Origin of the sequence: Winogradskyella sp. (genome assembly GCF_003712105.1) — a bacterium.
Classification (GTDB): domain Bacteria; phylum Bacteroidota; class Bacteroidia; order Flavobacteriales; family Flavobacteriaceae; genus Winogradskyella.
In genome coordinates this window covers 1-115343 of record NZ_RHLG01000004.1, presented here as the reverse complement: position 1 = coordinate 115343, position 115343 = coordinate 1, and the positions used below count along the sequence as shown (strand labels likewise).

The following is a 115343-nucleotide window of genomic DNA, read 5'->3' as shown; positions in this document are numbered from 1 at the left end:
AAGTGAGAATTAAAATTGAGCAAGGCGTGCAGTCTGGTAAAATACTACGCCTAAGAGGAAAAGGAATTCCAAGTATTAATGGTTATGGTAAAGGTGATTTATTGGTTCATGTTAATGTCTGGACACCAAAAACATTAAACAAAAAGCAAAAAGAATTTTTTGAAGAAATGAGAGAAGACGAGCATTTTTCGCCAAAACCGGAAAGCTCAGACAAGTCATTTTTTGAAAAAGTGAAAGATATGTTTTCTTAAAATTTAAGGCTATATCATAAAAAAGAGTATATTTGAACTATCGCTAATGCTAATTGGCGATAATTTTTCTTTTTCATAGCAATTTTTTCCCATCCTTATTTAGTAATAAGGGTGGGTTTTGTTTTTTTAAGCATTTTGGCTGATTTTGTTTAACTTTTTTTCAATTCTATATATATTGGTTTTTAGTGTCATATTCAGTGCAACATTTAATATATTTACGCACCTAATAACTTCAATGTAACTGTATTTTATGAGTGAATTGCTTATTGCAGATTCTGTTTCTAAAGATTTTGGAAATTTTAGAGCCTTAAATAAAGTTTCTATCGCCGTACCTAAAGGAAGTATTTTTGGTTTACTTGGACCTAACGGAGCAGGAAAAACTACACTTATTAGAATAATTAATCAAATTACGATTCCAGACGAAGGAAAGGTCTTATTAGATGGAAGAAATCTGCAACCTGAACATATAAGAGATATAGGGTATTTGCCAGAAGAACGAGGATTATATAAGTCTATGAAAGTTGGTGAACAAGCTTTATACCTGGCGCAACTTAAAGGAATGTCTAAATCCGATGCAAAAAAACAGCTTAAGATTTGGTTTGATAAGTTTGAAATTGGTGATTGGTGGAATAAAAAGATTCAAGAGCTCAGTAAAGGACAAGCTCAAAAAATACAGTTTATAGTAACTGTACTGCATCGTCCTAAGCTTTTGATTTTTGACGAACCTTTTTCTGGATTCGACCCAATAAACGCTAATCTTATCAAAGATGAAATTTTAAGACTGCGAGAAGATGGCGCTACAGTAATATTTTCTACCCATAGAATGGAGTCTGTAGAGGAACTATGTGACCATATAGCGCTAATTCATAAATCCAATAAAATATTAGATGGAAACCTTATAGATATAAAGCGCCAGTATAAGTCTAATACTTTTGAAGTCGGCTTACAATCTAACGATAGTAAGCGCGTTATTGAAGAGATTAAAAGCAAGTTCGAAGTGTTACCAGCAACATTTAAAAATGTCTATGATGATATTAAGTTAAATGTTAAAATTAAACCAGGTACATCTTCTAATGACTTATTATCATTTTTATCCTCAAGAGCAGAAGTGCATCATTTTGTAGAGGTTATTCCGTCTGCTAACGATATATTTATTCAAACGGTACAAAACAATTAGTAATGAATCATTTACCACTTATTATAAAACGTGAGTACTTAACTAAAGTTAAGAATAAGTCTTTCATTATAATGACGTTTTTAAGTCCGTTAATAATGATTGCTTTAATCGCAGTAGTAGCTTATTTATCCCAAATAAATAATAATAAGAAGCGAACAATTTCCATTTTAGATGAGTCAGGATTGTTTACTTCGGTTTTTGAGAATACAGACAATACTACCTATAAGTACATTAATGATATACCTTTAGATAAGGCTAAATCAGATGTCAAGCAAGAAGAGTATTATGGTTTACTGTATATAGGTAAAGGTGATTTAGAATCTGTTTCGGAAACAGTTAAATTTTTCTCAGAAGATTCACCTTCATTAACTATAATTTCTGGTCTGGAAAATAAGATAGAACGTAAACTCAGAGATTTAAAGCTTATAGCTAATGGTTTAGATACGGAACAAATAAAAGCAACCAAAGCTAATGTTCGTATAGACCAAGAAACCTTTGACGGTGAGAAAAGTTCTAAAATAGATAATGTATTAAAGCTTGCATTTGGAGGTATCGCAGGTTACCTTTTATTCATGTTTATAATTATTTATGGCAATATGATAATGCGTAGTGTTATTGAGGAAAAAACCAGCCGAATTATTGAAATCATTATCTCATCTGTAAAGCCCATTCAACTTATGATGGGTAAAATAATTGGGACGTCTTTAGCAGGGATTACACAATTTGCAATTTGGATTATACTTTTAGGAATACTGTCAACAGTCCTAAGTGTAATTTTTGGGATTGATTTGACAGCCTCACAAACCCAACAGCAAGAAATGGTTCAGCAGGCTTTACAAAATTCTGAGATTCAAAATGAGATCACTTTAGCTGTACAGTCTTTTCAAAATTTACCACTAACCAATTTAATCATCGCTTTCATTTTATTCTTTGTTGGCGGTTATTTATTGTATAGTTCTTTGTATGCGGCGGTTGGAGCAGCAGTAGACAATGAAACCGATACTCAACAGTTTATGTTGCCGATATTAATGCCGCTTATATTAGCAGTATATGTTGGTGTTTTTACCGTGATTGAAGACCCTCATGGTACCGTATCTACAGTATTTTCGTTTATACCATTTACTTCGCCGGTTGTTATGCTTATGCGTATTCCTTTTGGTGTGCCACTCTGGCAACAGGTGGTTAGCTTATTGTTATTAGTCGGAACTTTTACTTTTACAGTGTGGTTTGCAGCAAAGATTTATCGTGTTGGTATACTAATGTATGGTAAGAAACCGTCTTATAAATCAATCATTAAATGGTTAAAATACTGATTACAGTTTAGAAGAATATATGCTCAAGAATAATTGTTTGTCAATCAAGTTATGTTTAATTACACTTTTCTTTGGATGTAATATCCTTAATGCTCAATTAACGGATTTGGCACGCTTAGAATATTCATTTATACCTAGTAGCAAGTCAGAAGATCAATATACAAGACTAAGAGCGTTATTAAATTATCCAATTAAGATTAAAAATGATAATTATCTCATTATAGGTGCAGAATATAACCGAGTATTGCTTAATTTAAGAGAAGATTATCCTTTTGATGTTTCTGGACTTGATGCATTAAATATTATTGATTTAAATATTGCATACACGTTTAAATCTAATGAAAATTGGAGAATTGGTCTTAAGGTTAATCCAAGAATAGCGTCAACACTAAACAGTACTATAACCAAAGATGATATATTTTTAAATGGAGGTGTTTTTTTCATAAAAGACAGAACAAAAGCTAAGGATATTAAAAGACCATACAGGCTTATTATAGGTGTAACATATAACACCACAGCTGGTATTCCTTTTCCATTACCTTTTGTTAACTATTTCAGACGTATTAATCAAAAATGGTCAGTTAGTGCAGGTATTCCAAAATCTAATTTAAAATATTACTTTAACGAATCTAGCACTTTACAGCTTTTTACATCTGTAGATGGTTATTTTGCTAACATACAAAACCCAATAATGGTTGATGGAAACGAAGCAAATAACATTTCGTTATCAGTGATTGTTGGAGGTTTGGGATATGAGTATTCTTTTACGGATTATTTAGTGGGTTACCTATATTCTGGATATACATTTAGGTTAAACAATATTTTACGAAATGATGATCGAGATAGAATTCTTCAGTTAGATCAGACGAATGCCTTTTATCTTAGAACAGGAATAAAATTTAGATTATAATGCAACATATATTAATAATAGAAGATGAAGCGGCTATCCGCCGCGTTTTGGTTAAAATTCTTTCTGAAGAAAGTGATAATTATGAAGTTGAAGAAGCTGAAGATGGGCTTGCTGGTATAGAAAAAATAAAGAAAAAGGACTATGACTTGGTACTATGCGATATTAAGATGCCAAAAATGGATGGTGTTGAAGTCCTTGAAGCTGTTAAAAAAATAAAACCTGAAATTCCTATAGTAATGATCTCGGGTCATGGCGATTTAGATACTGCTGTGAACACAATGCGTCTAGGCGCTTTCGATTATATTTCTAAACCACCAGATTTAAATAGACTATTAAATACAGTTAGGATTGCTCTGGATAGAAAAGAACTTGTGGTAGAAAATAAACGTCTCAAGAAAAAGGTTTCTAAAAAATACGAGATGATTGGAGATAGCCCCGCCATTGGCCGTATTAAAGATATGATTGATAAAGTTGCTCCTACAGATGCGCGGGTTTTAGTAACGGGGCCAAATGGTACGGGAAAAGAATTAGTAGCACATTGGTTGCATCAAAAAAGCGAGCGTAGTAAAGGACCAATGATTGAGGTGAACTGCGCAGCGATCCCAAGTGAACTTATAGAAAGTGAATTGTTTGGTCATGTTAAAGGTGCGTTTACATCTGCAGCCAAAGACCGAGCAGGTAAATTCGAAGCTGCCAATGGAGGAACAATTTTCTTAGATGAAATAGGAGATATGAGTCTTTCAGCACAAGCAAAAGTACTACGTGCATTACAAGAAAGCCGCATTCAACGTGTTGGCAGTGATAAAGATATTAAGGTTGATGTCCGTGTCGTTGCGGCCACAAATAAGAACCTTAAAAAAGAAATTGAAGACGGTAAATTCAGAGAAGATTTATACCATCGATTAGCAGTAATTTTAATTGAAGTTCCAGCATTAAATGATAGAAGAGAAGATATTCCATTATTAGTATCTCATTTTGCTAAAAAAATATCGGAAGAACAAGGAACAGCTTCAAAGACGTTTTCAGATAAAGCTATAAAACAATTACAAGAATACGATTGGACCGGTAATATCAGAGAGCTAAGAAATGTAATTGAGCGATTAATAATTCTTGGCGGAAGTGAAGTTAGCGAGGCAGATGTAAAATCTTTTGCATCGAAATGAGTTGATGTTGAGATCAACACTAATGCTGATCTAGCGACTAATAAGTATGCAATAATCTTAATATGCTTTGATTAAGATGAATGACAAAAGATCTTTTTTAATCAAAAAGTATTTATTTAATATTCCAATACTACTGTTAGCTGGTATCTTATTAAGTATAGTTTTGTCAACTTATTTAAAATCAGGAAGATTAATTGTTTTAAGTTTGATTGGGACTGTTATTGTGACTTTAGTTTCTTCAGTTTTCAATCTTATTTATTTTATACCTTTGAAGTTAATGGTGGCTAGATTTCTAATTCCTGGACTTCTAACATTTATTTTGCTTTTATTTACTACTGACTCAATCCTCACAGGACTAGGAATGGTAAATTTACTTCTAGGGTTTTTATGGAACAAAAAATGGGAAAAACTAAACAATAAATTCAAAGATTAATGAAAAAAGTTAACATAGAAGACTTTGCGATTACTTCAAAGATTAATATCGCAGACTTAACAACGAAATTGGATTTAGAAGCTGAGGAAAAAGAGATTGAAAAGAAGATGAATAAACTCAGTAAAAAATTAGCTGAGATTCAGAACACCATGTATGCTCATGGTAAATATGCGGTTTTGATGTGTATTCAAGGTATGGATACGGCAGGAAAAGATAGTTTAATCCGTGAGGTCTTTAAGGAGTTTAATGTAAGAGGAATTGTAGCCCATAGTTTTAAAAAGCCAACAGATTTAGAACTTAAACACGATTATTTGTGGAGACATTATATTGCATTACCAGCACGTGGAAAGTTTGGTATTTTTAATCGCACACATTATGAAAATGTATTGGTAACTAGAGTTCATCCTAACTATCTTCAATACGAAAATATGCCAGACATTAATTCTGAAGCTGATGTTACAGAAGAGTTTTGGCAAAGACGGTTTAAGGAAATCAACAATTTTGAACAGCATATCGCAGATAACGGCACAATAATCTTCAAGTTCTTTTTAAACTTATCTAAAAACGAACAAAAAAACAGGTTATTAAGACGTTTAAATAGACCAGACAAACAATGGAAGTTCTCTTCGAGTGACTTAAAAGAACGTAAGCTTTGGGATACATATCAAGAGTGTTATGAAGATGCCATAAATCATACTTCAAAGCCTCATGCACCTTGGTATAATATTCCTGCAGATGATAAACCTACAGCACGTTACTTGGTGGCAAAAATCCTGTATGATACCTTAAAACATTATACAGATATTGTTGAGCCAGAATTACCAGCTGATGATAAAGCTAATATAGAATTGTATAAATCACAGTTAGAAAATGAATAGAATAATTACAGTACTCATAGCTTTTTTATACATGTTTACATATGCACAAAATGACGAAGCTACCTTGAAGACGATTTATAAACAGTCTTTAACAAATGGTAAAAGTTATGAATGGCTAGACTATTTGTCTAATGAGATTGGAGGTCGATTGTCAGGTTCAGAGAATGCCCAAAAAGCAGTAGAATATACCAAAAGCGAGTTAGAAGCTTTAGGTCTAGATAAAGTTTGGTTACAAGAAGTTATGGTGCCAAAATGGGTTAGAGGAGAAAAGGAAGAAGGTAAAATAATTCTGAATAATGAAAATTCAACCATAAAAATAGATGTTAACATTTGCGCACTTGGAGGTTCTACAGCAACTTCAGATAGAGGTTTACAAGCTAAAGTTGTAGAAGTAAAAAGCTTTGAAGAATTAGAGGCTTTAGGTAAAGCTGAAATTGAAGGCAAAATTGTATTCTTCAACGGAGCAATGCAAGCAGATTTAATACACACATTTGAAGCGTATGGAGGATGTTCGAAACAACGATATTCTGGAGCTTACGAGGCTTCAAAGTTTGGTGCTGTTGGTGTTATTATTAGGTCTTTAAGTCTACGCCAAGATGATTATCCGCATACGGGTAGTATGAGTTATCAAGATTTACCAAATAATTTGCGGATTCCTTCTGCTGCAATTAGTACTAATGATGCAAATACGCTTTCAGAATTATTAAAAAAAGATAAAAATCTTGAATTCTATTTCAAGCAAAGCTGTCAACAATACGATGATGTTTTATCATATAATGTCATAGGAGAAATTACGGGTAGTGAATTCCCAAATGAATACATGCTCGTAGGTGGACATTTAGATTCTTGGGATTTAGGAGATGGCGCTCATGATGATGGTGCCGGTGTTGTGCAATCAATGGAGGTGTTACGCTTACTTAAAGAAAGTGGTATTAAACCAAAGCGCAGTATTCGTGTGGTTTTATTTATGAACGAAGAAAATGGTCTTCGTGGAGGCAGAAAATATGCTGAAGTAGCAACGCAAAACGGCGAAAATCATGTTTTTGCTCTCGAGAGCGATTCTGGTGGTTTTACACCAAGAGGTTTTAGTTTTGATTGCAGTGATAATAATTTAGCGCAAATAGAACAATGGAAAAGCTTATTCAAACCTTATTTGATTCATTTTTTTGAGAAAGGCTATAGCGGAGCAGATATTGGACCTTTAAAAAATGAGAATATAGTATTAGCGGGCTTACGTCCAGATTCTCAGCGTTATTTTGATCATCATCATGCTGCCAACGATACTTTTGAGCACGTTAATAAACGTGAATTAGAGTTAGGTGCGGCAACTATGACATCCTTAGTGTATTTGTTTGACAAATATGGTGTTAATCAAATAAAAGGCGAACAACAAATTAAAGATTAAGTATGAAAAGAATTGCTTTGATTGCAACATTAACTTTTAGTTTTCTACTTTTAGGACAGACGAAAGACCAAAATACATTGCCGTATTACGAAGTTCCAGAATATTCAGAAGAATTCACAGCTGGTACTGTGGCAGCAAGAATGGTAGATGGTTTGGGTTTCAGATTTTATTGGGCTTCGCATAATTTATCTGAAAAGGATTTAAACTATAAGTTAAATGAAGATGGACGTTCTACTCAAGAAACTATAAATCATATTTACGATTTATCTAAAGTTATAGTCAATTCAACCTTAAAGCAACCAAACTCTAGCAACAAGAACAATGAATTAGGTTATGAAGAAAAGCGAAGCGCCATACTAAATAACTTGAAAACAGCAGCAGATATTCTTCGTAAAAGTGATGATATTTCTGAGTTTAAAATCATCTTTGGAGAACAAAAGATTCCGTTTTGGAATCAAATTAATGGCCCAATTGCAGATGCTATTTGGCATTGTGGACAATTAGCAAGTTATCGACGCGCCTCAGGAAACCCAATTAATCCTAAGGTTAATCATTTTACGGGTAAAGTGAAGCAATAAGTAGTTACTTGTATGAAGCATTGCTATTACAGATTCTTACTATTCAACCTTTTTTTTATTGTAACATTAGGAGTAGCAACTGCTCAGTCTGAATTAAAAATTCAGCTACAAGACGAAAGTAATAATGACGCAATTTCCTATGCTACTGTTCTTTTTCAGGGCACTTCTAGAGGTCTTATTTCTAATGTTGATGGAATCATAAGGTTACCTTTTAACACTCAAGAAGATCTGCCAGTACTCGAAATATCGTCTTTAGGTTATACGACTTTAATTATAGATTCAAAATCTCTATCTGTCGATAAATTAAATGTTTTAAAATTAAGTCCTAGACTAGAAACACTTGAAGAAGTTGTTATAAATACAACCAAAAAGGGTAGAAACAAATCCTTAAGACATGCTATAGATAATGCAAAAAAAATCCCTGCCCATCAAATAGTTAGTATTGCGGTAAACTCTGTAGGAAAAAATATGTCCAATAACCCTTATTCTACAATTGGTTATTATAGAGATTATCAAATAGTAAAAAGAGAGTATTATAATCTTAATGAAGGTATATTAGAAGATTTTGATGCTGGTATTTCAACGGATAAATTAGCAGATAGTTCAAACGTATCAGTGTTACACTCTTATCAGAAAAATAAGAGATTTAAAGCTAATTCAGACTATGAATCTGCTTATAGCAAAGGCTCAAAATATATTCAAAACGCCACGATATTGCCTTATGGTGGAAATGAATATTCTTTACTCATGGTTCATGATGCTGTCCGTAATTATAATAGACTTTCATATTCATTTGTATATAGATTAAATACAGATTTTATTAAAAATCATCAATTCAAAAAAGGTAAGGTTAGTTTTTATAATGATGAACCTATTATTGAAATAAGCTTTGAGGGTATACCAAAAAAGATTGGTTACCGTCATAAACCAAATGGCGTTATAAGAATTTCATTAATTGATTTTTCTATTTATTATTTAGAATATACGGTTACAGATGGTTTTAAAGAAAATCCATTATTCTCGATTAAGAATGAATACCGAAAGATGGATGGTAAAATGTATTTAAATTACATTACGTTTAACAATAGGTTTGTAATTGCTGAAAGGGATGTCTTTAAGGAATCAAAAATAGTTTATAATAAGAAAGACAATAGTTTTCTTATAGATTTTAATAGTAACCTGGATTTGAAAACGATTAAAAAGAAACACTTCAAAATTAAGTATAACAATAAAAGAGTATTCGTAAAATCTGTTGAAACAAATGGCGCAAGACAAGTTGTACTGAAGATTCCTGACTTTATAGACACACTTAAAAATCTCGATTCGGAAACTACTCGAGATTTAAAAGTTGCTATAAAAGATGTCTACGATATAAATGGTAGACTAATCTATGAGCCTAATACTATAAAAGGATATCAGTTTAGAGAATATTTTGTGCAAGAGGTAAAAAGTGACAATTCCTTTAATGGAGATTTTGAGAAAGTAAATAAGAATCAACGGTTAAAAGCTCCAAAGATTAAAGATGATTCTATATCTCAAAATTATATTATAAATTCGCCATTAATCAGGTATTAAAACTGAAACATTAGGTTCTTCTACATTTAACTCTATTTCGATCTGGTTTTTGATTATATCTTCAAAAGTTTCTCTTTTTCTAATAAGATGTGCTTCACCATTATGTATAAGTACTTCTGCAGGTCTATAACGAGAATTATAGTTGCTCGCCATAGTAAAACAATAGGCACCCGCATTTTTAAAACATAAAATATCACCTTCACTTATTTCAGAGATTCTACGATTATTAGCAAAAGTGTCTGTCTCACAGATGTAACCTACTACAGAATAAAATCGCTCTCTGCCTTCAGGATTAGAGATATTAATTATCTCATGTTGTGACCCATATAACATGGGTCTGATGAGATGGTTAAAACCAGAGTCAACCTGAGCAAAAACAGTTGAGGTCGTTTGCTTAACCACATTTACTTTTGCTAGGAAGACCCCAGCTTCACTCACTAAAAACTTTCCTGGTTCAAATGCAAGTGTTAGTTCTTTTCCATAGTTTTCGCAAAATGTATTAAATCGTGCAGATAGTTTTTCGCCGAGTTCCTCGATATTAGTTTCGATATCTCCAGATTTATATGGTACTTTAAATCCAGACCCAAAATCAATAAAATCGAGATTTTTGAAGTTTTTAGCTGTTTCAAATAAAATTTCACTGGCATATAAGAAAACATCGATATCTAAGATATCACTACCTGTATGCATGTGTATACCATTGATTGTCATACCCGTGTTTTCAACAATACGCAACAACAGTGGTATTTGATGAATAGATATTCCAAATTTACTATCGATATGTCCAACAGAAATATTTGTATTACCACCTGCCATGACATGTGGATTAATACGTATACAAACAGGAATATTAGGATGCTTGGTTCCAAATTGTTCTAATATGGAAAGGTTATCAATATTTATTTGTACACCAAGTGCAGCTACGGCTTCAATTTCTTCTAGTGAAACTCCATTAGGTGTAAATATTATTGATTCTGGTTCAAAACCAGCTTTGAGTCCTAATTGTACTTCTTGAATAGAAACTGTATCTAAACCTGAATTTAATGTCTTAAAAAGTTTTAGTACAGAAATATTTGATAATGCTTTAACTGCATAGTTAAGTCTAAGGTTGTTTACATTACTAAAAGCATTCTTTAGCCTATTGTATTGATTTATTATCTTTTCTGAATCATATACATAAACTGGACTTTCGTATAGATCTGCTATATGTAATAATTGTTCGCTGTTCATCATTCTAAATTATTGGTCAAAGCTATTTTTTTGAATGCAATTCTAATAATTTTAAATAGAAAAAATCACAATTAAAACAATTTGTTAATTATATAACAAATTTGATGATTCCTTACAGTAGATGGTGAGATTGTTTAACACTTATTATCCTGAATATTAATATATTTAGATTGAATTTAATGTATAATATGCGTAACTATAAGTTGATTTTTATTTTTTTTCTGACTTTTCTTTCTTCTCAAAGTCAAGATCATACGAAAGAGATATTTTTTAGAGTTATTGATTCACAGTCTAATATGCCGATTGCTTATGCAACTGTGCAGATTAAGGATAAAAATATTGGCATTGTTGCAAACGATGATGGCAGTTTTAGAATACCAGAGAACTATAAAATAAACAATTATGTTTTAGAGATAAGTTGTATAGGTTATAAGACAAAGTTTGTAGAATTAAAAAACATCGTATTAAAACAAGATAATGTCATTAAACTTACCCCAAAGATAGAGTTACTAGATCAGGTTGTTATTAATGCCAATACGTCTAACGGTTCTAATAATATAACTGCTGTAGACATAGTTAGGAAAGCAATTCTTAACATTCAAAAAAATTACCCGTTAGAGAATTATTCAACAGTGGGTTACTATAGAGATTATCAAGTAATTAATAACACCTATTACAATCTAAATGAAGCTATTATCGAATCTTTTGATTATGGATTTAAGTCTGACATTATCATGGATTCAAAAAATAAAAATGTCCTTTATGAATATGTTGAAAACTCGGAATTTAGCAGAGATCCAACACTTATACAGCCCTATGATGGTTTTAGTAAATATATTGATGACACAAAAATCTCGGGTCAAGGCGGTAATGAGTTGGGAATTTTAAATATTCACAACCCAATAAGGAATTATGAGCATTTAAGTTTTTCTTTTGTTTATGTTTTCAAACGTAAATTCATTGATAATCATAAGTTTATTAACATAAAAAAAGTATATCTTAATGATGAAATATTGTATGAAATTGATTTTGAGGCGAAAGAATCCTTAACCAAAAGTAGCCATAAAGCAGAAGGTAAGATATATATATCCAAAGAAGACTACGCCATACATAAGTTCAGTTATAATGTTACAAAAAAAGCGAGTTTAGAAACTATTTTTGAAGTTGTAGTTGAGTATAAAAAGACGAACGAGTTAATGTATCTCAACTATATATCTTTTAATAATCAATTCAATATTAGTGACGCTTTTAAATTTGATGTGGTAAGTGTGGATTATGACGCAAATGAAAAAGCCTTTTATGTTAAATTTAATAGTAAAATCGATCAAAAATCAATTGACCGTAAAGATTTTAAGTTTCGCTATAACAAAAAAAAGCTATTAGTTGAAGATGCTGAATTAGTTACTGATTATGATGTAAAGGTCACAGTTAAAGGTTGGTCTTTACCGGAAATTGATGAGAGTACAGACATGTCAGGTTTTACCTATCGCATTAAAAATATTTACGACATTTCTAACAGAAAAATATTTAAAACACAACAAATCAAGGGATATCAATTTAGGGAATATTTTACGCAACAAATATTTGAAAACAAAGCCTTACCAAACAATGCCCAATTTATTAATAAATACAGTCCATTATCTGAGGCTCAAATTGTAGAGAAATCGGGAGTAAGTAAATATTGGCTGAATACGCCCTTAAAACGCTAGAATTGTGAGATATTTTATTCTATTATTAATTACTATAAATGCCAGTTTTTCCCAGAATTATTTTGATGATATAGAGGATTCCTTTGAGGACTTTGCAGAACTCTCTAGAGAGCAAATTTATACACATATAAATAAATCTACATTTGTAACGGGAGAATCTATTTGGTTTAAGACATACGTGGTTTTAAGAGATGATATGTCGATGTCTAATAAAACTTCAAATATCTATTGTTCACTTTACGATTCTGATGATAAAATTGTAAAGAAAAAAATGCTGTTGGCTTATGGTGGAGTAGCCAATGGAGAGTTTGACATTGATAGCACATTACGCTCAGGAGAATATGCACTTAAATGCTACACAAATTGGTCCAAAAACTTTGCTAATGAATATGTCCACTACGAGGCTAAACTAAAACTAATAAATCCAGATGATAAGGTATACGATAAACCAATAGACTCAAATGCTAATATTGATGTTCAATTACTAGCAGAAGGTGGGCATTTTTTAGAAAATACATTAAATACAGTTGGAATTATCGCCAAGGATAGCTTGGGAAAATCAGTAAAAAACCTTAGGGTAAAGATTTTTGAAAACCAACAGCTACTAAAAGAACTTCAACTCAATCAACTCGGTATAGGTGTGTTTAATATAAATCCAAAACCAGATGCAAAGTATACGGCATCCTATTATTATTACAATACTAAATTCGAATTGCCATTCCCAAAAACAGAAACTAACGGGGTTATATTGCAATTGAAGGACTTAGGAGATTCTGTAGATGTTAAGGTTAAAACTAATTCTGTAAGTTTAAATAGCCTCATTAACCAGAGATTTAAATTAACTATTCACAATAGTGTTGATATTACAGGTTATACTTTTACGTTCCAAAACAACCTAACACAATCCTTTAAAATTAAAGCCGAGGATTTATATCCGGGTGTAAATATTTTTACATTATTCGATGCCCTGGGTAAACCAATTGCCGAACGCATTTTTTTTAATTATCAAGGGATAAATTTAATTAAAACCAAAACTGTTAGTTACCAGAAAGTAAACGACAGTATTTCTATACAGCTTGGTTTAGATTCTGCTTTAAATTATAAAAATCAAAGTCTAAGTGCTTCTGTTTTACCATCCTTAACTAAATCATATAATCACAATAACAATATAGTGTCCTCTTTTTTATTGACACCTTATCTTAAAACTCCTATAGAAAACGTTAACTATTTTTTCAAGGATATTTCAATCAAAAAACAAATAGAATTAAACGAAGTATTACTTACTCAGGGTTGGAGTAGATACGACTGGAACACAATAATTAATGATCAACCTGAACCAATTTTTGATTTTGAGTATGGTATAAACTACCGAATTTCTTCTAATTCAAAAAGTCAAGACGATTATATCATTTATCCCAACTATAACTCTAAGACAGAGCTTATTACAATTTCCCCAAATGGATTTATCAACAAACTTGGTTTTTTTCCCTTTGATGATGATAAGCTAAGAATTGGCGTAATTAAAAAAAACGGCAAGGTTACTCAGTCTAATTTAGTTATCAATTTTGAGCAAAATGAGGTTCCTGATTTTAAAACAAATTATAAAGAACTTTCCATAAACATAGGAAAACAGTTTACAAATCAAGTTGATTCTATGCCTTCTTTATCTAATCTAGAAAAGATACAAGAGTTAGAAGAAGTGAGGTTGTATAAAACTAAAACCTACACGAGGATAGAAAAATTACAAAATAAGAGGATTGGAAAAATTTATGATTTCGATGAAAAAATGAAGCAGCAATACAGGACTTTTGCACAATTTATAAGTTCTCATGGATATAGTGTTAATACTACAAAGAGTGAAGATGCCGACCAAAGTGGAGGCAGAAGTTCATTAGCAAAGGACTTGTCACTTTTCAAAATCGAAACTTATAGTGTTGCCACAATTAATGGTACTAGAGAACCTAGGATATTTTTAAATGATGTTTATTTATCAGATTATAATATTCTCAACAACTTTTCGATGGAAAATGTAGACTACGTAGAAATCAATAAAAGTGGCGTGGGAGAAGGAATTCGTGCAGCGGCCGGCGTCATTAGAATTTATACAGATCCCCAAAAGGGAAAGTCCATAACACCGACAATTTCCTTTACAGAATATAACATTCCTTTAAGTTTTACAAGTCCTAAAACCTATTATTCACCTAAGTATGGATCTACCCAAAGTCAGTTTTATAAAGAATTTGGAGCCGTAGATTGGAAGCCTAATCTGAAGTTAGAAAATGGTGTTATCAACTTTAAAGTCAATGATATAGATGGTCCAATCAAAATTTATCTAGAAGGGCTAATTAACGACAATGGTTTAGTCTCGGAAATAATTACTATTGATTAATGAAAATTATTTGAGAAACGTTTTACTATCCTTATTTTTGCGCAATATTAAATTTCTAATTACTCATGAATCTACACGAATATCAAGGTAAAGAATTATTAAGCAGTTTTGGAGTCCGCATTCAACGTGGAATTGTAGCACAATCTGCATCAGAAGCCGTTGAAGCAGCTAAAAAATTAACTGAAGAAACTGGTACGGGATGGCATGTTATTAAAGCACAAATCCATGCTGGTGGCCGCGGAAAAGGTGGCGGTGTTAAACTCGCTAAAAATCTTCAAGAAGTTGAAGAATTAGCAGGACAGATAATAGGTATGAATCTAGTTACACCCCAAACGTCAAAAGAGGGTAAAAAAGTGCATCAAGTACTTATAGCTGAAGATGTTTATTATCCTGGTGATAATGAACCAGAAGAATATTACATGTCTGTACTGTTAAATAGAAGTAATGGACGTAATATGATAATGTATTCTACTGAAGGTGGTATGGATATTGAACAGGTTGCTGAAGAAACACCACATTTAATATTTACTGAAGAGATTGACCCGGCATTAGGTTTATTGCCATTCCAAGCGCGTCGTGTAGCATTTAATTTAGGGTTGTCAGGTGCAGCTTTTAAAGAAATGACAAAATTTGTCTCGGCATTATATACGGCCTACGTTAAGTCTGATGCATCTTTATTCGAAATAAATCCTGTGTTAAAAACTAGCGATGATAAGATCATGGCTGTTGACTCTAAAGTAACTTTAGATGGTAATGCTTTATTCAGGCATAAAGATTTAGCCGAATTAAGAGATAAAAGAGAAGAAAACCCTATTGAAGTTGAAGCTGGAGAATTAGGTCTTAACTATGTAGACTTAGATGGTAATGTTGGTTGTATGGTAAATGGGGCTGGTCTAGCTATGGCTACAATGGATTTAATAAAGCAAGCAGGTGGAGATCCCGCTAACTTCCTTGATGTTGGTGGTACTGCAGACGCTGCAAGAGTTGAAGCTGCATTTAAAATCATTCTCAAGGATCCAAATGTAAAAGCCATCCTTATCAATATTTTTGGAGGTATTGTGCGTTGTGACCGTGTAGCACAAGGTGTAATTGATGCCTACAAAAATATGGGTAATATTAACGTTCCAATAATTGTTAGATTACAAGGTACTAATGCAGATATCGCAAAAGAATTAATTGATAATTCTGGTTTAGATGTTTTGAGTGCTACAGAATTTCAAGAAGCTGCAGACAAAGTACAAGCTGTACTTTCTTAAGAATAGTACTCCATTATATATTATTAAAGGCGCCAAATTATTGGCGCCTTTTTTGTTAATAATCTCCTAACCTGAGTTAAACTATGTTAACACCTGTAACATACAACCTCATAAGGAAGTCTTTTAAGTATCAATCTAATAAAATCGAACAATTATGAAAGCATTAAAAATGTTTGTACTAGTCGCGGTAATCGCGTTTAGTAGTGCTGTTTCAGCAAGCACAAACCCAGTAGAGAAAGCTGATGAGACTAATGAGTTAATTACTAAAACAGTTAGTAAACTATTAGAAAACCCTTATTTTGAGTTAAATGAAAACACAAAAGCAATGGTAAAACTTGCAATTAACAAAGACAATGAGCTAGTTGTGTTATCTGTAGATACTGAAAATAAGAATGTTGAGAACTATATTAAAAGTAGATTAAACTACAAGAAAGTTTCTGAAGAATTGGGTAGAAGTAGATATTACGAAGTGCCAGTTAAGATGTTAAAGTCAGAATAAGTATTATCCTTTATGACTTTAAAAGAGCAACAACCAAACTAACGATTGTTGCTCTTTTTTTGTTTATCATTATTTCGTTTACTGGGTAAAGGACCTCTGAGGTGTATAATTAATCCATTAAGGAAGTTTCTCAGAATTTGATCGCCACACTCCATATATTTCGGGTGATCTTCGCGTCTAAAAAATGCATTTAGCTCACTTTTTGAAATTCTAAAATCTACTAAAGCTAAAATTTTGACGATATCATCGTCTCTCAATTTGTGCGCAACCCTAAGTTTCTTGAAAATGTCGTTGTTAGTCACGTTGTAAATATCTGTTTATCAATTAAATGTGGTTAAAAAAACAATCGTGAGATGTTGATGAAATATCAATATTACCGATTAAGTACACTAATCTTTTCGACAAGATACATTTTATCCATGACAATAAAATCCTACATATATATAAATTTGTTAGTAACAAAAACCCTCACGAATATTATTCATGATTAATCGCATTGAAAAGTTGAGTTTACTATCCGAGCTAATAGCATTTGCTCAGAAGGATGACAGTATCAAATCAATTGAGTACAACTTTTTACTCGGAATTGCTAGGCAACTTGAAATATCTGAAGAGGATTTTAATTACCTTATAGAACATCCTGTTACTTATGTAAATCTCAAGTCTCATAGCGAGCGTATAGTGCAATTCCATAGACTTGTTTTACTTATGAATTTAGATTCAGAACTATCAACTAAGCAGGTAGTTAAAATTCATAATTTTGGGTTACGTATGGGATTAAGTCAAGAATCAATTTGTAGAGTATTGGACTTAATGGAAAGCTTTCCAAATAAAATAGTTCCACCAGATTTTCTTATAGACATATTTAAGGTTCAATACAACTAGTTACTTTACTTTTAATTTTTCTAGACGTTCTTGATACGCACTTATTTCATCTCTAAAACGTGCAGCTTCCATAAAATCTAATGCCTTAGCAGCTTGCTCCATTTTTTTACGAGTATCTCTGATTTTCTTTTCAATTTGACCTTTTGTTAAATACTTACTTTCTGGTTCTGCCGCTAACCTTGCATCTAATTCAGTTTTATAGGTACTTACTGAGTTTTTAGCCAACGCGTTGTCTAAGTTTTTATTAATGGCTTTAGGTGTTATATTATTTTTTGTGTTGTAATCGATCTGTTTCTCGCGCCTGTAATTGGTTTCATCAATGGTTTTTTGCATGCTATTAGTTACTTTATCGGCATACATAATTGCCATACCATTAAGATGACGTGCTGCTCTACCAACGGTTTGAGTTAGAGAACGGTTACTTCGTAAAAATCCTTCTTTATCAGCATCTAATATGGCAACGAGAGAAACCTCTGGTAAGTCCAGTCCTTCTCGCAATAGGTTAACACCTACCAAAACATCAAAAATTCCTTTACGCAAGTCTTGCATAATTTCTACACGTTCAAGCGTATCTACATCACTATGAATATATCTGCAACGAATAGCAATTCTAGAAAGATATTTTACAAGTTCTTCTGCCATACGTTTGGTTAATGTAGTTACAAGTGTGCGTTCATCGTTTTCAACTCGAGTTTGTATTTCTTCTATCAGGTCATCTATTTGGTTCAAACTTGGACGAACTTCAATAATTGGGTCCAATAAGCCGGTAGGTCTTATAACCTGTTCTACATAAACGCCATCCGTTTTCTGCAACTCATAATCAGCAGGAGTAGCCGATACATAAATTACTTGATTCTGAAGTGCTTCAAACTCTTCAAATTTTAATGGTCTATTGTCCATTGCTGCTGGTAATCTAAAACCGTATTCGACTAAATTTTCTTTTCTACTTCTATCACCACCATACATGGCATGAACTTGCGAAACCGTAACATGGCTCTCATCAACAACCATTAAATAATCTTTAGGGAAATAGTCTAATAAGCAAAATGGGCGAGTCCCTGGTGCACGACCGTCTAAATAGCGCGAATAGTTTTCTATACCCGAACAATACCCAAGCTCACGGATCATCTCTAAATCAAACTCAGTGCGTTCTTTTAACCGTTTCGCCTCAAGATGTTTTCCAATATCTTTAAAATATTCGTGTTGTTTCACCAAATCATCTTGAATATCTCTAATTGCATTTTGCAATATATCCGGAGAAGTCACAAACATGTTTGCCGGGTATATGTTTAATCTATCATATTGTTCAATAACATTGTTTTCATATGGATTAAAAGCTTCAATTTCTTCAATCTCATCTCCAAAAAAATGAATCCTGAAGGCATTGTCAGAATATCCAGGAAAAATATCTACTGTATCACCTTTAATCCTAAAATTTCCGTTCTTGAAATCTGCTTCTGTGCGTGAGTATAAACTTTGAACCAATTGATGAAGTAGTTTGGTTCTCGAAATTACTTGATCTTTCTCGATAGTAATTACATTTTTCTGAAACTCAACAGGATTACCTATACCATACAAACACGATACAGAAGCAACAACTAAAACATCTCTGCGACCAGATAATAACGACGAAGTTGTGCTTAGTCTCATCTTCTCAATTTCTTCATTTATGGACAAATCTTTTTCGATATAAACCCCAGAAACAGGTATGTAGGCTTCAGGTTGATAATAATCGTAATAAGACACAAAATACTCTACAGCATTATTAGGAAAGAATTGTTTAAACTCTGAATATAACTGAGCGGCTAGTGTTTTATTATGTGCCAAAACTAGAGTAGGGCGCTGCACCTCTTCAATAACATTAGCTATTGTAAATGTTTTACCAGAACCTGTTACGCCAAGTAATGTTTGGTATTGTTCATTTTCTAAAATTCCGTCAGAAAGCTCTTTAATAGCTTGGGGCTGATCTCCGGTTGGTTTAAACTCTGATTCTATCTTAAAACGCATAAAACAAAATTACGATAAAGATTAGCAGGAATCAATTAGCGTTTAAGTGCAAAATGTCCTGTAAATGTTCTACCATCTCCAAAATTAGCAGTAAACCAATAATCCGTATTTGGTGATAGGTTACCATTATAGGTGCCATCCCAACCTGAACTATTGGAGTCTTGGGTTACGAGTAGTTTGCCATAACGGTCAAAAATAAAGACTTGAAGGTTTGGAAAACGTTGAAAATTGACACCATCTAATTGCCAAAAATCGTTTTGAGTATCTCCATTTGGCGTAAAGAATTTAGGGAACCCTAAGACAGAAAACACCTCTGATGCAACTCCGCAGCCGTTTTTATCTCTTACAAAGACCGTATGAAAACCTGGTGTTATATTCGTAAAAACGTTGTCGTTTTGATATGGACCATCCTCACTGTCTAGCGCAAATTCGTAATCACCATTACCTAAAGCGCTTATGGTTACCGTATTAATGTTGTCCGTACCATTAACATCAATTGGACCAATTGTAGGTATTTCTGATGGTAAAACTGTTATGTCTCTAGAACTGCTGCAACCATTGGGATGAGTAACTATAACTGTATACGTACCAACGTCATTAATTTCGATTTCAATTGTATCTTCTTCTATATCCTGACCATTAAGTTGCCATTGGTAATAATAGTTATTTGGTACATCGTTTACAACACCACCTATAATTCTAATTGTTTCAGGGAATGTATTTGAACAATAATAGATTGTTTCATCTTCCATAATTTCGGGTGTAAAGCTGACCACTAAATTAACCTCTGCAATGGCATAGCAAGAATTGCCATCATCTACTTTTACATATATTGTTTGTGAATTAGGACTATCGTTTTCAAATAAAATTGGAAGTGGATTTGCATCTGATAATGCATCAGCTTCGTTTGTAAAGAAATTAATAGTTGCACCTGCTGGAATTTGATTTTCTATGGCTAAAGAAACAGCATCTAAATTGAATGTTGTAATACCGTCAAGATCACCAAAATCACATGCTTCTAATGTTGGGATATTTAAACTATTGTTAGAAGTGCTTAAGGTTAACTCGGCTATACTGGTACAGTTTGATATATTTTCGATTAAAGCAAATACAATCTGGTTTTGTGTCGTATTTTCAAACGTGGTTGGACTCTGAATAGGATTAATGTTCATTTCGGCATCAGATTGCGATAAAAAGAAATTCACTATTCCCAAATTTTGATTATTATTTGTCAGTCCAATTTCACCATCAAAAAGATTGTACGTCGTTAGGCCATCTTGGTCAAAGTCACATTCGGACAAGGTTGAATTAAATACTATAGGGTTTTGGGCATATTCAACAGTAATGGTACCAATAGCGCCACAGTTTCCGTCTAAATTAATTTCGACATTATAAGTTCCGGCCTGTGTAATTTCGTATGTACCACAGTTTGTACAGCCAACAGGATCTGATTGAACTAAAACACCATCTCTAAACCAATCGTAACCATTATTACCCGCAATTGTTGCATCTACGATTAATGTCTCATTTTCACAAAGCGCATTGTTTGCCTGAATTAATCTATCTGGACCTAAGTCTCGAGTTAATTCAAAACTTCCAGCTTCTAAGAATACGGCCGAATCAAAACGCGCATTAAATTCATCCGCTATAACAAGCTTTACATGATAACTTTGGTTTGGGATTACTGTAGCGGTAGCCGTTAAAATTTCAGTTTGTCCATTAAAATTTATTGGTGTATTAGCACCGTTCCATGATCCAAAATATTGCTCATTAATAGGAGGACATCCTCCTGGACCAGGTATTCCAGAGTGCACCGTAGTGACTTTTACTGGAGTATTGGAGTTAGGCACGAGAGCAATGTTTGTGTACGGATCTGTACTTCCAGTAGGTCTAATTAAAAAACCAAATAAATCTGAGAAAATGCAAGTGTTTGAGTTATTTTCTTGATATTCTTCAGAAGCAAATAGGTATCTAAAGCTAATTTGACTTGTTATGGACGTAAAATCAAATTCTAGTATTGTTGCGTTAAAAGTGTTAGTTTCATTTAGTGCTACTTCTAAATCATTATCACCATCCCATCCAGGTGCATCATCATCACTTAATGTGGTATTAGGCCCAGGAACTCTAAACAATTGCCCAGTGCTCATGACTAGACCTCTTTCAAAAGGAAATGTAGTCCCAGTCCCATCAAAATAACCATAACTCAACTGACCATTAGCAAAATTACCAGTGACCACATTTGTTACTGTAACATTTTCTATACAGTCACTATCAATTAAGATGTCTTCTATGAGTTGTTGAGGTGTAAACGATTGGCTATCAACAGTTATATTTTGACCTAATACATTTTGACAAATAAAACAAACTAATAAGAGTGAAATAAACCTTTGTACCACAGTGCAAATATAAATATACCCTTAGTTATGAAGATTTATAAGTTGTTAAAGTTTTTAGCGTTTTAATGCAAAATGACCAGTAGCAGTAAACTCAATATCACCGCGTTTAACATCTGCAGACCACCAATAATCTGACGATGGCATTAAGTTACCATTATACGTACCATCCCAACCAGCAGAAGCATGGTTGAGTTGTTTTAATAGTTTGCCATAACGATCAAAGATATGAACGACAGTTCCAGGTAATGTTTCTACTCCAACAATATGCCATGTATCATGAGCGCCGTCGTTATTTGGAGTCATAAACTTTGGGGCATCAATAACAAGTACTTCTCTTGTAACAGAAGCGCAACCATTTATATCTATTATGGTTAATTCATGATATCCAAGAGTAACGTTTTCAAAAAGCCCCGAAGATTGTAATGGACCATTATCCAATTGAAAAAGATAGTCTCCTAGACCAGTTACTGTAATGGTAATATTATTAGGGTCGGAAAAATCTACAGTTTCTACGACTTCAATATTTGCTGGTTCAGAAATAATAACATTAAACTCATCTGTATATTCACAACCATTAACTGTTGTTATTGTAACACTATAGGTGCCAGTTACTCTGATTTCGATTTCAGAGGTGATTTCTCCGGTTGACCATAAATAGGTGTCGTCTGAAAACCCAGTATCGGCATCGACTATTAAGGGGAATCGTTCAGGGCAAATGGTTTGGTCTTCAAATTCAACAAATGGTTTACGGTTAACAATAATATCAAATTGCGTTATAGAATAACATTGCGTGTCTGTATTAGTAACTCTAACAAATATAGTCTCACCATTGGTACCATTATAAAGGTTTTGTATGGCATTAAGATTTGCTATGGCTTCGTTTTCAGAATTATGATATGTCACCTCTAAGAAGGTGTCGTCTTGATTTCCTAAAATAGCATCTGTTTGATCTTCTAGGTTAAATATTAACTGCTCGTCATAATCATCGTCACATTCCTCAAGGTTATCAGGAGTGTTGGCAATTGGTCTATCATTTACAATAAGCATAAATGGATAAACGTAAAAACAGTTTGTTACTGTATTTTCTATACGTGCATAGATGATGTCGCTATTGGTTTGATACGAATAATCATTTACTAATGCATTACTATTATCAATAGCATCTTGTTCATTACTATAGTATGAGATTGCTACGACTGCAGAAACATCTCCAAGTAATGTGTTGATTTGAGATAAATCATAGCTATTATTATCATTATCACAAATTGTTGTAGAACCAAAATCATTAAATGTTGGTGGTGGAGTTACATTAAGTTCTATAGGCAATACCAACGGACAGTTAAAATCTGTATTGGTTACTTTTACAAATACCGTCTGTGGATTAGCCGTGTTAATAAATGTTTCAGGGTTTGGAATGGGATTATTATCGTTATCTGCATCATCTTGCGAAACGAAATAAGATACAATGACGTTGTCTTGTCTAATATCTAAAATATTAATTTCGGCTTCTGTTAAATCCCACATTATGCTTTCATCATAGTCTATATCACAATCCTCAAAAGGCGCTATTTCTGTTACAGTTGGTACAGGAATAACATTCATAGTAAATGAGGTCGAAGATGTACATATTGTACCATTAGATATTTCTAAATATACTTCTTGCGGATTGCTTGTATTTGTAAATAATCCGCCATCTATTGGGTTAGATCTTGATTGAAAATCTTCGATGTTTGCATAATAGGTAACTACTAAGTTGTCTGCAATTCCAGAAGTGATTTGAGATGTTTTTGCATCTAAATCTATGGTGGCAAATGTGTCATTAGAGCCGTCATCACAAGCAAAAATATCTGAAGGTTCATTAAATAATGGATTTGTGCCAACGTTTAATACAAACGAGTCTACACCATAACAACTGGCATCAGTTATATTCTGAACACGAACATATATAGTTTGTGGGTTAATTGTGTTTTGATAATCACTATTCTTGTCAATTGGGTTAACACCATTATTGGCATCATCTTCTGATAAAAAGTATAATACTTCTTTGCCAGTCTGACCATTTAAAATTTCATTATCCTTAGAGCTAAGTAAAAATTCCCCAACATTATCCGTGTTGTTTTCACAGAAATTGAAATCTGAAATATCTGGAAATACCGGTAGTGTATTTACAATTATAGAAATAGTCTCTCTTGAAAAACACCCTGTTAATGTATTTTCTACTCGAACATGGATTGTTTCTGTTTCAGCATTATAAACGTCAGGATTTGCGATTGGGTTAGTACCGTTATTAGCATTTCCTGCAGAATTATGAAATGAAATGTCTATATCTGTAGTCGTGCTCGTAATTTCAGGGATTGAAGCTTCAAGATTTACAATGAAAAAGCCATCTTGGTCATCATCGCAGATAATAATAGGATTAGCGTTTGTCGTCAGTGGAGCAGGATTAACTAAAATCTCTATACTTGAAATATCTGTACAAGATGTATTACCAGAGGTTATTCTTGCAAAAACAGTAAACGGATTTTGAGTATTTTGATATATTGTTGGCAGTTGATTAATATCGTCATCTGCATCTTGCTGTGTTTCAAAATAAGTTACGACAAAACCAGGTTGACCTTGAGACATTAAATCGTTATAATCTGACAAATTGATATTTACCAACCCGTCTTGATCCTGATCACAAACTGTTTGTTGTGGTACATCTGGAAACTCAGCTATAGGATCTAAATCTAAAATAACTTCTTCCACTTCTGTACATGTCGGACTTGTTAACGTTAAATATAATGTTTGCGGTGCGCTAGGCGGAAAATAATCTACGCTTGTATCAATTGCATTTACAGCATTGGTTCTATCATCTTCAGTTTCGTAAAAAGTAATAGTAACATTTGGGATGTCGCCTAATATCTGACCAGTTAATGCTTGTAGATCGAAACCTTCTGTTCCATCATTTCCTGAGTCACATAGTACTTCGTCAGAAAAATTTGGCCCAGATAATAAAAGATTCGGGTGTATTTCTATAGGCGCTATTGATGGGCAGCCCGTAATATTATCAACAACTCTTATGTAAATAACTTGTTCTGTTTGTATTGTATTACCAAAATTTGTTGGGTCAGGTATAGGGTTTGCTCCAGTTAAAGCGTCGTCTTGCGTAAGATGATAAGTAACCGTAACATTTGTTAGACCATTAAGAATTTGGGCTTCAACTTCAGTTAAATCAAAATCAGCAAAACCATCATAATCAGGGTCGCAAGCATCTATATAGTAATTTTGGTTATTTTGAATTTGAGGTGGTAATAATACCGAAATATCTAGAGTAGTGGTAGTATTACAACCTGTACTAGGATCAGTAACACTAACAAATACCATATCCATTTGCGTATCATTAACATATGGCATTGGTATAGGATTTGAACCATTATCAGCTTCTGCTTGAGTATAATGATAGGTTACAACAAGGTTTGTTTGCCCGTTGGTAATGACATCATTATTTTCATTTAAATCAATAGTAGTAAAGCCATCAACAACTTGGTCATCACAAACTTCCATTAATGGTGGATCTATAATTACAGGTCTTTGGTTAACAATTAGTTGAAATTGATTAAATGCTAAGCAACCACTATTAGTATCCTCAATTCTTACAAATATTAATTGTGGGTTAACTGCATTTGTGTAATTACCGCTTATAGGGTTTAGGCTATTTTCTGCATCTGACTGAGAGGTATGAAATGTAACATCGTAATTACCTGGAGCTACTGAATTTATTGCTTGATTTATTTTTGAATTTAAATTGAAAACCTCTTGACCATCATTACTTAAGTCATCACAACGTATCATATCTGTCATTGGAGTAGAACTCTGTGTGTTACTTAGGTCGATTACAATTTCGTCATCAATTGTACAAAATCCACCACCTAAAGGAATATCAATAACGACTTGATATGTTCCGCTATCAACCACTTCGTAGGTTGGTTGGTTGGCACCATTAATAATAGTTCCGTCTTGATACCAGGAATACTGTGCATTTGGGTTATTAATATCACCATCTAAGAATACACTGTCTGCACAAGTAGAAAAATCATTGCCCAAATCAACTGTAGGCGTAAAGCTATTTGCTTCTATAAATACAGCTGAATCGTAATTTCCATCAGATTGGTCAGCTATTACAAGTTTAATATTGTACGTTACATTGGGTGTAATATTAGCAATAGCAGTTAATACAGTAGTTCTACCATTAAAATTTGTGTCTCCTAAATTGTAGCCTTCAAAGAATTGTTCGTTTTCGGCATCACAGAAATTTTCAATTTCATCATGAATAGTAGTTGTATTTACTGGAGTACTTGTGCCTGGTATAATTGCAATATTTTGATACGGATTATTTGTTCCAGCTTCTCTTATTAGGAAGGCAATTCCATCAGAATATTGACAAGGATTATTACCAAAATATTCTTCGGATGCCAGTATATAATTAAATTCTAGTGAGTTTGATATAGAAATAAAGTCAAACTCTATAGATGTTGCATTCTCAGTATCGGAGACTCCTATTACTGTTTCTAAGTCAGTATCTGTTCCCCATCCGGTATCATTACCTTCATCAAGTCTGTCATTGTTTAATATATTACCTGCAGAAGCAGCATCACCTGTAGATAAAATCATTCCACTTTCGAATGGAAAATTTGATGAGCCGCGCTGAAAGAACCCATAACTCCCAAAACCAAAAGCATTACCATTTACTGGAGAGCTAATATTAGAGACCTCCAAACATTCGCCATCAATAGTACTTTCTACTAAGTTTTGAGGACTAAGCGTATTGTCTATACTAATCTGTTGAGCTGCAACATTATTAGCAAACCAAAATATAGTTAGGTATATAATGAGTTTATAATACGTTTTCATCTAAATAATTAAATACTGTATTTATATATAAAACATGCACTCAGGCATTTACAGCTTCAAAAATAGTAAAAATTAGATTAAATGCAAAAAATATCGATGAAATGCAGTTATTTAATAATTTACATAGACCCAACCAACAACAGGTTCGTAGTCAGAATCGTTAAGATTTAGTATATAATAATAGGTTCCAACGGGTACTAATTTGCCAGAATTTAAACCTCTATTTGTGATTCCATCCCAAGGTTTATCATTATTCCCTTCAAAGATTAGAGTACCTAAACGATTATAAATCTTTAACTCATGTAAAATAAAAATATTGTATAGCCCTTGTATATTAAACCAGTCATTTATGCTATCTCCACTGGGAGAAAAACCTTCTGGTATTGTAGGAGGACAATTCTCGATTTCAAGATTAAATTGAAAAATTACATAACAGATAGTATTCTCTAGCCTTATGTAAATAGTTTGAGGATTAGAATCATTTATATAAGTGTCTGGTGTAGCGATAGGATTAACTTCGTCTCTTAAATCTTCAAGATTTGTGTAAAATTGAAAACTTGCATTCTCAAATTCAGCAAGTCCATCGATTGCCTGAAGGAGATTAAACTCTGCTTTTTCAAATCCCAGATTGCACTCTAATAAACTTGGAAGTACAGTTGGTTCTGGAATTATCAGGAGCCCTACGGATTCAGAAGTTTCATTATTCAATTCATTCGTTTCAGTAACAATTCCGTTGCCCAAACCATCATCGTCTACCATGATTCTCAAATTGAATATATCTGCGACTTCAATAGGAATACTTAAAACTGTACTACCAGATTCTGAACCACCAATTGGAATGTCTGTTACCGTTTGCGATTGCCCAACTAAAACACCATCAGCATAAAATGCAATAGGTGTATTTTCTGGCAATACACCTGTACTATTTACATTACTTATGGTGTAATTAACTACGATATCTCTGCTATCACATTCTAAAATGATATCCTCAATGACAATTGTAGCATCAGGAAGTTGGCTATTTAGTACGGTAATAATGTTGTTAATCATTACAAAATCTTGCCCAGATGTAAGACTTATGGTGGCGCTTGTATCACCAATAGAAATATTATCTTGAATATTGTAAACATCAATATCCATATTATATAATTCTGTAGACCCTGTAAAACTATTTGTCCCGTTAAAGGCATTATTTGATGGGTTTAAAGGTGGATTTCCTATTAAATTGCCGTTTATTGTAAGTTGTTCGTTCACCGCTAATGAACGGTCGCCTTCCCAAGCTACGAAACCAATTTTTGCATTATCATTATCAAGTACATTAAGATTATCTAATGTAATGGTTAAAGATTCTGGAACACTTTGCAAACCATCATAAACATTGAGTTGGTTTAAGGGAAGTGAGCTGTCTTCGTAAATCACAGTAATTGCCCAACCTCCAAAATTTGTGCCTGTAGGACAATAGTCTGCGATAACAGAACTAATATCAAAATCGGCAACGGTATAAGTTGCATTTTCATCCTCTAAAATAATATCTGTAACATCTGCAAACGCTGCAAAAAATACACGGCCTCCATCTAACTCGTCACTAAAAGTCCGTTCTGCAACGATATCATTTCCATTTAGTGTAATATTAAAATCACCATCACCTGAACCAGCCCAGTACAAAAAGGCTGCAATAATATTCTGACTAGGATCAAGTGTTAATTCAGCAGAAGAGCTTGTTAAAATATCACAAGTTGCGAAGGCTCCATTCTCATTGATATTGAGTGTATTACCAATTGCTATATAATCATATCTCCCATTGAATTGCTCAAATAATGAAATGTCTTGTGCATACGAAGATAATCCGCATACAAAAAGACAAATTTTTATGATTGATTTAAAATTCAAAAACAGATAGGTTTACTAGATTTGAAATCGATTGACATATTAAATATAGGGATTTATGCCTATCGTTTTAAAGCAAAGTGGCTAGAAAATTGTCTTCCATCTTGTAGTGTTACAGAAAACCAGTAATCACTACTTGGTAAAGGATTGCCATTGTATGTGCCATCCCAGCCCGAGCCCAAGGGATTAATTTCACTTACAAGTTTGCCGTATTTGTCAAAAATATAGATTACAGTATTTGGCTGAAATTGCGATGATATGCCTTTTACTTGCCAGAAATCGTTTTGGTTGTCACCATTTGGTGTAAAGAATTTAGGGAAGCCTACTACAGATACCATCTCTTCTGTAATGCCACAACCATTTTTATCTCTTACAAATACTGAATAAATACCTGGTAATACATTGTTGAAGACATTACTGTCTTGATAAAATCCATTGGGGTCATCAAGCGCAAATTCATAATCGCCTTCACCAGTAACCAATACAGTTATGGTATTATTTTCGGTAGCATCGGTAACCTGAATATCAGTAATAGTTGCAATATTTGAAGCAGTAACAGTTACTGTGCGCTCTTTGGAGCAACCAGCAACGTTTCTAACAATTACAGTATATATGCCAGGTTCGTTAACTTCAATCTCAATGGTTGTTTCACCAGTAGACCATTCATAATAAAAGTTATTAGGAACCGCATCAAAAACACCACCATCGATGATAATTGGTTCAGGGAAATCATTAAGGCAGTATAGGGTTTCAAACTCAGTTTCTACATTAGGTAATGTTAATACTTCAAGCGCTAATTCATTGATACCAAAACAATTATTATCGTTTTCTACTCTGACAAAAATGGTCTGATTAAATGCCACTTCGTTCGTGTAATCATTAGGTAGAGGATTTTGCTCCACTAATGCATCATCTAAGGTTTCATAATAAACCAAGTCAAGACCTGCAGGAAGTCCATCTAAAACTTGATCATCAGCCAAAGACAAATCAAAAAGCGTAAAGCCATCTTCATCTCCATCTGTGTCACATACACTTATAATTGCATCATTGGCATTAGTAAAACTTATGTCAAGAGTGATTTCGGCATAATTAGCACATTGAGTAGAACTGTTGGTTACTTTAACGACAAGTGTTTCTAACGGGCTTGAATTTTGATACCCAATTGGGTCAATGCTATTATTGTCTAATTGAGCATCGTTTAAGTTAGAAAAAAACGATAAAAACCGATCTGGCGTGTTACCTGTGACCTCGTCATAAAATTCATTAAGATTAAAAATAGAAATTCCATCTTGTGCTCCAAATTCGTCGCATTGCACTAAGGTTACATTATTAGCTTCAGGTATTTCATTGACAAGAATTTGAAAATCAGTGAATCCAATACAATTAGAATCTAAGTCTTCAATTCTAACAAATATAGTAGTTGGCGTAGGCGCTTGATTTGTATAAATAAAAGGAAGTGAAGACGTATTATTTTCAGCATCATTAAGGCTTAAATAATAGGATACATTGTAATTCCCAGTAATTCCTGCAGTAATTTCGGCAGTTTTGACATTAAAATCAAACTCAGTAATGCCATTAGTGTTGTCACCGTCATCATCATTATCACATACTCCAAATTGAGTTGGTTGATTAAATGAAGGACTTTGAAGAGTTTCTAATTCAATAGAGTTTATGATAAAACAACCAGTACCTGAGTTTTCAATTCTAGCATAAATTGTTTGATTGGCTGAGCTGCTGTTAAAGATACTGCCGAGTGGATTATTATTAATGTTTGCATCACTCTCAGAATTGTGAAAGCTCACTTGAACATTGGGTTGGCCATTGATAATGTCATTTTGTAAATCTGTTAAATTAAACTCTGAAATGCCATCATCAAAAGGAGGAATATTATCGCATAGGCTTGCGGATAATAAATTTTGAGGAATAGGGTTAATGGGGTTACTAGGAAAAGTTGCAGTACCTGTCCATTCTAAATTAAAAGGACTTTCACCGATTGGTCTATCTATAACTATAAAATAGCTTTCACCAGCCAAAGCATTTATAGCACTTACGAAACTATCTCCATTTGCGCCTGGTCCTTCGCTTGTATCGGTAGAAGCTGTACTTAGACCTGTTAAATTATTACCTTGACCTGCAGCTGCAGGATTTGTTGTGGAACATCTTATTGCTTGGCCTAAATTATTGCATGTTGCATTGGGTCCAAAAATAAAAAAATCATAGTCTTCAGTAATAGCAGTACTGCTAGGAGTAAGTGTAAATGCTAAAGTTCCAGTGGTTTCAATATTGACCTCTAACCATATGCTATTATTTTCTTGACTTGAACATGCATTTAAACCAGACACTTCTTGTATACCAATGCCATTAACATCTAAATCAAAACTCGAATTTCCGCAAACAACAATTGATTCGATACAATCTTGTTGTGAATACCCAATAGTATTAATGAAAGCTACAAACACCAATGCCAGTGCATAACTGTAAGTTGTTTTCATTTTATCGTTTTAAAGCAAAGTGGCTAGAAAATTGTCTTCCATCTTGTAGTGTTACAGAAAACCAGTAATCACTACTTGGTAAAGGATTGCCATTGTATGTGCCATCCCAGCCCGAGCCCAAGGGATTAATTTCACTTACAAGTTTGCCGTATTTGTCAAAAATATAGATTACAGTATTTGGCTGAAATTGCGATGATATACCTTTTACTTGCCAGAAATCGTTTTGGTTGTCACCATTTGGTGTAAAGAATTTAGGGAAGCCTACTACAGATACCATCTCTTCTGTAATGCCACAACCATTTTTATCTCTTACAAATACTGAATAAATACCTGGTAATACATTGTTGAAGACATTACTGTCTTGATAAAATCCATTGGGGTCATCAAGCGCAAATTCATAATCGCCTTCACCAGTAACCAATACAGTTATGGTATTATTTTCGGTAGCATCGGTAACCTGAATATCAGTAATAGTTGCAATATTTGAAGCAGTAACAGTTACTGTGCGCTCTTTGGAGCAACCAGCAACGTTTCTAACAATTACAGTATATATGCCAGGTTCGTTAACTTCAATCTCAATGGTTGTTTCACCAGTAGACCATTCATAATAAAAGTTATTAGGAACCGCATCAAAAACACCACCATTGATGATAATTGGTTCAGGGAAATCATTAAGGCAGTATAGGGTTTCAAACTCAGTTTCTACATTAGGTAATGTTAATACCTCAAGCGCTACTTCATTGATACCATAACAATTATTATCGTTTTCTACTCTGACAAAAATGGTCTGATTAAATGCCACTTCGTTCGTGTAATCATTAGGTAGAGGATTTTGCTCCACTAATGCATCATCTAAGGTTTCATAATAAACCAAGTCAAGACCTGCAGGAAGACCATCTAAAACTTGATCATCAGCCAGAGACAAATCAAAAAGCGTAAAGCCATCTTCATCTCCATCTGTATCGCATACGCCAATGTATGCATCATTTGCCGCTGTAGCACTAACTTCTAAAGTGACAGTACTAAAACTAAAACAACCACTTGTGGTATCAGTAACTCTCGCAGTAATTAACTGAGGAGAAGATACATTGGTATAGTTTGTAGCATCTATGGCATTAGTTTCTGCTGTAGCATCTGTGATATTCAAGTAATAATCAACCGTGAAATTGGGATTAGCATTAGTGATGGTATCGTTCAGTTCTGAGATATTAAAAATAGTTCTACCATCAGGAGTGCCATCTTCATCACATTGAAAAATGCCTGTATTAACGATTTCAGGAGTCAAATTAATAATAATTGAAATGCCTTGTACAGCATCACAACTAGGATTATTAACATTTTCCATTCTAACCCATATATTATCACTAAAAGCGGTAGTTTGGTAGTTGTTTGGTAAAGGGCTATTCCCTGAAAGTGCATCGGCTTGAGTAGCATGATACGAAATGTCAAAATCTGCTGCTGACTGGTCGGCACCGAGTATATCTGCATTAAAATCTGAAAGAACTAGACTTATAATACCATCTGTTGTATCACCATCCATGTCGCATTCATCAATATCATCAAATCTTATAATTTCGGGAGTGTCAAAGACATTAAGGAAAAAACTAATGGTTTGCCCAGTAGTTGTATCATCAGTTATAAAGCAGTTACCATTGTCTATATTTTCTACACGAACAAAAATCTCTTCATTATTTACAGTATTGGTAAAAGGGAAAGTAATTTCATCTCTTCCCAGATCAGCGTCATTAAGAGAGCGATAATATCTAATTATATAATCTGATGGATCCTGCGCTGCGCCAAGTATGGCAGTAGTCTGCTGATCAAAGTCATCGAAACGAGATAAGCCATCATTGATACCATCTGTATCACATACATCAATATCTTGGGGTGTAAAAGCTTCCGGGAATGTAAAATATTCCACAAGAGCCGCACCTTCTTGAGTTTCGCAGTCGCCATTATTCAGTTCTATTAAGACTTCATAGAGCCCATTTTGAATTACTTCAAATTCATAGGGTATTGGTGGTGTTGGCTGTACCACACCATCTAATGACCACGTATATGTTGCGCCAGGAATATTTTCGGCGTTTAGAGTATAAGTGTCCGCGGTGCAAAGCGGTAGATTAATACTTGTAATATCAGGGTCATTAATAATATCAATATTTTCAACAAAAAATGAAGTGATAAATGGTGGTAAACCTTGTCTAGAGTTGTTTGCAAGTGGAATTGCATTGTGTACATAATTACTGGCAAGTCCTTGAGCATCGGGATTATTAATCACAGATAAAAATGGTGTCCCATTTGCATACGAAGTACTTGTGGTTCTATATATTTTGCCATCAGGACCTAATTGCAAAGCAGACCGGTAAGAATTACGCTGATCAATTAACACTTGGCTGGCTTGAATATTTGCTGCCCTGATATCAAATTGCACTAAAGACGCAAAATGATTTACAGGATTGTCATTTGCTCCAGGCGGATTATTAGCGAAAAAGTTATTGGACGATGATACATATAAGTATTGACCGCTTTGAGAAAATTCTACACCGTAAGGAAAAACCGCATTGTTCGTTGCATTGATATTTAATCGAAGAGGTTGAGCTGTTGAGCTTGAGACTAACCCTGTAGCCGTATCAAAATCAAATAGATATAATCCGCTATTAGAATTTGCGCAGGCAATTTGCTCTCCGTTGGGAGAAAACTTAAGATAGCCGCGTTGATCACCAATATTTAGTGTTGGAAAAACTGATGTTACTGCTGTTGTATTAACACCGGTAGTAGTTACTTCAAAAGCATGAAACGTATTAAATCCTGGTGTGTTTGGTGGTACCGTTGTACCAAATTCATTGGCCAAAGTTACTACCCATATAGATTGAGTTTGACAGTCTTTAAGTACAGCACTAAGCTTTTCAGAACTGTCCTGAAGTAAGTTAATGTTTTTTTGAATTACATCACCATTTCCTCCATTTAATGTCATATCAACTTCAGAGTAGTTAAAACCAACATCAGGATCTCCAAAAAAAGTAGTGTCTACAGTAAATATATAATAAATGTCGGGGTCTTGAGGCTTTGGAACAATAAGTGCAGATTGCGTACTGGAAGAGTCACCAGCTAAACCAAAACCATTTGGCATTTGGTTATTATTACGGTCGTAAACTGTTCTACCATCTGTATAGAATAATAAGTTACCATTACCATCAGAAATACTGGTACAACCTTCGTCTGTAGCTAATTGACCGTCACTAAGGGCTGTGATTGTACCATCTTGATTAAAACGTATCCCAGCATTATCACCAAAATACCAATTAGAGGCTTCTTGTTGTGCAATTAAGTGCGTAGAACTTAAGAGTACAAATAGTAAAAAAACTATCTTTTTCATATTTAATAGCAAAAGCTATCAAATATATTACAAATCGCGCTTTTTTAATAATCGGTAAGACAAAAAGATAAAAAGTGCTGTCCAACCTAATACAATTGCTATTTCACTAAAGTGAACCGCATAGTCATAACTAAGTTCCGCCTTGTCAGGAAATTTGGTCATAACGACACGTTGAAATGGCTGGTCGATAAGCTTATACATGGATTCTAGAGGCATTAAGTTTTTAACCTCAAATGCTTTATCTGCGCTATCAAAGATCTCATATGCTCCCCAAAATACTAGCCATTCAACTATATAAAGTACAAATAAGAATGCTAGTGCAAATGCAGAACGTTTTAATAACATCCCAAAAAATAAACACAGACTAAAGAAACCAACGAGTTTTACAAAGTATGCTAATAAGAATTCTACTTCTCTAAATACAATACTAGCCTCAGTATAGCTAGAATAGTACATACCTATACAAAATGTAGCTAAACCTATTAAAAGTGTTGCAGCTAAGGAGAAGAAAACAATGGTGTAAAACTTAGACAGAATAAATTCTTTCTTGCTTAATCCATCAATGAGGTTTTGCTTTAATGTTTTGTTGCTATACTCATTGCCAATCATACTCACTACGACAATAGCAAAAAAGAACTTAAAGTAGGATGCACAAAAGGTTGTAATATGCCATATAATAGGGAAATTAAATATCCCTAGCTCTCCAAGTTCTAGAGTAAAAAAACCAAAAAAGTTGATTTTTATAGAGGATAATACTAATACTGTAAATGGTAATATAAAGCTTATGAAAATAAGAACCTTACTTGTTCTGTTAAGCCAAAGTTTCTGTAATTCGAGTTGTATGAGTCGTATCATTTTTTTTGATTGGTTTGGTGATTGAGCGAAGTCGAAATCACAATTAATTGATCTTTATTTTATTGGCACTTCGACTTCGCTCAGCGACCAAATCATTTATAATTAAGCTTCTTTAGTTTAAGTTGTCTGTAAGTTGTAAAAATTGCTCTTCTAAGCTTTCTTTTCGTTTTACTAAATGCGACAATACAATGCCTTTGTCAAACATAAGCTGGTTAAAATCTGATGCTGACATTGGTGTATTTAAAAATGCGGTGATTAAATCGCCTTCAACTTTTATACTGTCAAAATGTTTATCTGCTTCTAAGATTGCTTTTAATTCTGCTTCTTTATCAGTCTTTAATTCGAAGAAGCCGTGACTACTAATCATTTCGTCAACACGCCCAGAATATAATTTCTCACCTTTTCTTAAAACCACCACATGAGTACAAACTTTTTCTACTTCATCCAATAAATGTGAAGCCAGTAATATAGTTGTGCCAGATGATGCAATGTTTTTTATAATTTCTCTAATTTGATGAATTCCTTGTGGATCAAGACCATTAGTTGGCTCATCTAAGATTAATATTTCTGGATCATTTAGTAAAGCAGAGGCAATAGCTAACCGCTGCTTCATTCCTAAAGAATAGGTTCTAAACTTACTGTCTTTACGATCAAGTAAGCCTACTACTTCTAGCTTTTCATTAATCTTTGCTGTATCTACACCTTTTATTTTACAGACCAATTTTAAGTTTTGTGCAGCAGTCATGTAGGGATAAAAGTTTGGGCGCTCAATTATAGCACCAACTTTCTTAAGGGCTTCATGCGTGTTTATACTACCATCGAACCAATGAAAGTCGCCCTCGGTTTTATTAACTACATTAAGTACAACACCAAGTGTAGTAGATTTACCACTTCCGTTTGGCCCTAAAATACCGTAAACATTTCCTTTTTGAATTGTAAAGCTTAAATCTTTAACTGCTGTCAGATAACCGAACTTTTTAGTTAGGTTATTTATGGTAAGGATGTTCTCCAATGTGATTGATTTTTGATTGGTTTATGTGAGTAAGACGATTGACTTATTTTTTTGTTACACACTTAGTGATAAAAAACCTACATTTACCTTACAATCGAATAATAAAGCGTGTTCTAGCGGCTAGAATTTTTATGAAAGAGGATTTAAGAATATCAAAGAAAAAACCATCCTATCAAATTTCTGAAAAACTCGATGGTTATTTGTCGCACTATAATCGTACGATAAACCTTCCTATATTTTATTCGGATTTGCTGAGGTTTCAAGGTTCGGTAGTGGTGTATGATAAAAATGATAAAGATACCTTATGGGTTAGGGTTTATTATAATGAGTTTGAACGCGAAGAAATTGATTTGAGTTTAAAGCAGGTGTATTCTATATTAATTTCTGATGGTAATGAGTACATTTTAAAGTACCTTAATATTGATGCAATCGACTTTTGCACCTTCGGAAACTCAAAGCCTTTCCGAATAAAAGTTAGAAATATTTTGAATGATAACTACACGTATTTTTACGTAAAAAAGGCGGATGCGTCTCGAGTCTATGGACTGGAGTTAGAACATATGTTATCACCATATAATTTAAACTTCTTAGTATCTAAAGATACTTTAATAGAAGAGCATATTGCTGGTATTCCCGGAGATGAGTTTATTAAAAATATGTTGCCTAATTGTAGTTCTTCAGAAAAATCACAAATAGCAAAAGAATTTATAAAATTTAATGAGCGTTGCATGATTAGACTCCTAGGTGATATGCGCTCGTATAATTACGTCATTGTACCGACTCATGACTTTGACCATGTAGTCTATAAAATTAGAGCCATAGATTTTGACCAACAATGTTATGAAGGCAACCTAAAAATTTATAGACCACAATTTTTTAAAGAAAATTATAAGATGGTAGAAATGGTTAGAGAGAAAATACAGAGAGCCTCTGTTGACCAATATAAAATCGAAGAACGCTCTATCATGGCTAAACGCATGCTTAGTTTTAGTAATAGAATTAGTAGATTACTTGATTGTATGGAAAATGACAAAATCTCTATTGACAAACATATTGAACAACTTCGCCAAGATATTTATAATTATACCCTAGATATAAACTTCAAGAATAGTAACTCCATGGGCTTAATTGTAAAACACGCCTTAAATTATGTGAAACGTAATTATGAGAATGTGAATACCTTTCATTAATCTATCAATTTTTGATGTCACTAAAAGATTAAATTCTTAATCCAAATAATAACTCCTGGGACAATAAATTGCAATAAAAATGAGGCAACCATTCCGAAAAAAATAGTTACAAAAACGACTAGCTTTTCTTCATAGTTTTTATAGGTGAAATACATGAGTATAGCAATACTTATTAATGTTATTGGATTGAAAAAAATTGGTGTTTTGTACAAAGGAATAAACAGTGTAGTTATTATTACTGCATGCCCAATAATAAATGCATTACTCACTAGATGCTCAACAAAGTTTCGTTTTTTTAATATAGCCCAAGTAATAACACTCAGGTAAACAATATTTAGCAAATAAAAGAATTTAAGGTATTGAGCTATGAAATGTCCTATTTTCTGACCAAAATTAAATGCACCAGGACTTAGGTTTTTATACTCACTATTTTTGTTTGTAAAGCTCTTAAAAATAGAATAATCATAATAATGATCGACAAACAAATAAATTCCAATAGCTAAAACCGCATAACTAAATGGATTAAAAACGTGTTTTCGTTTCCCGTCCAAATAGTCATTAATATTCTTGCCAGGATTAAGTGTAAGATTTTTTAGATTGAAAAAGAAGCCTTTATCGGTATCTGTAATTGTTGACACAGTGTCATTTGCAATTTTTTGAAATGTAAAGCGCTTGGTTTCACTTTTTTGACCACATTGTGGACAAAATTTACCTTCAAAAATAGTTTTGCAATTTAGACACTCCATGTAATAAAACTAATTCCAGTTTTCATCGAAGTCCAAATCACTATAATCATCAACATCTATATCATCTTCAAAATCGTTGAGTTCTCCAAAATCATCTTCGGCTTCAAAGTTTTTTACTGGTGCTTCATCAGGAACTTGACCTTGAACAAACATTAAGTTTGGATAGTCTGTACTTTGCGCTTCATCTACAATCTCAGCTAACTCCACAAAGAAAGTCCACATGTTTAAAAAATCGTAAACATAAATAAGTCGTGTTGAGGCTTCATGCACCATATCATTAATTTTAGTGGTGCTCATCACTTTGACTTTATTTGCGCCCTCGCTGACATCGAACATTGCAATTTCTTCGCCTTGATTCCAATCATCATCACTAACATAAAATGACGCCATTTCCATACCATCAAAACCAAAAGATTGTGTAATGATGTTATGCAAATCTTCCATTGTATCCGTTTCGCGGATTTCTAAATCCCTGAAAATATCTTCTTCAGTATCGTTATCAAGTATGACTCTAAATCTGTAAATCATATTCAAATTTTGGTATGGCAAAGATACAATTTAAGTCGTTTGGATATCACTTTTTAGGTGTTTACTATTATGACTTTCTAAAATGATGTAAAATTGAATACCAATTAAAATTGTAGCAATAACTAAGTGTATAGGTTGACTAGAAAACGGGAAGTTAAAGTAATACATAGCGATACCAGTAAATATCTCCAAGGCTATACATATACTCACCAATAAAAATTTACCATAACCTAGATTTAATTTTTTATTTCGTACATACAACCAAGCATTAACCAACAATACAAGAATTGAAAATGACCTATGGATGTAAAACTCCAACGGCGCTTGTTCAATTATACTCCAATTAAAGTATCCACTTAATTTATTTTGAACATCTACAAATTGTCTTACTTGAGTTCCAAGTATAATTTGAATAAGTGTCAAAGCAGTAGCAAAAATTAACACATTTCTAAATTTTGAATCAAATTTTTGAGTTCTGTACTTGGTTTTAGAAAGAAAGATGAGATACAATATTACCGCAACGATCACTAATGCCATTACCATATGAATGGTAATTTTATAGGGCGCTAAATTTGAATCTACTACAGTTTTGCCAAGCCATGCTTGAAAGCCCATAGCTAATACCGTAAACACAGATAGCAGCAAAAATCGTTTTCTGTCTCGCCATAACCATATGGACATTATTGTAAATATGAGAATTGGTAAACCAGATAGCGCGCCAATTAGGCGATTAATATATTCAACCCAAGTATGCAACGGATTAAAAATTGCATAGTCGTGCTCAGTATAAGGTTCCCAATTATTTAGGTTTAGTACCTCACCAGAAGTAAAGTCTTTAGTTGCTACTTGTAGGGCTTCATCTACTATAATTACAATACCCTTTTTGTATTGGTGATTAGGCTTGAATTGTAATTCTGATATATCTGTCGGTGGAATATAGTAACCAAAACATTTAGGCCAATCTGGACAACCCATTCCAGAGCCTGTCATTCGTACAACAGCACCAGCTACTATTACTAAATACACTAGTACTAATGCAATTTTTGCAGTTTTTCTAAATCTTCTTTTCACGTATTATTTCAGTTGTTTTTCGAAACACAGGCTATTTTCCATTTGTTGATATTGCCCATATCTTGGAATGGAAGTGTAATTACATTTTTTATAAAACTGAACAGCTTCTATTTGTCGTTTACCAGTTTCGAGCACACAAGAATTATATCCAAGGTCTTTGGCCCAAATTTCTAAAGCATTTAAGATTTGTTTTCCAACACCGTTAACTCTAGATTTAGGCAGTACATACATGCGCTTTACTTCAACCGAATTCTCATTAAATTCTTTGAAAGCCCCACATCCTATAGGTTTATTTTCGTAATAGGCAATAACAACATGGTTTAAGCTTTCAATAGAATTGTATTGATTATAAAACGCATGGTCATCACCATCAGTAACCTTTAAGTATGCGTCGAGTTGTTTTACCAAATCGATAAAATCTTGATGTTTAGATGTTGCTCTTGTTATCGTTATCATTTGGAAACTTCTAATCCTAATTCTTTACCTTTTTCAAGCATGAGTTCAAAAGCAGCATTATGTTCGTTTGGTATTTCACCTTCTAAAATTGCTTCTTTGATTGCTTCTTTTATAATACCAATTTCTTTTGAAGGTTTAAGATTAAAACTTTTCATAATCTCTTCACCAGAAACAGGCGGTTGAAAATTTCTAATTCTGTCACGCTCTTCAACTTCAACTATTTTTTGACGCACTAGTTTAAAGTTGTTATGGTACTTTTTAAACTTTTTAGGATTCTTTGTTGTAATGTCAGCTTCGCAAAGTGTCATTAAATCATCGACATAATCTCCAGCATCAAATACTAATCTTCGAACAGCCGAATCTGTAACTTCACTTGCTAACACAATTGGCCTTGAACTCATTAACACCATTTTTTGTACAAACTTCATTTTGTCATTAAGTGGCATTTTTAGTCGCTTAAATAGTTTATAAACCATTTTAGCGCCAACAAATTCGTGAGCATGAAAGGTCCAACCTATTTTTTTGCTAAACTTCTTAGTTGGTGCTTTGCCAATATCATGTAAAAGTGCTGCCCAACGTAACCAAAGATTATCAGTTGTTTCGGAAATATTATCAACAACTTCTAACGTGTGATAGAAATTATCTTTATGCTTCTGGCCTTCGATTTCTTCTATGCCTTTAAGCGCAGTGAGTTCAGGTAGAATGTACTCTAGAAGCCTAGTTTTTTCAAGAAGTTTAAAGCCTATAGAAGGCTCTTTACTTTCTAAGATCTTATGAAGCTCAGTTACGATACGTTCTTTGGTGATTATTTTAATTCTTTGCTTATTGGCAGTTATTGCTTTGAGCGAAGCGTCTTCTATTTTAAAATTGAGTTGTGTTGCAAAGCGTATAGCACGCATCATTCGCAACGGGTCATCACTGTATGTAATATCTGGATTAAGCGGTGTTCTTATAATACCATTTTCTAAATCTTCAATACCATTAAACGGGTCAAGTAATTCGCCAAAGTTATGTTCATTGAGACTCAATGCTAAAGCATTTATTGTGAAATCTCTTCGGTTTTGGTCATCTTCTAAAGTGCCATTTTCAACAATTGGGTTACGGCTATTTTCAGTATAACTCTCCTTACGCGCACCAACAAATTCTATCTCAATATCGTCATGCCTCAGCATAGCTGTGCCATAGGTTTTAAATATTTGAACCTTTGGCTTGTTGGGTAAATTTTCAGCAACATGTTTTGCTAATTCAATGCCACTACCAATTGCAACAATATCAATGTCTTTTGCATCACCACGTTTTAAAAAATAATCACGCACAAAACCACCAATCACATAAGTGTTTAAACCTAGTGTTTCAGCAGATTGCGAAATAGTTTTAAATACTGCATGTTGCAAAGCATTTTTATGTGTCATAAAGTGGAATTTTTCAACCTCAAATTTCAAATTACAAATTTACAATATAGTTAATGAAGATTCTAACACTATGACTAGAATAGATACAAAGAATTGTTATTTTTATAAAAATTTTTTTTCATGAGCTTTGTGCAAAAGACTATACACTTCACTTCTGAAATTACTAGAAAACTACCCAAAAATAAATTCCTAAGAAAACTTTATAAGCGCATTAATTGGTTGTTCTTAAAATTAGGTGCTAATCCTATAGTTACCGCAAAAATGCAAGATGGTTCTTTGTTAATTGTTGATTTAACAACGCGCACCGAAAGAGAAGCTTTTTACACAGGAATTTACGATGAGGATTTAATACATACACTGCTCAATATGTTACGACCTAACACTACTTTTTTAGATGTTGGCGCCAACATTGGCTTTTATTCTGTAGCTCTGAGTAATTTTATATCTAAGAATACCCTAAATAGTCATGTAGTATCCTTTGAACCATTTGAAGGTAATTTTGAAAGACTTGAAGCAAATATTTTGAAGAATGCGTTTAGCAATGTGTGTACTATAAACAATTATGGACTGTCGGATGAAGCTAAAACAAGTCAGATTACACTTAGAGAAGATTTTAAACATGGTTCTAATACGGGAAATGCAGCAATACCTACTGGTGGATTTTTGGATGAAGGGTTTAAACTATCTGAAATTAGATTAGAAATTTTAGATGAGGTATGGACAAAAGACTTTAATGCTTTACCGAATATTGACCTTGTAAAGGTAGATATCGAAGGTCATGAAGACTTTTTCTTAAGAGGTAGTCAGGACACGCTTAATTCGCATAGGCCAACTATACTTATGGAAGTGAATAAACCATACTATGCTTCAAGAGGTGTTGACTTAGACGAAACATTTAAAGGGCTAGTGCCCGAAAATTACCAAGTTTATAGAAGCGATAATGGTCATTGGATTAAAACCGAATCTTATAAAGATTGTAAAAATTTAGATAACGTTTTTATCATTCCTGAAGAGAAGCTGACGTTAAAAGGTTATGAGATATTTAATTCATAATTAATATGAAAACCTCACTTATTATATCTACATATAACTGGCCAGAAGCTTTACACCTAGTTCTTAAAAGTGTTCAACATCAGTTGAAATTACCGAGTGAAGTCATAATTGCTGATGACGGTTCAACACAAGACACTAAATTAGTCATTGATAGTTATAAAGATAAAATAAGTGTGCCTTTGAGGCATATATGGCATGAGGATAGAGGCTTCAAAAAAGCCGAAATTTTAAATAAAGCCGTGGCGCAATCTGAAGGAGAATATATTATACAAGTTGACGGCGATTGTATTTTACACAGAAGCTTTGTGAAAGATCATATAAGTTTCGCAAAAAAGAACAGCTATCTATATGGTAGTCGAGTTAATATTCAAGAATCTCATTTAGATACTTTGTTTAAAAATGAGCAAATTGATTTTAATGTACTTTCATCTGGTATAAAGAAAAGAACACGCACATTACATATTCCTTTATTTGCCAATTTTTATAAAGAAAAAGATACCTTTTCAAGCAAATATAGAGGTTGTAATACGTCGTTTTATAAATCTGATTTTATAGCAATTAACGGTTATGATGAAAATTTTGTGGGTTGGGGAAGAGAAGATTCAGAGTTAGCAATCAGGTTTCATAATAATGGATTAAAGGCAAGACGTTTAAGGTATAAAGGCATAGTATACCACATTTACCATTTAGAAAAGTCAAAAGCTAACTTGGCAGAAAACGATAGTATTGAAAAAAGAACAATTGCGAATAAAACTATAAAAAGTCCAAAAGGAGTTGACCAATATTTGTCACAACATTAAAGCATCTTAACTTATATGCAATTATGAAAAAAGTGTTTGCTTCGAACAATTTAGAATTTAATGATAAGCTTTTTGACTTTGTTTCAAATTTTAAAAGCCAAGGTCAAGTGTTTGTTGATGGTGACCGAAATGTGATAAAGACTAAGCAGATTGAAGGTGTTGTAGTTAATGTAAAGTCATTCCGTGTGCCCAATGTTGTGAACAAAATTGCCTATCGTTTTTTTAGAAAATCTAAAGCACAGCGTTCTTTTGAATACGCGCAATATCTTGAACAACATGATATAGGTACTCCTAAGCCTTTTGGCTATTTTGAAAATAAAGATATAGCTACTTTTAAAGAGAGCTTTTATGCTAGTGAGCATCTGGAAGTAGATTTGACCTACAGAGATTTAACCTTTGATTTTAATTACCCAAATTGGGAAGCTATACTTCGCGCTTTTACGCGTTTTACGTATAGTCTTCATCAAAAAGACATACACTTTTTAGACCATTCGCCCGGCAATACTTTGATAGAATTAAATGATGGTGATTATAAATTTTATTTGGTTGATTTAAACCGTATGAAGTTTGGCCCTATGGATTTTAGTACACGAATGAAAAACCTATCTAAGCTCACAATTCATGAATCAATGGTGAAAATCATGAGCAATGAGTATGCAAAAGTTTCTGGAGAAGATGAGGACAAGGTTTTTTCTACGATGTGGAAAGAAACCCAAGATTTCCAAGAGCGATTCCACAAAAAACGAAGATTAAAAAAGAAATTAAAATTCTGGAAAAAGTAGACTCTTACTTCGTATTGTTTTTCTGAAGCTCATACAACTTCGAGTATTTCAAAAATGTAATGTTAGCTGTTTGAGCACAAATAACAAAACCATTAATACCATCTAAAAACCCAAGTCTTAAAAAGTAGGCTTTAAAAAATGCCCAAGCAGGATTAAAGGTCATTTTCCAAAGATTCGACGTTTTTCCTTTTTCAAAATAGGCTTGTGCTGATAATGTTGAGAATTTTTCTGTTTGAAGATTAAATTCAGAATAGGTCTGATAGGTTTTATGTAGGATGTCGCCTTTTAGCTGGCCAACTTTTGTTTTGCTATCTTCTAGATCTAGTTTTTCATGAATAATGTGTCCTACAAACTTGGTTTTTCTTCTATCAAAAACACGAAGCTTTTTATTAGGGTACCAATCTGAATGCTTTATCCACTGACCACAAAAATTGTTAAGCCTATTGCAATAGTAACCGTCATATCTCCAATTACTTTTTAAATGTTTTATGGATGATTTTAATTCATCTGATAAGGATTCATCACCATCAAGTGAAACAATACAGTCGTACGAAGCAAGCTCTACAGCTTTGTTTTTTTGGGTTACGTATCCTAAAAATTCTTGCTCAAAGAATTTTACATTATGTTTTTCACAAATTGTCTTGGTATTATCGGTAGAATAAGAGTCAAGCACTACTATCTCGTCAACAACATCTATTAAAGATAAGATGCAATTTTCGATATTGCGTTCTTCGTTATAAGTAATAATAACACCAGACAACTTAATCATAGTCCTAATAATGGTTGGGTAAAAATAACTATTTTTGGGGCAATGAATACAATCGACATATCAGTAATAATTAGCACGTATAATAGTCCAGATTGGCTAGAGAAAGTATTGTGGAGTTTTAATGTACAAACTTTTAAAAACTTTGAGGTTGTAATTGCTGATGATGGCTCATCCGAAGCTACTAAATCTAGAATTGGTGCTATTACTGAGCAAGTTAATTATCCTATACAGCATGTGTGGCACGAGGACAATGGGTTTCAGAAAACAATTATTTTAAATAAAGCTATTACTGCGAGTAAAGGCTCTTATTTAGTGTTTACGGATGGCGATTGTATTGCCCGAAACGATTTTTTACAAGTACATGTAGATAGGAGAGAAGACGGCTATTTTTTATCAGGCGGTTATTTTAAATTACCTATGAATATTAGTCTTGAAATATCAAAAGAAGATATTGAGAGTCAAGACTGTTTTAATATTAATTGGCTTAAGAATTTGGGATTAAAATCATCATTCAAAAACAATAAGATAACAGCAACAGGCATTAAGGAGAAGCTTCTTAATGCGTTAACACCAACTACAGCAACTTGGAACGGACATAACTCATCTGGGTATAAATCCGATATCGTTGAAGCAAATGGCTTTGATGAACGTATGCAATATGGTGGCGAAGACAGAGAGCTTGGTGAGCGTCTTTTTAATATGGGCATAAAAGCAAAACAAATAAGATATAGTGCTATTTGTCTTCACCTAGATCATGCTAGAGGTTATGTTAAACCTGAAATGATTGAAAAAAACTTAGCTATCCGTAAAACCACGAAACAGAATAAGCTCACTAAAACACCTTATGGGATCGAAAAACTAGCAACACGCTAGAGGTTTGATATAAACGCATTCAATTTACTTGAAAATAAATCTGGAGAAAAGGCTTCATAAAATGATTTATAATCCTGCTTGGCATCTTTATAAGATGCATTAGTATATAGTTCAGGTTTAAAATCATTGAGGTGAACCGAAAGATAGCTCTTATCATCATCAAACATATTCCATGCATTCTTTAAAATCCATGGCGAGAAGATCGTGAACGTAGGTATATGAAGTGCTTTTGCCATATTGGTTGCTCCGCCTTCATTTCCTATTAATGCATCGCAAAAAGAGGTTAATGCTAAAAATTCTCTCAGGCTTTTACCGAAAATGTTTAAATGAATCCTCTGTTGGGTTTCAGCGTTACACAAGTTAAATATTGAATCGGCATCAGCTTTTTGTTTTGGGATATAATTGAATATTATCTGAGCATTTGGTTGCTTGTTAACAATAGTGTCAATTACGGTAGCCATATAGTCATGAGGATATGTTTTAGATATGCTACTACCTAAAACACCTATCATGTATAATGGTTGCGTTAAATCGATACCATTCTCTGTTAGAACTTTTTTTGCATGATTTTTTTCCTTTTCACTAAGGTAAATCTTAGGTTTTATAGGGTTTTCAATTAAAATCTCTAGAGGCTGTAATAAACCTAAGCGATTTTCAACCGCCAAACCAGCATACGTTTTTGATGTTTTTGCTTCTTTAAGCGTATGGCTATATATAAAAGAAGTATACCACTTGTACTTAGATATTTTTGTTTTAGCGCCAGAAAAAAGTGTTATGATATTACTCGAAAATTTTGAGTACACATCAATAACAACATCGTACTTTTCTTTTTTTAAGCCTTGAGCAAATGCTAGTAATTTTCGTTTACTTTTTTCTATTTCAGGAGTAAAAAATATAAAATCATCGACATTTGGATTTCCTTCTACAACAGGAAACGTATGAGAATTGATGAGGTAATGCAATTGGGCATCAGGATATGTTGTTCTAATAGCTTCAAATAATATGCTTGACGTGAGTACATCGCCAATCATTTTTTGTTGAATTATTAGAACTTTCATTTGGTAAGTAAATAGATCTTACGTGTTGATAGCTTATACAGCTACATCATACTCTCGAAGCGCATCGTTAAGAGACGTTTTCTTGTCTGTACTCTCTTTTCGTTTCCCAATAATTAAGGCACAAGGTACTTGGAATTCGCCTGCTTTAAACGTTTTGGTATAACTGCCCGGAATTACCACAGAACGCGCTGGTACGCGACCTTTCATTTCTATAGGTTCATCACCAGTAACATCTATAATTTTTGTACTCATTGTAAGTACCACATTAGCACCAAGTACAGCTTCTTTTTCTACGCGAACACCTTCAACAACAATACATCTTGATCCAATAAATGCACCATCTTCTATAATTACAGGAGCCGCCTGGAGTGGTTCTAAAACACCGCCAATACCAACGCCACCAGATAGATGTACATTTTTACCAATTTGTGCACAGCTACCCACAGTTGCCCAAGTATCTACCATAGTGCCTTCATCAACATAAGCACCAATATTTACATAACTAGGCATCATAATTACACCTTTGGATATATAAGCACCATGTCTGGCTACGGCATTTGGTACAACTCGTATTCCTTTTTCTTCGTAACCTCTTTTTAGTGGCATTTTATCATGATACTCAAAAATACCAGCTTCAAGTGTTTCCATTTTTTGAATAGGGAAATAAAGTACTACTGCTTTTTTAACCCATTCATTGACCTGCCAGCCATCTGCAATTGGTTCAGCAACTCTTAATTCGCCAGTATCAATGAGATTAATTACAGTTCTAATTGCCTCTATGGTTTCACTATCTTTAAGCTTTGTACGGTCATTCCACGCACTTTCAATTATATGTTTTAGTTGATTCATTTTTTATCGTCAATAAAAATTTAGTGCCAAAGATAAGTCCTGAATTACCTGTTTTAAAAAAATTTTGAAAAAATTGTGACCTATTTAAAATACGTGTGTCTTAATTATAAATAACACATGGTTTGAGTTTGTAAGTTTTAGAATCATGGTTAATATATGGATTGATTGATTTACGGCGCCCTTTTTCTTAGGGCGTTGTTTTTTATATATATCTTTGCCAAGATATATGGGTAGATTATTAGCATTAGATTACGGTACTAAGCGCACTGGTATAGCAGTGACAGACGAGCTTCAGATAATTGCTTCAGGCTTAACCACTGTAGATACATCACAACTTATAATTTTTCTAAAAGACTATATTTCTAAGGAAACGATTGAACGCTTTATTGTTGGTTTGCCAAAACAAATGGACAATACAGATTCTGAAAGTGAAGTTTACATTCAAAAATTTCTCATTGATCTTAAAAAAGAATTTCCAGATATACCTGTTATTAGAATAGATGAGCGATTTACTTCAAAAATGGCATTTCAGACCATGATTGATAGCGGATTGAGTAAAAAACAGCGAAGAAATAAGGCTCTAGTGGACGAGATAAGTGCCACACTTATTCTTCAGAGTTATATGTCTGGGCAACATTAACACTAACTATTCTTCTAAAACGCAAGTATAAATCTCTAAGAATTGTATTTTTGCACGCGTAAATTACTTATGTGATGATACTATAGGCAGTTAAAAATATATTGGCTTTTAGATTTCAGTAATGAGTTTACAAATATTTTAAGTCTCGATTATCGAGTAAAAATTAGATTATGATTTTACCAATAGTTGCATACGGTGACCCAGTTTTAAAGAAGAAGGCTAAAGAAATCACTCAAGATTATCCCAAGCTAGACGAATTAATTGCCAATATGTATGAAACCATGTATGGTGCATATGGTGTAGGATTGGCAGCTCCGCAAGTAGGATTGGCTATACGTTTATTTTTGGTAGATACAAGTCCTTTTGCTGAGGATGAAAATTTGTCTGACGACGAAAGAGCGCAACTAAAGCGTTTTAAAAAGACATTTATTAACCCAGTAATTCTTGAAGAAGAAGGCGATGAATGGGCTTTTAATGAAGGATGTTTAAGTATACCAGATGTAAGAGAAGATGTCTTTAGACAACCAAATATTAAAATACAATACCAAGATGAGGCATTTAATACATTTGTTGAAGAATATGATGGTCTCATTGCCAGGGTTATTCAGCATGAATATGACCATGTCGAAGGTGTTTTATTTACAGACAAATTATCATCATTTAAAAAACGTTTACTAAAAGGGAAGTTGCAAAATATTTCTAAAGGTAAGATTAGAGCAGATTACAAAATGCGTTTTCCAGCAATGAGTCGAAAACGCTAAAAAATATTCAAAATGAGTTTAGAAAAAATATTATCAATTTCTGGGAAACCAGGATTATACCAAATTGTTACCCAAACACGTACAGGAGCAGTTGTAGAATCTTTATTAGATAAGAAACGTATTACTGTTGGTGCGCACAGCAATATTAGTATATTGAGCGAAATAGCAATATATACACTAACTGAAGAAGTGCCATTAAGAGATGTATTAAACACTATTAAAGTAAAGCATGGTGCTGAACAAACTGCCTTAAGTCATAAAGCGAGTAAAGACGAGTTAGAAGAATTTTTCTTTGATGTCTTGCCTGATTATGACGAAGACCGTGTTTATGCTTCAGATATTAAGAAGGTAGTGCAATGGTATAATATTCTTCAAAAAAATAACCTTTTGGATTTGTTAGAAACCGATGAAGAATCTGATACTACCGAAGAAGAATAGATTTTAATTATGTCGGAAAGAGCATCTCAGTTAAAAGCTTTTGACCGTTTGCTCACCATTATGGATGAGCTTAGAGCGCAATGTCCATGGGATAAAAAACAAACCATGGAGTCGTTACGCCATCTTACTATTGAAGAGGTTTACGAACTTGGTGACGCTATTTTAGATAAAGATCTAGATGAGGTAAAAAAGGAGCTAGGCGATGTGCTATTGCATATTGTGTTTTACGCAAAAATAGGAAGTGAAACTAAGGCTTTTGATATCGCTGATGTTTGCAATACTATATGCGATAAGCTAATTGATCGTCACCCTCATATTTATGGCGATGTTGAAGTATCCAATGAAGATGATGTCAAACGAAACTGGGAAGAGCTTAAACTCAAAGAAGGCAAAAAAAGTGTACTTGAAGGTGTACCAAAAAGTTTACCAGCTATGGTAAAAGCAAATCGTGTTCAAGACAAAGTAGCAGGCGTAGGTTTTGATTGGGAAAAGCCAGAGCAAGTATTTGAAAAAGTTGAAGAAGAACTCACCGAATTAAAAGCCGAAATTAAAGCTGGAAATACTGATAAAATTGAGAATGAATTTGGTGATGTTCTTTTCTCAATGGTTAACTATGCTAGATTTCTTAAAGTAAACCCTGAGAATGCCTTAGAGCGCACAAACAAAAAGTTTATTAAACGCTTTCAATACCTTGAAGAAAAGGCAAAATCACTTAATAAATCACTGAAGGACATGAGCTTAGCTGAGATGGATATCTACTGGGAAGAAGCTAAGAAACTATAAAAGCTTGTTTTAATTTTTAATAGAATAAAAACTGTTAAAGTTCTATTTACAAACATCCAAATTAATTCCACTAACGTAATTATAATAGAAGCCTGAGAATGGTTTCTTCTTTGTAGAATCTTAATTATTGTTTAGCGGTTGTAATTAAGGTTAATTTAGTTTAGTTAGGGCAAAACCCACTTGTTTAGGCAAGTGGGTTTTGAGTTTTAACTAAGAATACATTTCTCTTACACGCTTTAATTTCTTTTTCCAAGTTTCTAAAGCGGATCTGTGTTTTGCAATATTTTTATGGACTTCTTTTACCAAAGGATTATCATCTTTTACATTAGAAAAGAAGAGTAGATTATTCTCTAATTGGTTAATCTCAGATTTAACGTCATCTATTTTTTTGCGAATAAAGTTTTGCTCATTATCTAATAGGCGCGTATCATCAGGGTTAGATAATCCTTCAAGCTTACTTTCAAATCGAATCATATCTAATTTCGATTTTTCCATTTTTAGCTTATCGAAAGCAGCATCTATAGCTTTATTAAACTTACCATCTATATAGCGTTTGTTTTGAGGCACATAGCCAATAGATTTCCATGTTTTAATAGTATCTTGGAGTTTTGCGATATCGGTTTTAGCATCATCCGAGAATTTAAAATTCTTTACGGTCTCTAATAATGCTTGTTTTTTATCGTATGCATCGTAAAGATGTTGATTCTCTGCTTTACGCTCGGCATGCATGCGATCAAAGTAATGATTACAAGCGTTTTTGAATTGTTTCCAAATCTTATCAGAATCTTTTCTAGGTACATGACCAATAGTCTTCCATTGACTTTGAATTTGCTTCATCAGCGGTGTCACGGTCTCAAAATCTTCACTATCCTTATTGTCTTCTGCAACTTTAATAAGCTCTAATTTTTGCTGAAGGTTGGCGTATTGATCTTTCTTTAAATTCTTGTAGAATTTATTTTTACTACGATTAAAAGTTCTGACGGCATCTTTAAACTTTTTCCAAGTAGCTTCATTAACCTTTAATGGTACTTTACCAGCATTAAAAAAGTCTTGTCGTAACGCTTCAAGTTCTTTAATACGTTTTTGAAGCATATTGTGCGATGCAGATTCTTCAGTAGTTAATGCTTTTATTTTTTCAATAATTTCTTCCTTACGCACTAAATTTTTCTCATAAGCTTTGTCTAAATCTGCGTAATAGGCTTGTCGCTTATCGTGAATAATTTTTGTGGCATTACTAAAGCGTTCCCAAATTTCTTCTCGATGCTCTTTAGCTACAGGACCGAGCTCCTCTTTCCATAGTTTATGTAAAACTTGTAACTCTCTAAAAGAATGATTTACGTTTTCTACGGCTGCTAATTCTTCAGCTCGTAAAATGATTTTAAGCTTTTGCTCATAATTATGCTTAAAATCCATATCACGTAAATCGCGATTAAGATGCAAAAAGTCATAAAAACGCTCTACATGATGATGGTACGTATTCCAGGCATTGTTGTATTTATCTCTTGGAATAGGTCCAGCATTTCGCCATTTTTCTTGTAGTTCTTTAAAGTGCTTATAGGTATCACTCATATTTTCATCGATACCAACAAGCATTTTAATTTCCTCAATGATTCCTAATCTATTTTCTAGATTTTGCTTTAATGCTTTTTCTCTGTCTTTATAGTACGAATTAATCGTTTGCTTGTAGTCTCTTACTGCAGAGTTAAATGCTTTTTTTGTGTCATTAGAATAATAGAAGTCTATAGGGTTGCCACCATCAGCAACAAATTGTTCCTTTTTTTCTTCTAGGAGTGCGTTGTATTTTGAAGTAAACTCAGATTTTATCTCATTAACATGAGACGAAATAGTTTGAATTTTATGGTTCTTAAGTAATTTTTCGAACTCACTTACCAATTGGTCCATACCCATCGCATGGTAATCCTTTTGTTCTAGTTTGTGACGTTCGGCATTTGATTCGTCCTCAGCATCTTCAGCGTTAGAATTTTCAATTTCAGACACATGGTCTTCTTCTGAAGAAGTCTCTGGTTCAGCTATCTCTTCGGCTTCTGTAGCCAATTCTATTTCTTCGTTTTTTGGAGTTGATTCTTCAATCGGATTTTCAACTTCTTTTTTTCCATCTGCTTCTTGCAGGTTATCGATCTCTGACATCGGTCATTTATTTAATAATGGATGTTAAAGATAACAAATGCCTTATAATTACAAAGCCTTTAAGCTGAAACTAGTTCGTGTTTGGATGTATTTTTAACGATTCCAAATATCCCAAGCTTTATCTGCTTGTAATTCTAACATGCGTATCCCATTTATCGTTTTAGCGCCTTGAGTTTCACCGAGTTTTAAAAATTTGGTTTGCTCCGGGTTATAGATAAGGTCATACAGAATATGTTCATTGGTAACACCATCATAAGGAATATCTGGACATTCATTAATGTTAGGATGTGTACCTACAGGAGAGCAATTAATGATAATTTGGTGCGATTTAATTAACTCATGAGTTAAATCCTCATAAGTATATGAAACATTTTCTTTCAGCGCACGAGAAACGAAATAGTACTTAATTTTAAGGCGCTTTAATGCATAAGCAACTGCTTTAGATGCGCCACCAGTTCCTAAGATAAGTGCTTTTTTATGATGTTTTTTTAAATAGGGTTGAAGTGATTTTTCAAAGCCATAACAATCCGTATTGTAGCCTATGAGATTTCCTTTTTTTGTTACTCTTATAGTATTTACCGCACCAATTTTTTTAGCTTTTTTATTCAGCTTATTCAGAAATGGGATAACGGATTCTTTATACGGAATAGTTACATTTAATCCTTTAACATCATCTTCAGTATTAAAAATCGATTGGAAATCAGAGATGTCACTTAAATCAAAATTTACATAAGTATGAGGTAAATTCTCAGTTTTAAATTTATCTGAAAAATATCCTCTTGAAAAGGAATAATCGATGTTTTTACCAACTAAACCAAATTTATATGTTGGTTCGTCTTGTTCGTTTGCCATACCATTCTAATGCTAATACTATAAAAATACCTAAAATTATATAGGCGATTGCAATACCAGTTTCAGTTGTTAATTCAGGAATAAAGCGTTTGTAGTTTTCAATGACTGGAGCACCACTAGAATCCATAATAGCTGTACCTGTTTCATCAATTTTATAAACCGTTTGTTTCCAAGGCCAAACAACACCAAGCGACCCAATAATAAATCCGATAATCGTTGCAAGTGTAATACTTTTATAATGCTTTAATATGTAATTTAGTAGATGTGATAGGGTGACTAAACCTGTTACAGAACCTAAGGTAAACACCGATAGTACCTTAAGCATACGCATGCGAGCCTGGTCTTTAATAAATTCAAAATTTCCAGAAAAAATATCCGCGAAAGTATCATAAAGTGCGTTTACAGAATCTACAAGAAGTAAGACATAATTACCAAGTAAAATGAGTATAAACGAACCTGAAAACCCAGGAAGTGTCATCCCAGAAACACTTATTATGCCGCAGAAAAAAACGAAGACGAGGTTATCGTTTTCCATAGCAGGATCAAGAAAACTAATACTTATGCCTATTGCAGCTCCAATGATTAATGCAGCTATAGTCTTCGTATTCCAGTCTTTAAAATCTTTGTTGATGTAATAGATTGAACCGATTATCATTCCAAAGAACGTGCTCCAAACATAGAGTTGGTAATGCACTATAAGGTAATCTAATAGTTTAGATATACTGAAATAGCTAATGATCATTCCTAGAAATAATAAGAACAAAAACTTGCCATTAATGTACCTGTAAAAACTACGGAATCTTCCACCAAAAAGTAGTCTAAAAGCAGTCTTATTAACGCGCTGTAGTGAATAGATAAACTCTTCATAAAAACCAGCAACAAATGCAACAACACCACCAGATACGCCAGGAACTTTATTAGCTGCTCCCATTGCGAGCCCTTTAATCACAAGGAAAATTTTGTCTTTTAATGAGCGTGTACTTTCCATGTATTAGTCGTTAATTGTTTTTTGATTTCCAAAACGTTCTAAAACAAGAATCGTAACAAAACCAATAACTACAAATACAATTGCAATTACCAACTGATTATCGCCTTGATAATTATTAGGAAGGATACTTTTTTCTAGAAGAGGTACTTCTACGCCTTCAGAGTTTAGTCTAGTGGATAATACTTTTTTCCATGGCCATATTTTATTTAATGAGCCAATCATAAATCCGGTTAAAATTGCTAGCGTTATATTTTTTTTATGCTTAAACATCCAATTAAGGATTTTACTAAACACTTTAATACCAACAATTGCACCAAGGGCTAATAGTATAAAATTAATAAGGGCATCTTTAAGCATGTCCCAATTTCCTGTAAATAGACCTTCTCTAAGATTATTAATGGTATCGATTGCAATTTGATATGCGCCGAGTATCAATAATATAAACGCTCCAGAAACGCCAGGTAATATCATAGCAATAATAGCTATGAATCCGCAGAATAAAAGATAAAACGGACTTTCAGGTGATGCAAATGGTTCAGCTAGTGTAATATAATAGGATAGAGCAGATGTAATAATTATGGCCAATATAACTACAGCAGACCATTCTTTTATTTGCTTGGCAATGTATATAATACTTGCTAATACTAGTCCAAAAAAGAATGACCATAGTAAAACGGGTTCGTTATGCAATAGCCATTTAATTACTCTTGCAAGAGAGAAAATACTAGTCGCAATTCCTAAAAATAATGCTAATAAAAAATTACCATTAATGCTGTTCCATGCTGTTTTAAAACCTGAAGTTTTCCAAACTTTGAAAACCCCAAGATTGAGATTATCAATACTTTCTATCAGTTCCTCGTATATACCAGAAATAAAAGCAATTGTACCACCTGAAACACCAGGTACAACATCCGCTGCGCCCATGGCTATACCTTTTAATGTTACTGTTAAATAGCTGAAAAAACTACGCTGCATATTAGGTTTCTCTATGAAACGCTAAGGTATGCTTTTTACACGATAAACGAGATTGAAACGGTGTGAGTTTAACTCAAATTTTAGAGTATAGTAATGTGCGTATTATCTTATTTGCGTCTAAGTGAAATTAGCTTAAGATTTTTTAGAAGATGAAATGATCTCTTTTACGATTGGTCTTTTCATAAGATTTGGAAATAGCTCCTCAATAATAAAATCATAATCACTATCTAGTCGCAATGCATTTTTAAGATGATAACGTCCTTTACTCACTTCAGATATTTTAAAATACAAACCACCCAGACGGTATTCTATTTCAGCATTTTCAGGATAGAACTCAATGGCTTGTAAAAGATTATAAATTGCGGCTTCATATTCACCTAATGTGATTAAAATGTCAGCCCTATTGAGCCAAGTATCTATTTCGTAATTACCAAGTTCTAATGTACGTTTATAACCTTCTTCTGCCTCTTCCAAGAAATTTAAGCGATGATTTATCTTTGCATAAAGACTCCAGTAGAGCACATTTTCACTGTCTATATTGATGGCCTTTTTTATATAATGAAGTGCTTTCTGATAGTTTTGATTTTTATTATAAAACTTTGTGATAGCTATCCAACCTTTATCTAAAAGTGGGTCTTCTTCGACGGTACGATTAAAAAACTGAACAGCCATATCATCATTGTTCAATTTTTCATAGCAATACCCAATACGCAATAATGCAAAGGACGTTGGGTCTTCTAAGGCTAATGTAATTTTGTAATTCTCAATAGCTTCAGTAAACTTTTTTTGCTTTTCAAGCACTTTGCCTTTTTCTAGATATGCACCTACAAAAGTATCATCAGATATGATTGCAAAATCGAATGCAGTGTTGGCCTTGTTATAATCTTTTATCGCAAAATATTGACGCCCTAATTGGTGCCAAGCGACTTCGCAATAGGGATTCAAATCTAAATATGCATTTAAGAAATCTATAGCTTCAGCATTTTTATCTAGGAAATCATAACAGTATATTACATTATGTAATGCGGAATAATCTGCAATGTCTACTTCAACACATTTTTTAAAATATAACAGTGCATTTTCGAATTGGTTTAAGAATAAATACTCCATTCCTATTAGGCCATACAAGTCATTTTCGTCTTCTGGCGATGAAGACATATCTAAAGCAATCAAAAGCGCGTTTATCGCTTTCTCATGCATATCTTGCTTTGAGAATACATTTGCTTTTTGAATGTAGATTTCTTCGTTATTTGGCTCTAAGTAATGGAGTTCTTCTAGTAGTATGTCTGCGTCTTCAAATTTGTTCTCTATAACTAAGATTTCAATTTTAAAGAGACGAAGGTTAATTGAGGTTGGATGCTGTTGCAGTCCTAATTTTATGGCTTTTTTAGCTAATGCTATTTTACCATTTTCTAAGTAGTGGTGAATGATATTTTCAAATTCGTTTGAATCGAAGAACAAAACGTCGTTTGTTTTTAACATGGATTCAAATTTTGTTAGGGACAAGTTGTTAAAACCTTCGTTTTGACTATACTCCATAGGCAGATTTAATATTAGCTTGAAATAAAGTTAGAATTAATGATTGAAGTTTTAATTTTTGACTTTCAATCTTTTTAACAAAATAATTAACAGCGTGTTTTAGGGTAATTTGTCGAGAATAGCTTTAATAATCTTACAGCCTTTTATAATCTCTTCGTTTGATATTGTTAGTGGTGGTGTTATCCTTATTGCCTTAGGTTCAAAGAGTAACCAAAACAAAATCAATCCTTGGTCTTTAGCTTTGAGAACGACTTCACTAGTGATTTCAGCAGATTCAGTTATTGCTGCTAACATTAAACCACAACCTCTAATAGATTTTATTTTTGGGTGCTGAAGTTCTTGACGTATAAGTTGTTCTTTTTGAAGTGCCTCAGCCATTACATTAGATTCGGTAATTTCTTTTAATGTTGCTAATGCGCCAGCTGCAATTACAGGATGACCGCCAAAGGTTGTTATATGTCCTAACTTAGGATTATCACTTAGTGTTGACATTATTTCTTTTGAAGCTGTAAATGCGCCAATTGGCATACCACCACCTAAGCCTTTACCGGTAACCAAAATATCTGGAACACAATTGTAGTTTTCAAAACCAAATAGTTTTCCTGTACGTCCAAAACCTGGTTGAATTTCATCTAATATTAACAATGCGCCCACTTCATGACATCGCTGTTGAATCTTATGCAAATAATTATTAGTAGGTACAATAAAACCTGCACCACCTTGAATAGTTTCTAAAATAACTGCTGCAGTTTTGCTTGTTATTTTCGAAAGGCAATTATCACAATTAAACTTTATGTGTTTAATATCTGGTAAAAGTGGTAAGAATGGGCGTTTTCGCTCTTGATAGTCCATTAAACTTAATGCACCAATCGTGTTTCCATGATACGCATTTTTGGCGGCGATAATTTCGCTGCGGCCTGTATATCTGCGAGCCAATTTAATGCTGCCTTCAATAGCTTCGGTACCAGAATTAACTAAGTATGTTGTGTTTAAATTATCTGGTAAATGCTTTGCTAATAGTTTTGTGAGTTCTACTGCTGGTTCTTGAGCATACTCACCATAAACCATAACATGCAAATACTTATCTAATTGTGTTTTTATTGCGGACACTACTTTTGGATGGCAATGTCCCAATGGCGTTGCAGATACACCAGCAACAAAATCGAGATGTGCTTTACCAGAAGTATCGTAGACATAACTTCCTTTGGCATGACTAACTTCTAGTGCTAAAGGATGCGGTGTGGTTTGTGCCTGATATGTAAAGAAATCTTCCTTCATATCAATTACCAGCTTTTTTCTTACCGTCCTTTTTTTCTTGCCCTGAGCTTGTCGAAGGGTTAGGAATATTCCTTGCCGCTTTATTTTTTATAGCAGGATCATCTGGTTTAGCAGCTTCAACACGTTCTCTAACATCATCATCAAAGAAATCTTCCGGAGGAACGTAATCATCAAGCCCTTTTATTATTGGAAGGTTTAATGGTGGGTCGTCCTTAAATAAGTCTTCGACAGATGTTGGCCGTTCATCACCGCGCCAATCAAAACCTCTAAGTCTATTCGCATTTTTGGGGAATAAAGATTCTGGACTCAAATCACCATCGACCTTATTAATTAAGCGAATTTCTTCAACCTCATTATCCGATATTTTAATATTAATACTTCCCGATTTAGATTTATTAATCCCAAAGAGTTCGCCGCCGTCATTTCTGGAATAGTAGATGACTTCCGCATTTTTAATGATATCAACGTTATACAATTCATTATCTCTAAACAAACCGATAAGTACTTTTCCTTTGGTTTGATTGTAACCATCATCACTCAATGTATCCTTACTAACAAGAAAGGCATTATTAAATACTTTAAGCGAATCTAATTTTTCGGTTTTTACATCCGATATGAGATGTATGGTGTCACCAGACATTTGATTGCCAATGTTCCAAAGTACAGGTTTTCGGCGTGTGGCAAAAGGATCACTTGAGCTAAATCTAGCAAGATTTATCATCTGTGTTAAACCTGTTTTATGGTCTACGTGCACTGAATCTGCCTTGCCAGCCAAATCACTTTTGTACAACTTTACATTATAGAAGGCTCTAGTAATACGATGTTCTTCAGGTCCAGTGAGCATTAAGGTGTCACTATGCATATAAATAGAATCTTTTTCTTGCACAGTAATTGCCAATGCTTTTTTGGTGATAAAAACCGAGTCCTTATCTTTCCAGACTTCGGCATAATGGCCTTTAACAATACTATTGTTTATCGTATCTGTAATTTTAATATTATTTGTGGCTGATGCAAAATTGAGATTACGGTCAAAGTACATGCTATCGCCTTTAACTTCACGATCATCATAGTTGATTTTGGCATTACGTTGAAAATAACCAAAGTCTTCTTGTGTATCGTAAAAACCCCGTTCACAATAAATATCATTGGTTTCTCCTGTAATCGTTGATGGACCAAAAATATAGGCATGACCAGAGTCGTTAAAAAAATCTAGGCGATTTGTCTTTAATGTATATTCAGGATTAACAAGAACGACGCTATCCGTAAACTGATATTTTTTAGGTCGCATATAATAGCGACCAATTTTACTTGTAATGGTCCCTGAAGAATCTCTAACTACCTTTCCACTAGTGTTATAATAGGCTTGTTGCTTTACACGATCAAAATGCAGTTTCTCGGTAGTTAAGGTCGATTGTGGTTCTTTTAAAACGACATCACCACGAGCAAAAGCAAGCTCTGTTTTACCACTATACTCAACATATTTTGAAGTCATAGTAACGGTATCGCCTTGCACCATACGTACATTACTAAAGGCTTCAATAAAATCTTGACTCTTGTAATACACAGCTTTGTCGCAATAAAGATCAACCCCTTTATGAACAAAGTGCACTTGTTGCTGATTATCTCTTAAAAAAATAAATGTGGATTCGCCTTCAACATTACTGGCCTTGATTTTACCTGTATAAATAATTTGAAGCTTCTCTTTTTGTTGAGAGAATAGAGCGTTGCTAAACGCTATAGAGAAACATAATATGATATATAAAAACCGCACTAATCTTAATTTGCTACAAATGTAACGACATAAAACGAATTTGATTGTAAAAATAATGCCTCTGATGAGGCATTATTTTTTAGGTACTTTATTTTTAGTTTTTGCAGAATCTACTTTTGTAGTTGTATTGACTTTAACTTTAGGTTTAGCTTTAAACTTCTTCCTAAATTCCTCTAGCTCTTCTATGTCATTAATAAATATAGCTTTACTTGAGTCAATATCCTTAAGGTCAATGTTTCTATAATTTTTACCCTTAAAAACCCTATTAAATCCTAAATGAGGTAATAATTTGTCTTCCGAGAACTCTCCCAGGAAAAAGGATTTTAAAATAGCAGATGCTTTCACTTTTGTTAAGGAATCCTGTAATGATAATTTCAATTCTTTAATTACAGCGTTATTCCCTTTTATTTTTTTGAAGTCTTTATTATTAATACCAAACTCTTTCCTTAATTGACTGTAATTTGTAGTGTTCTGAGAAACTATCTTGTCACAACAACCAAATATAATAGTAATAATTACTAGAAAAAAAAATGTAAAATATAATATTCTCATAGCCTTAATCTATTGTCATGCTTCCCGTATTTTGGGAACCGTCGTTCATATTTAACCATATATTAAAATTAATACCAAATGAAGCAACTTTTCCGATTCCTTGAACGACTAAGGTAACTTCAGCATAAGAATTTACATCTACATTGGAAACATTAGCCTGAGAGTTTACTGTTGTAGTAGTCCAGTTAAGTTGCTCATAAGCTACAAACATAGTAAATCCAGTAATATTAGAAGTAATATCGTCAACACTATAATCGTCCCCTAAAGTTTGCTCCACATAAACATTAAAATCAAAGGTCCAGTCTGGGAAAGTACAACGCGTGATAACTTTATTAGGGTTGGTTGGGTCAATTGTAGTTTCTGATACCATATTAGTTGAATTCAGACTATCTACAAAAACTTGTAATTCTTCTATTGTATCAAAATGTAATTCTTGCGGGACATCATTAGGGTTAATAATAGGGTCTATTAATAAAGACACATTTGGATTATTAATTTGAAAATAAATAGAATCTACTACATTATTTATCGCATCAGTATTAATAGTCGGGAATTGATGTTCACCAAAATTATCAAAAGCGGGATCAATTGGGCGTTCTCGATGTGCATTTAAATATGCAGCAATGGCATCTAATACTTCATAGTTATTAGCTATTTCTTGCTGTTCTAACCACAGGGCTACTGGAGAAGTAAAATCTACCTCCAAAGCTAGTTTAATAGATATTGCATTGGCAGTAACAGTATTTGGTACAAATACTTGAGGGTTATTATTTGGTGGTGCTCCAGGTCCTGTAATTGGTCCTTCATCTATGGCAGGAATATTAATGATATCTACCCAGCCGTTAGAATTGTCAAAAGGATTGAACGGTGCATTTGTTGTTTCAGTAGAAGTGTCGTACTCATTACTTACTGCTAAATCTCTTATATATTCACCTAAAACTGACGGAGATGAGCCACCACCATGCCATGAACCATAGCAATCTGGCAAATCTAAACCTGCTAAGTTACCCCTAAGTATTCCCATGCCTGTACAATAATTGCGAGTATTATAAATATTGATATCAAGTGTTTAAGTAAACAATGATTATTGTTCTGATTTAATTTTAGTAGTTAAATACTCAATCTTTAAATCAAGATATTTTGTAACTTTTTTATATAGCCTAAATGTAATAATGGTAATAAAAACCGTTAAAATTATAATTAATATTTGCCATATAATTAGACCTATATTTGGTTCGACTAATGTATTTTCCATGTTTTAATTTTCATTTAGAGTATTACTAAACGTTATTTCGCTTATATTTTGTTCATGTCTTAAAAAAACCTTAATCTGAAAATTACTTTTTTGCCAAATAATATGAAGAGGTTTTTCCTCAAAAGTGCCTTCTCTTAAATCGAAAATATTTTTTGTTAATGTTTGACTAGCTCTACCAAATTCATCCTTAATGGTAGTTTTACTAATACGTTTTCTATTTTCAATGACTTGGATACTATTGGGTTCTCCGTAATTTTCTATAAATGAGTTGAAAAATGAATAATCTATAATTTCACGAAAATGAATAGTTATCGATTGCACTTTATCTTTTTTATTAGTAATTATAGAAATATGATTATAAAACATATTATAAAAAGGCTCATTTATATAGCTTTCATTACTATGAAATACCAACGCGAAATCATTCTTACTGAAATTATTCTCTTTCAATTCAAAATTGAATTGAGCTTTTATATCGGAGATGTCTTTTCCTAAGATTTTCTCCAATCTTGTGTCATTCATAAAAAATAAGATTTATAATTATGCTCTACTTTAATAAAATTGGATGCTTTCCTTTTTTACTTTCATTTTTATATAACGCATAGGATATGGAAATTAATTTTTCGTTTTTTAAAATAAGCGGAGCTATATTTTTCCCATTACAGACTAGATAGTATACATTTCCTAAATCTTTATACTCTAAATTTGATTCGAATCTTTTACTTTCTAAATCACTATGTTTAATTATTTTATAATTATTATACTTGGTGATTTCTGACTTTAAAAAATCTATTTGGTACTCTAAAATTTCAATGGATTTAGTGTTACTTATATCAAAATATTTTTCTAAGTCAATTGTTGAATGACTTTCGGTTAAAACAATCTTTTTTATAAAATCATCTAGGAGTTTAAAATCATTTTTTTTCTCATCAGTACAATTGAGATTAACCAGAACTACAATCAAAAGAAATATTTTATTTTTCATATTATTTATTTTTATAAGCATCCTTTTTCTGAAACTGGTGCAAGTCCAGCGGTAGTTGGGTTTCCATTAATTATGTTCAAATTTCTAATTTCTAATCCTAGATCTCCCGGGTTTGAGCCACCACCACCTGGCCAAGAACCATAACAATCAGGTAATGATAAACCAGATAAGTTACCTATGTCTATTGCAAAGTCAGTACAATTATAATTGTCTAAATGATATGTTGGATTAAAGTTTATTGCTGCGTTCAATATTGCCTGTAGTTGACTAGGTGTTACAGTTACTGATATATTGGCACTATACTGTTCATTGCCATCATTGTCCATTATTGCATCACTTTGTTCATTAAAAATGGGATATATATCATCTTCAACTGGATAAAAACCAAAAGTACTAGTGCTGTCTCCTTGAGATATTGAAACAAACGAATGACCAACAAAACCACTGTCGTGAGAGTCACCACTACCAGGATTTGGCTCATTAGCATATATTGTAACCGTAGCAGGTTGACTAGTATCAAAGCATTCTAGAAAGTTCACCATATCTGAAATTGGGTCATCAGGTTCGTCAAATATAAAATTAAATTCCTCACTAATAGATCCATCAATAAAACCTACTACATTATTTATCGCATCAGTATTAATAGTCGGGAATTGATGTTCACCAAAATTATCAAAAGCGGGATCAATTGGGCGTTCTCGATGTGCATTTAAATATGCAGCAATGGCTTCTAATACTTCATAGTTATTAGCGATTTCTTGCTGTTCTAACCATTGGGCTACTGGAGAAGTAAAATCTACCTCCAAAGCTAGTTTAATAGATATTGCATTGGCAGTAACAGTATTTGGTACAAATACTTGAGGGTTATTATTTGGTGGTGCTCCAGGTCCTGTAATTGGTCCTTCATCTATGGCAGGAATATTAATGATATCTACCCAGCCGTTAGAATTGTCAAAAGGATTGAACGGTGCACCACCACCAGGAGAATCACCAGTATCAATTGTAGTAGTTACTGTCACTGCAGGTAGAGGTGAATAGCAATTAGCTAAAAATTCCTCATACTCTTCATCAGTCATGTTACTTACATTAGTATCATCACAATCTACATTTCCTGTTCTAGCACTAGTGTTATTGGATAACGGAAAAGGTACTTCAATCCCATTCTCATAATTATAGGCTTTATCAAACGTTCCATCTAATTTAAATACAACTATATAAGCAGATAAACCATTACTGATATCTTCTGTTTTGTATAAAACATATAGTTTTCTTGCATCAACAACACCATCGTTTTCTGTCGATGCAATAAAAGCTTTGGCATTAAATTGGGTGTCTAGATAAATTGGTGTGTATAAAATATCTACATCAATTTCATCAGTTTTTTTGTAATGTTTGGATTTAGAGTTTTCCCAATCAGTTACAGATGCTACTGTTGTACGTTGATTGGATAGCCTGTTAGTGGTATTAAAGAAGGCTTTTGCATCCTCAATACTAGGTGTGTTAAAATGCTCTTTGGTTTGCTGCAAACTATTTATGTTATCTTCTTCTTGGCAGCTATAAGCAAATAAAAGACATAGTATTAATGGAGTAATTAATGTGCTGTGCTTCATTTTTACAGATTTTAAATTTCCTGTAAGAGTAATCTGTAAAATTATTTTACGAGTTTTAAAAATGTAGATACTTACATATTTCGGACTTCTTTTTTAAAATTACTTGGAGAAGTACCCGTAAATTTTTTGAAAGCAGTAAAAAAACTTGATTTAGATTTAAAGCCAGACTCTAAGCCAATGGCTACTATAGTATAATTGTCATAATCTTTATTTGATAGCATATCTTTAGCGGCATTTACCCTAAGACTATTAATATAGTCATTGAAATTTAAGTCAGATTCTTTACTAATTAACTGTGAGAGATAGCCACGACTTATATTTAATATATCAGCAATATCTATCAATTTTAAGTCAGGATTTAAATAGAGTTGCTTATTAATAATAACATTCTCAAATTTTAAAAAAGATTCAGGTTTTTTTAATGCTTTACTTTTTTGATGAATAGCATTAGTGTTGTTAGAGTTAAACTTATCTTGAATATTACTGCCATTGTTTTTTAATCGTATTAGCTGTCTCTGACTTAAAATGTCCTTTTGTAAAATTGAAGTGTAGCCAATCCAATAGATTAATATTGAAATACCAATCCATAAAGGATAGAACCTGTAATAACCACTGGAGAATAAGGCATCAATTAAGTTAAAAGATAAAAACCATATTAAACATAAAAACAAGCCCGCAATTAAAAGTTGTTTTAACCATTTTGTTGCTATGGGTATGTCTTCAGTGTTCGTTTTCTCGTAAGTTAATATGATTTTGTAGGTCATTATAATTGAGAAAATTGAGTAGATAATTGATAAATACTCTACTATTAAATTAGTTGACGCTATCGTTTTAGTACTAAAGATGTTTTCATTAAAAATGTATTGGTAAATTATAAATAAAGGGAAAAACGAGAGTAATGCTATTATTTCAAATCTATTGGTAGTCTTGTTAAGATAACTCTTAACAAAAAAATAGAAAAAGGGTAGCATTAAAAATTCAAAAGGAAAAAAAGGTACTATATCGGAATGTAAATAAATATATACATCCTTCAACCAGTATTGAAGATTACTTAGTGTTAATGAAAATACGGTTAAAGCGAGATAGAAATTTGTTCTGCTTTTAAATTTTTCATTAACTAGAATTACTACACCAAAAATAATCCCGTGAATTACACCAACTAATATGAGGGTATTAAAAATATTGAGATTCAGGGCTTCCATCACATATATTTAATGGAAGTAAGGTAAAACTTACATCTTAAAAAAGATAATTTTTTTACATTTTTGTATAAAAAATTCTACAAACTATGATCTCACTATAGTCTGTTTTCTATCAGGGCCAACAGATACCACAGTGATAGGTATGTTTAGCTGATCCTCTAAAAATGTAACGTAATCATTAAGCGCTGCTGGTAATTGAGACGCCTCAGTCATGCCAGTTAAATCTGCGTCCCAACCTTTTAATTCAGTATAAACAGGTGTTACATTTTGTTCTTCAATATTGTATGGTAAATGTGATATGTCTTCACCTTTATATTTGTAAGATGTACATACTTTAAGGGTTTTAAATCCGGAAAGTACATCGCCTTTCATCATAATCAGTTCTGTAACACCATTAACTTGACATGCATAGCGCAATGCTACTAAATCTAACCATCCGCAACGTCGTGGACGACCAGTAGTGGCGCCAAACTCATGACCAACACGTCCCATAGTTTCGCCATCTGCATCAAATAATTCTGTTGGGAATGGTCCAGAACCAACACGGGTTGTATAGGCTTTAAAAATACCATACACTTTACCAATACTATTTGGTGCAACACCTAATCCAGTACACGCACCTGCTGCTGTTGTATTAGATGAGGTTACGTAAGGATACGTGCCAAAATCTATATCTAGTAAAGATCCTTGAGCACCTTCTGCTAAAATAGACTTACCTGCTTTTTGTGCTTGATGTACATATTCTTCAGAGTCAATAAACTGAAGTGATTTTAAAGTTTCAATAGCCTCAAAAAATTCTGCTTCTAATTCCTCTAAATCGTATTGAATATCTACATTATAGAAATCAATCATCGCTTGATGCTTGTTGGCTAATGCTCTATATTTAGTTTTCCAATCGGCTAACTCAATATCACCAACACGGATACCATTACGGCCTGTTTTATCCATGTACGTTGGGCCAATTCCTTTTAGCGTTGAACCAATTTTTGCTTTCCCTTTTGCAGTTTCACTTGCAGCATCTAGTAAACGATGCGTAGGTAATATGATGTGTGCTTTTCTAGAGATAAGCAATGATTTTTTGTAATCTACATCTTGCTCATCAAGCTTATCTAATTCCTTTTTAAAAATTACGGGGTCAATTACGACACCATTACCAACAAGATTAATTGTGTCATCATGAAAAATACCAGATGGAATTGTATGAAGCACATGTTTTCTGCCATTAAATACTAATGTATGTCCAGCATTTGGACCGCCTTGAAAACGTGCAATAATATCGTATTTTGAGGTTAATACATCGACAATTTTTCCTTTGCCTTCATCACCCCATTGTAAACCTAGTAGTAAATCTACTGCCATTATAAAGAATTAGTTAGTGTTGTTTTTTCGGTTACCATAGAAATACAGTGAATGGTTGTTGATTTCGATATCAAAAACTTCTTCTATGGTTTTTTTAATGGATTGTATGCGTGGGTCGCAAAACTCAATAACTTCACCAGTGTCTGTTAAAATAACATGGTCGTGCTGCTTATCAAAATACGATTTTTCGTAATGCGCTTGATTCTGACCAAACTGATGTTTACGAACTAAGGCACAATCAAGTAATAACTCAATCGTATTGTATAACGTTGCACGACTTACACGATAGTTTTTGTTTTTCATTTTAATATACAATGATTCAATATCAAAATGCTCTTCACTTTCGTAAATTTCTTGAAGTATAGCGTAGCGTTCAGGTGTTTTTCTGTGGCCGTTTTCTTCTAAAAAACTGGTAAAAACACGCTTTACAATTTCTTGATTACTTTCTTTTGTATTAGTTTCCATAATAGGGTGTAAATTTAAACAAATTTTACACTCTGGTTACCTTATCGATACCATTAATTTTCTTTAAGTTTTCAATAAGTTTTTTTAGCATCGTTTTGTTCTTTACGATCACAGTAATTTTGCCTGAGAAAATACCATCATCACTAGAAAAATTTAGGCTTTTCATATTTACATGCATATTAGACGAAATTACTTTTGTAATATCATTCAGCAAGCCTAAATTGTCGAGACCAGATAGTTTAATTTGTGATGTGTATTCGCGCTGCGTAGAATCTATCCACTTGGCTTTCATTATGCGATACGCATAATTAGATTGCAGGCTTACTGCGTTTGGGCAGTTTTTTTTATGCACCTTGATGCCATCATTTATAGTTAAAAACCCAAATACATTATCTCCAGGAATGGGGTTGCAACATTTTGCCAAAGTATAATCTAAGCGTTCTTCCTCTTTACCAAATACAAGCATGTCGTATTTAGAAGTAATTTCGTCTTTATCAATATCCTTTGGTGCTTCAGGACGACGAATTCTGTTTTTTATGTAGCTCACAAATACATTGCTTCTTGATGCAGCAAACGCCTTAAGCATTGTATTATCAATTGTACCTAAACCAACACGATAGAATAGGTCTAAAGATGTATTTAACTTAAAATAATTTACCAATTCATTTACCGACTTTTCGTTAAGCGTAATCTTAAGTTGTTTTAACTTACGGCGCAGTATTTCCTTACCTTCAGCAGCCATTTCTTTTTTGTCTGCATTGAGGTAAGATTTGATCTTACTACGAGCTCGAGCGGTAGTAGCATAATCTAACCAGTTGCTATTGGGCTTAGAGTTTTCTGAGGTAAGTATCTCCACGCGATCACCACTTTTAAGCTCATGACTTAGAGGCACAAGCTTATTATTAACCTTGGCGCCACGGGTTTTCATGCCGACTTCTGTATGAATACTAAATGCAAAATCTAATGGTGTTGCACCCTTTGGAAGTGATTTTAAATCGCCTTTTGGTGAGAATACAAATATCTCTTTTGCGTACAAGTTGAGCTTAAATTGCTCTACAAAATCAACAGCATCTGCTTCGTTGCTCTCAAGCGTTTCTTGCAAGCGATTAATCCATAAATCTAGACTATCTTCCTTTTCATTCGCATTCTTGTATTTGTAGTGTGCAGCATAGCCTTTTTCAGCAATTTCGTTCATGCGTTCACTACGAATTTGCACTTCGACCCAACGGCCTTTTGGGCCAACTACTGTAATATGCAATGCTTCGTAACCAGTAGATTTTGGTGATGATATCCAATCTCTTAGTCGTATTGGGTTAGGCGTAAAGTGATCTGTTACAATGGAGTATATTTTCCAAGCCAAAAACTTCTCGTTAGCTATATCCGATTTATAGATAATTCTTACAGCAAACTTATCGTAGACTTCATCAAAAGTAACAGCTTGTTTCACCATTTTTCTGCGTATGCTGAAAATTGATTTAGGTCGTCCTTTAACTTCGTAGTTAAGGCCTTCTTTATTCAATGAATCTTCAATGACTTTCGAAAAGGCTTTGATGTATGCATCTTGCTCTTCTTTACTATCTTGAATTTTATTCAAAATATCATTGTAAACCTCTGGTTCAGTATATTTTAAACCTAAATCTTCGAGCTCTGTCTTAATGTTGTACAAACCAATTCTATGGGCAAGCGGTGCATAGATATAGAGTGTTTCAGATGCTATTTTTACTTGCTTATCACTACGCATGCTATCCATAGTTTGCATGTTGTGTAAGCGGTCTGCAATTTTGATAATAATAACACGCACATCATCATTAAGCGTCAGTAGCATCTTTCTGAAATTCTCTGCCTGAAGTGAGACATCCATATCCTTTTTTAAGGACGAAATCTTAGTCAATCCATCAACAATTCTTGCAACGGTTTCACCAAAAAGGCGTTCCATATCAGCGATAGTGTAGTTAGGATTATCTTCAACAACATCATGAAGTAATGCTGCAGCTATACTTGTGGCATCTAAACCAATTTCTTGAGCCACTATTTTTGCAACTGCTATTGGGTGAAATATATAGGCTTCACCAGACTTACGGCGTTGATCTTTGTGTGCATCTAATGCCACATCAAAGGCGTGACGAATTAACTTTTTGTCTTCGCGCGTTAAAGTCTGATAACTTACTTTTAGGAGTTGCTTGTAAGCCTTAGCAATTTCAGCATTTTCTTTTTCAATAGCTTCTTCAGTCATAAAACTAAAGTAAGAAGACCATTTGGAATAAGCAATAGTTTTTGGTTTGGAATTTTAGGGTAGTAACTAATTTATCTTAATACTAATTTTGATACGACGTCTTTTCCTAAAGATTCATTAAGCATGGTGATGATTTTTTCTTTCCCATAGCTTAATTCTTCACGCAAAACACTTGAGTTAAGTTGTACATAGAGCGTTTCGTTTTTTAGCTCAATTGCAGTCGTATAATTATTGACGCCATTACCCATAAGCTTCGCCCATGCCTCACGCACATTAACTTTGTCTAACCCAGATTGCAAATTGTTAGTACTAACAAATTGCTTCAATGCATCTTGTAAGGATTGATTATCGTTATTCCGTCTTGCCATGATTTATGAGTACTAATTTTTAACTATTCTAGATCGAGTTCTAATGGAACATATCTTTTATAAAGGTATATGGTTTGTTGGTCGTTTACAACTTTAAGACTATTTTCATTGGCATCAATGATAGTTTCCTTCCAATTATTATAAGGCGTCTTATAATGCAGATGAAGACTGTCATTTTCAATTTTCACGGTAATACCTTCAGCATCATCAGAGGTAATATATTTGGAGTTAAAACCTGGTTTTAGCTTTTTTCTGAAGCCTTTTAAGTTGTCAGTAATTTGTATATAATCTATGGTTTCATTGTATTTATAAGTCTTAACATCTCCATTGCTAAACATTACTTTATCTATTTCCCAATACCCATTAACATATTCTAAAAAAGATTCTGGATTTTTAGAACAAGAAAAGAATACCAGAGTAAATAAGATTACAACTATCTTTCTCATAGTTTAAAGATTTTATAAGATTGGTGACTATGTTTTACAATAGTTTCAGTGCGTTCAGCATGCGTATCACTAATAAAAATTTGACCAAAATCTGCATCATCTACCATCGTAATAATTTGTGCTACACGGTTTTCATCTAGCTTATCAAAAATATCATCTAGGAGTAGAATAGGAGCAACGCCACTTTGAGATTTGATAAAATCGAATTGAGCCAATTTTAAGGCTATTAAAAATGATTTTTGCTGACCCTGACTACCAAACTTCTTAATCGGATAATCTTCAATTTTAAATTGCAAATCGTCTTTGTGTATACCAACACTGGTGTATTGTATAGCCCTATCTTTAGCAAGATGTTGTTTTAATAATGTATCTAATTCCGTATCAAACAAATCGCTTTTGTAACTTAAATCAATGTTTTCGTTACTATTACTAATTGCTGCATAACGTTGTTTAAAAACTGGGATGAATGTCTCTAAAAACGCTGCACGTTTCTCAAAAATTGGTTTACCAAACGTTGCCAATTGCTGGTCATAAACCTCTAAAGTATCAGTGTTGAAGGTATTATTAAGTGCAAAGTACTTTAGCAGTGCATTGCGTTGCGATAACACTTTGTTATAACGTATTAAATCAGATAAGTAAACTTTGTCACTTTGGGAGATAACACTATCAACAAACTTGCGACGCACATCACTACCTTCGCTAATCAGATCCCGATCTGCAGGAGAAATAATGACTAAAGGAATAAACCCAATATGTTCACTAAATTTCTCATAGGCTTTACCGTTACGTTTTATAACTTTCTTTTGCCCTTTTTTTAGTGAGACAATAATTTTTTCGTCACGATTTTGTTTTAAAAATTGACCATCAACTACAAAAAAATCTTCACCGTGTTTTATATTTTGAGTGGCGACTGGATTAAAATAACTTTTACCAAAGGCAAGATGATAAATAGCATCTAAAGCATTAGTTTTTCCTATGCCATTTGCACCCACAAAACAATTAATTTTAGCATCAAACTCGAAAGATGCGCTTTCAAAATTTTTGTAATTGACTAATGAGAGTTTGTTGAGATGCATAAAAGTGCCGTAATCTTCTGAATTTAAACGTAATTGCTCTTGGCGCGTATTGGCTGCAAAATATTGAAAAATAACAAATAAATAGGCTTTTATTTACCAATAAATATTTTATTTTTGCCCCGCACAAATTAGAAATTATGGCAACTTATAAGAAAAGAGGATATAAGCCTAAAACTAAAAAAGAAAAGACTGAGGTCATTGAAGAAGGATCAACAACTGCTGAGGTGTTTAATACCTTAGATGAGTCCGCTTCTAAAACCGAAGAATGGGTTGTAAAAAATCAGAATTATATTTTTGGGGTTGTTGGTGTTGTAGCTTTGGTTGTATTAGCTATTATGGGATATAATAGATTTATAGCTGAGCCAAATGCCAAAGAAGCAATGAATGAAATGGCTAAAGCGCAAAGCTATTTTGATGAAGCTTTAACCGCAACTGCAAGTGATTCTTTATATACCTTAGCTTTAGAAGGTGGAGAAGGAAAATATGGAATGCTAGATATTATTGAAGAGTATGGTAGTACTCCTGCAGGTAACCTAGCTAACTACTATGCTGGTATGGCTTACCTTAATATGAAAAAGTATGACGACGCTATAAAGTACTTAAGTGATTTTTCAAGTAAAGACATTATGCTTAGTGCTATTTCCAAAGGTGGAATAGGTGATGCATTTGTGCAGTTAAATCAATTAGAAGAAGGATTGGAGTATTATGAGAAAGCAATTGCAGCAAATGCAAATGATTTCACGACACCTTTATACTTAATGAAAGCGGCAATAGTAGCTATGAGCTTAGACGAAAATCAGAAGGCTTTAGATTACTTAAACCGTATTAAGTCTGAATATTCTGAATCTAACGAAGCTAAAGACGTGGATGTGCTGATAGGAAAAGCTTCTGCAAGCTTATAGATTATGGCAACCGAAAATAAAAATTTATCAAACTACGATAAAGCTACAATCCCAAATGCGAAAGACTTTCGATTTGGGATTGTTGTTTCAGAATGGAATGATACCATAACTGAAGGTTTATATGATGGTGCCATTGAAGCACTTAAAGATTGTGGCGCATTAGATAAAAACATTACACGTTGGAATGTGCCTGGCAGTTTTGAACTTGTATACGGCAGCAAAAAAATGCAAGGACAAAATGTAGATGTTGTTATTGCTATTGGTTGTGTTATTCAAGGCGAAACAAAACACTTTGATTTTGTTTGTGAAGGTGTCACTCAAGGCATCAAAGATTTAAATATTCAGAATGAAACTCCTGTAATTTTCTGTGTTCTTACCGATAATACAATGCAGCAGTCTATTGACCGTTCTGGTGGGAAGCATGGTAACAAAGGCACTGAAGCCGCTATCGCTGCTATTAAAATGGCAGAACTTCGCAAAAACTCTAGAGGAAGAGGTATTAGTATAGGTTACTAATTTTTTTCTTTCTTTATGAAACACTTTCCATTTGTACATCTGTCAGTATAGGTTATTTTGGCAGGCTTTTTGTTAACAATTTTTAGGAGTTGTCGTACTAAATTTACTTCTATTTTAAGTAATTTAGAGCGGTAATCTAATTGACGATACAAAAGATGTTTAATCAGCGAAAGCCAAGACGTTTTAATTATAAAACTCGCTTGTCAGATTCTAAAAAGGAAGAATCTGATAGTGACTTAAAGGCTAAATGGGATGAGATGAGAGGTCATACGCATCGAAGAAAAAGTTTTTTTACTTCTATGCCAATGCTAATTATATTTCTAGTATTTGTCTTTGTTTTAATCTATGTCCTAAACGGATATATAAAGTAATAGTATTATGGGGCCAATAAAGTTTAAATTATTCAAAGGATTACCAAAAAACAAAAGATTTAATTATACGCCAAGGTACTACAAAGGTAAACAAGATACTGATGAAACTGCATATCCTACAAAGTTTGATGCATATGCCGAGACACTCAATGATAATGATATTTCTGGACACTGGCACGAAAAAAGAATAAGCAGTAGAAATAGAAATAATTCAGGTTTTAATACTACGATTTATATCATTATCCTAATATTAGTATTTATATCACTTTATATTCTTGACTTCGACTTATCCATTTTCTCTAAAAGCTAATGTCAGACATCATTCAACTCTTACCAGACCATGTGGCCAACCAAATTGCTGCTGGTGAAGTCGTGCAACGTCCTGCTTCTGTAGTTAAAGAACTTTTGGAAAATGCCATCGATGCTGGTGCTACAGAAATTAAACTTATACTTAAAGAAGCTGGTAAAACCCTGGTACAAGTTATTGATAACGGTAAAGGAATGAGTACTACTGATGCCAGATTATCTTTTGAGCGTCATGCAACGTCAAAGATTAGGTCAGCTGAGGACTTATTTCAATTACATACCAAAGGTTTTCGTGGAGAAGCTTTAGCGAGTATTGCTGCAATTGCTCATGTAGAGCTGAAAACCAAACAAGAACAAGACGAACTTGGTACTGAAATATTAATTGAAGGTAGTCATGTAAAATCGCAAGAAGCTACTGTAGTTCCAAAAGGAACATCTGTTGCAGTTAAGAATTTGTTTTTTAATATTCCTGCACGTCGTAATTTTTTAAAGTCAAATACTGTTGAGTTACGACATGTAACTGACGAGTTTCATCGCGTAGCGTTAGCGCACCCGGATATTGCCTTTACTATGTTTCACAATGGTAGTGAGTTGTTTAATCTACAATCGAGCAATTACCGCCAACGTGTAGTTCATATTTTTGGGTCTAAAACCAACGAAAAATTAGTACCTGTAGAAGAACATACCGAAGTGCTTAAAGTATCTGGATTTGTAGGTAAGCCTGAGTTTTCAAAAAAAACCAAATCAGAACAGTTTTTCTTTGTCAATAATCGCTTTATAAAAAGCCCATATTTAAATCATGCCATTAATGCTGCTTTTGAAGGTTTACTTAAAGATGGTTATCATCCAAGTTATTTTTTAAACCTTACGGTTGACCCAAAAACTATTGATATTAATATTCATCCTACAAAGACCGAGATTAAGTTTGATGATGAGCATACGCTGTATGCCATTTTAAGGTCAGCTGTGAAGCATAGTTTAGGTCAGTTTAATATTGCGCCAGTTTTGGATTTTGAAAGCAATACAAATCTTAATACGCCATATAACTATAAAGATAAAGCCGGACAAACACCAACGATAGAAGTAGATAGGTCTTTTAATCCATTTGCTGACGAATCTTCAAAAACACCAAGTAAGAGTTTTAAAAGCTCGGCTAGTCATTTTACAAAACCAACCGCTAATTGGGAAAGCCTATATGTAGGTTTAGAATCAAAATCAAACAGTAATGATGGTGATGACTTTTCTGAAGTTACCTTCGAAAGTGACTCTGAAACAGGTTCAATCTTTAAGGATGATGAAGTTAAGCAAGAGAAAACAACCTATCAATTACACAAAAAATACATAGTAAGTACAATAAAATCTGGGATGCTGATAGTAGATCAGAATCGTGCGCATCAACGCATTTTATATGAAAATTTGCTGAAGCAACTCACGTCTAAGGAAGCAACGACACAGCAATTGTTATTCCCGTTAGAGTTGCATTTTACGACTTCAGATATGGAAGCTATAAAACAATTGCAAAGTGATTTAGAACATGCAGGTTTTGAATTTACTGATATCCAAAATGAACAATTGACCATTAAAGGTGTTCCTGTTGGTGTTGCTGAAGCTGAAGTAAAAATAGTATTAGAGCAATTGATTAGTGATGTGGTGAATGATGTGCCTGATCAAAATTTTAGTGCATCAGATTTATTAGCAAAATCAATGGCAAAAAGTTTAGCTATTAAAACTGGGCAAGTATTAGAAAAAGACGAGCAAGAGCATTTAGTGAATAGTTTATTCGCTTGCAAGGAACCTTCAGTATCACCAACAAATAAAACCACATTTATTACGTTTGGTGTAAACGATATTGAAAAAAAATTTATGTAGACGATTATGAGATTAGGAATAACAGACGCTGTAAAACATCTATTGATTATAAATATAATCATGTTTATAGGTACTTTAAGTATTGGTGATGGTCAGTCTTTTTACCAATGGTTTGCACTATATTTTCCTCAGAATGATGCATTTCAGCCATGGCAAATTATAACACATATGTTTATGCATGGCAATGGTACACATTTGTTGTTCAATATGTTTGCACTTTGGATGTTTGGTACGCCTGTAGAACGCAGCTTAGGGACTAAACGTTTTTTATTTATTTATTTCTCAGCGGGTTTAGGAGCTGTTTTATTTCAACTAGGGTATTACTATTTCAACTTTATTCCAGACTTAAATAATTTGTTAGATTCCGGTATTTCAAAGGAGCAAATATTTAACATGATAGATACTAATAGGGTCTTAAATACCATAACGGATGAGCAGTTGGTACTTTTAAGAAATATTGCTCCGATTTATGCTGCTTCAATGGTTGGAGCTTCGGGATGTATTATGGGAATCCTTTCTGCATTTGGTATGATGAATCCTAATGCGGAGTTAATGCTTATTTTCTTACCTATACCTATTAAGGCTAAGTATTTTATTCCTGGTATAATAATTCTTGATATTATCTCAGCGTTTAGTGGACAATCATTCTTTAGCCCAAGTAATACGGCTTATATGGCGCATGTTGGTGGCGCAATTATTGGTGCGCTTATTATGTGGTATTGGAAAAAGAATAGTATGGACAAATACCGTTGGAATTAGATGTTTAACGACCTTAAGTACAAATACAATACACTCAATAGCTTCGGTAAGCTTATAGTAGTTAATGCTGTAATATTTATCGTATTACTACTCATAAGAGCTTTTAGGTTAGGTAATTTTCAATCTTATTTTATTTTACCTGCAGATTTTGGTGACTTTATTTTACAGCCTTGGTCTATAATTACCTATAGTTTTATTCATATTGGGCTATGGCATTTGTTGTTTAATATGTTATTACTCTATTATCTATCTAGAGTTTGCCTTAACCTTTTTCGAGTTAAAACTGTTTTAAATATCTATTTTTTAGGAGTCATTTCTGGTGGTGTTTTATTTATGGCAATTGCCAATCTGTGGCCTAACGATTTCTTTGGTGCAGGCGGTACATTACGTGGAGCTTCGGCAGGAGTATCTGCGTTATTACTATTTGTTGCTGCATACATGCCAAATTCTGAAATCAGGCTCTTTGGCCTTTTTAATATAAAGTGGAAGTATATTGCTCTAGTATTTGTTTCATTAGATTTGATTAGAATGCTATTAGGACTAAACTCTGGTGGGTATGTTTCACACATTGGCGGTTATTTATTAGGTTTCTATTATGCTAAACAATTATTAGCAGGTAAAGATATAGGCAAGGGTTTTGAACGTTTAATGGATGCTTTGATGAGTTTGTTTAGACCAAAATCTAATTTAAAGACCGTTCATCGTAAAAAGCGTACTTCAAAAACAAGCTCGAAGACCAAAACAGAGTTTGATACGTTAAATAAGCAGACACAAATAGACAGCATCCTAGATAAAATAAGCAAAAGTGGTTACGAGAGTTTAACAGCCAAAGAGAAGGAGTTTTTGTTTAGGCAAGGCAAGAAATAATAGTAGTGAAAGGACTTAGTTTTATAAACAGAATTGTATTCTTTGCCAATTCATTGGCCGCCTTTCTGTTATTAATTGCTTATGTACTGCCTTATATTCCTCCTAAAAGTTTTTCTATATTATCGGTTTTAAGTTTAGCAGTTCCGGGGCTTATTTTTCTTAATATTTTGTTCTTTTTGTATTGGCTATTTAATGTAAAAAAGCAGCTCTTATTATCGTTTTTGGTATTGCTTTTAGGCTTTAATTACATTACATCTATTTATAAATTTACAGGTTCTAAAACAGTTGAAGATGATTTAAATTTTTCTGTAATGAATTATAATGTGCGCCTGTTTAATGTGTTTAATTGGATGCCCAATAAAAACACCGAGGCAGATATTTTAAAGTTTATCACTTCAGAAAAACCTTCAATTCTGAGTATACAAGAGTATCGGAAAACAGAAACTTTCAATCTGCCTGGTTATGAAAAATATGAACATATAACAGGTGATAAAATAAAAAGTGGCCAAGCCATTTTTTCAAAGTTTCCGATTATAAACTCTGGTAACATCAAATTTCCAAATACATCAAATAGCGCTATTTATATCGACATTGTTAAGCAGAGAGATACTATAAGAGTTTATAATTTACATTTACAATCATCTAAGGTTAGTACTGAAGTTAGCGATTTACAGAAGGAAGGTTCTGAAGAATTAACACGCCGAATAGGTGAGGTGTTCCAGATGCAGCAATCGCAAGCCGAATTGGTTGTAGCGCATCGAAAGCAGTGTAAATATAGAACCATTATTACAGGCGATTTTAATAACACGGCGTACTCTTATGTGTATGATAAGATAAAAGGCGATTTTAATGATGCCTTTAATGTAGCTGGCAATGGTTTTGGTAAAACGTTTGATTTTAATAGAATTCCCCTAAGAATAGATTTTATACTTACAGATACGTCGTTTGAAGTTAATGGCTTTAAGAATTATAATATTAAGTTATCTGATCATTTCCCTATTAAAGCGACCTTAAAATAGCATAAACCAACAATCTACTGCATCAGCCACAATATGTATGAGTAAGCCTAATCCAAGTAGTCTTGTCTGTTTTATTAGAGCTAAAAGAAGATATACACCAATGGCATAATAGCTATGAAGTATATGAAAATTGATGCTACATCGATTTGCATCAAAAATTGGGTCTGCCAGCAGATGATCCATATCTATTAAAAACCCTAAAAGCATTATTATAAATGCTCTTTTCCATTGCTTTCTAAAGAAAATAATGGCAACAAGCAACGGTCCCAAAATATGAATACCATAATGTAAAATTAGCTGAAGCATTAGTTGTTCAGGTCTAAATTATTAAGGTGATTTATTGTGTTTGGACCTTCATTAAAAAGTAAATCCAAAATGCTAAGATTAGGCAAATACCCATGTTTTTGCGTAAAAACTTGCGTGTATTTTAAAAATTGAGATTCATCTTTAACTTTAGCATTAACTAAATATCGATAATCATTTGGTTCATTATCATGAGGGGCATATTCATCGGAGAGCTTATAATCTATATTCAGTTCAAGGCATTCGCAAAGTAACTCAAAACTCATAAGAGTAACATCAAGCAGATATTTGAATTTAGTATTGAATATAGGCCTTAAATCATCACGATAAAATTCATAAAAAGGAGACATACGATATGCAGAATCTAACGACTTAAGATGCTGGGCTTGCCATTGTTCTGTTCCCGAAATTAAGACATCTTTGGTTTGTTGTCGATGTTTTTGGGTATATGAAACCGGAACGGACAATGCGAGCTTACCATTAGCGGCATAAATCTCTGCTCTGTTTCTATAAGTCTGTTTTTGGTAATTATCACAAACTTCGAAAATCAGATTTTCGCTTGATATCATTGCTTTAAAATGAGCAATGTTTGGAAAGTATGTAGGATGCAGAAGCATTCTAGATCTGAATTATTTAGTTTCAGATTTTAGCTTTTTCTTTTTGCGCCAACGATTAAAGAATGTAATACCAATAATAACAGCTAAAAACGGCAATAAGTACGATACGCGCTCACCTTTACCATTCACAGTAGTAAAGACTCTATCCCAGCGGAAGCTCCAATTTTTAATACCATCATTAATTCCGTCGATACTCATCCAAATAAATACAGGCTTACCAATAACATGGTCAAAGGGCACAAATCCCCAAGCACGACTATCTACTGAGTTATGACGGTTATCACCCATCATCCAGTAATAGTCCTTTTCAAAAGTATAGGAGTCAACGACTTCTCCATCTAATACAACCTCATTACCTCTGGCATACACATTATGACCTTCATATTCTTGTATTAAGCGATCAAATAATGGTAAATTCTGTACATTAAGCTCAGTGGTTGTACCAGCCTTTGGGATATATAATGGCCCGAAAAAGTCAACATTCCATGAATAATTTGGATCACGAGGAAATGTTGCTCCATATTGGCCTTTTTCAGTAATATTTCGTTTTACAGAAAGTACTTCTGGATGGTTCTTTAAAGCTGCGATTGCCTTATCCGAAGCGGCAAAAACTCTGTAAGTATCTTCAGTATTTGGAACTCGTCCAAAACCATCATCTATATCTGCTCTGTCAATTACTTTCAGAATTCTGTCTACATCTGCCTGAGAGCGTAAAGGATTCTTCAATTTTACATCGTATGAAAATTGGAGCTCACCACGACCTGGAATTACATTCTTTTTACCGTTGATATATACATAACCTTCTCTAATTTCTAAAGTATCACCAGGTATAGCCACGCAACGTTTTACAAGGTTCGTTTTCTTATCTATAGGTTTATAATAATTACGGTCTGGTGTAAATATATCCATGTTTCGTAATGTGTCAGCAGGCTGACCAAAAACGACGTAGTCGTTGTTCTTTATTTTTTCAAATGAAGGAAATCTAAAGTATGGTAATTGCAATTTGTTTTGCCAAGCTGTTTCCCGCTTTTCATAATTGTCGCTGTATAAATACGATTTAGATTTTAATACAGGAATTGTATCATGTACCATAGGTGTTCCTACTGTAGTCATTGGAGCACGAGCACCATAATGTAACTTACTCACAATTAAAAAATCACCGACTAATAAGGACTTTTCTAATGATGAAGATGGAATTACAAATGGTTGAAAAAAGTAAGTATGTACTATAGTTGCAGCAACAATGGCAAATAGGATAGAGGTAATCCATTCGCCTGTTGAAGTCTTAGGCTTAAGTTCACGGTTTTCAATAAACTCAACATCAGCTAAATAGTTAAGATAGTATAAGTAAAATCCTAAAGTAAGTATACAAATTAAGGCATCAAATTTAGTGTCTTTACCAAAGGCTCTCGCAGTTTCTACCCAAACTGCTGGAATCATAATTAAATTTACAATTGGCAGAAAAATGAGGATAACCCACCACCAAGGCCGAGTGATAATTTTCATTAAAATGACCGCGTTATAAATAGGAATAAATGCTTCCCAAGCTTGTCGGCCAGCTTTAATGTAAAGCTTCCAAGTGCCTAAGCCATGTATAATTTGTATTATTATTATAAATATTAACCACTGTGTCGAGTCCATATAAATATTTTTGATTGATTAATGTCTAATGACCAATAATCAATTTTAGATTTAGTTGTTTAGGTTCAAATTTGCAGTTTTTCTTGATGAAATGAAAATTCTTGTCAATTCATCAGCTTCTTTTAACAAAGATTTACAGCTTTCAGGCAAAAGTAAGTTTTCATCTTGAATAAATTCTATCCAAAACAAACTTTCATCAATCTCCTCAATAACAATGCTAATTTTAGCAATAAAGGCTTTTTTTGATTGTGCTATACAAGTAGCTCTATAATTTGCTGCTACTGAAGTCGAACTTCGAATAAGTTGCTTTTTTATATGATTAGATAAATAGTCATTTGATAATTGAGCTGTGATTTTTATGCAATCATGAGCAAAAGATTTGGTTCTATCCTTTAAGTCATTTTTTTTAAGATTCGTCATTCAAACATTTATCATTTGACATTTAAACCTAGGACGTCTTTCATACTAAAGACACCTTTTTTATCAGCTATCCATTCTGCGGCAATAACGGCACCTAATGCAAAACCTTGTCTGTTGTGAGCAGTATGTTTAATTTCAATAGTATCTACTTCAGAATTATAATTGACCGTATGTGTGCCAGGGACATTTTCTATGCGTTTCGCATGTATCTTAATAGTGTCAGTATCGCCATTATCAAGTTCCCAATTTTTATAATTTGAGTTGCTGATAATATCATTGGCTAATGAAATGGCTGTGCCGCTAGGTGCATCTAACTTTTGGGTGTGGTGAATTTCTTCAATATCGAGATTGTAATCTTTGTAATCTGCAATTAAGGTTGCCAAAACACGATTAACTTCAAAAAAGATATTTACGCCTAAACTAAAATTCGAAGCGTATAGAAATGCACCATTTTTGGACTTACAATAATTAGTTACATCACCATATTTGTCTAACCAACCTGTTGTGCCAGAAATTACTGGTACATTGGCGTCAATTGCTGCTTTAATATTTTTAATTGCAGTAGTCGGAAGACTAAAATCGATAGCGACATCAGTATCAGAGAAGTTTAGTTCATCTTCATCATGATTAATTTTAAGCGAGATAGAATGGCCACGATTAATCGCAATTTGCTCTATTGTTTTCCCCATTTTACCATAACCGAGTAAAGCTATTCTCATATACTAATCATTCTAAAATTTAAAATTCAGCGTCACACCCAAATCTGAAGAGTCTTCCATTGGATTATATTGAAAATGAGGCCGCATCGCTAAATTTTCATCTACATTAAACTGAAGCAAATGTGCATCTACGTTTGCATCTATAATATTCAGGGCATAAAAACCTATAGTCAATAATAATGCAATATCCCTATTTCGCCTGAACTGTCGCTGTGCTCTTATTAAACCATCGTCCGATATAATCGGTGTTGTTCCATTACCAAAAAACTCATCATCAGTAAAGCCAGCTAAACGCCTTTTAAAGGCATCACGATACCGGTTATACTCACCATTATTAAAATCATAAATCAAAATACCACCAGTTATCAGGGTAACAACGATAGGGACTTTCCAATACTTCTTATTGTAAACTTGCCCCAAGCCAGGTAAAATGGCAGAATAGAATGCCGCTTTTGACGGCCGTAATGGGTCAATTTCTCGCTTTACAAGTAAAGCCTTATCAAGGTTGAGCTCTTCAACGCTAGTATTTACTGTACTGTCTCTTTTTATTTGTGAAGACATGGATACAGAAAATAGAAGTGCAATTAATACTAAAACAACGGATTTATTTAGCACTTTTAATAAGTTTAATAATACGATTAAAATCTTCTTCAGAATGAAAAGGTATCGAAATTTTACCACTACCATTCTTTGCTACTTTAACGTCAATTTTATGGCCAAAGTATTCTGAGAATTCCTTAATTCCTTTTTTAATTGGTTTTGGAATTTCTATTGTTTCAGATTTTACAACAGTTTTAGGATTATTAAGGTTTTTCACCAAAGCTTCTGTAGCTCTAACAGACAGTTTACTGGTTATAATTTTTTCGTAAACTTCTAGTTGGTCAATTTGATTGTCAATATTAATCATTGCGCGACCATGCCCCATGCTAATAAACCCATCTCTCATACCTGTTTGAATAATTGGGTCTAACTTTAATAACCGTAAATAGTTAGAAATTGTAGAACGTTTTTTACCAACACGATCACTCATTTGTTCTTGAGTAAGTTGAATTTCGTCAATAAGGCGTTGGTATGACAAGGCAATCTCTATTGGGTCTAAGTCTTGACGTTGAATATTTTCAACCAATGCCATTTCTAACGATTCTTGATCGTTAGCAATTCTAATATATGCTGGAATTGTTGAGTTACCAATTAGTTTTGAAGCTCTGTAACGTCGTTCACCCGAAACAAGTTGATACTTATTAAAGGCTAATTTTCTTACGGTAATTGGTTGTATAACGCCAAGTTCTCTTATTGAAGACGCGAGTTCTCTAAGCGTTTCTTCATTAAAATTGGTTCTTGGTTGAAACGGATTAATCTCTATATCCTCAATATCTAACTCAACTATATTTCCAACAACTTTATCAGCATTCTTGTCAGATGCAGATTTTATATCATTATCTGGGTCTTTTAATAATGCTGAAAGTCCTCGACCTAGAGCTTGCTTTTTTGTTGCCTTCGCCATGTTATCAGTTCTTTTTTATAATTTCCTTAGCTAAGTTAAGGTAATTTGCTGCACCTCTGCTGCTTACATCATAATTTATTATACTTTCGCCATAACTAGGCGCTTCACTTAATCGTACATTTCTTTGAATAATGGTTTCAAAAACCATATCGCTAAAATGCTTTTGTACTTCCTCAACCACTTGGTTAGATAATCGAAGTCTAGAGTCGAACATTGTTAAAAGCATACCTTCAATATCTAAGGCTTCATTATGAATTTTTTGCACACTCTTAATAGTATTCAAAAGTTTCCCTAATCCTTCAAGAGCAAAATATTCACATTGAATAGGTATAATTACCGAATCTGCTGCGGTCAATGCATTTAACGTCAATAAACCTAAAGATGGCGCACAATCGATAATGATAAAATCGTAATTATCCTTAATCTCTACAAGCGCTTTTTTAAGCATGTACTCGCGCTCATCTTTGTCTACCAATTCTATTTCTATGGCAACTAAGTCTATGTGTGCAGGTATAATGTCCACATTTGGTGTATTAGAACTAGTAATAGCGTCATTAGCAGATTTTGTGTGCTCAAGAACCTGATACGAACCGATTTCTACAGCATCGACGTCTAAGCCCAAACCAGAACTGGCATTAGCTTGCGGATCTGCATCGATAAGCAGTACTTTCTTTTCTAATACTCCAAGAGAAGCGGCTAAGTTTACCGAGGTAGTTGTTTTACCAACACCACCTTTTTGGTTTGCAATGGCAATGATTTTACCCATGAATTGATTTGGTTAAAATAGAGCTTAAAAATACAATTATTTATGAGTTTAGAAAACGGAAGTTGTTAACAGTATAGGAATAAAAATCGAGCGATAATAACCATCTCAAATTGCCTTAATTCAATGTTAAAATATTTAATCTTTAAGTTGTAAATTATCTTTATGCTTAATTATTAATTAGTTAAAACTTGCATATTTGTTTTATATGCTAATTAAGAAATCTACCTATTTAACATCAACTTAAAGTCTTAATGTTTAATTTTAAAACAGAAATTAAAACTATCAAAAAACATGAAAACTAATTTACGCACTAGTTTGGTGCTTGTTGCTATGTTGCTATTTTTCGTAGTAATAGAAGCACAACCAAAACAGACAGCCTCGGTTGAGGGTATTACAGAGTACATGATGGATAATGGACTTAAAGTTCTATTATTTCCGGATAATTCTTCGCAAACTATTACGGTTAATATTACTTATAAAGTAGGTTCTAGACATGAAGGTTATGGAGAGAAAGGCATGGCTCACCTATTAGAGCATCTCGTATTTAAAGGAACTCCTAACCATCCTGATATTCCAAAAGAGTTAACATCACACGGTGCAAGACCTAATGGAACGACATGGTATGACCGAACAAATTATTTTGAAACATTTAATGCTACGGATGAAAATTTAGATTGGGCTTTAGATCTAGAAGCAGATCGTATGGTAAATTCATACATTGCGAAGAAGGACTTAGATTCAGAGTTTTCAGTAGTAAGAAATGAATTTGAGTCTGGTGAGAATTCTCCAACAAGTGTATTAATGCAAAAAGTTATTAGCTCGGCTTTTTTATGGCATAACTACGGTCAATCTACAATCGGTAATAAATCTGATATTGAACGCGTGCCAATTGATAACTTAAAAGCATTTTACAAAAAGTACTATAGACCTGATAATGCCGTATTGATGGTTACTGGTAAGTTTGATACTGATAAGACTTTAGCACTCATTGAAAAGAAGTTTGGTGAACTTAAAAACCCAGAAAAACCTTTAGTAGATGTGCCGACGATCGAACCACCTCAAGATGGAGAGAAAAGAGTAGAGTTAAGTAGAGTTGGTGATTTACAATTAGTATCAACATTATTCCATACGCCTGCTGGTTCTCACGAAGATTATGCACCATTAGCACTCGTGGAGAATGTATTAACAGACCAACCTTCAGGACGTTTGTATAAAGCTTTAATAGAAAGTAAAAAAGCATCTTCTATATGGAGTTTTTCACCATTTACAAAAGAACCAGGGTTTATGTATTTTAACGTAGACGTGCCTTCTGATAAGCCTTTAGCAGAAGCTGAATCTACACTTTTAAATATGTTCGATGGGCTAAGAGAAAACCCAATTACTGAAGAAGAATTAAAACGCGCTAAAGCCAATCTTGTTAAGCAAATGGACCAAATAATGCGAAACTCCTCATTTTTAGGAACCTATACTAGTGAGTTTATTGGAGCTGGTGATTGGCGTTTAATGTTTATTCATAGAGATCGTGTTGAGAATGCTACGTTAGAACAAGTCAATGATGTGTTAAGTCGTTACTTCATAAATACGAATAGAACAGTTGGGAATTTTATTCCTACAAAGCAGCCTATACGAATAGAGATTCCTCATACTGAAGGTCTTGAGGAATTAGTAACTAGTTATAAAGGAAAAGAAGCAATGGATGCTGGCGAGGCCTTCGACGTATCTTATGCAAATATTCAAAGTCGTTTAGACTCTGGTGCGTTGAATGGCACCGGTATTGAATACGGATTTATTAATAAAGCTAATCGAGGAGAAACAGTTAATGTTAATTTCACTTTTAGAAATGGAACTGTTGAGGATCTTATGAATAAAGGTAATGTGGCTAGTTATACTGCTCGAATGCTTAATAAGGGTACAATATCAAAATCTAGACAAGATATTGAAGATAAACTAAGTGAATTAAAATCGAGCATTTTCTTTAGTGGAAATAACGGTAGAACTTATGCTTCTGTTACTTCTACAAAAGAACATTTAATGGAAACTTTGAAGTTAATGACTGAAATGTTGAAATCTCCAAAGTTTGACCAAGCAGAATTAGATAAGTTAAAAACTCAAGATATAGCCAATATTGAGCGCAATAAAACAGAACCTCAATATTTAGTGCAAAAGAAGTTGGGTGAGATTAATCAGAAATATAAAAAAGGACATCCTCTTTACAATATGAGTATGGAAGATGAGTTAGCTGCCATAAATGATGTGAGTGTAGAAGATATGAAAGCTTATTATGATGAATTTTATGGAATTTCAAATAATGCAACTTTAGTGGCAATTGGTAACATTGATGAACAAGGACTAAAAGACTATTTTGAAACTGCTTTCGCAGATTTTAAATCTGATAAACCATATTCTGAAATTAAAGATCCATATGCTCCTAATAATCCAGCTAATGAAAACATAAAAACGCCAGATAAGAAAAATGCCTTCACACTTGGATTCTTAAATTTTGAGTGCAGCCAATACGATGAAGATTATGCTGCCTTGCAGGTTGCTGGTTCTGTGTTTGGTGGTGGTTTCCTTAATTCTCGTATTGCTACTAGATTACGTCAGCAAGATGGTGTAAGCTACGGAGCAGGTGGTGGAGTAAATGTAGATGGTGATAAAGACGATAAAAACTCAAGCATGTATATTTATGCTATCTATGCTCCAGAAAATGAATTTAAGGTGCAAAAAGGTTTTAAAGAAGAGATTGCACGCTTTATTAAAGATGGAATTACTGAGCAAGAATTAAAAGATGCTGTTTCGGGTTGGGTTCAAGCTCAAAATGTATCTCGAGCTAAGGATAATGAGCTTGCAAGTACAATTAATAATAACCTGTATTATGACAGAGATATGATGTTTCAGAAAGAAATTGAAGATAAAGTAAAAAGCCTTACTGTAGAAGAAGTGAATAAAGCCATCAAAACTCACTTTAAAGAAATGAAATACTGGACTGTTGCCAATGGTGGAGATTATAAAGAGCCAAATATTAAAAATGAAGATAAGAAAGTAGATGATTAAATAGTATCCTACTTTAAATTAAAAAGCTCTTCAATTTGAAGAGCTTTTTGTTTATCCAAATAATAAAAATGCTATTCTTCAGGCAATAAAATGGCTTTTAAATAACCTTTGGTAAGGTATTTCTTTGCGGCATTCTGAACATCTTTTTTTGAAATTGTATTAATGTTGTTTTCATAATTCAGAACATTATTCAAATCGTTTCCGACGTAATCTGCACTTCTAATAACGTTTAGCCAAAATCGGTTTTGTTCTAATTGGTCTTTTCGAGAAAGTAGTTTAGCCTTTTTAACTTTCTCAAGATCATCGTCAGTAGGACCATTGTCAATTATTTTTTGCACCTCGGCTAGTGATGCATTAATTAATTTGTCAACATTCTCAGGAGCACAAGGAAAAGATATGCTAAAGTTATATCTTGAATAAGGTATTTTTGAAATCGAGCCTCTAGCACCAGCTCCATAGACACCACCTTCTTCTTCTCTAAGTTTTTCAATCAATTTAATACTTAAAGCCTCGCCAAGGACATCTAATGCTCGAGCTTCTTTTACATCATAAGTTGTTTCGCCAGAATAACTTATTCGTACTTGACTCTTTGGCTCAGAACCTTTTCTTACCGTTAGCTCATGACTACCTGTTTTTGGTCTAAATGAAGGTACGTTGTAATGTTCTCTCTCACCATTATCTGGTAGTGATGCAAGATATGTTTCGGCTAAATCTTTGAGTTGGTCCTCGTTTATGTTTCCAACAAAATAGAAATTAAAATCTCCCGCATTTGCAAAGCGCTCCTTGTATTTTTCGTATGCTAAATCGTAATTGGCCTTATCATAGTCTTCAGAAGTTGGTAATCCAGTAAATCTCGGGTTACCTTCATTTAAAAATTTACCAACTTCAACTTGAAACGCAATATTAGGGTTTGATAAAAAATTACCTAAAAACGCTTTTTGTTTACTAACGTATGATGCAAAGGCTTCTTTATCTTTATCAAGTTTAGTGAAATAAAGATGAATCATTTGGAAAAGCGTCTCAATATCTTTAGGCGAAGCAGAACCTCTTAAGTTCTCAGAGTATGCACCAATAGATGGTCTTACTCTGGCAATTTTACCTGACATCATTTTGGCCATATCATTTTTAGACAAACCATCTAAACTTGCTTCTGCTAATCCACCATTTGCATTTGCTACTTGCTTAAATACGTCATCATCATAAAGTGATGTACCTCCAAAGCTAAAAGCATCAAATAGCACTTCGTCATTTTTAAAATCTGTCTTTTTATAAGTTACTTTTGCGCCGTTACTTAATATTAACGTTGTGGTCTCAATAGGTTTGCCTTCGTTATTTAAAATAGTCTCAATAATGCTTCCTTTAGTAGGTTTAGTTACCATCATTTCACTTCTAACACTCTCATCTTCATAATCTTGAATATCAGATTTTTTAACGCTATCTAACAAATTAATAACTTCCTGTTCAGTAACTTTAGTAAGACCTTCTTTTTTTGGTCCTGTAAGAATCACTAAACGATTATCATCATGCAAAAAATCTTTTATCAACCCGTTTACTTCAGATAACATAATGTTAGGTAATTCTTCTTTAGCATAGTTATAAACCCAAGCCTCGCCAGGGATAGGATTTTCTCTTAAGAAATGCTGAATATATCGTCCAACAATTCGGTTAGATTCTAACTTATCTTTATTTTTATAACTACGTTCTAAACGAGCGATGTAGTCTTTTTTAGCGCGTTCAAATTCTGAGGGTTTAAAGCCATAACGCTTTACGCGCTCATTTTCTTCTAATAATGTCTTTAAAGCTGCCATCTGACCAGTTTCGTTCGTTTGTGCAAATGACTGATAAGCTTCTTTATTGCCTATGATTTGTCCTTTATAAGAAAAACCAAATATAAAAGGAGGATTAGGTTTATTGCTAAACTCAGCAAGCCTGTTATTAATCATTTGGTCAAAAAGACCTTCCACCATATTATCTCGATAATCTTTTACAGTTCTAGTTTTTTGAGGCTGTCCTTTATCCTTGTAATAAATTTGTACTTGACTTGAAGTGGCTTCTTCATCCCATTCTATTGCAATTAGAGTGCCGTCATGATTTTCAGAGCCAAATTCTTTTCTTGGCTTAGGGTTTTCAGGATTCTTAAGATTACTAAAATTTTCAATTATTTTTTTCTCTAAAGTCTCAACATCTAAATCTCCAACGGCAATAACAGCCATAAGATTTGGTCGATACCAATCTTTTTGAAAGTTTCTTACACTTTCGTAATCAAAATTTTCTAGATTCTCTTTTGTGCCGATTGGCAAACGTTCTGCATATTTGGATTTGTATGCAATTTTATCAAGATATTTGGATTGCATTCGGGTTCCAGCACCAAGTCTTGTTCTATATTCTTCAATTACAACTCCTCTTTCTTCATCAATATCTTTCTCGGTTAATAAAGCATTGCCAGCCCAATCATTAAGTATTTGAAACCCCTTATTCAATTTTTCAGGGTCATCACTTGGGATAGGTAATATATATACCGTTTCATCAAAACTAGTATAAGCATTAAGGTCAGCGCCAAATTCTATGCCTATGCCTTGTAAGTAATCAACAAGTTCATTTTTCTTGAAATTGGTTGTACCATTAAAGTTCATATGTTCCATAAAATGGGCCAAGCCTAATTGGTCTTCAGTTTCTAGGATAGAACCTGCTTTAATAGCTAATCTCAGTTCAACTTTGTCTTGAGGTTTGCCATTATTTTGAATGTAATAGGTGAGTCCGTTATCTAGTTTGCCAATTTTTACATCAGGTGTAATTGGTAAATTGTCTGAGGGAATTACTCTCTCTTTTTGGTTTTCTAAATCTGTTTTGATTTGAGCAACTACTGAGCTAAACGCAGATACTATTGATAGTAAAAATAAACTCAGGAAAATAGAAATCTTTCTTTTCATATTGATGGTTTTATTAAAATAATGTACAATTTAGTAATATAATTCTGACATTGATATTTATATTAATATTTTAACTAAACTTTTAGTTTAATATTGCGAGTGAAGAAAAATTAACCTATAAAAATTTCTAAAATCTAAATTGCAGCAGCACTAATTTTTGTACCAGCTCCAAAAACACCCAAAGTGCTAGCGTCAAAAAGAAATTGAAGATCAGGTAAAGAGCTTTATAATGAATTCATTATAGATGTGTTATTCTTTAGGTAATGAACTGCTTTTAAATAACCTTTTGTAGGTTAGTTGTTTTTACTAATTAAATTGAGTTATTTACGATGATTAGCCTGCAATTGAAATTATACATTTAGTAATATTTTTATCCTAAATTTAGCAAATGAGAAAATATTATATTATTTCCATAACTATTATATTTTTTTCTTTACCACTATTGGGTTTTAGTCAGACTATTAAGGCTCAAAGCGGAAGCTTTGGTGTTGATAGTACTAACAATATTATAATTTGGCATATTGCTGATTTCGAGCAATTAGATACGTATCAAATTAGTGGTATTGATTTTGGGGAATTATTTAAGTTAGATAAGCCTTCAAAACTTAATTACACAGATGTATTCTCGGTTACTGCACAGGATAAAACGTACAAATTGTTTATTACGAGCTTACCGGTTATTCATTTAAAATTGAATGCTTCAGTAATCAATAACCGAAAAAAGTCAGCTGGGATTTTAACGTATTATAATGATCAATATTTTATAGAAGCTTGCGTTGGTGTGAGACATAGAGGTAATTTATCCTTAACCTTTGCCAAAAAATCTTATGATTTAGAATTTTGGAAGGATTCTGATACTAAAGAAACCGTTGATGTTCAATTTAGAAGTATGCGCAGTGATGATGACTGGATGCTCGACGCCATGTATAATGAACCTTTGAGGTTACGATCTATGGTTGCAATTAAGTTATGGCTAAATATTCATAAGCCTTATTATTTCAAAAAAGAACCCGAAGCTAAAAATGGATTTGAAGCAAAATATGTCGAGGTTTTTAAAAATGGAGAGTATCAGGGCTTGTATCAATTATGCGAACCAGTCGATAAAAAACAACTAAAGTTAAAGTCACACCATGGTGATAGCATTAACGGTCAATTGTATGAAGCTAATTCGTATAAAGGCGGTCCAAGTTTTATAAAAATATCAGAGCCATATAATAACATATTTCCTCATTGGAACGGTTGGAAAACAGAATATCCTTTAATTGATTATCGATCAGATTATCAGGATTTGTATAATCTTCAGGATTTAGTCATTAATGGATCTAATTCTGAATTTAAAAGTAAGATTTCTAGTTTAGTAGACTTAGACAATGTTATTGATTATTATCTTTTTGTTAATGTTATTAGAGCCACAGATAACCTTGGTAAAAACTACTTTTTGGCAAAATATGATAAAGACGAGCCATTCTTTTTTGTGCCATGGGATTTAGATGGAACTTTTGGCGTTATACAAGATGGGAAGCGTATAGTAACAACCGATGATGTGCTAACTAATGGCCTGTTTAAAAGATTAATAGCTTTAAATCCAAACAACTATACATCAAAACTCAAAAGACGTTGGGATTATCTCAGAAAAGGCGAATTCAGCAATAGCGTTATCTGGCCTCATATTGAGGTAATTTATGAGAAATTCACTAAAGAAAATGTATATATGCGTGAGCATATGGTTTGGCAAAATAAGCTGACGCAAATATCAAATGAAAAGCATTTTGAGTATATTAAAGATTGGTTTGAAAGGCGAATGATATACTTAGACAGCTATATAAAATCTTTGTGATTAATACTTTAAAGGTGTTTTATTACCTATATCATCAATTATATATTCTGAGCGATTTATAATAAGAAGCGCAAAAGATGTTCCAGAGAATTTTTCTTTGCCATGTTTTACATCAATATTGATGAACCTGCCGTTATAACCAGTTTGTACTTGATCAACAACAGTATGTCCAACAACTATTTTTTCAGAATTGTAGAACTTCAAAATCTCATCAAAATGTTTTGACTTTAGCTTTTTTTTGGCTAACCCTCGATACCAGAACGGGCCTTTAGAACCGTAAAGAAATTTAATAGTTTCGTTTTTCTGATTTTGTCTAGAGTTATGATAATTAGACCGTGCAATTTGGTTAATTTGTTTTAGGCTTAGTTTATAGTCTAATAAATCTTTACTTAGACCGCCATGAACAAAAATATAACCTCCAATTTTTTCAACCACGTTTTTTGTAGATAGCCATTTTCCTAATTCAGTCGTAGGGGAAAATAAGTACTCTAAAGCCTCTTTTTGTTTGTCTAAACCACTTATTTTTTGAGCTACGTTGATATATTTACCTCTGTTGTATCTATTGTCACCATGTAAGTTTAGGATTTCGTGATTGCCTATAATAACATGTACTTTACCATCATATTTTTTAGATTGTTGGTCTAATTTATAGAGTAACCACAACACTTGTGTTACATTTTTACCGCGATCAATAATGTCTCCGTTGATCACAAGGTGTCCATTTCCAAATATCCAATTGTGGTCTTTATCGATAATATTATTGGCCAATAAAAGACCGTATAATGCATTATAATTACCTTCAATATCAGACAGCACAACCAACTTATCGGGCATTTTGTATTCCGTTTTTGGAATATTGTATTCTGAATTTAAATTGATGTAAAAACGGTCTTTATCAATATTGTCAACTTCCACAAGGATGGAATCTCCTAACTTAACAGAACTAGTCCTGATATCGTTTTGTCTTGAAACTCTAATTGCTAGCGTATCGTTAATAATATATGGACCATCAGCACCACTAAGAATATTGAGTTTATTCTTTTTTGACTTAGAGGAAATGATATTTTTTCCTGACTTTAATTGAGATTTACGCTTTTGTTGACTAAAACTTGAGTTACATACCAAAATACACAATAGGAGAATTGCACTTCTGAAAATATGCACGTGTATCTGGTTAAACCCAAACATTGTTTAATCTATCAAAATCTCTAAAATCTGAATTGCAGCATCGCTGATTTTTGTACCTGGTCCAAAAACTGCAACAGCACCTGCATCAAATAAAAACTGGTAATCTTGTTTAGGTATCACACCACCAACAATAACCATAATATCGTCTCTGCCATAGCTCTTTAGTTCTTCAATAACTTGCGGCACAAGGGTTTTATGACCAGCAGCCAATGAAGATACACCTAATATATGCACATCATTTTCCACAGCTTGTTTAGCAGCTTCTTTTGGAGTTTGAAATAAAGGGCCAATATCCACATCGAAGCCAACGTCTGCATAACCTGTGGCTACAACTTTAGCGCCTCGGTCGTGACCGTCTTGTCCCATTTTGGCAATCATAATTCTTGGTCTGCGCCCATCTTGCTCTGCAAATTGGTCAGCCAAGGCTCTTGCTTTTTTGAAGCTACTATCGTCTTTAATCTCTTTACTATACACGCCAGAAAATGATTTTATTTGTGCTTTGTATCGTCCAAACTCTTCTTCAAGAGCATCGCTAATTTCACCTAATGTTGCTCTTTTTCTTGCAGCATCTACAGCTAAAGCTAATAAATTATTTTCACCTGTTTTAGCTGCTTTAGTTAATTTTAAAAGCGCTGTCTTTACTTCTTCAGCGTTTCTATTGGCTTTAATTGAATCTAGACGTTCAATTTGTTGTAAACGCACAGTTTGATTATCAACTTCCAGAATATGTAATGGATCTTCCTCTTCAAGACGATACTTATTTACGCCAACTATAATGTCCTGTCCCGAGTCTATTCGAGCTTGTTTACGAGCGGCAGCTTCTTCTATTCGTAATTTTGGAATCCCAGCTTCAATGGCTTTGGTCATTCCACCAAGATTTTCTACTTCTTCAATAAGTTGCCATGCTTTTTGTGCAATATCGTTTGTGAGTTTTTCGACATAATAACTTCCAGCCCAAGGATCAACCGTCTTTGTTATGTGTGTTTCTTCTTGCAAATAGATTTGAGTGTTTCTTGCTATTCGCGCAGAAAAATCTGTAGGTAATGCAATAGCTTCATCTAAAGCATTAGTATGAAGGCTTTGTGTACCGCCAAAAGCTGCAGCTGTTGCCTCGATACATGTTCTGGCAACATTGTTAAATGGATCTTGTTCTGTTAAACTCCAACCAGAGGTTTGACAATGAGTTCGAAGCGCTAAAGATTTTGGGTTTTTTGGATTAAATTGTTTTACCATTTTTGCCCATAGCATACGTGCTGCACGCATTTTTGAGATTTCCATAAAATGGTTCATACCAATTGCCCAAAAGAACGACAATCGCGGTGCAAAAGTATCGATATCCATACCAGCAGCTAATCCTTTTCTAATATATTCTAAACCGTCGGCTAGGGTATAAGCAAGTTCTATATCGCAAGTAGCACCAGCTTCTTGCATGTGGTACCCGGAGATACTTATACTGTTGAAGCGTGGCATATTTTTACTTGTGTATTCAAAAATATCCGATATAATTTTCATAGAAGGTGTTGGTGGATAGATATACGTATTACGAACCATAAATTCCTTAAGAATATCATTTTGAATTGTGCCAGCAAGCTGTTCTGGTTGTACACCTTGTTCTTCTGCTGCAACAATATAAAATGCCATAATCGGTAATACAGCACCATTCATAGTCATTGAGACAGACATTTTATCTAAGGGAATTTGGTCGAATAAAATTTTCATATCTTCAACCGAATCGATGGCAACACCAGCTTTACCAACATCACCAACAACACGTTCATGATCACTATCATAGCCGCGATGCGTCGCCAAATCGAAAGCCACAGATAAACCTTTTTGACCGGCAGCTAAGTTACGCCTGTAGAATGCATTACTTTCTTCAGCGGTAGAGAAGCCTGCATATTGCCTAATGGTCCAAGGTCTACGAACATACATTGTAGAATATGGTCCACGAAGATTTGGTGCTATACCGGCTACAAATTCGAGATGCTCGAGGTCTAAAATATCCTGAGCCGAATAAGTCGCTTTAACATCTATATTTTCAGCTGTTTTAAATACGCCCTTAGAGTTCTGACTATTTTCTTTAAGAGAACTAGTAGTTAAGGTTATATGTTGAATATCTTTTCTAGACATTAAAAAATCGTTTTCTCTATGTATGGGTCAAAATCTAAATCTAAAGGTGTAGTTATGTTTAATAGAAGTGATTTTTGATTAGAACTTATAAAATAGGCTTGCTGGTAAAAAGATCGGTTTTGTTTCTTTATATCAACTCTAAAAATTGCTTTGAAGATTTGGGTTTTACCAAGGTTATTATACTTTGCCGTTATTCTGGTGTATTCAATTCCAGAAACTTCAGACGCATTTTCTTGATTTTGTCTTATAATGCCTAAAAGCTTTTGCGCATCTTGTTTTTTTATTGGTGCATATGGAATTGTATTTGCGAAATAAGTTGTTCCTAACTCCGAAGCAAAATAAATGTAATTATTCCCTTCAAGATTTCTTATATATCGTAATCTTTGACGTTCTAATTCAAACTCTTTTTTACTCACTAATGAATCTAAAAGCACCTCGTATTTTGACGCAGAATAGCGTTCAAATTCTTCAGGAAGAAATAATTGAATGCCATCATTTTCTAGAAAATGTCTTTGGCCTTCAAGCGTATTTTTTGGTTGTTCTTCATCAAAAATATTCTCCAGTTTGGGGTTGTCTTTACAAGATTGAAATGCCAAACTCAAAAGTAATAATATAGGTAGTATAGATGTTTTCAATACCATGTTTTATTCTTCGTTTAATCTATTGATTTCCAATTTTTCAGATAATCTTTTCTCAATTATTGGTTCAATTAAGGTTTTTCGTTTTTCAACCTTCATAAAAGGTTGTTTTTCAATAGCAGATTTCATTTTATCTGCAGCGTTTGGATGTTTATTTGTACCTAATAAAGTGATGTCGCCATTATCAAATTGTTCTTGTTCTTTGGCAGCACTTTCTTTTAGTTTTCTTTGAATGGTTCCATCTTTAAGCTGATTTAGGAAACCTCCATTTTTTTCGATTGACTTAAAAATTTCTAATGCTTTTTCTGCCATTTGATTGGTGAGACTTTCTATATAATATGATCCATCAGATGGATTATTTACAACATCAAAATAACTCTCCTTTTTTAGAACTAATAGCTGATTTCTAGCGATACGTTCTCCAAACTCTGTGGACTCCTGAAAAAGGTAATTGTATGGCTGATTACAAACAATATTCGCGCCACCTAAAACAGCACTCATACACTCCGTAGTTGTGCGAAGCATGTTAACATTGTAATCGTATATGGTTTTGTTTCGTTTACTTGGAGTTGCAGAAATTACACAATCAGAATTAAAACCATACGCTTTTGAAAGTGTCGACCATAATAATCGTAGTGCTCTTAGCTTAGCAATTTCAAAGAAGTAGTTGCTACCAATACTTACATTAAAGTTTATGGTTAAGCTTTCCTTTTTAGTCGTGCTAAGCTGCTCATTAAAATGATTTAGATATTCATTAGCATGGGCAATAGCATAAGCTAGTTGTTGAACCGAATGAGCACCTGCATTTTGATAATGCTCAGTATTAATTTGAATAGCATTAGAAACGGAAACGCTTTTCTCTAATATTTGGTGGTCTTCTTTGAGGTTATGGAACCAGTTGCCAGTTTTACCAAGGTTGCCAATGATATCATTATTAATAGAGAATTTTTCTAACCCTAATTCTGAAAGCTGTTTTATGTTTGATTGAGATAAGATTGAAAAATTAATATGAATTGGTACATCAATGCCATTGATTAAACTTTTTATATCAGTATTGTCACCAACCTGATTGAAGATTATGAATTCGGCACCGTTTTCAATACTTTGTTTAGCTTCAGTATTTGCTTTGTCTACACCATTGGCATCTATAGCTTGGGCGATTTTCCAATCTTTAGCTGAGGTACTAGAAACTTGGGGTAAAGAAGGCAACTCATCTGAATGGTAAAACGGTTTTACATCGATACCTTCTTGGGTTTTCCAAATCAGTGTTTCATTATAATCAGCACCTTTAAGGTCTACCTGAATTTTTTGCTTCCAAGCTTTAGAAGACACAGGACTAAACTCATCAAACAACCTTTTACTCATCTTCTTTTTGTTTTGGAATACTGTCTTGGTACTCTATAATATAAATCTCTTCCTTTGGCTTTTTCATGTAGTAGGTTTCTCTTGCAACTTTTTCTACGCCTTCTTCAGTACTCAGTGCTTCTATAGCTTTTTTGTCCTTCTTCATTTCGTTTTTGTAGTAAGTTTTTTCGTTTTCAAGTGCTTCAATATCTTTATTTAAGTCTCGATGTAAAAGCCATGAATGCGTATCAAAAAAAATCATCCAAATAGCAAAAGCAACTATGCCTATTACATAAATGTTTTTGAAGGGTTTTAGATATTTTTTATTGAATTTTGCCATACTATAAACGTTCGCTAATTATAGTTTTAACGATATCTACTGCTACTGTGTTGTATCTGTTATTTGGTATTATAATATCTGCATATTCTTTCATTGGTTCAATAAACTGCTCGTGCATTGGTTTTAAGGTCGTTTGATATCTATTTAAAACCTCGTCAATATCTCTGCCGCGCTCACTAATATCGCGTTTTAATCGTCTAATGAGTCGCTCATCACTATCCGCATGAACAAATATTTTAATGTCGAACAATTCCCGAATTTCAGGATTCGTAAGAATCAAAATACCTTCAACAATAATTACATTTCTTGGCTTGGTTAAAACTGTATCACCAGTTCTATTATGTTTTACAAAGGAATATACTGGTTGTTGGATAGATTCACCTTTTTTCAATTGGTTTAGATGCTCAACAAGAAGCTCAAAATCTATGGATCTTGGATGGTCAAAGTTAATCTTTACACGCTCCTCAAAGCTTAAGTGAGACGTATCTTTGTAGTAAGAATCTTGTGAAATTACTACAACTTCGTCTTCAGGTAATTCCTTTAAAATGGTATTAACAACAGTAGTCTTACCGCAGCCAGTTCCGCCTGCTATTCCAATTATTAGCATTTATCGAATTAATTTATAGGGCAAATTTAGCTAAATAAGGTGATTATTCTGCGATATTAGAAACTTCTTCTTGAGTAACTTTTTCACCATAATCATTTCCCCAACTATAGTTAATATAGTTCATAACATCTGCCACTTCATCATCTTCAAGACCAAGAGGTGTCATCACACCATTATAGGTAACACCATTAACAGTAATTTCGTCTTTTAAGCCATATTTTATGGCTTTGATACTTTCTTCTCTTTTGGATTTTAAATAATCCGAATCTGCAAGCGGTGGGAAAACATTTGGAACACCTTTTCCATTTGTCATATGGCAAGAAACGCAAAAATCATCGTAAACTAATCTTCCGCGGTCAATACTATTAGTTAATTCAGTATCGACTATAGTTTTATTTACAGTTGTTTTTTTGTCGCCATCTCCTTTGCAGTTAACTAATAACAAAGCAAATAGCATTAAAATTTGTAGGCTGTATGAATTCTTCATTTTTGAATTAGCTATTTGGAACGATTTTTACTATCCCTAGATTTTCAATACCGACATATATATATCCATCATCACCTTGTCTAGCACTTCTAACACGTCCCATACCTTCTAATAGTTTTTCGCGCTTGGTGACTTTATTATTTTTAATAACTAGGCGTTCTAAATACTCAAATTTTAACGAGCCTACTAGTAAATTCCCTTTCCAGTTTGGGTATTTGTCCGAGCTTACAAATGCCATACCGCTTGGTGCAATAGATGGCACCCAATAAAAGAAAGGTTGTTCCATACCTTCTTTAGCAGTTATATCTGTAAACTTTGTGCCACTATAATTTACACCATAGCTAATAACGGGCCAGCCATAGTTTTTTCCTTTTTCTATAATATTAACTTCGTCTCCGCCTTTTGGGCCATGTTCATGCACCCAAATTTTACCAGTTTCTGGATGTTTTGTCATGCCTTGAGGGTTTCTGTGCCCATAGCTATATATTGCTTTTTTAGCGTTGGCATTATTTACAAATGGATTATCATTTGGTATAGAACCATCGGCATTTAATCTATAGATTTTACCACAATCTCTGGTAATGTCTTGTGGATTAACATCTCTATTTCCACGGTCTCCAACAGAGAAGTATAAATATCCATCATTATCAAATTCTATTCTAGAGCCAAAATGTTGTCCACGTCTCGAATTTGGTTCTGCTTTATATAACCTTTCAACATTAGTAAGTTTATTTCCATTGAGCTTGGCTCTAATTAGTGCAGTATTGCCGCCATCACCATCACCATCTCTTGTGGCATGGGTTATATAAATCCAACCATTAGTTGCATAATCTGGATGTAATTCAATATCCATTAATCCTCCTTGACCACGGACATAAATTTCAGGTAAACCACTAATCTCAGTTTTTTCACCATTTTTAAAATGAATTAATTCTCCTGATTTTTCATTTATAAGCATAGAACCATCAGGAAGAAATGTAAATCCCCATGGATTTCTTAAGCCAGAGACAACAGTCTCAACAGAGTAATCAATATTTACTGCTGCTTTTGGTTTTACAGATGATTCTGTGCCAACTTCTATTTGAGTTGATGCATCAGCTAACGCATTATTGTTAGATTGTTTTTCTTCGGTTTGTTTGCACGATGCAGCTACTAACAACAAACAAATCAGAATGAGTTTAAAAGGTTTCATAGTTTGATAATTTATTCTAACTCCAAGCCTTGAAAAGTGCTTGGTTTTCTTTGAGAAATTTTTATTTATAAAGTTAATCATAATAGCATTTAAAACGAATAATTAACATTTACCCCAGCATAATAATTTACCGGATTGCCAGGATAGAAGTATCTCGGGGCATTTCCACCAAAAGCTCTGGCATTAATTAGTATTTGTGATGCATAAGCTTCATCAAAAATATTATCAATACCATAGAAAATATTAAGGGTAATTTTATCTAAAACTCTTCTTTTAAAACCAATTTTTAAGTTTGTTAGGGTATAGCTTTCACTAAACAAACTATTACTATCAGTAATTGGTTGTTCTCCTACATGTTGAAAATTAATATTTCCGTAGAGACCTAGAGACGAAGAGAAGTTAATTCCAGCGTTCATTATGTTCGAAGGGACACCTGTTAAATCATTTCCAGAAAAATCATTATCGCCATCAATAAATTCTTCGAATTTATAATCATTAAGGCTTAGGTTGAAAAACGATGTCAATGTTAATTCTTCTGTATCTATAAACGTTGAATTGATAGTTAGCTCAAGGCCGTCATGTAGCGTTTGTCCTGCATTAACACCAATAAATTGGTCATCACCAGTTCTTCTGGCTACTAACAAATTTCTAACATCTAATCTGTAAAGTGCGGTATGTATTTGAATTCTATTATTGAGTAATTGCGTCCTTAATCCTATTTCGTAATTCCAACCGGTTTCGGGTTCAAGATTATTATTTATTTGACCATCTGGCAATAAGGTTTCGCTTAAAGCGATAGGCGAGAAGCCATGACTAATACTAGAATACAGATTAAGATGGTCTGATGCAGAAAATACCACACCAAATTTGGGAGAAAAAATACCATCAAAACGAAATGTTCCAGTTTGGTCTGGGTTGTCACTTGTTACAGGAAAACGGTCATTAAGTTTATAATTTGTTTGATTAAAATTTAGACCAATATCAGCTGAGAGCTTTTCTGATATTCTATAGTCGGCCTCAAAAAACAAATTATAATAGCTTCTATCTTCTTTAAAATTCGATAGCAGATCACCTTCAACACTTCCAGTACCTGCTGGGAAGTCTTGATATAAATTTTCAAATGTTTTTGATGTATATCTGTCTTTAAAATATTCTCCACCTACCGAATATTTCAAATCCTTTTCAGCAACTTTAAAGGTACCCAAAAACCGACTTCGAATACCATAAGCAAATGTGTTTTCCTCTAAAATATTAAAAGGTCTAGGCTCATATCCATTTCTAAATGATGTGAATAGGCTCGTAATATGTTCCAGTTTTGAATGATACCTATGCTTCCAGGTTACTCCAAAAATACCTCTTTGTGAATCTTCGAAGCCTTGTGATTGTTGCCAAGTAAACGCAGCGGCTGATGGATTGTTTATAAAATCATCTTCATTAATTGAACTAGGTATAAAGGCTTTTAAATCAACATAACTACCTAGAAAAGTAAGTTCGTTATTTTCATTTACATAATGATTGGAACTTAACGTTATAGTTTGTCTTCTGTAATTATTGTTATCCCTAAAACCGTCAGATTCGGTATCACTATAAATGCCATTAAAGCTATTTCTGCTGTTACCATGATTAAAACTTAGCGTCTTTTTTAGTAAACCAAATGACCCAAACGAAACTTCTGCTGAAGCATTTGATGTATTAAGCAATGAATTCTTTGGATTTAGTATTATGGTTCCGCCTAAGCCAGCACCATAAATGCTCGATGTAGCACCTTTTGAAATATTTATTCGCGCAATTGCATTAAGTTCAAAATCTTCAATGGTAGTCTCACCGCTTCCATTTGTTAGCGGAATGTCTTTAAAATAGGCTCTTATTTTTGAAGTCCCGAACAGATTTCTAGAGCCAATTCCTCTTATTGTAAGTCTATTAGTATTTAGAGCACCACTTTGCATAAAAACTCCTGGTGCTCGGTTTAGCGCTTGTGAAATATTGATGTTATTGCCAATTTCAATGTCTTTTGTAGTGAGTATTTCGGTAGCTGTTGTTGTCTGTTTTAAACGCTTCGGAATTTGGTATGCGTTAATTATTACCTCATTTAATTCTGAAGGTTGAGGTTCAAGCTGAATAATTGTATAATTTTCCTCTTGTATGTTAATAGCCTTTCTTTTGTATCCAATACGTTCAAATATATATTCGCCTATAGTTGTAACCTGAAATACGCCATTATCATCTGAATAGACTATTTCATTGTCTAGTGACCGAATGACTACATTAGGTATAGCAACACCTGTTTTATTATCTACAATCTTTCCTGTAAACTGAGCATTTAATGAAAAGAATGTGAAAAAATAAACTATTGATAAAAACTGTTTTATTCTGATGGTTTCGGGGTTTGAATCAAATTGGCCTCAAAATACTATTATAAATCATAAACTCTTCTAAAGTATTTGTTAAGTTTAAATACACTTAAAAAGATGTTTGGTAAAGCAGGTATTTTATATATATTTGCACTCCTAAAATTGATAACCAAATTTCGGGGTGTAGCGTAGCCCGGTTATCGCGCCGCGTTTGGGACGCGGAGGTCGCAGGTTCGAATCCTGCCACCCCGACAAGTTGAAACAGAGAATCCTCGAAGAAAATTTATTTTCTTAAGAGGATTTTTTTATTCTTCTATTTCATAGAATTCATCCCATCTGTAAAATATATACAAACTTCAGTAAAATGTATAACTTGGCCTGGAGCATGAGGTTTAGCTTTGTACCATCAAAATAAACAAAACTTAAAAAAATGAATAAGACAATTTTTATCACAGGCGCATCATCAGGATTAGGAAAAGCTACTGCAAAACTTTTTGCTGAACAAGGTTGGAATGTTATAGCAACCATGCGAAAACCAGAGAACGAAACTGAGCTTGACAAAATTGAAAATATCACAGTATTACCACTAGATGTTACTAATACAGTGCAAATACAATCAACTGCAGCCGCATCGATTAACTTAAGAGATATTGATGTGGTATTCAATAATGCAGGTTATGGTTTAGGCGGTGTTTTTGAAGCAACTACTGATGAACAACTTACTCGCCAAATTAACACCAACCTTTTGGGTGTTATGCGTGTAACTCAAGCGTTTATTCCACATTTTCGTCAAAAAAAGAGCGGAATGTTCATTACAACAACATCCATTGGAGGCTTAATGGCATTTCCATTTTTCTCGGTATATCATGCTACAAAATGGGCATTGGAAGGTTGGAGCGAGAGCTTGGCATTTGAATTGGGGAGTCATAATGTTCAGGTAAAAACAGTTTCTCCAGGCGGAATTTTAACGGACTTCGCGGGTCGTTCGCTAGATATGTCTATGCACGAAGCCTATACTGGTGATTTACAAAAATTGACCAAGGTTATGCTCGATCCAGAACGACAAAAAAACTATTCAACTGCAGAACAAATTGCAAATGTGGTGTATGAGGCTGCGACAGATGGCCAGTCTAAATTGCGTTATGTTGCAGGTGAAGATGCCAAAGCTATGTATGCCCAAAGAAAGGAAATAGGAGACGAAGCTTTTAGAACAGGTGTTAAAGAAATGTTTTTAAGTTAATAAAGAGTAAAATCAATTACTCGGTTTAAAGACGAAAAAAATTTGTGGCTTAGGATAGGCCTAATAAAATATAAAACCATTTGTAAGTTTAGTTTACTTTTATAAATCATGAATGAAATCATCCAAATAAAATCTATAACAGAAGCCAATAAATTGTTTGGTGTAGAACCCCCAAAACATCCTTTAGTGACTATAATGTGGGCTAAGGATATGCCAGATTTTAGCTCTTATTTTGGTATAAAATACAATACGGATTTGTTTTCGGTTTCTTTAAAAGATGGTATTCAAGGTAGATTAGGTTATGGACGTAACAATTATGATTTTGAAGAAGGCACTATGGTATTTTCTAAACCCAATCAGGTATTATCTATAGAAGAAAAAACCATAGCAGAAGATGCCAAGGGTTGGGTTCTAATCTTTCATCCAGATTTAATTAGAAAGTCCGAATTGGGTAGAACCATAAGTAGCTATTCGTTCTTTGATTATAACGTCCACGAAGCCTTACACCTTTCTGAAGATGAAAGGGCAACCTTGACCGATTTAGTAAAAAAGATAGAAACTGAAATTAATCAGAATATAGACAAACACAGTCAAAAATTAATTATCTCTACAATAGAATTGATGCTAGATTATTGTAACCGGTTTTATGATCGACAATTTTATGTGCGTTCAAATTTGCTTAAAGACCATGTTTCAGAATTTGAAAGTTTTCTGAAAGACTATTTTAGTTCTGAAAAGCCATCTGATTTAGGCTTACCTACTGTAAAGTATTGCGGCGAACAATTGAATATGTCTTCCAATTATTTAAGTGATCTATTAAAAAAAGAAACAGGTAAAAGTGCCAAAGATCATATCTATACTTTTGTGGTAAACAGAGCGAAGAATAAATTGTTAGGTACTACGGCATCTGTTAGTGAAATTGCGTACGACTTAGGTTTCGAGTATCCACAACACTTTAGCAAGCTGTTTAAGAAACAAACTGGTATGAGTCCTGCTAAATACAGAATTCAAAATTAATATGAAGGTCATAATTACAGGTTCAACAGGTATGGTAGGTAAAGGTGTTTTGCTGGAATGTCTCGATAGCCCAAAGATTGAAAAAGTCCTAGCAATTAATCGGAGTACATTAGGAATGGAACATCCGAAACTTGAAGAAATCTTGTTGAAAGATTTCTTACAAATTGCTTCGGTTAAAGATAAATTAAAAGGGTATGATGGCTGTTTTTATTGTATGGGAGTTTCGGCAGTTGGTATGAATGAGGAAAAATACAATACAATTACTTTTAATACTGTTAAAGCATTTGCAGATGTTCTGTTTGAACTTAATCCTAATATGATTTTTAATTACGTTTCTGGTTCAGGAACCGACAGTTCTGAAAATGGGCGAAGTATGTGGGCACGTGTTAAAGGTAAAACTGAAAATTATGTTTTGAATAAAAGGTTTAAAGATGCTTATGCATTTAGACCAGGTGCTATAATTCCAGAACGTGGTATCCAATCGCGCACAGGTTGGTATAATGCTATTTATCTGCTAATGCGTCCTTTCTTTGGAATGCTTAAAAAATCTAAAAACGTTACAACAACGACCAAGATCGGATTAGCAATGATTAATAGCTTATATAACTCCCAAGAATTAAAACATTTAGAAAACAGAGATATTAATTCACTTGTTGAAAATTAATTAATGTATCATTCCAGTGGAAGCAGGTATCCATAATCAAAAAATAGATTCCTCATCAAGTGCGGAATGACAAAATATGAAACGACTAAAAAAAGTATTAAAGCGTATGCTATTATCAATTTTAGGACTTATAGGAATACTCGTAATTATTTATTTCCTATTTGTAAACTTTTATCCAACCTTTGGAGGTGATGTAAGTAAGGAAAGGCAGGCTTTATATCAGAAATCCAAACAGTTTAATGGCAGCAAGTTTGTCAATAAAAAAAATGTGCCAAAAGACCCTAGCTTTTCTGATATACTAAAGATTTCAAGAAAGTTTTTTTTTGAAACGGTTGAAAACGGACGACCAGAAAAAGAATTGGCGATACAGAAAATAGATTCAACCAATATTGCTGAGTACCGTAACAGACGCCTTATTTGGTTTGGGCACTCTGCATTCCTGTTGCAAATGGATGGTAAGAACATCCTTATCGACCCAATGTTTGGTGATGTCCCTGCACCTCATCCTTGGCTTGGTGGTAAACGATTCAATAAAGAGTTACCTGTTGAAATAGAAAAATTACCAAAGATTGATGCTATTGTGATTTCGCATGACCATTACGACCACTTGGATTATGAATCCATTAAAAAGCTAAAAGACAAAGTTGAAACTTATTTTGTTCCGCTTGGTGTTGGTGTACATTTAGAAGCTTGGGATATTGATAGCACCAAAATCAATGAAATGGATTGGTGGGAAGAAACAACATTTAAGAAAATACAATTAGCATGTACGCCAGCACAACATTTTTCTGGTAGGAAGTTTAATAATGGTCAAAGTACCTTATGGGCATCTTGGGTTATAAAATCAGATAATACAAGTTTGTTTTTTAGTGGTGATAGTGGTTATGGGCCACACTTTAAACAAATTGGAGAGCAGTATGGCCCTTTTGATTTTGCTATGATGGAATGCGGACAATACAATAAAATGTGGCCAGACATTCATATGTTTCCTGAAGAAACAGCTCAAGCTGGTGTGGACGTTCAAGCTAAAACCGTTATGCCCATACATTGGGGTGCTTTTAAGCTGGCCATGCACTCATGGACAGACCCAATAGAACGTGTGTCCAAGAAAGCAGAAGAACTTAAAATACCTTTAGCTACACCCCAGGTGGGAGAACCAATTCTAATTGATAGCTTACCTAAACCTAACTCTGTTTGGTGGTAAATTGTAATAACATAACTTATAAATTATAATTATCATGGAGTGTATTAAAGGATATAAAAAAAGTTCCATCTACTCCTATAATTTTGACTATTGATTTTTTCAAAAAGACTATTGAAACTGTTGATAACTTAAGTGTAAGGATTTAGTCAAAAAAGCTACTTTTGTCTTGTAAGAAAACGATAAACTATGTCTGATACAATCGAAAGCGTAAAATGCTTAATTATAGGTTCTGGGCCTGCAGGATATACAGCAGCAATATATGCAGCTAGAGCTAATATGGCACCAGTATTATATCAAGGAGAACAGCCTGGTGGTCAGCTGACTACTACTAATGATGTGGAAAATTTCCCTGGATATCCAGATGGAATTACTGGACCAGAAATGATGATCCAACTGCAAAAACAAGCTGAACGTTTTGGAACCGATGTACGTCATGGTTGGATTACTGAAGTAGATTTTTCTGGAGATGTGCATAAAGTTTGGGTTAACGGAGAAAAAGAAATCCATGCTGCGACGGTAATTATATCTACTGGTGCATCGGCAAAATATTTAGGATTACCATCAGAGCAAAAATACTTGCAACTTGGTGGTGGTGTTTCTGCATGCGCAGTATGTGATGGGTTCTTTTACAGAAATCAAGACGTAGTTATTGTTGGTGCAGGAGATTCTGCTTGTGAAGAAGCACATTATTTATCAAAGCTTTGTAGAAAAGTTACTATGCTTGTTCGCCGTGACGAGTTTAGAGCGTCTAAAATTATGGAAGCTCGAGTTCGTAACACAGAGAATATTGAAATATTGATGAATACGGAAACCGATGAGGTTTTAGGAGATGGACAAGTAGTAACTGGCGTAAGAGCGTTTAATAATAAAACTGGCGAGAAATTTGAAATTCCAGCTACTGGTTTTTTTGTTGCTATAGGACACAAACCTAACACAGATATATTTAAAGACTTTTTAGATTTAGACGAAACAGGTTATATTATAAATGCTGAACCGGGGACGAGTAAAACTAATGTTGAAGGTGTATTTGTAAGTGGTGATGCCGCAGATCATGTATACAGACAAGCAATTACCGCTGCTGGTACAGGATGTATGGCTGCGTTAGACGCTGAAAGATATTTGGCTGCTAAAGATGCATCTTTTGAAGTGTCTACATCGACTTATAACTAAAACAACCCTTTAGCGTTAATATCTTTCTTTTGAAGTTTTGCCGTATTAGTAAACACTTCTAAGGTTATTTTTGGCTCGCCATAAACATAAACTGCTGTACTGCCAGATGCCTTTAGGTTGAGATAAGTTGCCACATTTAATGTAGCAACACTATTACTTTCAATTAGCAAATCAGCATTTGTAATCGTGTAATTTTTACCAGAAAAGTTTGCCGAATTATCTATTCTTAAATTAGTATCAGTGCCATCGCCTTCAATAGTAGCATCAGCACTTTGGTAAAGGTCAAAAGTCGAAGATTTAGAATTTAAAAGGGCATCTAGTTTACTATTTCCACTTAAAACAAAAGATGTACTATCTGCCGTAACATTAAGTCTGCTTTTGGTTCTTTCAGACGCTTCAAAATTGAATAATGTAGATTTTACATTAAGATAAGCTCGCGCATTATTTTCGATTTTAAGGTCGAGATTCTCTAATTCCATGGATGTTAAGGAGCGGACTTCAGCTGAATTATAAATTTGAATGTTATTAAGCTCAGAACCGTAATTAACTGTAATTAGTAATTTCTTTTTAGAAGTGATTCTTTTATTTGTTGATATACTTAATGTGCCATCAGTAACATTTACGTCTATAACCGCATGAAGATTATCATCTGCTTCAATCTCTACAGATGGTTTACTATTAAAAGCGAGTTTTACCTCAAAATCATTTTTAATTATTAAAGATGAAAAAGCATCAGTATAAGTTTGCTTTATTGTAACATCTCTATTGCCTTTAATCTTTTCTTTGCTTTGCGAAAAGCTAACTTGGGAGATGAGTAATAAGGCAAAAAACGAGTATATAAGTTTGTTAGATATCATAATTATAGTTTTTGAAAACTTCAGATATATATTATACGAATTTAAAATTAATCCAGATTTTCTATACTTCAAACAAATATATACAAAAACCGACCCAAACTAATATTGTGTTTGAGTCGGTTTTGATTAACCAAATAGAATAACCTATTAAGTGTGATTGATTGGATTGATCGCTTTTATAATGATTTGATTGGGTTTAGTTTTTTCGGATACTTCCAGAAACACCATCGCTTTTACTCACTTTTTCTGGATCTCCAGAATACCGAATGCTTCCTCCGCTAGATGCATTTGCAGTAAGTTCCTTTTCTGTATTTACCGAAATATTTGCACCACTAGTAGCTGAGACTTGAGTTGATTGGGCTCTTAAATCACCAGCTCTTATATAGCTACCGCTTGTTGCAGAAACTTTTAAATCTTCAGTTTTTCCGCTAAGGATAATTCCTGCACCACTTGTGGAGTCACATCTTAAATAGGCTGTTTTTATACCTAAATCTACATGACTGCCACTTGTTGAGCTAATGATAAGCTTTTCGGTAGTGAATGTATTTTTTGAAGATACACTAGATCCGCTAGTGGTGGAGATTTCAGATAAATCTTTTACAGATAATAATACCTTTTTTGCATCAGAGTATTTTATGTTTTCGTTGGTCGAAATGCGTAAAACACCATTATCTATTTCAGTTGTTATAATTTCATGCAAATTTTCATCTGCTTCTACTTTAAGCGATAAATCATCACTTTGAGTTAAAATAACATCTATTCCACGGCTAACTTTAATCTTATCAAAGTCATCTGAAATTCTTCTTTCTTTTACTACAACATTGCCATCTCCATCTATACCTGGACCGAGATTAATGTCAAAATTACATGAAGTAACAAATATGCTTATAATGCTTGCTACAACGATTCTTACTAATGTGCTCATAATTTATTTTTTTATTGATGATTATTGTTTTATGGCTGTTTCAACCATTTTTCCGTTTTCTTCTACGATCATTTCAGAAACCTTACCAGTACTGTCTTTTACAAATTTAAAAACCAAAGGTGCTTGTGGGTGTTTAAAGGTGTTTTGAGATACCGGAATAATTTTGGCTATCATTTCTCCTGCTTTTAAGCTAAGGTTACCTGCACTTAAGGTAACAGATACTTCTCCAGTTTTAGGGGCTTTGTAAAGCCCAGTATATTGTATTAATATTTCTTTTTTTAAGTCTACTTTCGTTATATGTTTTACGACTTCTTTAGAAACGTGATTATAACTAATAACACGTTTTAATTTCCATTTACTATCTTCTAAAATCCATAAGTGAGTAAAAAGTGCATAGTTATCACTTTCTTCAAAAGTCATGGATTTTGACGGTGAAAAGAAGTGTTTGCCTTTTTGTAGTGCGCCATAAAGTTTAGTGTTGTTGTACATAGGAAAAACCTCTAAGCTTTCTTCAACAAGAAAACGATAAACCTTTTGTGAGTTGTTGGGTTTACAGATTCCGTTTTTCATATTTGATACAAATTCCTCTTTCGATGTAGTTACACCGCTTTTATCATGGTAGAATTCTAAATCATCTACCATTAACTGAGCACTTCTCTCAATTTCGCATTTATCAAAACCAATTTTAAAAAGAATACTGTCTTTTGCCTTTAACGTTTTAAAAAGTTCAGAACTTTTGTCTACTTGTGCATATGCACTACCGGAAGTGATTAATGTTCCGATAATGCATAGCAAAAGTGTTTTGATTGATTGAATTGATTTTGATTGATTCATTTATTTGATTGATGTTTTAAAACAGTTCAAATATTTAAAAAATGATTGGTTGACACTATTTTAAGTATCTGAACTGTCGATTGATTGGGTTGAATTGTAAATACATTAGTTATTTGATTTAATACTTACACCTGTCTCATCATCGATTTGTACTTGTACATCCGATGTATTCGTTTTTAATCCTTCAGAATCTAGCTTTAGTTTGACACTATCTCCTGATTTGATAACAATACCTTCATCTGAATTTATTTTGACCGAAGTCGTAAAATCGTCGTCATTGTCATCGTTATCATTTTCATCTATTGGGCAGTCAAGACATTTTACATCGTCTTCAATAATTCTGAGATAGTGTTCTTCCATTCCATTATCTAAAATATCATTATAAAAGCTCGAATTTCTGTGATAATAATAGGTGTTGTCGTCAGCATATAATGTTGTACCTTCTGGTAAATAGACGACAACTTTTACATTTTGGTTACTGAATTTATTTTTAACATCTGTAGTTAAATAGCGATCAAGTTTTAGAACATTGTTTTCTAAAGCATAATTGTAATTTATATTCCTAGCTCTTTCTTCAGCATTGTCATAGCTGTTTCCATGCGCATTTTTAGATATTTCAATTTTTGCTACAGAGTCTTTTGTAGAGCGTACAATAAACCTTACATCTCTATCTGCTATGGTTTTGTTTCCGTCTTTGTCTTTATAAATTTTTTGTCGTCCATTAATTATGTACGATCTGTTTCTAATATTGTCATTATTTACCATAACAATCTTTAAGGTATCGTCTGCCTTAATATTCAATTCTTTTTCATTAGTATCGTAAGCATTATAGCTAAACTCTGTTGCCTGACGTACCCCTATAACAATTAAACTTAAAATTGCTACTATCCATAAACCTGCTAGAGTAAACTTAGCTGGGTTACCAATAGATTTTAAATTGTTTACCAGTATTTTTAACCCTAAATAAAATAGGAAGAAGAATGGTATTCCAATTGCTAAGAATAGTAAAAAAGACATTAGCCAAACTGGGATATTAGCAATATTTGCGGCTTCAAAAAAGTCCATTCCAGGGAAATGTACTGCGTCGGTTATACCTACTGTAAAGAGCGCTACTAGTAAACTCAGTAACGTACTAATACCTACTATTATCATAATAACACCAAAGAATTTTGCGAACACTTTTAGAAAGAACATTATAACATCTCCTAAAGAACCAAAGAAACTTCTTGATGTACTTTTTAATCTATTGCCTTGCTTTTCAAAATCTACACTTTTTACTGTGTCTGATATATTATCGGCTACATTTTCGAAGCCTTCTTTAATAGTATCACCGTGTTTTTTTAAGTCTACATTGCGTACTTTTTCTGAGACGATTTCAATGCCGTCTTTAATTTTTTTTTCAATGTTACTAATATTTACAGGCTCACCAGACATGGTTAGCTTTTCGGCAGTAGTCCTTGCCTCAGGAACTAATGCCCAAAATATTAGATATATAAAAATAAAAGTACCTCCAGATAATAGGGTAAAAAGTATCCATAGAAGGCGTACCCATACCATGTCTATACCTAAATAATGACTTAACCCAGCAGATACACCACCAATGTAAGAGTTGTCGGTATCTCTATAAAGTTTTTTGCTAGGTCCACTTTTGGTTTGTCTTTGTCTTTTATAAGTAGGTTCATCTTCAAAAATTTCATCATCTACAAGGTAATCTTCAGGTTGCCCCATGATCGTGATGACTTCATCAACAAGCTTAACACCTACAACTTGTTTATCGTTTTCAATGCGCTCACTAAATAATTCTGCGATACGTGCTTCTATATCAGCAATAATTTCAGAACGGCCTTGAGAGTCTGTAAATGAACGTTTTATAGCCTCAAGATAGCGCGATAATTTAAGATATGCGTCTTCGTCTATATGGAAGAATATCCCTGCTAAATTTATATTGACTGTTTTATTCATTTTTTTGTTGTTTTTGTACTGGTTACTAGGTTAACTGCATTTTGTAATTCACTCCAAGTAGTGTTCAATTCTTTTAAAAATAACTTTCCGGTTTCTGTTAGACCATAATATTTTCTTGGTGGTCCGGATGTGGATTCTTCCCAACGGTAATTGAGTAACCCAGCATTTTTTAATCTTGTTAATAGCGGATATATGGTACCTTCTACAACAAGCATTTTTGCGTCTTTTAATGTGCTTAGAATTTCTGCAACGTATGCGTCTTCATCTTTTAAGATAGATAAGATGCAGTACTCTAGAACCCCTTTACGCATTTGTGCTTTTGTGTTTTCTATCTTCATATTCTAATGCGATTAAATTTTATTAAACTGTTCATTTTTTGATTGATTTTGTCAAATTATTTTTTGACTATTATTGATTGTGATTGATGAATCTATTTTAAAAAATTAATGGTCAACGGGTAACGGTATTCTTTTCCATCTCTGGCTGACAAACTCGCCTTGATAATTAGCCCGAGCTCAATCAAGAACCCTAAAAAGGCCAGAATACCTATACCACCTGTTATATATAATAGAGGCGAAGGACGACCTATATTAATATGAAAGTCGTAAAATCCATTAAAATCTATAAAGTCTATGCCATTAAATACTTTAAAGATGAAAAAAGGAATACTAATGGTTCCTATAATAAGTGCATACAATAGTATACTTATTTGAAAATTGATGGCTTGCTTGCCATGCTTATCAACAAATTCAGATTTTTCTTTATTTGCGACCCATAAGACGATTGGTCCTATGAAGTTACCAAACGGTATGATAAACCTAGAAAAGGTTGATAAATGGATAAATGTTGCTATGTTTTTATGATGATCTGTTGCCATTTTACAAAAGTATATAATAGTTTCTTATGCAAATATATGTCCAAAAAAAGGTATTATGTTACGCATAGTACTAAAATTTAACATATTGTTAACATTTTAAAATATCAGTTTGGGGTGACTTTTAAATAGAAAAATGAAGGAAAGTAAAGTTTACAGGTTGTGGTTATCTATATAGAAGCGCTCTCTTATGTTATAAAAAATAACCAAAAGAAGAATAAGTATTATTATGTAGAAGACATTCATTATATAACTTATTACATTTATAAAACAACATACATGAATAATTTCCTACTTGATTTAAAAATTATTTTCAAATCCTGTTAGGATTTAAAGTTTATCCGTATTTTTCTAATTCATATTTATAAAATTCCAAAATGAAAATTTCGTCTCGTAAACTCAATATATTTTTACTTTTTAAACTACCAGCAGCATATTTTACTGGTGTGCGTTCTAAATATTTGGATAACGAAAAGTGTATTGTTACAGTAAAACATCGATGGATTAACCAAAACCCTTTTAGATCTATGTTTTGGGCAGTTCAAGGTATGGCGGCGGAGCTTACAACTGGTGCATTAGTTATGCAAAAGATCAGAGAAAGTGGCAAAAAAATATCTATGTTAGTGGCAAATAATAATGCATCCTTTTCCAAAAAAGCTACAGGAAGAATTACATTTGAGTGTATTGAAGGCTCAAAAATTGATGTTGCTATTAATACTGCTATACAAACAGGAGAAGGCCAGACCGTATGGCTCAATGCTAAAGGCATAAATAATGAAGGAGTAGAAGTCTCAAATTTTAATTTTGAATGGACATTGAAGGTTAAATCCTGAGATATACCTATTGTAAATTAAATTGAACATATAGATGTAACAAAAGTGCTTTTGAATCAACATACAGTTACATCAATTAAAACATATAAAAATGAAACCAATAGAATTTAGAGAACGTAACTCGCACGAAATAGATTATCGCATTTATGGCGAAGAAATGCAATATGTAGAAATCGAACTCGACCCAGACGAAGGTGTTATTGCCGAATCTGGTAGCTTTATGATGATGGATGATGGTATTAAAATGGATACCATTTTTGGAGATGGTTCAGGAAAAGATAAAGGATTTTTGGGTAAAATATTAGGGGCTGGAAAACGTATTCTTACTGGTGAAAGCTTATTTATGACAGCGTTTTATAATACCTTATCAGGAAAACGAAATATTTCTTTTGCATCTCCTTATCCTGGCAAAATTATTCCTATTGATTTAGAGGCATTTAATGGAAAATTCATTTGCCAAAAGGATGCTTTTCTTTGTGCAGCAAAAGGTGTTAGTGTAGGTATTGAGTTTTCTAAAAAGCTCGGTCGAGGACTTTTTGGAGGTGAAGGATTTATAATGCAAAAGCTAGAAGGCGATGGGATGGCCTTTGTCCATGCTGGTGGTACTATGGCGGAGCGCAAATTGCAACCTGGTGAAACTCTTCGTGTAGATACAGGATGTATTGTAGGCTTTACTCAAGACGTCGACTATGATATAGAATTTATAGGCGGAATAAAGAATTCCATATTTGGAGGTGAAGGATTATTCTTTGCACGACTTCAAGGTCCAGGTACAGTATACATACAATCGCTTCCATTTAGTCGTCTTGCAGGGCGTGTTTTAGCATCTGCTCCAAGAGCAGGTGGAAAGGATAGAGGAGAAGGTAGTATTTTAGGAGGTTTAGGAGACTTGTTAGATGGTGATAATAGGTTTTGATTTATTAAAAATTTAAATAGAAATTAAAAAAGGTTGTGTTTTTTAACGCAACCTTTTTTAGTTCAGACCATCTTTATTATATGAACCAAAAAAAAATGCAATGAAAAATTTAACATTACTATTTAAGCTATTAGTCGTTACCATGTTAGTGCAGCTAACATCCTGTAACGATGCGATAGAAATCGCTCAACCAGGAAGGCTTGCTGCAGCGAATGCTTTTACAAATCTTGAAGATTTACAGTTAGGTGTTCTAGGTTTATACGCGAGTTTAGATTCAACACCAGAGATAG

General features: G+C 33.4%; 102 protein-coding genes, 1 tRNA gene and 1 pseudogene (1 of these 104 running past the window's edge). 43 read left to right on the top strand and 61 right to left on the bottom strand.

The genetic code is table 11. The features are described 5' to 3' along the window. From dnaJ to ED556_RS10080, 10 genes are all read left to right on the top strand, one after another. On the top strand, window positions 1-251 hold the end of the coding sequence (dnaJ, locus tag ED556_RS10125) for a molecular chaperone DnaJ (protein WP_296323089.1). The gene continues 859 nt to the left of window position 1, outside the view; only the last 251 of its 1110 coding nucleotides appear in the window; its start codon lies off the left edge, out of view; it ends in the stop codon at window positions 249-251. Window positions 252-501: 250 nt separating this feature from the next. Beyond that, window positions 502-1428: an ATP-binding cassette domain-containing protein gene (locus tag ED556_RS10120; protein ID WP_296323085.1), complete on the top strand. Its 927-nt coding sequence runs from the start codon at window positions 502-504 to the stop codon at window positions 1426-1428. A 2-nt stretch (window positions 1429-1430) separates the two neighbouring features. Continuing rightward, the gene (locus tag ED556_RS10115; RefSeq protein ID WP_296323083.1) at window positions 1431-2741 is read left to right on the top strand and encodes an ABC transporter permease; all 1311 of its coding nucleotides are present in this window, start codon (window positions 1431-1433) and stop codon (window positions 2739-2741) included. Window positions 2742-2778: 37 nt separating this feature from the next. Beyond that, the gene (locus tag ED556_RS10110; protein WP_296323080.1) at window positions 2779-3651 is read left to right on the top strand and encodes a DUF6268 family outer membrane beta-barrel protein; all 873 of its coding nucleotides are present in this window, start codon (window positions 2779-2781) and stop codon (window positions 3649-3651) included. After that, complete coding sequence (locus ED556_RS10105; RefSeq protein ID WP_296323077.1) at window positions 3651-4814, top strand: sigma-54 dependent transcriptional regulator; 1164 nt, start codon at window positions 3651-3653, stop codon at window positions 4812-4814. Before ED556_RS10110 ends, ED556_RS10105 begins: the two co-directional genes overlap by 1 nt. A 76-nt stretch (window positions 4815-4890) precedes the next feature. Next, window positions 4891-5247, top strand: coding sequence for a hypothetical protein (locus ED556_RS10100; protein WP_296323074.1), 357 nt, complete (start codon window positions 4891-4893; stop codon window positions 5245-5247). Beyond that, the gene (locus ED556_RS10095; RefSeq protein WP_296323071.1) at window positions 5247-6125 is read left to right on the top strand and encodes a PPK2 family polyphosphate kinase; all 879 of its coding nucleotides are present in this window, start codon (window positions 5247-5249) and stop codon (window positions 6123-6125) included. Before ED556_RS10100 ends, ED556_RS10095 begins: the two co-directional genes overlap by 1 nt. Continuing rightward, window positions 6118-7530: a M20/M25/M40 family metallo-hydrolase gene (locus ED556_RS10090; protein ID WP_296323068.1), complete on the top strand. Its 1413-nt coding sequence runs from the start codon at window positions 6118-6120 to the stop codon at window positions 7528-7530. Before ED556_RS10095 ends, ED556_RS10090 begins: the two co-directional genes overlap by 8 nt. Window positions 7531-7532: 2 nt before the next feature. After that, complete coding sequence (locus tag ED556_RS10085; RefSeq protein ID WP_296323065.1) at window positions 7533-8108, top strand: hypothetical protein; 576 nt, start codon at window positions 7533-7535, stop codon at window positions 8106-8108. Window positions 8109-8120: 12 nt separating this feature from the next. Further along, entirely contained in the window at window positions 8121-9683 is a 1563-nt protein-coding gene (locus ED556_RS10080; protein ID WP_296323062.1) for a hypothetical protein, read from the top strand. Here the strand turns inward: ED556_RS10080 and lysA are convergent. Then, entirely contained in the window at window positions 9669-10913 is a 1245-nt protein-coding gene (lysA, locus tag ED556_RS10075) for a diaminopimelate decarboxylase (protein WP_296323059.1), read from the bottom strand. The genes ED556_RS10080 and lysA overlap by 15 nt on opposite strands. A 188-nt stretch (window positions 10914-11101) precedes the next feature. Between lysA and ED556_RS10070 the strand changes: the two genes are divergently transcribed. From ED556_RS10070 to ED556_RS10055, 4 genes are all read left to right on the top strand, one after another. After that, window positions 11102-12622 (top strand): carboxypeptidase-like regulatory domain-containing protein, encoded by a 1521-nt coding sequence (locus ED556_RS10070; protein WP_296323053.1) that lies wholly within the window; start codon window positions 11102-11104, stop codon window positions 12620-12622. A gap of 4 nt (window positions 12623-12626) precedes the next feature. Further along, window positions 12627-15011: a hypothetical protein gene (locus tag ED556_RS10065; protein WP_296323051.1), complete on the top strand. Its 2385-nt coding sequence runs from the start codon at window positions 12627-12629 to the stop codon at window positions 15009-15011. A gap of 65 nt (window positions 15012-15076) precedes the next feature. After that, window positions 15077-16267, top strand: a complete 1191-nt coding sequence (gene sucC, locus ED556_RS10060) for an ADP-forming succinate--CoA ligase subunit beta (RefSeq protein ID WP_296323049.1) — start codon at window positions 15077-15079, stop codon at window positions 16265-16267. Window positions 16268-16421: 154 nt separating this feature from the next. Continuing rightward, on the top strand, window positions 16422-16766 hold the full coding sequence (locus ED556_RS10055; RefSeq protein WP_296323047.1) for a hypothetical protein: 345 nt from the start codon (window positions 16422-16424) through the stop codon (window positions 16764-16766). 38 nt (window positions 16767-16804) lie between these two features. Here the strand turns inward: ED556_RS10055 and ED556_RS10050 are convergent, their stop codons facing one another. Then, the gene (locus ED556_RS10050) at window positions 16805-17068 is read right to left on the bottom strand and encodes a DUF1456 family protein (protein ID WP_296323045.1); all 264 of its coding nucleotides are present in this window, start codon (window positions 17066-17068) and stop codon (window positions 16805-16807) included. A 181-nt stretch (window positions 17069-17249) separates the two neighbouring features. Here ED556_RS10050 and ED556_RS10045 point away from each other — a divergent pair, with 181 nt between their 5' ends. After that, window positions 17250-17651, top strand: a complete 402-nt coding sequence (locus ED556_RS10045; RefSeq protein WP_296323043.1) for a TerB family tellurite resistance protein — start codon at window positions 17250-17252, stop codon at window positions 17649-17651. On the opposite strand, the gene uvrB is transcribed toward ED556_RS10045, so the two are convergent. The 8 genes from uvrB to ED556_RS10005 form a co-directional block, all read right to left on the bottom strand. Continuing rightward, on the bottom strand, window positions 17652-19658 hold the full coding sequence (gene uvrB / locus ED556_RS10040) for an excinuclease ABC subunit UvrB (RefSeq protein ID WP_296323040.1): 2007 nt from the start codon (window positions 19656-19658) through the stop codon (window positions 17652-17654). A 35-nt stretch (window positions 19659-19693) separates the two neighbouring features. Continuing rightward, window positions 19694-22054, bottom strand: a complete 2361-nt coding sequence (locus tag ED556_RS10035; RefSeq protein ID WP_296323037.1) for a T9SS type B sorting domain-containing protein — start codon at window positions 22052-22054, stop codon at window positions 19694-19696. 54 nt (window positions 22055-22108) lie between these two features. Further along, on the bottom strand, window positions 22109-26947 hold the full coding sequence (locus ED556_RS10030) for a T9SS type B sorting domain-containing protein (RefSeq protein ID WP_296323034.1): 4839 nt from the start codon (window positions 26945-26947) through the stop codon (window positions 22109-22111). Window positions 26948-27058: 111 nt separating this feature from the next. After that, window positions 27059-28837, bottom strand: coding sequence for a gliding motility-associated C-terminal domain-containing protein (locus ED556_RS10025; RefSeq protein ID WP_296323031.1), 1779 nt, complete (start codon window positions 28835-28837; stop codon window positions 27059-27061). Window positions 28838-28896: 59 nt separating this feature from the next. Beyond that, window positions 28897-31326, bottom strand: coding sequence for a T9SS type B sorting domain-containing protein (locus ED556_RS10020; RefSeq protein WP_296323029.1), 2430 nt, complete (start codon window positions 31324-31326; stop codon window positions 28897-28899). 1 nt (window position 31327) lies between these two features. Next, on the bottom strand, window positions 31328-34702 hold the full coding sequence (locus tag ED556_RS10015; RefSeq protein WP_296323026.1) for a T9SS type B sorting domain-containing protein: 3375 nt from the start codon (window positions 34700-34702) through the stop codon (window positions 31328-31330). Window positions 34703-34729: 27 nt separating this feature from the next. Beyond that, a complete protein-coding gene (locus ED556_RS10010) occupies window positions 34730-35557 on the bottom strand; it encodes an ABC transporter permease subunit (RefSeq protein WP_296323021.1) in 828 nt (275 codons plus the stop codon). A gap of 112 nt (window positions 35558-35669) precedes the next feature. Further along, window positions 35670-36569 (bottom strand): ATP-binding cassette domain-containing protein, encoded by a 900-nt coding sequence (locus tag ED556_RS10005; protein WP_296323017.1) that lies wholly within the window; start codon window positions 36567-36569, stop codon window positions 35670-35672. A 131-nt stretch (window positions 36570-36700) separates the two neighbouring features. Here ED556_RS10005 and ED556_RS10000 point away from each other — a divergent pair, with 131 nt between their 5' ends. Further along, on the top strand, window positions 36701-37759 hold the full coding sequence (locus ED556_RS10000; protein WP_296323013.1) for a hypothetical protein: 1059 nt from the start codon (window positions 36701-36703) through the stop codon (window positions 37757-37759). A gap of 20 nt (window positions 37760-37779) precedes the next feature. On the opposite strand, the gene ED556_RS09995 is transcribed toward ED556_RS10000, so the two are convergent. The 5 genes from ED556_RS09995 to ED556_RS09975 are packed head-to-tail and all read right to left on the bottom strand — an operon-like array spanning window position 37780 to window position 41972. Further along, complete coding sequence (locus ED556_RS09995; protein WP_296323010.1) at window positions 37780-38505, bottom strand: DUF3667 domain-containing protein; 726 nt, start codon at window positions 38503-38505, stop codon at window positions 37780-37782. Window positions 38506-38514: 9 nt separating this feature from the next. Further along, a complete protein-coding gene (locus tag ED556_RS09990; protein WP_296323008.1) occupies window positions 38515-39033 on the bottom strand; it encodes a hypothetical protein in 519 nt (172 codons plus the stop codon). A 30-nt stretch (window positions 39034-39063) separates the two neighbouring features. Next, window positions 39064-40104 (bottom strand): heme A synthase, encoded by a 1041-nt coding sequence (locus ED556_RS09985; RefSeq protein WP_296323005.1) that lies wholly within the window; start codon window positions 40102-40104, stop codon window positions 39064-39066. Between the two features lie 3 nt (window positions 40105-40107). After that, on the bottom strand, window positions 40108-40560 hold the full coding sequence (locus tag ED556_RS09980) for a GNAT family N-acetyltransferase (RefSeq protein ID WP_296323001.1): 453 nt from the start codon (window positions 40558-40560) through the stop codon (window positions 40108-40110). Beyond that, window positions 40557-41972, bottom strand: a complete 1416-nt coding sequence (locus ED556_RS09975; RefSeq protein WP_296322998.1) for an HD domain-containing protein — start codon at window positions 41970-41972, stop codon at window positions 40557-40559. The genes ED556_RS09980 and ED556_RS09975 overlap by 4 nt, the downstream gene beginning before the upstream one ends. 120 nt (window positions 41973-42092) lie before the next feature. On the opposite strand from ED556_RS09975, the gene ED556_RS09970 reads away from it, so the two are divergent. From ED556_RS09970 to ED556_RS09960, 3 genes are read left to right on the top strand one after another with little or no spacing between them, the layout of a single operon-like run. Further along, on the top strand, window positions 42093-43025 hold the full coding sequence (locus tag ED556_RS09970) for an FkbM family methyltransferase (RefSeq protein WP_296322995.1): 933 nt from the start codon (window positions 42093-42095) through the stop codon (window positions 43023-43025). Between the two features lie 5 nt (window positions 43026-43030). Further along, window positions 43031-43825: a glycosyltransferase family 2 protein gene (locus ED556_RS09965; protein ID WP_296322992.1), complete on the top strand. Its 795-nt coding sequence runs from the start codon at window positions 43031-43033 to the stop codon at window positions 43823-43825. A gap of 23 nt (window positions 43826-43848) precedes the next feature. Next, entirely contained in the window at window positions 43849-44607 is a 759-nt protein-coding gene (locus ED556_RS09960; RefSeq protein ID WP_296322989.1) for a Kdo domain containing protein, read from the top strand. 4 nt (window positions 44608-44611) lie between these two features. On the opposite strand, the gene ED556_RS09955 is transcribed toward ED556_RS09960, so the two are convergent. Further along, the gene (locus tag ED556_RS09955; RefSeq protein WP_296322986.1) at window positions 44612-45376 is read right to left on the bottom strand and encodes a glycosyltransferase family 2 protein; all 765 of its coding nucleotides are present in this window, start codon (window positions 45374-45376) and stop codon (window positions 44612-44614) included. A 42-nt stretch (window positions 45377-45418) separates the two neighbouring features. On the opposite strand from ED556_RS09955, the gene ED556_RS09950 reads away from it, so the two are divergent. Continuing rightward, window positions 45419-46249: a glycosyltransferase family 2 protein gene (locus ED556_RS09950; protein ID WP_296322983.1), complete on the top strand. Its 831-nt coding sequence runs from the start codon at window positions 45419-45421 to the stop codon at window positions 46247-46249. Here the strand turns inward: ED556_RS09950 and ED556_RS09945 are convergent. After that, window positions 46246-47307: a glycosyltransferase family 9 protein gene (locus ED556_RS09945; protein WP_296322979.1), complete on the bottom strand. Its 1062-nt coding sequence runs from the start codon at window positions 47305-47307 to the stop codon at window positions 46246-46248. The two genes, ED556_RS09950 and ED556_RS09945, sit on opposite strands and share 4 nt — an antisense overlap. A gap of 33 nt (window positions 47308-47340) precedes the next feature. Further along, complete coding sequence (locus ED556_RS09940; protein ID WP_296322976.1) at window positions 47341-48156, bottom strand: 2,3,4,5-tetrahydropyridine-2,6-dicarboxylate N-succinyltransferase; 816 nt, start codon at window positions 48154-48156, stop codon at window positions 47341-47343. Window positions 48157-48382: 226 nt separating this feature from the next. On the opposite strand from ED556_RS09940, the gene ruvX reads away from it, so the two are divergent. The 4 genes from ruvX (at window position 48383) to mazG (ending at window position 50778) form a co-directional block, all read left to right on the top strand. Beyond that, window positions 48383-48796: a Holliday junction resolvase RuvX gene (gene ruvX, locus ED556_RS09935; protein WP_296322974.1), complete on the top strand. Its 414-nt coding sequence runs from the start codon at window positions 48383-48385 to the stop codon at window positions 48794-48796. 170 nt (window positions 48797-48966) lie between these two features. After that, the gene (gene def / locus ED556_RS09930; protein WP_296322971.1) at window positions 48967-49557 is read left to right on the top strand and encodes a peptide deformylase; all 591 of its coding nucleotides are present in this window, start codon (window positions 48967-48969) and stop codon (window positions 49555-49557) included. A 12-nt stretch (window positions 49558-49569) separates the two neighbouring features. Then, the gene (locus tag ED556_RS09925; protein ID WP_296322968.1) at window positions 49570-49995 is read left to right on the top strand and encodes a DUF5606 domain-containing protein; all 426 of its coding nucleotides are present in this window, start codon (window positions 49570-49572) and stop codon (window positions 49993-49995) included. A gap of 9 nt (window positions 49996-50004) precedes the next feature. Further along, the gene (mazG, locus tag ED556_RS09920; RefSeq protein ID WP_296322965.1) at window positions 50005-50778 is read left to right on the top strand and encodes a nucleoside triphosphate pyrophosphohydrolase; all 774 of its coding nucleotides are present in this window, start codon (window positions 50005-50007) and stop codon (window positions 50776-50778) included. Window positions 50779-50988: 210 nt separating this feature from the next. Here the strand turns inward: mazG and ED556_RS09915 are convergent, their stop codons facing one another. From ED556_RS09915 to ED556_RS09825, 19 genes are all read right to left on the bottom strand, one after another. Further along, window positions 50989-52926 (bottom strand): DUF349 domain-containing protein, encoded by a 1938-nt coding sequence (locus ED556_RS09915; RefSeq protein ID WP_296322962.1) that lies wholly within the window; start codon window positions 52924-52926, stop codon window positions 50989-50991. A 93-nt stretch (window positions 52927-53019) separates the two neighbouring features. Then, window positions 53020-53778 carry a shikimate dehydrogenase gene (locus tag ED556_RS09910; RefSeq protein WP_296322960.1) on the bottom strand — a complete coding sequence of 253 codons (759 nt, stop codon included), beginning with the start codon at window positions 53776-53778 and terminating at the stop codon, window positions 53020-53022. Continuing rightward, on the bottom strand, window positions 53747-54766 hold the full coding sequence (locus tag ED556_RS09905) for a DUF368 domain-containing protein (RefSeq protein ID WP_296322957.1): 1020 nt from the start codon (window positions 54764-54766) through the stop codon (window positions 53747-53749). The genes ED556_RS09910 and ED556_RS09905 overlap by 32 nt, the downstream gene beginning before the upstream one ends. A gap of 3 nt (window positions 54767-54769) precedes the next feature. Beyond that, window positions 54770-55741, bottom strand: coding sequence for a DUF368 domain-containing protein (locus ED556_RS09900; protein ID WP_296322956.1), 972 nt, complete (start codon window positions 55739-55741; stop codon window positions 54770-54772). A gap of 132 nt (window positions 55742-55873) precedes the next feature. Then, window positions 55874-57280 (bottom strand): tetratricopeptide repeat protein, encoded by a 1407-nt coding sequence (locus ED556_RS09895; protein ID WP_296322953.1) that lies wholly within the window; start codon window positions 57278-57280, stop codon window positions 55874-55876. Between the two features lie 99 nt (window positions 57281-57379). Further along, window positions 57380-58558 (bottom strand): aspartate aminotransferase family protein, encoded by a 1179-nt coding sequence (locus ED556_RS09890; protein ID WP_296322951.1) that lies wholly within the window; start codon window positions 58556-58558, stop codon window positions 57380-57382. Window position 58559: 1 nt separating this feature from the next. Continuing rightward, window positions 58560-60329 (bottom strand): OstA-like protein, encoded by a 1770-nt coding sequence (locus tag ED556_RS09885; RefSeq protein WP_296322946.1) that lies wholly within the window; start codon window positions 60327-60329, stop codon window positions 58560-58562. A gap of 72 nt (window positions 60330-60401) precedes the next feature. Beyond that, window positions 60402-60881: a hypothetical protein gene (locus ED556_RS09880; RefSeq protein ID WP_296322944.1), complete on the bottom strand. Its 480-nt coding sequence runs from the start codon at window positions 60879-60881 to the stop codon at window positions 60402-60404. A gap of 4 nt (window positions 60882-60885) precedes the next feature. Further along, window positions 60886-61905 carry a hypothetical protein gene (locus ED556_RS09875; RefSeq protein WP_296322942.1) on the bottom strand — a complete coding sequence of 340 codons (1020 nt, stop codon included), beginning with the start codon at window positions 61903-61905 and terminating at the stop codon, window positions 60886-60888. Between the two features lie 234 nt (window positions 61906-62139). Next, a complete protein-coding gene (locus ED556_RS09870) occupies window positions 62140-62658 on the bottom strand; it encodes a hypothetical protein (protein ID WP_296322939.1) in 519 nt (172 codons plus the stop codon). Window positions 62659-62683: 25 nt separating this feature from the next. Beyond that, window positions 62684-63121 (bottom strand): hypothetical protein, encoded by a 438-nt coding sequence (locus tag ED556_RS09865; RefSeq protein ID WP_296322936.1) that lies wholly within the window; start codon window positions 63119-63121, stop codon window positions 62684-62686. Window positions 63122-63132: 11 nt separating this feature from the next. Beyond that, a complete protein-coding gene (locus ED556_RS09860) occupies window positions 63133-64731 on the bottom strand; it encodes a hypothetical protein (protein ID WP_296322933.1) in 1599 nt (532 codons plus the stop codon). Between the two features lie 71 nt (window positions 64732-64802). Continuing rightward, entirely contained in the window at window positions 64803-65933 is a 1131-nt protein-coding gene (locus tag ED556_RS09855) for a helix-turn-helix domain-containing protein (protein WP_296322930.1), read from the bottom strand. Between the two features lie 84 nt (window positions 65934-66017). Next, window positions 66018-67292, bottom strand: coding sequence for an adenylosuccinate synthase (locus tag ED556_RS09850; RefSeq protein WP_296322927.1), 1275 nt, complete (start codon window positions 67290-67292; stop codon window positions 66018-66020). Window positions 67293-67301: 9 nt separating this feature from the next. Continuing rightward, window positions 67302-67757, bottom strand: a complete 456-nt coding sequence (locus ED556_RS09845; protein ID WP_296322923.1) for a transcriptional repressor — start codon at window positions 67755-67757, stop codon at window positions 67302-67304. A 25-nt stretch (window positions 67758-67782) separates the two neighbouring features. Next, window positions 67783-69990 (bottom strand): RelA/SpoT family protein, encoded by a 2208-nt coding sequence (locus ED556_RS09840; RefSeq protein WP_296322920.1) that lies wholly within the window; start codon window positions 69988-69990, stop codon window positions 67783-67785. Between the two features lie 71 nt (window positions 69991-70061). Further along, window positions 70062-70358, bottom strand: a complete 297-nt coding sequence (locus tag ED556_RS09835) for a DUF721 domain-containing protein (protein ID WP_296322917.1) — start codon at window positions 70356-70358, stop codon at window positions 70062-70064. Between the two features lie 23 nt (window positions 70359-70381). Continuing rightward, the gene (locus tag ED556_RS09830; RefSeq protein WP_296322915.1) at window positions 70382-70804 is read right to left on the bottom strand and encodes a lipocalin family protein; all 423 of its coding nucleotides are present in this window, start codon (window positions 70802-70804) and stop codon (window positions 70382-70384) included. Then, window positions 70801-71880, bottom strand: coding sequence for a DNA replication/repair protein RecF (locus tag ED556_RS09825; RefSeq protein WP_296322912.1), 1080 nt, complete (start codon window positions 71878-71880; stop codon window positions 70801-70803). The genes ED556_RS09830 and ED556_RS09825 overlap by 4 nt, the downstream gene beginning before the upstream one ends. 137 nt (window positions 71881-72017) lie before the next feature. On the opposite strand from ED556_RS09825, the gene ED556_RS09820 reads away from it, so the two are divergent. The 8 genes from ED556_RS09820 to ED556_RS09785 all read left to right on the top strand — a co-directional run bounded on the left by ED556_RS09820 (window position 72018) and on the right by ED556_RS09785 (window position 78489). Next, a complete protein-coding gene (locus ED556_RS09820; RefSeq protein ID WP_296322910.1) occupies window positions 72018-72782 on the top strand; it encodes a tetratricopeptide repeat protein in 765 nt (254 codons plus the stop codon). Window positions 72783-72785: 3 nt separating this feature from the next. Then, window positions 72786-73298 carry a 6,7-dimethyl-8-ribityllumazine synthase gene (gene ribH / locus ED556_RS09815; RefSeq protein ID WP_296322907.1) on the top strand — a complete coding sequence of 171 codons (513 nt, stop codon included), beginning with the start codon at window positions 72786-72788 and terminating at the stop codon, window positions 73296-73298. A gap of 155 nt (window positions 73299-73453) precedes the next feature. Beyond that, window positions 73454-73669, top strand: coding sequence for a hypothetical protein (locus ED556_RS09810; protein ID WP_296322904.1), 216 nt, complete (start codon window positions 73454-73456; stop codon window positions 73667-73669). A gap of 7 nt (window positions 73670-73676) precedes the next feature. Next, window positions 73677-73979 (top strand): hypothetical protein, encoded by a 303-nt coding sequence (locus tag ED556_RS09805; RefSeq protein ID WP_296322901.1) that lies wholly within the window; start codon window positions 73677-73679, stop codon window positions 73977-73979. After that, a complete protein-coding gene (mutL, locus tag ED556_RS09800) occupies window positions 73979-75844 on the top strand; it encodes a DNA mismatch repair endonuclease MutL (protein ID WP_296322897.1) in 1866 nt (621 codons plus the stop codon). Before ED556_RS09805 ends, mutL begins: the two co-directional genes overlap by 1 nt. Window positions 75845-75850: 6 nt before the next feature. Beyond that, window positions 75851-76603, top strand: coding sequence for a rhomboid family intramembrane serine protease (locus ED556_RS09795; RefSeq protein ID WP_296322893.1), 753 nt, complete (start codon window positions 75851-75853; stop codon window positions 76601-76603). Beyond that, a complete protein-coding gene (locus ED556_RS09790; protein ID WP_296322890.1) occupies window positions 76604-77470 on the top strand; it encodes a rhomboid family intramembrane serine protease in 867 nt (288 codons plus the stop codon). It begins immediately after the preceding gene. Window positions 77471-77475: 5 nt separating this feature from the next. Beyond that, a complete protein-coding gene (locus ED556_RS09785) occupies window positions 77476-78489 on the top strand; it encodes an endonuclease/exonuclease/phosphatase family protein (RefSeq protein WP_296322887.1) in 1014 nt (337 codons plus the stop codon). Here ED556_RS09785 and ED556_RS09780 read toward each other — a convergent pair. From ED556_RS09780 to ED556_RS09745, 8 genes are read right to left on the bottom strand one after another with little or no spacing between them, the layout of a single operon-like run. Further along, window positions 78481-78795 carry a DUF6122 family protein gene (locus ED556_RS09780; RefSeq protein ID WP_296322885.1) on the bottom strand — a complete coding sequence of 105 codons (315 nt, stop codon included), beginning with the start codon at window positions 78793-78795 and terminating at the stop codon, window positions 78481-78483. The genes ED556_RS09785 and ED556_RS09780 overlap by 9 nt on opposite strands. Continuing rightward, a complete protein-coding gene (locus ED556_RS09775; RefSeq protein ID WP_296322883.1) occupies window positions 78795-79409 on the bottom strand; it encodes a WbqC family protein in 615 nt (204 codons plus the stop codon). Before ED556_RS09775 ends, ED556_RS09780 begins: the two co-directional genes overlap by 1 nt. Before the next feature lie 12 nt (window positions 79410-79421). After that, the gene (gene lepB / locus ED556_RS09770) at window positions 79422-81050 is read right to left on the bottom strand and encodes a signal peptidase I (protein ID WP_296322881.1); all 1629 of its coding nucleotides are present in this window, start codon (window positions 81048-81050) and stop codon (window positions 79422-79424) included. 51 nt (window positions 81051-81101) lie between these two features. Then, on the bottom strand, window positions 81102-81470 hold the full coding sequence (locus tag ED556_RS09765) for a four helix bundle protein (protein WP_296322879.1): 369 nt from the start codon (window positions 81468-81470) through the stop codon (window positions 81102-81104). A gap of 11 nt (window positions 81471-81481) precedes the next feature. Next, window positions 81482-82189: a 4-hydroxy-tetrahydrodipicolinate reductase gene (dapB, locus tag ED556_RS09760; RefSeq protein WP_296322876.1), complete on the bottom strand. Its 708-nt coding sequence runs from the start codon at window positions 82187-82189 to the stop codon at window positions 81482-81484. Window positions 82190-82201: 12 nt separating this feature from the next. Next, window positions 82202-82804, bottom strand: a complete 603-nt coding sequence (locus ED556_RS09755) for a DUF5683 domain-containing protein (protein WP_296322873.1) — start codon at window positions 82802-82804, stop codon at window positions 82202-82204. Continuing rightward, window positions 82794-83693 (bottom strand): ParB/RepB/Spo0J family partition protein, encoded by a 900-nt coding sequence (locus tag ED556_RS09750; protein ID WP_296322870.1) that lies wholly within the window; start codon window positions 83691-83693, stop codon window positions 82794-82796. The genes ED556_RS09755 and ED556_RS09750 overlap by 11 nt, the downstream gene beginning before the upstream one ends. Window positions 83694-83697: 4 nt before the next feature. After that, on the bottom strand, window positions 83698-84459 hold the full coding sequence (locus tag ED556_RS09745) for an AAA family ATPase (protein WP_296322864.1): 762 nt from the start codon (window positions 84457-84459) through the stop codon (window positions 83698-83700). Window positions 84460-84750: 291 nt separating this feature from the next. On the opposite strand from ED556_RS09745, the gene ED556_RS09740 reads away from it, so the two are divergent. Next, window positions 84751-87513 (top strand): pitrilysin family protein, encoded by a 2763-nt coding sequence (locus ED556_RS09740; protein WP_296322861.1) that lies wholly within the window; start codon window positions 84751-84753, stop codon window positions 87511-87513. Between the two features lie 71 nt (window positions 87514-87584). Here ED556_RS09740 and ED556_RS09735 read toward each other — a convergent pair whose 3' ends face one another. Then, entirely contained in the window at window positions 87585-90443 is a 2859-nt protein-coding gene (locus tag ED556_RS09735; RefSeq protein ID WP_296322859.1) for a pitrilysin family protein, read from the bottom strand. Between the two features lie 388 nt (window positions 90444-90831). Between ED556_RS09735 and ED556_RS09730 the strand changes: the two genes are divergently transcribed. Beyond that, window positions 90832-92280, top strand: a complete 1449-nt coding sequence (locus ED556_RS09730; protein ID WP_296322856.1) for a CotH kinase family protein — start codon at window positions 90832-90834, stop codon at window positions 92278-92280. Here ED556_RS09730 and ED556_RS09725 read toward each other — a convergent pair whose 3' ends face one another. The 9 genes from ED556_RS09725 to ED556_RS09685 all read right to left on the bottom strand — a co-directional run bounded on the left by ED556_RS09725 (window position 92281) and on the right by ED556_RS09685 (window position 102269). Further along, complete coding sequence (locus tag ED556_RS09725) at window positions 92281-93468, bottom strand: metallophosphoesterase (RefSeq protein ID WP_296322853.1); 1188 nt, start codon at window positions 93466-93468, stop codon at window positions 92281-92283. It lies immediately after the preceding gene. A gap of 3 nt (window positions 93469-93471) precedes the next feature. Continuing rightward, complete coding sequence (gene scpA, locus ED556_RS09720; RefSeq protein ID WP_296322850.1) at window positions 93472-95598, bottom strand: methylmalonyl-CoA mutase; 2127 nt, start codon at window positions 95596-95598, stop codon at window positions 93472-93474. Continuing rightward, window positions 95598-96233, bottom strand: coding sequence for a hypothetical protein (locus tag ED556_RS09715; protein WP_296322847.1), 636 nt, complete (start codon window positions 96231-96233; stop codon window positions 95598-95600). Before ED556_RS09715 ends, scpA begins: the two co-directional genes overlap by 1 nt. Window positions 96234-96242: 9 nt before the next feature. Continuing rightward, on the bottom strand, window positions 96243-97601 hold the full coding sequence (locus tag ED556_RS09710) for a methylmalonyl-CoA mutase subunit beta (protein WP_296322844.1): 1359 nt from the start codon (window positions 97599-97601) through the stop codon (window positions 96243-96245). Continuing rightward, window positions 97594-97920, bottom strand: a complete 327-nt coding sequence (locus ED556_RS09705; RefSeq protein WP_296322840.1) for a septum formation initiator family protein — start codon at window positions 97918-97920, stop codon at window positions 97594-97596. The genes ED556_RS09710 and ED556_RS09705 overlap by 8 nt, the downstream gene beginning before the upstream one ends. 1 nt (window position 97921) lies before the next feature. Then, window positions 97922-98527 (bottom strand): uridine kinase, encoded by a 606-nt coding sequence (udk, locus tag ED556_RS09700; protein WP_296322835.1) that lies wholly within the window; start codon window positions 98525-98527, stop codon window positions 97922-97924. Window positions 98528-98570: 43 nt separating this feature from the next. Then, window positions 98571-99014, bottom strand: a complete 444-nt coding sequence (locus ED556_RS09695; protein ID WP_296322832.1) for a cytochrome c — start codon at window positions 99012-99014, stop codon at window positions 98571-98573. 7 nt (window positions 99015-99021) lie between these two features. After that, window positions 99022-100206, bottom strand: a complete 1185-nt coding sequence (locus tag ED556_RS09690; RefSeq protein ID WP_296322828.1) for a PQQ-dependent sugar dehydrogenase — start codon at window positions 100204-100206, stop codon at window positions 99022-99024. Window positions 100207-100295: 89 nt separating this feature from the next. Next, complete coding sequence (locus ED556_RS09685; RefSeq protein WP_296323748.1) at window positions 100296-102269, bottom strand: TonB-dependent receptor; 1974 nt, start codon at window positions 102267-102269, stop codon at window positions 100296-100298. Between the two features lie 465 nt (window positions 102270-102734). Between ED556_RS09685 and ED556_RS09680 the strand changes: the two genes are divergently transcribed. The 6 genes from ED556_RS09680 to trxB all read left to right on the top strand — a co-directional run bounded on the left by ED556_RS09680 (window position 102735) and on the right by trxB (window position 107852). Continuing rightward, window positions 102735-102809 (top strand) — tRNA-Pro (locus tag ED556_RS09680). Window positions 102810-102987: 178 nt separating this feature from the next. Further along, window positions 102988-103797, top strand: a complete 810-nt coding sequence (locus tag ED556_RS09675) for an SDR family oxidoreductase (protein WP_296322826.1) — start codon at window positions 102988-102990, stop codon at window positions 103795-103797. 108 nt (window positions 103798-103905) lie between these two features. Next, window positions 103906-104814 carry an AraC family transcriptional regulator gene (locus ED556_RS09670; RefSeq protein WP_296322824.1) on the top strand — a complete coding sequence of 303 codons (909 nt, stop codon included), beginning with the start codon at window positions 103906-103908 and terminating at the stop codon, window positions 104812-104814. A gap of 1 nt (window position 104815) precedes the next feature. After that, on the top strand, window positions 104816-105478 hold the full coding sequence (locus ED556_RS09665) for an NAD-dependent epimerase/dehydratase family protein (RefSeq protein WP_296322820.1): 663 nt from the start codon (window positions 104816-104818) through the stop codon (window positions 105476-105478). 76 nt (window positions 105479-105554) lie between these two features. Further along, window positions 105555-106682 (top strand): MBL fold metallo-hydrolase, encoded by a 1128-nt coding sequence (locus ED556_RS09660; RefSeq protein WP_296322814.1) that lies wholly within the window; start codon window positions 105555-105557, stop codon window positions 106680-106682. Between the two features lie 186 nt (window positions 106683-106868). Next, window positions 106869-107852, top strand: coding sequence for a thioredoxin-disulfide reductase (trxB, locus tag ED556_RS09655; protein ID WP_296322810.1), 984 nt, complete (start codon window positions 106869-106871; stop codon window positions 107850-107852). Here the strand turns inward: trxB and ED556_RS09650 are convergent. From ED556_RS09650 to ED556_RS09625, 6 genes are all read right to left on the bottom strand, one after another. Continuing rightward, on the bottom strand, window positions 107849-108709 hold the full coding sequence (locus tag ED556_RS09650) for a DUF2807 domain-containing protein (protein WP_296322807.1): 861 nt from the start codon (window positions 108707-108709) through the stop codon (window positions 107849-107851). The two genes, trxB and ED556_RS09650, sit on opposite strands and share 4 nt — an antisense overlap. Before the next feature lie 196 nt (window positions 108710-108905). Next, complete coding sequence (locus ED556_RS09645; RefSeq protein ID WP_296322803.1) at window positions 108906-109634, bottom strand: head GIN domain-containing protein; 729 nt, start codon at window positions 109632-109634, stop codon at window positions 108906-108908. 21 nt (window positions 109635-109655) lie between these two features. Continuing rightward, complete coding sequence (locus ED556_RS09640; protein WP_296322800.1) at window positions 109656-110468, bottom strand: hypothetical protein; 813 nt, start codon at window positions 110466-110468, stop codon at window positions 109656-109658. 105 nt (window positions 110469-110573) lie between these two features. Next, on the bottom strand, window positions 110574-112430 hold the full coding sequence (locus ED556_RS09635; protein ID WP_296322797.1) for a PspC domain-containing protein: 1857 nt from the start codon (window positions 112428-112430) through the stop codon (window positions 110574-110576). Then, window positions 112427-112768, bottom strand: coding sequence for a PadR family transcriptional regulator (locus tag ED556_RS09630; protein ID WP_296322794.1), 342 nt, complete (start codon window positions 112766-112768; stop codon window positions 112427-112429). Before ED556_RS09630 ends, ED556_RS09635 begins: the two co-directional genes overlap by 4 nt. A 92-nt stretch (window positions 112769-112860) precedes the next feature. Next, window positions 112861-113307: a DUF4870 domain-containing protein gene (locus tag ED556_RS09625; RefSeq protein WP_296322791.1), complete on the bottom strand. Its 447-nt coding sequence runs from the start codon at window positions 113305-113307 to the stop codon at window positions 112861-112863. A gap of 374 nt (window positions 113308-113681) precedes the next feature. Here ED556_RS09625 and ED556_RS09620 point away from each other — a divergent pair, with 374 nt between their 5' ends. From ED556_RS09620 to ED556_RS09610, 3 genes and pseudogenes are all read left to right on the top strand, one after another. After that, window positions 113682-114137 (top strand): DUF4442 domain-containing protein, encoded by a 456-nt coding sequence (locus tag ED556_RS09620; protein ID WP_296322788.1) that lies wholly within the window; start codon window positions 113682-113684, stop codon window positions 114135-114137. A gap of 91 nt (window positions 114138-114228) precedes the next feature. Then, window positions 114229-115053: a TIGR00266 family protein gene (locus ED556_RS09615; protein ID WP_296322785.1), complete on the top strand. Its 825-nt coding sequence runs from the start codon at window positions 114229-114231 to the stop codon at window positions 115051-115053. 100 nt (window positions 115054-115153) lie between these two features. Beyond that, window positions 115154-115343: pseudogene (locus tag ED556_RS09610) on the top strand (hypothetical protein); the annotation flags it as partial.

What these genes read in the sequence shown, in the direction of transcription:
- ED556_RS09845 (WP_296322923.1), bottom strand. Translation starts at nt 67,757, where the DNA reads ATGGAAACTAATACAAAAGAAAGTAATCAAGAAATTGTAAAGCGTGTT.
- ED556_RS10070 (WP_296323053.1), top strand. Translation starts at nt 11,102, where the DNA reads ATGCGTAACTATAAGTTGATTTTTATTTTTTTTCTGACTTTTCTTTCT.
- ED556_RS10055 (WP_296323047.1), top strand. Translation starts at nt 16,422, where the DNA reads ATGAAAGCATTAAAAATGTTTGTACTAGTCGCGGTAATCGCGTTTAGT.
- ED556_RS09895 (WP_296322953.1), bottom strand. Translation starts at nt 57,280, where the DNA reads ATGGAGTATAGTCAAAACGAAGGTTTTAACAACTTGTCCCTAACAAAA.
- ED556_RS09635 (WP_296322797.1), bottom strand. Translation starts at nt 112,430, where the DNA reads ATGAATAAAACAGTCAATATAAATTTAGCAGGGATATTCTTCCATATA.
- ED556_RS09825 (WP_296322912.1), bottom strand. Translation starts at nt 71,880, where the DNA reads ATGCATCTCAACAAACTCTCATTAGTCAATTACAAAAATTTTGAAAGC.
- ED556_RS10020 (WP_296323029.1), bottom strand. Translation starts at nt 31,326, where the DNA reads ATGAAAACAACTTACAGTTATGCACTGGCATTGGTGTTTGTAGCTTTC.
- ED556_RS10085 (WP_296323065.1), top strand. Translation starts at nt 7,533, where the DNA reads ATGAAAAGAATTGCTTTGATTGCAACATTAACTTTTAGTTTTCTACTT.
- ribH (WP_296322907.1), top strand. Translation starts at nt 72,786, where the DNA reads ATGGCAACCGAAAATAAAAATTTATCAAACTACGATAAAGCTACAATC.
- sucC (WP_296323049.1), top strand. Translation starts at nt 15,077, where the DNA reads ATGAATCTACACGAATATCAAGGTAAAGAATTATTAAGCAGTTTTGGA.
- mutL (WP_296322897.1), top strand. Translation starts at nt 73,979, where the DNA reads ATGTCAGACATCATTCAACTCTTACCAGACCATGTGGCCAACCAAATT.
- ED556_RS09805 (WP_296322901.1), top strand. Translation starts at nt 73,677, where the DNA reads ATGGGGCCAATAAAGTTTAAATTATTCAAAGGATTACCAAAAAACAAA.
- ED556_RS10095 (WP_296323071.1), top strand. Translation starts at nt 5,247, where the DNA reads ATGAAAAAAGTTAACATAGAAGACTTTGCGATTACTTCAAAGATTAAT.
- ED556_RS10015 (WP_296323026.1), bottom strand. Translation starts at nt 34,702, where the DNA reads ATGAAAAAGATAGTTTTTTTACTATTTGTACTCTTAAGTTCTACGCAC.
- dapB (WP_296322876.1), bottom strand. Translation starts at nt 82,189, where the DNA reads ATGAGAATAGCTTTACTCGGTTATGGTAAAATGGGGAAAACAATAGAG.
- ED556_RS09990 (WP_296323008.1), bottom strand. Translation starts at nt 39,033, where the DNA reads ATGATTTACAGATTTAGAGTCATACTTGATAACGATACTGAAGAAGAT.
- ED556_RS09925 (WP_296322968.1), top strand. Translation starts at nt 49,570, where the DNA reads ATGAGTTTAGAAAAAATATTATCAATTTCTGGGAAACCAGGATTATAC.
- ED556_RS09875 (WP_296322942.1), bottom strand. Translation starts at nt 61,905, where the DNA reads ATGGGAATACTTAGGGGTAACTTAGCAGGTTTAGATTTGCCAGATTGC.
- ED556_RS09660 (WP_296322814.1), top strand. Translation starts at nt 105,555, where the DNA reads ATGAAACGACTAAAAAAAGTATTAAAGCGTATGCTATTATCAATTTTA.
- ED556_RS09870 (WP_296322939.1), bottom strand. Translation starts at nt 62,658, where the DNA reads ATGAATGACACAAGATTGGAGAAAATCTTAGGAAAAGACATCTCCGAT.
- scpA (WP_296322850.1), bottom strand. Translation starts at nt 95,598, where the DNA reads ATGTCTAGAAAAGATATTCAACATATAACCTTAACTACTAGTTCTCTT.
- ED556_RS09790 (WP_296322890.1), top strand. Translation starts at nt 76,604, where the DNA reads ATGTTTAACGACCTTAAGTACAAATACAATACACTCAATAGCTTCGGT.
- ED556_RS09690 (WP_296322828.1), bottom strand. Translation starts at nt 100,206, where the DNA reads ATGAAACCTTTTAAACTCATTCTGATTTGTTTGTTGTTAGTAGCTGCA.
- ED556_RS09955 (WP_296322986.1), bottom strand. Translation starts at nt 45,376, where the DNA reads ATGATTAAGTTGTCTGGTGTTATTATTACTTATAACGAAGAACGCAAT.
- ED556_RS10090 (WP_296323068.1), top strand. Translation starts at nt 6,118, where the DNA reads ATGAATAGAATAATTACAGTACTCATAGCTTTTTTATACATGTTTACA.
- ED556_RS09705 (WP_296322840.1), bottom strand. Translation starts at nt 97,920, where the DNA reads ATGGCAAAATTCAATAAAAAATATCTAAAACCCTTCAAAAACATTTAT.
- ED556_RS09745 (WP_296322864.1), bottom strand. Translation starts at nt 84,459, where the DNA reads ATGGGTAAAATCATTGCCATTGCAAACCAAAAAGGTGGTGTTGGTAAA.
- ED556_RS09630 (WP_296322794.1), bottom strand. Translation starts at nt 112,768, where the DNA reads ATGAAGATAGAAAACACAAAAGCACAAATGCGTAAAGGGGTTCTAGAG.
- ED556_RS09850 (WP_296322927.1), bottom strand. Translation starts at nt 67,292, where the DNA reads ATGGCAGTAGATTTACTACTAGGTTTACAATGGGGTGATGAAGGCAAA.
- ED556_RS09900 (WP_296322956.1), bottom strand. Translation starts at nt 55,741, where the DNA reads ATGCAGCGTAGTTTTTTCAGCTATTTAACAGTAACATTAAAAGGTATA.
- ED556_RS09970 (WP_296322995.1), top strand. Translation starts at nt 42,093, where the DNA reads ATGAGCTTTGTGCAAAAGACTATACACTTCACTTCTGAAATTACTAGA.
- ED556_RS09640 (WP_296322800.1), bottom strand. Translation starts at nt 110,468, where the DNA reads ATGAATCAATCAAAATCAATTCAATCAATCAAAACACTTTTGCTATGC.
- ED556_RS10000 (WP_296323013.1), top strand. Translation starts at nt 36,701, where the DNA reads ATGAAAGAGGATTTAAGAATATCAAAGAAAAAACCATCCTATCAAATT.
- ED556_RS10120 (WP_296323085.1), top strand. Translation starts at nt 502, where the DNA reads ATGAGTGAATTGCTTATTGCAGATTCTGTTTCTAAAGATTTTGGAAAT.
- ED556_RS09905 (WP_296322957.1), bottom strand. Translation starts at nt 54,766, where the DNA reads ATGGAAAGTACACGCTCATTAAAAGACAAAATTTTCCTTGTGATTAAA.
- ED556_RS09775 (WP_296322883.1), bottom strand. Translation starts at nt 79,409, where the DNA reads ATGCTTCTGCATCCTACATACTTTCCAAACATTGCTCATTTTAAAGCA.
- mazG (WP_296322965.1), top strand. Translation starts at nt 50,005, where the DNA reads ATGTCGGAAAGAGCATCTCAGTTAAAAGCTTTTGACCGTTTGCTCACC.
- ED556_RS09965 (WP_296322992.1), top strand. Translation starts at nt 43,031, where the DNA reads ATGAAAACCTCACTTATTATATCTACATATAACTGGCCAGAAGCTTTA.
- ED556_RS10105 (WP_296323077.1), top strand. Translation starts at nt 3,651, where the DNA reads ATGCAACATATATTAATAATAGAAGATGAAGCGGCTATCCGCCGCGTT.
- ED556_RS09980 (WP_296323001.1), bottom strand. Translation starts at nt 40,560, where the DNA reads ATGATAACGATAACAAGAGCAACATCTAAACATCAAGATTTTATCGAT.
- ED556_RS09835 (WP_296322917.1), bottom strand. Translation starts at nt 70,358, where the DNA reads ATGGCAAGACGGAATAACGATAATCAATCCTTACAAGATGCATTGAAG.
- ED556_RS09840 (WP_296322920.1), bottom strand. Translation starts at nt 69,990, where the DNA reads ATGACTGAAGAAGCTATTGAAAAAGAAAATGCTGAAATTGCTAAGGCT.
- udk (WP_296322835.1), bottom strand. Translation starts at nt 98,527, where the DNA reads ATGCTAATAATTGGAATAGCAGGCGGAACTGGCTGCGGTAAGACTACT.
- def (WP_296322971.1), top strand. Translation starts at nt 48,967, where the DNA reads ATGATTTTACCAATAGTTGCATACGGTGACCCAGTTTTAAAGAAGAAG.
- ED556_RS10045 (WP_296323043.1), top strand. Translation starts at nt 17,250, where the DNA reads ATGATTAATCGCATTGAAAAGTTGAGTTTACTATCCGAGCTAATAGCA.
- ED556_RS09795 (WP_296322893.1), top strand. Translation starts at nt 75,851, where the DNA reads ATGAGATTAGGAATAACAGACGCTGTAAAACATCTATTGATTATAAAT.
- ED556_RS09855 (WP_296322930.1), bottom strand. Translation starts at nt 65,933, where the DNA reads ATGGAAGCCCTGAATCTCAATATTTTTAATACCCTCATATTAGTTGGT.
- ED556_RS09765 (WP_296322879.1), bottom strand. Translation starts at nt 81,470, where the DNA reads ATGACGAATCTTAAAAAAAATGACTTAAAGGATAGAACCAAATCTTTT.
- lepB (WP_296322881.1), bottom strand. Translation starts at nt 81,050, where the DNA reads ATGGACTCGACACAGTGGTTAATATTTATAATAATAATACAAATTATA.
- ED556_RS09910 (WP_296322960.1), bottom strand. Translation starts at nt 53,778, where the DNA reads ATGGCAAACGAACAAGACGAACCAACATATAAATTTGGTTTAGTTGGT.
- lysA (WP_296323059.1), bottom strand. Translation starts at nt 10,913, where the DNA reads ATGAACAGCGAACAATTATTACATATAGCAGATCTATACGAAAGTCCA.
- ruvX (WP_296322974.1), top strand. Translation starts at nt 48,383, where the DNA reads ATGGGTAGATTATTAGCATTAGATTACGGTACTAAGCGCACTGGTATA.
- ED556_RS09995 (WP_296323010.1), bottom strand. Translation starts at nt 38,505, where the DNA reads ATGGAGTGTCTAAATTGCAAAACTATTTTTGAAGGTAAATTTTGTCCA.
- ED556_RS09860 (WP_296322933.1), bottom strand. Translation starts at nt 64,731, where the DNA reads ATGAAGCACAGCACATTAATTACTCCATTAATACTATGTCTTTTATTT.
- ED556_RS09780 (WP_296322885.1), bottom strand. Translation starts at nt 78,795, where the DNA reads ATGCTTCAGCTAATTTTACATTATGGTATTCATATTTTGGGACCGTTG.
- ED556_RS09830 (WP_296322915.1), bottom strand. Translation starts at nt 70,804, where the DNA reads ATGAGAAAGATAGTTGTAATCTTATTTACTCTGGTATTCTTTTCTTGT.
- ED556_RS09915 (WP_296322962.1), bottom strand. Translation starts at nt 52,926, where the DNA reads ATGTCAGAGATCGATAACCTGCAAGAAGCAGATGGAAAAAAAGAAGTT.
- ED556_RS09615 (WP_296322785.1), top strand. Translation starts at nt 114,229, where the DNA reads ATGAAACCAATAGAATTTAGAGAACGTAACTCGCACGAAATAGATTAT.
- ED556_RS10010 (WP_296323021.1), bottom strand. Translation starts at nt 35,557, where the DNA reads ATGATACGACTCATACAACTCGAATTACAGAAACTTTGGCTTAACAGA.
- ED556_RS09865 (WP_296322936.1), bottom strand. Translation starts at nt 63,121, where the DNA reads ATGAAAAATAAAATATTTCTTTTGATTGTAGTTCTGGTTAATCTCAAT.
- ED556_RS09675 (WP_296322826.1), top strand. Translation starts at nt 102,988, where the DNA reads ATGAATAAGACAATTTTTATCACAGGCGCATCATCAGGATTAGGAAAA.
- ED556_RS10080 (WP_296323062.1), top strand. Translation starts at nt 8,121, where the DNA reads ATGAAGCATTGCTATTACAGATTCTTACTATTCAACCTTTTTTTTATT.
- ED556_RS09960 (WP_296322989.1), top strand. Translation starts at nt 43,849, where the DNA reads ATGAAAAAAGTGTTTGCTTCGAACAATTTAGAATTTAATGATAAGCTT.
- ED556_RS09740 (WP_296322861.1), top strand. Translation starts at nt 84,751, where the DNA reads ATGAAAACTAATTTACGCACTAGTTTGGTGCTTGTTGCTATGTTGCTA.
- uvrB (WP_296323040.1), bottom strand. Translation starts at nt 19,658, where the DNA reads ATGCGTTTTAAGATAGAATCAGAGTTTAAACCAACCGGAGATCAGCCC.
- ED556_RS09820 (WP_296322910.1), top strand. Translation starts at nt 72,018, where the DNA reads ATGGCAACTTATAAGAAAAGAGGATATAAGCCTAAAACTAAAAAAGAA.
- ED556_RS09695 (WP_296322832.1), bottom strand. Translation starts at nt 99,014, where the DNA reads ATGAAGAATTCATACAGCCTACAAATTTTAATGCTATTTGCTTTGTTA.
- ED556_RS10030 (WP_296323034.1), bottom strand. Translation starts at nt 26,947, where the DNA reads ATGAAAACGTATTATAAACTCATTATATACCTAACTATATTTTGGTTT.
- ED556_RS09670 (WP_296322824.1), top strand. Translation starts at nt 103,906, where the DNA reads ATGAATGAAATCATCCAAATAAAATCTATAACAGAAGCCAATAAATTG.
- ED556_RS09725 (WP_296322853.1), bottom strand. Translation starts at nt 93,468, where the DNA reads ATGTTTGGGTTTAACCAGATACACGTGCATATTTTCAGAAGTGCAATT.
- ED556_RS09620 (WP_296322788.1), top strand. Translation starts at nt 113,682, where the DNA reads ATGAAAATTTCGTCTCGTAAACTCAATATATTTTTACTTTTTAAACTA.
- ED556_RS09945 (WP_296322979.1), bottom strand. Translation starts at nt 47,307, where the DNA reads ATGAAAGTTCTAATAATTCAACAAAAAATGATTGGCGATGTACTCACG.
- ED556_RS09750 (WP_296322870.1), bottom strand. Translation starts at nt 83,693, where the DNA reads ATGGCGAAGGCAACAAAAAAGCAAGCTCTAGGTCGAGGACTTTCAGCA.
- ED556_RS09810 (WP_296322904.1), top strand. Translation starts at nt 73,454, where the DNA reads ATGTTTAATCAGCGAAAGCCAAGACGTTTTAATTATAAAACTCGCTTG.
- ED556_RS09880 (WP_296322944.1), bottom strand. Translation starts at nt 60,881, where the DNA reads ATGAGAATATTATATTTTACATTTTTTTTTCTAGTAATTATTACTATT.
- ED556_RS10100 (WP_296323074.1), top strand. Translation starts at nt 4,891, where the DNA reads ATGAATGACAAAAGATCTTTTTTAATCAAAAAGTATTTATTTAATATT.
- ED556_RS09625 (WP_296322791.1), bottom strand. Translation starts at nt 113,307, where the DNA reads ATGGCAACAGATCATCATAAAAACATAGCAACATTTATCCATTTATCA.
- ED556_RS09735 (WP_296322859.1), bottom strand. Translation starts at nt 90,443, where the DNA reads ATGAAAAGAAAGATTTCTATTTTCCTGAGTTTATTTTTACTATCAATA.
- ED556_RS09650 (WP_296322807.1), bottom strand. Translation starts at nt 108,709, where the DNA reads ATGATATCTAACAAACTTATATACTCGTTTTTTGCCTTATTACTCATC.
- ED556_RS09645 (WP_296322803.1), bottom strand. Translation starts at nt 109,634, where the DNA reads ATGAGCACATTAGTAAGAATCGTTGTAGCAAGCATTATAAGCATATTT.
- ED556_RS09940 (WP_296322976.1), bottom strand. Translation starts at nt 48,156, where the DNA reads ATGAATCAACTAAAACATATAATTGAAAGTGCGTGGAATGACCGTACA.
- ED556_RS10115 (WP_296323083.1), top strand. Translation starts at nt 1,431, where the DNA reads ATGAATCATTTACCACTTATTATAAAACGTGAGTACTTAACTAAAGTT.
- ED556_RS09665 (WP_296322820.1), top strand. Translation starts at nt 104,816, where the DNA reads ATGAAGGTCATAATTACAGGTTCAACAGGTATGGTAGGTAAAGGTGTT.
- ED556_RS09730 (WP_296322856.1), top strand. Translation starts at nt 90,832, where the DNA reads ATGAGAAAATATTATATTATTTCCATAACTATTATATTTTTTTCTTTA.
- ED556_RS09950 (WP_296322983.1), top strand. Translation starts at nt 45,419, where the DNA reads ATGAATACAATCGACATATCAGTAATAATTAGCACGTATAATAGTCCA.
- ED556_RS09975 (WP_296322998.1), bottom strand. Translation starts at nt 41,972, where the DNA reads ATGACACATAAAAATGCTTTGCAACATGCAGTATTTAAAACTATTTCG.
- ED556_RS09890 (WP_296322951.1), bottom strand. Translation starts at nt 58,558, where the DNA reads ATGAAGGAAGATTTCTTTACATATCAGGCACAAACCACACCGCATCCT.
- trxB (WP_296322810.1), top strand. Translation starts at nt 106,869, where the DNA reads ATGTCTGATACAATCGAAAGCGTAAAATGCTTAATTATAGGTTCTGGG.
- ED556_RS09710 (WP_296322844.1), bottom strand. Translation starts at nt 97,601, where the DNA reads ATGAGTAAAAGGTTGTTTGATGAGTTTAGTCCTGTGTCTTCTAAAGCT.